At 57.6% G+C, this 115,343-nt stretch carries 106 protein-coding genes, 1 tRNA gene and 3 pseudogenes (2 of these 110 running past the window's edge); 64 read left to right on the top strand and 46 right to left on the bottom strand.

The window, feature by feature from the left end; all coding sequences use genetic code 11:
• The 4 genes from KP808_RS23290 to KP808_RS23275 all read left to right on the top strand — a co-directional run.
• Positions 1-664: the 3' portion of a phenylacyl-CoA dehydrogenase gene (locus KP808_RS23290; RefSeq protein ID WP_230017009.1), read on the top strand. 1,142 nt of this gene lie to the left of the window's left edge; the window shows 664 of its 1,806 coding nt (coding positions 1,143-1,806); its start codon lies off the left edge, out of view; its stop codon occupies positions 662-664.
• A gap of 376 nt (positions 665-1,040) precedes the next feature.
• Complete coding sequence (locus KP808_RS23285; RefSeq protein ID WP_058409541.1) at positions 1,041-2,339, top strand: GGDEF domain-containing protein; 1,299 nt, start codon at positions 1,041-1,043, stop codon at positions 2,337-2,339.
• A gap of 169 nt (positions 2,340-2,508) precedes the next feature.
• A complete protein-coding gene (locus KP808_RS23280) occupies positions 2,509-4,287 on the top strand; it encodes an acyl-CoA dehydrogenase C-terminal domain-containing protein (RefSeq protein ID WP_122280271.1) in 1,779 nt (592 codons plus the stop codon).
• Between the two features lie 403 nt (positions 4,288-4,690).
• Complete coding sequence (locus KP808_RS23275; RefSeq protein ID WP_002555565.1) at positions 4,691-4,852, top strand: YqaE/Pmp3 family membrane protein; 162 nt, start codon at positions 4,691-4,693, stop codon at positions 4,850-4,852.
• A 55-nt stretch (positions 4,853-4,907) separates the two neighbouring features.
• On the opposite strand, the gene KP808_RS23270 is transcribed toward KP808_RS23275, so the two are convergent.
• The 11 genes from KP808_RS23270 to KP808_RS23220 all read right to left on the bottom strand — a co-directional run bounded on the left by KP808_RS23270 (position 4,908) and on the right by KP808_RS23220 (position 16,786).
• On the bottom strand, positions 4,908-6,734 hold the full coding sequence (locus KP808_RS23270; RefSeq protein ID WP_230017007.1) for a S9 family peptidase: 1,827 nt from the start codon (positions 6,732-6,734) through the stop codon (positions 4,908-4,910).
• Positions 6,697-7,866 carry a pyrroloquinoline quinone biosynthesis protein PqqE gene (pqqE, locus tag KP808_RS23265; protein ID WP_230017006.1) on the bottom strand — a complete coding sequence of 390 codons (1,170 nt, stop codon included), beginning with the start codon at positions 7,864-7,866 and terminating at the stop codon, positions 6,697-6,699. Before pqqE ends, KP808_RS23270 begins: the two co-directional genes overlap by 38 nt.
• Entirely contained in the window at positions 7,859-8,143 is a 285-nt protein-coding gene (pqqD, locus tag KP808_RS23260) for a pyrroloquinoline quinone biosynthesis peptide chaperone PqqD (protein ID WP_002555562.1), read from the bottom strand. Before pqqD ends, pqqE begins: the two co-directional genes overlap by 8 nt.
• Complete coding sequence (gene pqqC / locus KP808_RS23255) at positions 8,140-8,895, bottom strand: pyrroloquinoline-quinone synthase PqqC (protein WP_230017004.1); 756 nt, start codon at positions 8,893-8,895, stop codon at positions 8,140-8,142. The genes pqqD and pqqC overlap by 4 nt, the downstream gene beginning before the upstream one ends.
• Positions 8,896-8,903: 8 nt before the next feature.
• Complete coding sequence (pqqB, locus tag KP808_RS23250) at positions 8,904-9,815, bottom strand: pyrroloquinoline quinone biosynthesis protein PqqB (protein ID WP_058401010.1); 912 nt, start codon at positions 9,813-9,815, stop codon at positions 8,904-8,906.
• 88 nt (positions 9,816-9,903) lie between these two features.
• Positions 9,904-9,978: a pyrroloquinoline quinone precursor peptide PqqA gene (gene pqqA / locus KP808_RS23245; protein WP_003422658.1), complete on the bottom strand. Its 75-nt coding sequence runs from the start codon at positions 9,976-9,978 to the stop codon at positions 9,904-9,906.
• Between the two features lie 135 nt (positions 9,979-10,113).
• Positions 10,114-12,423 carry a pyrroloquinoline quinone biosynthesis protein PqqF gene (gene pqqF, locus KP808_RS23240; RefSeq protein WP_230017003.1) on the bottom strand — a complete coding sequence of 770 codons (2,310 nt, stop codon included), beginning with the start codon at positions 12,421-12,423 and terminating at the stop codon, positions 10,114-10,116.
• Positions 12,424-12,605: 182 nt separating this feature from the next.
• Complete coding sequence (locus KP808_RS23235; RefSeq protein WP_230017002.1) at positions 12,606-13,400, bottom strand: carbon-nitrogen hydrolase family protein; 795 nt, start codon at positions 13,398-13,400, stop codon at positions 12,606-12,608.
• A gap of 15 nt (positions 13,401-13,415) precedes the next feature.
• Positions 13,416-15,095: a flavin monoamine oxidase family protein gene (locus tag KP808_RS23230; protein ID WP_230017001.1), complete on the bottom strand. Its 1,680-nt coding sequence runs from the start codon at positions 15,093-15,095 to the stop codon at positions 13,416-13,418.
• A 151-nt stretch (positions 15,096-15,246) separates the two neighbouring features.
• Positions 15,247-15,708, bottom strand: a complete 462-nt coding sequence (locus tag KP808_RS23225) for an Lrp/AsnC family transcriptional regulator (RefSeq protein WP_002555556.1) — start codon at positions 15,706-15,708, stop codon at positions 15,247-15,249.
• A gap of 10 nt (positions 15,709-15,718) precedes the next feature.
• Positions 15,719-16,786, bottom strand: a complete 1,068-nt coding sequence (locus KP808_RS23220) for an FUSC family protein (protein ID WP_230016998.1) — start codon at positions 16,784-16,786, stop codon at positions 15,719-15,721.
• Between the two features lie 311 nt (positions 16,787-17,097).
• On the opposite strand from KP808_RS23220, the gene KP808_RS23215 reads away from it, so the two are divergent.
• Positions 17,098-17,421, top strand: coding sequence for a helix-turn-helix domain-containing protein (locus KP808_RS23215; RefSeq protein WP_004654729.1), 324 nt, complete (start codon positions 17,098-17,100; stop codon positions 17,419-17,421).
• A 123-nt stretch (positions 17,422-17,544) separates the two neighbouring features.
• On the opposite strand, the gene KP808_RS23210 is transcribed toward KP808_RS23215, so the two are convergent.
• The gene (locus tag KP808_RS23210) at positions 17,545-18,675 is read right to left on the bottom strand and encodes a Fic family protein (RefSeq protein WP_057404992.1); all 1,131 of its coding nucleotides are present in this window, start codon (positions 18,673-18,675) and stop codon (positions 17,545-17,547) included.
• 279 nt (positions 18,676-18,954) lie between these two features.
• On the opposite strand from KP808_RS23210, the gene KP808_RS23205 reads away from it, so the two are divergent.
• The 7 genes and pseudogenes from KP808_RS23205 (at position 18,955) to KP808_RS23175 (ending at position 27,832) form a co-directional block, all read left to right on the top strand.
• The gene (locus KP808_RS23205) at positions 18,955-20,250 is read left to right on the top strand and encodes a M20 family metallopeptidase (protein WP_122258474.1); all 1,296 of its coding nucleotides are present in this window, start codon (positions 18,955-18,957) and stop codon (positions 20,248-20,250) included.
• A gap of 479 nt (positions 20,251-20,729) precedes the next feature.
• The gene (locus tag KP808_RS23200) at positions 20,730-24,770 is read left to right on the top strand and encodes a Pls/PosA family non-ribosomal peptide synthetase (RefSeq protein ID WP_230016996.1); all 4,041 of its coding nucleotides are present in this window, start codon (positions 20,730-20,732) and stop codon (positions 24,768-24,770) included.
• Entirely contained in the window at positions 24,767-25,411 is a 645-nt protein-coding gene (locus KP808_RS23195; protein WP_230016994.1) for a 4'-phosphopantetheinyl transferase family protein, read from the top strand. The genes KP808_RS23200 and KP808_RS23195 overlap by 4 nt, the downstream gene beginning before the upstream one ends.
• Before the next feature lie 107 nt (positions 25,412-25,518).
• Positions 25,519-25,770 (top strand): helix-turn-helix transcriptional regulator, encoded by a 252-nt coding sequence (locus KP808_RS23190; protein ID WP_057460022.1) that lies wholly within the window; start codon positions 25,519-25,521, stop codon positions 25,768-25,770.
• Between the two features lie 15 nt (positions 25,771-25,785).
• Positions 25,786-26,241 (top strand): annotated as a pseudogene (locus KP808_RS23185) (HipA domain-containing protein); the annotation flags it as partial.
• Between the two features lie 129 nt (positions 26,242-26,370).
• A complete protein-coding gene (locus KP808_RS23180) occupies positions 26,371-27,207 on the top strand; it encodes an AraC family transcriptional regulator (protein ID WP_122258477.1) in 837 nt (278 codons plus the stop codon).
• Between the two features lie 49 nt (positions 27,208-27,256).
• Positions 27,257-27,832 carry a LysE family translocator gene (locus KP808_RS23175; protein WP_122258478.1) on the top strand — a complete coding sequence of 192 codons (576 nt, stop codon included), beginning with the start codon at positions 27,257-27,259 and terminating at the stop codon, positions 27,830-27,832.
• Positions 27,833-28,008: 176 nt separating this feature from the next.
• Here KP808_RS23175 and KP808_RS23170 read toward each other — a convergent pair whose 3' ends face one another.
• On the bottom strand, positions 28,009-28,824 hold the full coding sequence (locus KP808_RS23170) for a formate/nitrite transporter family protein (RefSeq protein WP_046236951.1): 816 nt from the start codon (positions 28,822-28,824) through the stop codon (positions 28,009-28,011).
• Positions 28,825-29,244: 420 nt separating this feature from the next.
• Between KP808_RS23170 and msrA the strand changes: the two genes are divergently transcribed.
• The 7 genes and pseudogenes from msrA to KP808_RS23135 all read left to right on the top strand — a co-directional run.
• The gene (gene msrA / locus KP808_RS23165; RefSeq protein WP_024663355.1) at positions 29,245-29,751 is read left to right on the top strand and encodes a peptide-methionine (S)-S-oxide reductase MsrA; all 507 of its coding nucleotides are present in this window, start codon (positions 29,245-29,247) and stop codon (positions 29,749-29,751) included.
• Between the two features lie 903 nt (positions 29,752-30,654).
• On the top strand, positions 30,655-31,710 hold the full coding sequence (locus KP808_RS23160; RefSeq protein WP_230016984.1) for a DNA cytosine methyltransferase: 1,056 nt from the start codon (positions 30,655-30,657) through the stop codon (positions 31,708-31,710).
• Positions 31,711-31,719: 9 nt separating this feature from the next.
• The gene (locus KP808_RS23155) at positions 31,720-32,820 is read left to right on the top strand and encodes an HD domain-containing protein (RefSeq protein WP_230016983.1); all 1,101 of its coding nucleotides are present in this window, start codon (positions 31,720-31,722) and stop codon (positions 32,818-32,820) included.
• A complete protein-coding gene (locus KP808_RS23150; RefSeq protein ID WP_230016979.1) occupies positions 32,817-34,580 on the top strand; it encodes an ORC-CDC6 family AAA ATPase in 1,764 nt (587 codons plus the stop codon). Before KP808_RS23155 ends, KP808_RS23150 begins: the two co-directional genes overlap by 4 nt.
• Positions 34,581-34,584: 4 nt before the next feature.
• Positions 34,585-35,520, top strand: coding sequence for a hypothetical protein (locus KP808_RS23145; protein ID WP_230016977.1), 936 nt, complete (start codon positions 34,585-34,587; stop codon positions 35,518-35,520).
• A gap of 258 nt (positions 35,521-35,778) precedes the next feature.
• Positions 35,779-36,297, top strand: a complete 519-nt coding sequence (locus KP808_RS23140) for a hypothetical protein (RefSeq protein WP_230016976.1) — start codon at positions 35,779-35,781, stop codon at positions 36,295-36,297.
• A 105-nt stretch (positions 36,298-36,402) separates the two neighbouring features.
• Positions 36,403-36,755: pseudogene (locus tag KP808_RS23135) on the top strand (IS66 family transposase); the annotation flags it as partial.
• A 30-nt stretch (positions 36,756-36,785) separates the two neighbouring features.
• Here KP808_RS23135 and KP808_RS23130 read toward each other — a convergent pair.
• The 7 genes from KP808_RS23130 to rpsU all read right to left on the bottom strand — a co-directional run bounded on the left by KP808_RS23130 (position 36,786) and on the right by rpsU (position 46,342).
• The gene (locus KP808_RS23130; RefSeq protein WP_230016974.1) at positions 36,786-37,394 is read right to left on the bottom strand and encodes a GAD-like domain-containing protein; all 609 of its coding nucleotides are present in this window, start codon (positions 37,392-37,394) and stop codon (positions 36,786-36,788) included.
• A 17-nt stretch (positions 37,395-37,411) separates the two neighbouring features.
• Positions 37,412-38,779 carry a DUF6861 domain-containing protein gene (locus tag KP808_RS23125; protein WP_230016973.1) on the bottom strand — a complete coding sequence of 456 codons (1,368 nt, stop codon included), beginning with the start codon at positions 38,777-38,779 and terminating at the stop codon, positions 37,412-37,414.
• Positions 38,780-38,897: 118 nt separating this feature from the next.
• Positions 38,898-38,974 (bottom strand) — tRNA-Ile (locus KP808_RS23120).
• Between the two features lie 15 nt (positions 38,975-38,989).
• Entirely contained in the window at positions 38,990-41,467 is a 2,478-nt protein-coding gene (locus KP808_RS23115; RefSeq protein WP_407692687.1) for a sensor domain-containing protein, read from the bottom strand.
• A gap of 278 nt (positions 41,468-41,745) precedes the next feature.
• Positions 41,746-43,596, bottom strand: coding sequence for an RNA polymerase sigma factor RpoD (rpoD, locus tag KP808_RS23110; protein ID WP_230016967.1), 1,851 nt, complete (start codon positions 43,594-43,596; stop codon positions 41,746-41,748).
• Positions 43,597-43,663: 67 nt separating this feature from the next.
• Complete coding sequence (gene dnaG, locus KP808_RS23105) at positions 43,664-45,619, bottom strand: DNA primase (RefSeq protein WP_230016966.1); 1,956 nt, start codon at positions 45,617-45,619, stop codon at positions 43,664-43,666.
• Between the two features lie 507 nt (positions 45,620-46,126).
• Positions 46,127-46,342 (bottom strand): 30S ribosomal protein S21, encoded by a 216-nt coding sequence (gene rpsU, locus KP808_RS23100; protein ID WP_002551877.1) that lies wholly within the window; start codon positions 46,340-46,342, stop codon positions 46,127-46,129.
• A gap of 198 nt (positions 46,343-46,540) precedes the next feature.
• Here rpsU and tsaD point away from each other — a divergent pair, with 198 nt between their 5' ends.
• Complete coding sequence (gene tsaD, locus KP808_RS23095) at positions 46,541-47,566, top strand: tRNA (adenosine(37)-N6)-threonylcarbamoyltransferase complex transferase subunit TsaD (RefSeq protein WP_230016965.1); 1,026 nt, start codon at positions 46,541-46,543, stop codon at positions 47,564-47,566.
• A 35-nt stretch (positions 47,567-47,601) separates the two neighbouring features.
• Here the strand turns inward: tsaD and plsY are convergent, their stop codons facing one another.
• Positions 47,602-48,171, bottom strand: a complete 570-nt coding sequence (plsY, locus tag KP808_RS23090) for a glycerol-3-phosphate 1-O-acyltransferase PlsY (RefSeq protein ID WP_058408544.1) — start codon at positions 48,169-48,171, stop codon at positions 47,602-47,604.
• 74 nt (positions 48,172-48,245) lie between these two features.
• Between plsY and folB the strand changes: the two genes are divergently transcribed.
• Together folB and folK are read left to right on the top strand one after the other, a co-directional pair.
• On the top strand, positions 48,246-48,599 hold the full coding sequence (gene folB / locus KP808_RS23085; RefSeq protein WP_002551880.1) for a dihydroneopterin aldolase: 354 nt from the start codon (positions 48,246-48,248) through the stop codon (positions 48,597-48,599).
• Positions 48,590-49,114 (top strand): 2-amino-4-hydroxy-6-hydroxymethyldihydropteridine diphosphokinase, encoded by a 525-nt coding sequence (gene folK, locus KP808_RS23080; protein ID WP_058400997.1) that lies wholly within the window; start codon positions 48,590-48,592, stop codon positions 49,112-49,114. Before folB ends, folK begins: the two co-directional genes overlap by 10 nt.
• A 95-nt stretch (positions 49,115-49,209) precedes the next feature.
• Here the strand turns inward: folK and KP808_RS23075 are convergent, their stop codons facing one another.
• From KP808_RS23075 to KP808_RS23025, 11 genes and pseudogenes are all read right to left on the bottom strand, one after another.
• Positions 49,210-50,439, bottom strand: coding sequence for a multifunctional CCA addition/repair protein (locus tag KP808_RS23075; RefSeq protein WP_230016964.1), 1,230 nt, complete (start codon positions 50,437-50,439; stop codon positions 49,210-49,212).
• Between the two features lie 96 nt (positions 50,440-50,535).
• Complete coding sequence (locus KP808_RS23070) at positions 50,536-52,098, bottom strand: SpoVR family protein (protein WP_044321427.1); 1,563 nt, start codon at positions 52,096-52,098, stop codon at positions 50,536-50,538.
• Positions 52,095-53,366 carry a YeaH/YhbH family protein gene (locus KP808_RS23065; RefSeq protein ID WP_002551884.1) on the bottom strand — a complete coding sequence of 424 codons (1,272 nt, stop codon included), beginning with the start codon at positions 53,364-53,366 and terminating at the stop codon, positions 52,095-52,097. The genes KP808_RS23070 and KP808_RS23065 overlap by 4 nt, the downstream gene beginning before the upstream one ends.
• Positions 53,367-53,487: 121 nt before the next feature.
• Complete coding sequence (locus KP808_RS23060; RefSeq protein ID WP_002551885.1) at positions 53,488-55,410, bottom strand: PrkA family serine protein kinase; 1,923 nt, start codon at positions 55,408-55,410, stop codon at positions 53,488-53,490.
• Between the two features lie 284 nt (positions 55,411-55,694).
• Positions 55,695-56,015, bottom strand: a complete 321-nt coding sequence (glpE, locus tag KP808_RS23055) for a thiosulfate sulfurtransferase GlpE (RefSeq protein WP_004660117.1) — start codon at positions 56,013-56,015, stop codon at positions 55,695-55,697.
• Positions 56,012-56,907, bottom strand: a pseudogene (locus KP808_RS23050) (symmetrical bis(5'-nucleosyl)-tetraphosphatase). The gene glpE and the pseudogene KP808_RS23050 overlap by 4 nt, the downstream one beginning before the upstream one ends.
• Positions 56,907-57,287, bottom strand: coding sequence for a Co2+/Mg2+ efflux protein ApaG (apaG, locus tag KP808_RS23045; protein WP_058401035.1), 381 nt, complete (start codon positions 57,285-57,287; stop codon positions 56,907-56,909). Before apaG ends, KP808_RS23050 begins: the two are co-directional and overlap by 1 nt.
• Before the next feature lie 114 nt (positions 57,288-57,401).
• On the bottom strand, positions 57,402-58,208 hold the full coding sequence (gene rsmA / locus KP808_RS23040) for a 16S rRNA (adenine(1518)-N(6)/adenine(1519)-N(6))-dimethyltransferase RsmA (RefSeq protein WP_058400994.1): 807 nt from the start codon (positions 58,206-58,208) through the stop codon (positions 57,402-57,404).
• Positions 58,205-59,194: a 4-hydroxythreonine-4-phosphate dehydrogenase PdxA gene (gene pdxA / locus KP808_RS23035; protein WP_230016962.1), complete on the bottom strand. Its 990-nt coding sequence runs from the start codon at positions 59,192-59,194 to the stop codon at positions 58,205-58,207. The genes rsmA and pdxA overlap by 4 nt, the downstream gene beginning before the upstream one ends.
• A complete protein-coding gene (locus KP808_RS23030) occupies positions 59,191-60,513 on the bottom strand; it encodes a peptidylprolyl isomerase (RefSeq protein WP_058401034.1) in 1,323 nt (440 codons plus the stop codon). The genes pdxA and KP808_RS23030 overlap by 4 nt, the downstream gene beginning before the upstream one ends.
• Positions 60,494-63,274 (bottom strand): LPS-assembly protein LptD, encoded by a 2,781-nt coding sequence (locus KP808_RS23025; RefSeq protein WP_002551892.1) that lies wholly within the window; start codon positions 63,272-63,274, stop codon positions 60,494-60,496. Before KP808_RS23025 ends, KP808_RS23030 begins: the two co-directional genes overlap by 20 nt.
• Positions 63,275-63,403: 129 nt before the next feature.
• Between KP808_RS23025 and KP808_RS23020 the strand changes: the two genes are divergently transcribed.
• The 3 genes from KP808_RS23020 (at position 63,404) to KP808_RS23010 (ending at position 65,934) form a co-directional block, all read left to right on the top strand.
• Positions 63,404-64,429, top strand: coding sequence for an aminoglycoside phosphotransferase family protein (locus tag KP808_RS23020; protein WP_058400991.1), 1,026 nt, complete (start codon positions 63,404-63,406; stop codon positions 64,427-64,429).
• A gap of 65 nt (positions 64,430-64,494) precedes the next feature.
• Positions 64,495-65,166 (top strand): N-acetylmuramate alpha-1-phosphate uridylyltransferase MurU, encoded by a 672-nt coding sequence (gene murU / locus KP808_RS23015; protein ID WP_058400990.1) that lies wholly within the window; start codon positions 64,495-64,497, stop codon positions 65,164-65,166.
• The gene (locus KP808_RS23010) at positions 65,167-65,934 is read left to right on the top strand and encodes a TerB family tellurite resistance protein (protein WP_219170378.1); all 768 of its coding nucleotides are present in this window, start codon (positions 65,167-65,169) and stop codon (positions 65,932-65,934) included.
• A gap of 33 nt (positions 65,935-65,967) precedes the next feature.
• Here the strand turns inward: KP808_RS23010 and KP808_RS23005 are convergent, their stop codons facing one another.
• Complete coding sequence (locus KP808_RS23005; RefSeq protein WP_122280249.1) at positions 65,968-66,954, bottom strand: alpha/beta hydrolase family protein; 987 nt, start codon at positions 66,952-66,954, stop codon at positions 65,968-65,970.
• Positions 66,955-67,032: 78 nt separating this feature from the next.
• Between KP808_RS23005 and KP808_RS23000 the strand changes: the two genes are divergently transcribed.
• The 9 genes from KP808_RS23000 (at position 67,033) to trpE (ending at position 77,589) form a co-directional block, all read left to right on the top strand.
• The gene (locus KP808_RS23000; protein ID WP_230016961.1) at positions 67,033-69,081 is read left to right on the top strand and encodes a sensor histidine kinase; all 2,049 of its coding nucleotides are present in this window, start codon (positions 67,033-67,035) and stop codon (positions 69,079-69,081) included.
• Positions 69,078-69,707, top strand: a complete 630-nt coding sequence (locus tag KP808_RS22995) for a response regulator (protein ID WP_044343665.1) — start codon at positions 69,078-69,080, stop codon at positions 69,705-69,707. Before KP808_RS23000 ends, KP808_RS22995 begins: the two co-directional genes overlap by 4 nt.
• Positions 69,708-70,022: 315 nt before the next feature.
• Positions 70,023-71,147: an ABC transporter ATP-binding protein gene (locus KP808_RS22990; RefSeq protein ID WP_058400987.1), complete on the top strand. Its 1,125-nt coding sequence runs from the start codon at positions 70,023-70,025 to the stop codon at positions 71,145-71,147.
• An 82-nt stretch (positions 71,148-71,229) separates the two neighbouring features.
• Positions 71,230-72,264, top strand: a complete 1,035-nt coding sequence (locus KP808_RS22985) for a polyamine ABC transporter substrate-binding protein (protein ID WP_002551900.1) — start codon at positions 71,230-71,232, stop codon at positions 72,262-72,264.
• Between the two features lie 77 nt (positions 72,265-72,341).
• The gene (locus KP808_RS22980; protein WP_058400986.1) at positions 72,342-73,589 is read left to right on the top strand and encodes an ABC transporter permease; all 1,248 of its coding nucleotides are present in this window, start codon (positions 72,342-72,344) and stop codon (positions 73,587-73,589) included.
• An 11-nt stretch (positions 73,590-73,600) separates the two neighbouring features.
• Positions 73,601-74,422 carry an ABC transporter permease gene (locus KP808_RS22975; RefSeq protein WP_002551902.1) on the top strand — a complete coding sequence of 274 codons (822 nt, stop codon included), beginning with the start codon at positions 73,601-73,603 and terminating at the stop codon, positions 74,420-74,422.
• Positions 74,423-74,548: 126 nt separating this feature from the next.
• Positions 74,549-75,223, top strand: coding sequence for a ribulose-phosphate 3-epimerase (gene rpe, locus KP808_RS22970; RefSeq protein ID WP_230016960.1), 675 nt, complete (start codon positions 74,549-74,551; stop codon positions 75,221-75,223).
• Entirely contained in the window at positions 75,220-76,038 is an 819-nt protein-coding gene (locus KP808_RS22965) for a phosphoglycolate phosphatase (protein ID WP_122258498.1), read from the top strand. Before rpe ends, KP808_RS22965 begins: the two co-directional genes overlap by 4 nt.
• 69 nt (positions 76,039-76,107) lie before the next feature.
• A complete protein-coding gene (gene trpE, locus KP808_RS22960; protein ID WP_122280246.1) occupies positions 76,108-77,589 on the top strand; it encodes an anthranilate synthase component I in 1,482 nt (493 codons plus the stop codon).
• Between the two features lie 447 nt (positions 77,590-78,036).
• Here trpE and KP808_RS22955 read toward each other — a convergent pair.
• The 5 genes from KP808_RS22955 to KP808_RS22935 all read right to left on the bottom strand — a co-directional run bounded on the left by KP808_RS22955 (position 78,037) and on the right by KP808_RS22935 (position 83,547).
• Positions 78,037-79,388 (bottom strand): IS3 family transposase gene (locus tag KP808_RS22955; protein WP_122259038.1). Its coding sequence is split into 2 segments (ribosomal slippage): positions 78,037-78,929 and positions 78,929-79,388, totalling 1,353 coding nucleotides; the frame shifts between segments, so codons are not numbered across the junction.
• Positions 79,389-80,139: 751 nt separating this feature from the next.
• Positions 80,140-82,062 (bottom strand): esterase EstP, encoded by a 1,923-nt coding sequence (estP, locus tag KP808_RS22950; protein ID WP_122258520.1) that lies wholly within the window; start codon positions 82,060-82,062, stop codon positions 80,140-80,142.
• 105 nt (positions 82,063-82,167) lie between these two features.
• Positions 82,168-82,410, bottom strand: a complete 243-nt coding sequence (locus KP808_RS22945; RefSeq protein ID WP_003316268.1) for a pyocin activator PrtN family protein — start codon at positions 82,408-82,410, stop codon at positions 82,168-82,170.
• Positions 82,411-82,531: 121 nt separating this feature from the next.
• Positions 82,532-82,780, bottom strand: a complete 249-nt coding sequence (locus tag KP808_RS22940; RefSeq protein ID WP_002551908.1) for a DUF1654 domain-containing protein — start codon at positions 82,778-82,780, stop codon at positions 82,532-82,534.
• Between the two features lie 155 nt (positions 82,781-82,935).
• On the bottom strand, positions 82,936-83,547 hold the full coding sequence (locus KP808_RS22935; protein ID WP_003372744.1) for a LexA family protein: 612 nt from the start codon (positions 83,545-83,547) through the stop codon (positions 82,936-82,938).
• Between the two features lie 188 nt (positions 83,548-83,735).
• On the opposite strand from KP808_RS22935, the gene KP808_RS22930 reads away from it, so the two are divergent.
• The 25 genes from KP808_RS22930 to KP808_RS22810 all read left to right on the top strand — a co-directional run bounded on the left by KP808_RS22930 (position 83,736) and on the right by KP808_RS22810 (position 104,365).
• Positions 83,736-84,179 (top strand): hypothetical protein, encoded by a 444-nt coding sequence (locus KP808_RS22930; RefSeq protein WP_002551910.1) that lies wholly within the window; start codon positions 83,736-83,738, stop codon positions 84,177-84,179.
• 272 nt (positions 84,180-84,451) lie between these two features.
• On the top strand, positions 84,452-84,646 hold the full coding sequence (locus tag KP808_RS22925) for a Com family DNA-binding transcriptional regulator (protein ID WP_004644430.1): 195 nt from the start codon (positions 84,452-84,454) through the stop codon (positions 84,644-84,646).
• Between the two features lie 2 nt (positions 84,647-84,648).
• Entirely contained in the window at positions 84,649-85,821 is a 1,173-nt protein-coding gene (locus KP808_RS22920; protein WP_016982694.1) for a cellulase family glycosylhydrolase, read from the top strand.
• A gap of 122 nt (positions 85,822-85,943) precedes the next feature.
• Positions 85,944-86,333 (top strand): hypothetical protein, encoded by a 390-nt coding sequence (locus KP808_RS22915; protein WP_003411734.1) that lies wholly within the window; start codon positions 85,944-85,946, stop codon positions 86,331-86,333.
• Positions 86,314-86,652, top strand: a complete 339-nt coding sequence (locus KP808_RS22910; protein ID WP_003372736.1) for a hypothetical protein — start codon at positions 86,314-86,316, stop codon at positions 86,650-86,652. Before KP808_RS22915 ends, KP808_RS22910 begins: the two co-directional genes overlap by 20 nt.
• 46 nt (positions 86,653-86,698) lie before the next feature.
• Positions 86,699-87,289 (top strand): phage tail terminator protein, encoded by a 591-nt coding sequence (locus KP808_RS22905; protein WP_005743983.1) that lies wholly within the window; start codon positions 86,699-86,701, stop codon positions 87,287-87,289.
• Positions 87,286-87,474: a DUF2635 domain-containing protein gene (locus KP808_RS22900; protein ID WP_057455684.1), complete on the top strand. Its 189-nt coding sequence runs from the start codon at positions 87,286-87,288 to the stop codon at positions 87,472-87,474. The genes KP808_RS22905 and KP808_RS22900 overlap by 4 nt, the downstream gene beginning before the upstream one ends.
• An 18-nt stretch (positions 87,475-87,492) precedes the next feature.
• Positions 87,493-88,989: a phage tail sheath subtilisin-like domain-containing protein gene (locus tag KP808_RS22895; protein ID WP_230016958.1), complete on the top strand. Its 1,497-nt coding sequence runs from the start codon at positions 87,493-87,495 to the stop codon at positions 88,987-88,989.
• A 60-nt stretch (positions 88,990-89,049) separates the two neighbouring features.
• On the top strand, positions 89,050-89,397 hold the full coding sequence (locus tag KP808_RS22890; RefSeq protein WP_122258504.1) for a phage tail tube protein: 348 nt from the start codon (positions 89,050-89,052) through the stop codon (positions 89,395-89,397).
• Entirely contained in the window at positions 89,394-89,690 is a 297-nt protein-coding gene (locus tag KP808_RS22885; protein ID WP_003316280.1) for a phage tail assembly protein, read from the top strand. Before KP808_RS22890 ends, KP808_RS22885 begins: the two co-directional genes overlap by 4 nt.
• A 130-nt stretch (positions 89,691-89,820) precedes the next feature.
• A complete protein-coding gene (locus KP808_RS22880) occupies positions 89,821-92,088 on the top strand; it encodes a phage tail tape measure protein (RefSeq protein WP_230016954.1) in 2,268 nt (755 codons plus the stop codon).
• The gene (locus KP808_RS22875) at positions 92,085-93,470 is read left to right on the top strand and encodes a DNA circularization protein (protein ID WP_005758015.1); all 1,386 of its coding nucleotides are present in this window, start codon (positions 92,085-92,087) and stop codon (positions 93,468-93,470) included. The genes KP808_RS22880 and KP808_RS22875 overlap by 4 nt, the downstream gene beginning before the upstream one ends.
• Positions 93,471-93,473: 3 nt before the next feature.
• Positions 93,474-94,601: a phage baseplate assembly protein gene (locus KP808_RS22870; RefSeq protein ID WP_004660747.1), complete on the top strand. Its 1,128-nt coding sequence runs from the start codon at positions 93,474-93,476 to the stop codon at positions 94,599-94,601.
• Positions 94,598-95,110 carry a phage baseplate assembly protein V gene (locus tag KP808_RS22865; RefSeq protein ID WP_004660748.1) on the top strand — a complete coding sequence of 171 codons (513 nt, stop codon included), beginning with the start codon at positions 94,598-94,600 and terminating at the stop codon, positions 95,108-95,110. Before KP808_RS22870 ends, KP808_RS22865 begins: the two co-directional genes overlap by 4 nt.
• Positions 95,107-95,505, top strand: coding sequence for a phage GP46 family protein (locus KP808_RS22860; RefSeq protein WP_004663819.1), 399 nt, complete (start codon positions 95,107-95,109; stop codon positions 95,503-95,505). Before KP808_RS22865 ends, KP808_RS22860 begins: the two co-directional genes overlap by 4 nt.
• Positions 95,495-96,535, top strand: a complete 1,041-nt coding sequence (locus KP808_RS22855) for a baseplate J/gp47 family protein (RefSeq protein WP_057403244.1) — start codon at positions 95,495-95,497, stop codon at positions 96,533-96,535. Before KP808_RS22860 ends, KP808_RS22855 begins: the two co-directional genes overlap by 11 nt.
• A complete protein-coding gene (locus KP808_RS22850; protein WP_230016952.1) occupies positions 96,523-97,122 on the top strand; it encodes a YmfQ family protein in 600 nt (199 codons plus the stop codon). The genes KP808_RS22855 and KP808_RS22850 overlap by 13 nt, the downstream gene beginning before the upstream one ends.
• A gap of 10 nt (positions 97,123-97,132) precedes the next feature.
• On the top strand, positions 97,133-99,007 hold the full coding sequence (locus tag KP808_RS22845; protein ID WP_230016951.1) for a phage tail protein: 1,875 nt from the start codon (positions 97,133-97,135) through the stop codon (positions 99,005-99,007).
• A gap of 10 nt (positions 99,008-99,017) precedes the next feature.
• Positions 99,018-99,563 (top strand): tail fiber assembly protein, encoded by a 546-nt coding sequence (locus KP808_RS22840; RefSeq protein ID WP_057403247.1) that lies wholly within the window; start codon positions 99,018-99,020, stop codon positions 99,561-99,563.
• Between the two features lie 112 nt (positions 99,564-99,675).
• Positions 99,676-100,221 (top strand): glycoside hydrolase family 19 protein, encoded by a 546-nt coding sequence (locus KP808_RS22835; protein WP_058408572.1) that lies wholly within the window; start codon positions 99,676-99,678, stop codon positions 100,219-100,221.
• Entirely contained in the window at positions 100,218-100,727 is a 510-nt protein-coding gene (locus KP808_RS22830; protein ID WP_005733294.1) for a lysis system i-spanin subunit Rz, read from the top strand. The genes KP808_RS22835 and KP808_RS22830 overlap by 4 nt, the downstream gene beginning before the upstream one ends.
• A 409-nt stretch (positions 100,728-101,136) precedes the next feature.
• The gene (locus KP808_RS22825; protein ID WP_230016950.1) at positions 101,137-101,736 is read left to right on the top strand and encodes an aminodeoxychorismate/anthranilate synthase component II; all 600 of its coding nucleotides are present in this window, start codon (positions 101,137-101,139) and stop codon (positions 101,734-101,736) included.
• A gap of 21 nt (positions 101,737-101,757) precedes the next feature.
• Positions 101,758-102,807 carry an anthranilate phosphoribosyltransferase gene (gene trpD / locus KP808_RS22820; protein ID WP_058408574.1) on the top strand — a complete coding sequence of 350 codons (1,050 nt, stop codon included), beginning with the start codon at positions 101,758-101,760 and terminating at the stop codon, positions 102,805-102,807.
• Positions 102,804-103,640: an indole-3-glycerol phosphate synthase TrpC gene (gene trpC / locus KP808_RS22815; RefSeq protein WP_054097258.1), complete on the top strand. Its 837-nt coding sequence runs from the start codon at positions 102,804-102,806 to the stop codon at positions 103,638-103,640. The genes trpD and trpC overlap by 4 nt, the downstream gene beginning before the upstream one ends.
• A gap of 29 nt (positions 103,641-103,669) precedes the next feature.
• On the top strand, positions 103,670-104,365 hold the full coding sequence (locus KP808_RS22810) for a lipoate--protein ligase family protein (protein WP_230016948.1): 696 nt from the start codon (positions 103,670-103,672) through the stop codon (positions 104,363-104,365).
• Between the two features lie 11 nt (positions 104,366-104,376).
• On the opposite strand, the gene crp is transcribed toward KP808_RS22810, so the two are convergent.
• A complete protein-coding gene (gene crp, locus KP808_RS22805; RefSeq protein WP_005743964.1) occupies positions 104,377-105,021 on the bottom strand; it encodes a cAMP-activated global transcriptional regulator CRP in 645 nt (214 codons plus the stop codon).
• Positions 105,022-105,230: 209 nt separating this feature from the next.
• On the opposite strand from crp, the gene KP808_RS22800 reads away from it, so the two are divergent.
• The gene (locus KP808_RS22800) at positions 105,231-105,653 is read left to right on the top strand and encodes an OsmC family protein (protein ID WP_057404116.1); all 423 of its coding nucleotides are present in this window, start codon (positions 105,231-105,233) and stop codon (positions 105,651-105,653) included.
• Between the two features lie 242 nt (positions 105,654-105,895).
• On the top strand, positions 105,896-106,690 hold the full coding sequence (gene speD / locus KP808_RS22795; RefSeq protein ID WP_002551946.1) for an adenosylmethionine decarboxylase: 795 nt from the start codon (positions 105,896-105,898) through the stop codon (positions 106,688-106,690).
• A 76-nt stretch (positions 106,691-106,766) separates the two neighbouring features.
• On the opposite strand, the gene coq7 is transcribed toward speD, so the two are convergent.
• From coq7 to hemJ, 5 genes are all read right to left on the bottom strand, one after another.
• Positions 106,767-107,414, bottom strand: a complete 648-nt coding sequence (gene coq7 / locus KP808_RS22790; protein ID WP_230016946.1) for a 2-polyprenyl-3-methyl-6-methoxy-1,4-benzoquinone monooxygenase — start codon at positions 107,412-107,414, stop codon at positions 106,767-106,769.
• A 121-nt stretch (positions 107,415-107,535) separates the two neighbouring features.
• Positions 107,536-107,874 carry a histidine triad nucleotide-binding protein gene (locus KP808_RS22785; RefSeq protein ID WP_230016945.1) on the bottom strand — a complete coding sequence of 113 codons (339 nt, stop codon included), beginning with the start codon at positions 107,872-107,874 and terminating at the stop codon, positions 107,536-107,538.
• Positions 107,875-107,977: 103 nt separating this feature from the next.
• Positions 107,978-108,754: an SDR family NAD(P)-dependent oxidoreductase gene (locus tag KP808_RS22780; protein WP_002551949.1), complete on the bottom strand. Its 777-nt coding sequence runs from the start codon at positions 108,752-108,754 to the stop codon at positions 107,978-107,980.
• A gap of 63 nt (positions 108,755-108,817) precedes the next feature.
• Positions 108,818-109,726, bottom strand: a complete 909-nt coding sequence (locus KP808_RS22775; protein ID WP_058408577.1) for a DUF805 domain-containing protein — start codon at positions 109,724-109,726, stop codon at positions 108,818-108,820.
• 108 nt (positions 109,727-109,834) lie between these two features.
• Entirely contained in the window at positions 109,835-110,263 is a 429-nt protein-coding gene (gene hemJ / locus KP808_RS22770; RefSeq protein ID WP_058408578.1) for a protoporphyrinogen oxidase HemJ, read from the bottom strand.
• A 133-nt stretch (positions 110,264-110,396) separates the two neighbouring features.
• Here hemJ and argC point away from each other — a divergent pair, with 133 nt between their 5' ends.
• Together argC and erpA are read left to right on the top strand one after the other, a co-directional pair.
• The gene (gene argC / locus KP808_RS22765; RefSeq protein ID WP_230016943.1) at positions 110,397-111,431 is read left to right on the top strand and encodes an N-acetyl-gamma-glutamyl-phosphate reductase; all 1,035 of its coding nucleotides are present in this window, start codon (positions 110,397-110,399) and stop codon (positions 111,429-111,431) included.
• A gap of 99 nt (positions 111,432-111,530) precedes the next feature.
• Positions 111,531-111,881: an iron-sulfur cluster insertion protein ErpA gene (gene erpA, locus KP808_RS22760; RefSeq protein WP_002551953.1), complete on the top strand. Its 351-nt coding sequence runs from the start codon at positions 111,531-111,533 to the stop codon at positions 111,879-111,881.
• Between the two features lie 62 nt (positions 111,882-111,943).
• Here the strand turns inward: erpA and KP808_RS22755 are convergent, their stop codons facing one another.
• Positions 111,944-113,038, bottom strand: a complete 1,095-nt coding sequence (locus KP808_RS22755) for an anhydro-N-acetylmuramic acid kinase (protein WP_058408580.1) — start codon at positions 113,036-113,038, stop codon at positions 111,944-111,946.
• A gap of 3 nt (positions 113,039-113,041) precedes the next feature.
• The gene (locus KP808_RS22750) at positions 113,042-114,460 is read right to left on the bottom strand and encodes a peptidoglycan DD-metalloendopeptidase family protein (RefSeq protein WP_230016942.1); all 1,419 of its coding nucleotides are present in this window, start codon (positions 114,458-114,460) and stop codon (positions 113,042-113,044) included.
• Between the two features lie 201 nt (positions 114,461-114,661).
• Between KP808_RS22750 and tyrS the strand changes: the two genes are divergently transcribed.
• Positions 114,662-115,343: the 5' portion of a tyrosine--tRNA ligase gene (gene tyrS, locus KP808_RS22745; protein ID WP_058408581.1), read on the top strand. The gene runs 530 nt beyond the window's last position; 682 of the gene's 1,212 nt are visible here — the first part of the coding sequence; the start codon lies at positions 114,662-114,664; its stop codon lies beyond the right edge, outside the window.

Raw genomic sequence — 115,343 nt, 5'->3', positions numbered from 1 at the left:
GCAAAAGAAAGCCGCCGACGCCTTGCTGGCGTTCATGACGCCGATTGCCAAGGCCTTCATGACCGAAGTGGGCTTTGAAGCCGCCAACCACGGTGTGCAGATCTACGGCGGTCACGGTTTCATTGCCGAGTGGGGCATGGAGCAGAACGTTCGCGACAGCCGGATTTCGATGCTGTACGAAGGCACCACCGGTATCCAGGCGCTCGATCTGCTGGGCCGCAAGGTGCTGATGACCCAGGGCGAAGCGCTCAAGGGCTTCACCAAGATCGTTCACAAGTTCTGCCAGAGCAATGAAGGCAACGAAGTCGTTCAGGAGTTTGTGACGCCACTGGCTGCGCTGAACAAGGAGTGGGGCGACCTGACCCTCAAAGTCGGTATGGCGGCGATGAAGGATCGCGAAGAAGTGGGTGCTGCATCGGTGGACTACGTCATGTTCTCCGGCTATGCCTGCCTGGCGTACTTCTGGGCCGACATGGCGCGTCTTGCGGCCGAGAAGCTGGCTGCCGGTACATCGGACGAGGCGTTCTACCGCGCCAAGATCCAGACCGCGCGCTTCTACTTCCAGCGCATCCTGCCGCGCACTCGCACGCACGTTGCCGCCATCCTGTCGGGCGCTGCCAACCTGATGGACATGAAAGAGGAAGACTTCGGCCTGGCTTACTAAGCTTCGCTGCGGTAATGAAAACCGCCTGATCGCTGATCAGGCGGTTTTTTTATGGGTGCGTTTTGGCTCATTGTTAACGCCAATCTCAACGAGACTTTGGGGAGCACTGACCCCGGATAACTCTCGTTCCCACGCTCCGTGTGGTCATGCATTTCGTGACGCTCTGCGTCACATCACAGCCATAGCGCATCACTCAATCCAGCCCGGGATACAGGCAGCACCAACGCCCGCGACTTCCGCAATAAACATTTTCCAACTCCTGCCGTTACAGAAAGTAGCTCGTTTAGTGATCCTGCCGATGCATTGTTCGCTGGCGGAGGGCACAATGCCATCAGGCCAGCCATTCATTCAGATGCCGGGTAGGAGATAACCCCTTTTGTTGCGTCCATCAGCTGCGCGATTGAGTCATTTTTTGCCCTCACTGGGTCTGCTGGTGGCGGGGCTTGCGGCTGCGTACGTAAAGGACCTGAACGTCTTCTTCACATCGCTTTTCAATGTGCTGCCCACGCTGGTCCTGCTGTTGGGCGGTGCGTATTGCTGTGTTTACCGGCGTCAGCGCGAGCTGTTTCTGATGCTCACGGTGTATATCGCCTACTACCTGCTGGATACCCAGACCGACTTTTACCGTGATAACGGCAAGGTCCGTGAGGATGCGGCGGTGATTTTCCACCTGGTCTGCCTGCTGCTGCCGGTGCTGTTCGGGCTGTATGCCGCGTGGGAAGAGCGTACGCATCTGTTTCAGGACATGGTCGCGCGGCTTGCGGTATTGGTGGCGGTAGGCAGCGTGGCACTGGGTCTTGAACAGAGTTATCCGGTCGAATTGCAAGTCTGGCTGGCCGACATCCGCTGGCCTGCGCTGCATGGCGCATGGATGAGTCTGATTCAGCTGTCCTATGCCATGTTCCTGGTGTCATTCGGGGTGTTGATCTGGCAATACCTGGAAAAACCGCGACCGCTGCACGCCGCGCAGATTGTCGGCCTGCTGGGGTTGTTCTGGGCACTGCCGAAAACCTTCATCCTGCCGTTCACGCTGAATATTCTCTGCAGTCAGGTAATGCTGATGATTGCCGCCGCCGTGGCTCACGAGGCGTATCAGATGGCCTTCCGGGATGAACTGACCGGACTGCCTGGTCGCCGGGCGCTCAATGAGCGCATGCAGCGTCTGGGACGCAACTACGTGCTGGCGATGAGCGACGTCGATCACTTCAAGAAATTCAACGACACCCACGGCCACGATGTGGGCGATCAGGTGCTGCGTCTGGTGGCCAGCAAGCTGTCGAAAATCACCAACGGTGGTGGCAAGGCGTATCGCTATGGGGGCGAAGAGTTCGCCATAGTGTTTGCCGCCAAGAGCATTGATGAATGCATGCCGCATCTGGAAGCCATTCGCGAGACCATCGCCAATTACGAGATTCAGCTGCGCAACAAGGACAGTCGTCCTCAGGATGATCAGCAAGGCCGACAACGCCGTGGTGGAGCGCAGGCAGGCAGCGTGTCGGTAACGGTCAGTATCGGCGTTGCCGAACGCCAGCCGGAGCATCGCACGCCGGAAGAGGTGCTCAAGAGTGCTGACCAGGCGCTGTATGCGGCCAAGGGGGCCGGGCGCAACTGCGTGGTCGCTTATGGGCAGTTGAACCGGCGCGGTGCTGTTCGTACGACCGAAGCGGCCACCTGAGGCAATCCTGCTATTTCCCGTGACCTGCCGTGACTATTCAGTCATGACACGACCCTATGTCTCTGAAATGTTGTTCGGGTAGACTCGTGAAACTCGACTGCTGATCTGCGTCTGTGCATGCATCGATCAGCCTCCAACAGAATTTCGCTCCGTGTTCACGAGGTTTGCCATGGCTGACTACAAAGCGCCACTGCGCGATATGCGCTTCGTCCTCAATGAAGTCTTCGAGGTTTCAAAGCTCTGGGCTCAACTGCCCGAGCTGGCCGAAACAGTCGACGCTGAAACGGTCGAAGCCATTCTCGAAGAAGCCGGTAAAGTGACCAGCAAGACCATTGCGCCGCTGAGCCGTAACGGTGACGAGGAGGGCTGTCACTGGAAGGACACCGTCGTCACCACACCTGCAGGTTTCCCCGAGGCCTATAAGACCTACGCTGAGGGCGGCTGGGTCGGTGTAGGCGGCAATCCCGAGTTTGGCGGCATGGGCATGCCCAAGGTGGTGTCGGCCCAGGTCGAAGAGATGCTCAACTCTGCCAGCCTGGCGTTCGGTCTGTACGCGATGCTCACGTCCGGCGCCTGCGTATCGATAGACACCCACGCCAGCGAAGCGCTCAAGACCAAATTTCTGCCCAATATGTATTCAGGCGTCTGGGCCGGTTCGATGTGCCTGACCGAGGCCCACGCAGGTACTGACCTGGGCATCATTCGCACCCGGGCCGAACCGCAGGCTGACGGTGCCTACAAGATCACCGGCAGCAAGATTTTCATCACCGGCGGCGAACACGACCTGACCGAAAACATCATTCATCTGGTCTTGGCCAAGCTGCCGGATGCACCGCCTGGGCCTAAAGGCATTTCGCTGTTTCTGGTGCCCAAGTTCATGGTCGGCGACGACGGCAGCCTTGGCGAGCGCAACACCGTCAGCTGTGGCTCGATCGAGCACAAGATGGGCATCCAGGCTTCAGCGACCTGCGTGATGAACTTCGATGACGCCATTGGTTACCTGATCGGCGAACCGAACAAAGGGCTGGCGGCGATGTTCACGATGATGAACTACGAGCGCCTCGGCGTCGGTATCCAGGGCCTGGCCTCTGGCGTGCGCTCTTATCAGGCCGCCGTCGAGTATGCGCAGGACCGTCTGCAGAGCCGTGCCCCGACCGGTGCGCAGAACAAGGACAAGGCTGCTGACCCGATCATCGTCCATCCTGACGTGCGTCGCATGCTCCTGACCATGAAGGCGTTCAACGAAGGCGGTCGGGCGTTTTCCAGCTACGTAGCTCTGCAACTGGATATCGCCAAGTTCAGCGAAGACGATATCGCGCGCAAGCGTGCCGATGATCTGGTGGCGCTGTTGACCCCGGTCGCCAAGGCGTTCCTGAGTGATATCGGTCTGGAAACCACCGTGCATGGCCAGCAGGTTTTCGGCGGCCACGGTTACATCCGCGAGTGGGGCCAGGAGCAACTAGTGCGTGACGTGCGCATCACGCAGATCTACGAGGGCACCAACGGCATTCAGGCGCTGGACCTGGTGGGACGCAAGATCGTCGGTTCGAACGGCGCGTTCTATCAGTTGTTTTCGGATGAAGTGCGCCAGTTCATCAATGGCGCAAATAGCGCACTCAACGAGTTCACCCAGCCGCTGGCAAAAGCCTTGAACATGCTGGATGAGCTGACTGGCTGGGTGCTGGACCGCTCGCGCGGCAACCCCAATGAAATCGGCGCTGCATCCGTGGAGTATCTGCATCTGTTTGGTTACACCGCCTACGCCTACATGTGGGCGATGATGGCCAAGGCAGCGCTCGGTAAAGAGCAGCAGGAGGAGTTCTATGCGAGCAAGCTTGGCACCGCACGCTTCTACTTCGCGCGCCTGCTGCCACGTATCCACTCGCTGGATGCTTCGGTGCGTGCCGGCAGCGAATCGCTGTTCCTGCTGGAGGCGTCACAATTCTGACCTGAAAAATTCGTGTAAGCATTAACTTACACGACGTAGTGGACATTGCCCTCTTCCCAAAAAAGGGATCCAAAGTTAATCTTCACCCATGGACGTAGCGCAGGACGCGCAACAAGACATAACAGGGACACGTAGGGAAGCCTGCCAGGACGGTGGGGTGAAAGGGAAATCAGGGAAACAGTCTGGAAAGCCCCGCTTAGGCGGGGTTTTCTTTGTCTGCGTTTTAACGATTCGGTTTTTCCTGCCCGCAGAATTCTGTCTTGCGCATGCACTACCCATGCGTGTGGCAATCATCTCCCGAGAAAGAATAATGGCGTCGTGCCAGAGCCGGTTGAACCCTCACCGACGACAAGGGTCGATTAGCTGTATGGCCAATCAGAGCCAATTCAATCAGGAGCTTTCCATGGACATCATTCGTATCATTTTCGCCATTCTGCTGCCCCCGGTAGGCGTGTTCATGCAAGTAGGCTTTGCTGGCGCTTTTTGGCTGAATATCCTGCTGACCCTGCTGGGTTACATCCCGGGAATCATCCACGCGATCTACATCATCGTCTCGCGTAAGTAAGACCTTGTCGCACTCGTTGATCGTTCCCTGCTGCGGGAACGATCACACGGCTTGATCAGGCATCAAGCACATCCCGATAAAAACGCCATTCCTTCTCCAGAGCATCTGCCAGGTTACTCGCTTTGCGGAATCCATGATGCTCGTCTGCGTAGAAGTGCGCTTCAGTCTTGATACCGTTGTCTTGCAGGGCTTTGAGCATGGCCCGGGTCTGTTCGGGCACTACCACGGCATCCAGCTCGCCTTGAAAGAAAATCACCGGCACCTTGATTCTGTCTGCGTGCAGCAGCGGCGTTCGGTCCTGGTAGCGCTCGATGTCCTTGTCCGGGTCGCCGATCAGCCAGTCCAGGTAATCGCCCTCGAATTTATGCGTGGCCCTGGCCAGCGCCACCGGGTCGCTGACACCATACAGACTGGCCCCTGCACGAAACACATCCTTGAAGGCCAATGCACAAAGCGTGGTGTAACCGCCTGCGCTGCCGCCGCGAATGAAGGCCTGTCCTTGGTCAATCAGGCCACGCCCCGCCAGATGCGTGACAACCGCACAGGCGTCTTCCACGTCCGCCACGCCCCATGTCAGGTGCAGGCCTTGCCGGTAGACGCGACCGTAGCCGCTGCTGCCGCGATAATTGAGGTCTGCCACGGCGAAGCCGCGGTGTGTCCAGTATTGAATACGCGGGTCCAGCACCGGGTAGCAGGCGGAAGTCGGGCCGCCGTGGATGAACACCACCAGTGGCGGCTTTTGCGCGCCGGTCATGGCCGGGTAGAAATAGCCGTAGGCCTCGGCTCCACCGCTGGGATAACGCAGCGGCTGAGGGCGGCTGATCAGTTCGGGCGGCAGCGGCGAGCCTCCCCCGGCAAGCACCTGCACACCGGCGTCATGGCGAGAAATAGCCAGTACGGCAGATGTGCTCACCGCGGATGCCGCGATGCAATAGACGAACTCTTCGTCAATGGCGAGGCTGCGAAAGCGGCTGTAACCAACGCTGAAATCCTCGACGCTGCCGTCAGCCTGACAAAGCCCCAGAACACTGGAGCCGTCTTCGATCCAGCTCGCCAGATAGCCATCGTTGATCGGCAGCCAGGTGCAGCTGCCCAGTTGCCAAGGCGCGGAAGCGTGATCGGCCGGGCTGGCGGGCAGCGGCGCAACCCCGGAAGGCGATTCACCCCACGGCTGCCAGAAGCCCGCGCGGTCAGTCAGGCAATGCAGGCGACCCTGGGCGTCAAAACGTGGCTGTTGCAGTGACTCTTGTGTGCCTTCACCTGCAACACACCGCGCAGTGCCCCAGATGCCGTCGTCCTGCCTGGCTGCACACATCAAGCGGGTGCTGGTCCACGGTTGATGCGGGCGTTGCCATTCGATCCAGGCCAAGCGTTTGCCGTCGGCGCTGATGATCGGCGATGCGTAGAAGTCAGCACCTTCTGCCAGCAATCGGCGCTGCCCGTCAGCCAGATCGATAGCGACCAGCCGATGCGTATTGTGGTCTTCTTCAACGGCGAGAATCTGACCACCGCTGAAGAACAGGCCGCCGTAACGCTTGTCGCCCTCGGTCAGCGCTACTGGCTCGCTGGCGTCCAGCGCCTGGCGGTACAATTGCTGGTCGCGCTCATTGACGAACACTAGCGCGTCGTCGGCCAGACAGAACGAACCACCACCGTATTCATACACCCGGCTGCGAACGCTGAAGCCTTGTGGCGTCAGGCAGCGCTTGCTGTTCGCGTACCAGTGCCAGATACGACAGGCACCGTCTTCGGGTCGGTATTCGTTCCAGAACAGGCCTGCCGAACTGACATCCAGTTCGGCGAAGTCGACGCCTGCGGCAACCGCTTGTGCGGCGCTCAGGCGTTCAGGAGGATTTTGCGATGAGTCGTGAGTTTCGGTCATTACGAAAGGCCAGCTCTTCAATGGTTTGAGTAGCGGTTTCGGACTCGTCACGAGCCTGAGTGATGATCCCGTGATGGTAGGACTTGCTGCACACCGGGTCGGCGTTGGCGGCGTCGCCAGTCAGCATGAAAGCCTGACAGCGACATCCGCCGAAGTCCTTTTCCTTTTCGTCACACGAGCGACATGGCTCTGGCATCCAGTCGTAACCGCGAAAGCGATTGAAGCCAAACGAGTCGTACCAGATGTGCTGCATGCTGTGGTCGCGCACGTTGGGGAACTGGATCGGCATCTGCCGTGCGCCGTGGCAGGGCAGTGCGGTGCCATCTGGTGTCACGGTCAGGAAGATATTGCCCCAGCCGTTCATGCACGCCTTGGGACGCTCTTCGTAATAATCAGGCGTGACGAAAATCAGCTTGCACGGATGATTCTCTGCCTCCAGACGGGCGCGGTATTCGTTGGTAACGGCTTCGGCGCGGACCAGTTGATCTTTGGTCGGCAGCAGGCCGAGGCGATTCAGGTGCGCCCAGCCATAGAACTGACAGGTGGCCAGTTCGACGAAGTCCGCTTCAAGCGCCAGACACAGCTCGATGATCTTGTCGATCCGGTCGATGTTGTGCCGATGGGTGACGAAATTCAGCACCATCGGATAGCCGTGCTTTTTCACCGCGCGGGCCATTTCCAGCTTTTGCGCGAAGGCTTTTTTCGAGCCGGCGAGCATGTTGTTGACCTGCTCGTCGCTGGCCTGAAAGCTGATCTGGATGTGGTCCAGGCCTGCTTCCTTGAAGGCGATGATCTTTTCTTCGGTAAGGCCGATGCCCGAGGTGATCAGGTTGGTGTAGAAACCCAGACGCCGCGCCTCGGCGATCAACTCGGCAAGGTCCTGGCGCACCAGCGGTTCGCCGCCGGAAAAGCCGATCTGCGCCGCACCCATCTCCCGCGCTTCCTGCATGACCTTGAACCACTGCTCGGTGGTCAGTTCCTGGCCCTGTTTGGCGAAGTCCAGCGGGTTGGAACAATACGGGCATTGCAACGGGCAGCGATAGGTCAGCTCGGCGAGCAGCCACAGGGGCAGCCCGACCTCGGGAGTGGGCGGTATGTACGGGGTGTTGGTGACGGGGGCCAGGTCAGACAAGATCGATCCAGTTTTTCTTTTTGGCGCCTTCCATGAACTCGTCTACGTCCATGCCCAGTTCGGGAACATTGGGGAACTGCTGCTGAAGCTCATGAATGATGGCGGTGATGGTGCGCTTGCCATCGATCAGCCCGCCAATCAGGGCAGCGCTATCATTGAGTTTGATCATGCCCTCAGGGTAAAGCACCACATGCGCCTTTTGCGCAGGCTCGTACTGAAAGCGATAGCCTTGATGCCATTTGGGTGTCAACGCTCGGAACTGCGGATCGTGCTTCATAGCGTAATCCCCTTATGCCAGACCTTTTTGTCTGTAACGCTGTGATACGGCGGGCGGTTCAACTCGTAGGCCATGGACATCGCATCGAGCATGCTCCACAGGATATCGAGCTTGAACTGCAGGATTTCCAGCATGCGCTGCTGGCCTTCATACGTAGTGTAGTGCTGTAACGTGATGGCGAGGCCGTGTTCCACGTCGCGTCGGGCCTGGCCCAGGCGAGTGCGGAAATACTCGTAGCCGGCCGGGTCGATCCACGGGTAATGCTGCGGCCAGCTGTCCAGGCGTGACTGGTGGATCTGCGGTGCGAACAGTTCGGTCAGCGAGCTGCTGGCCGCTTCCTGCCAGTTGGCGCGGCGGGCGAAATTTACGTAAGCGTCAACGGCAAAACGTACACCCGGCAGCACCAGTTCCTGCGAGCGCAGTTGGTCCGGGTCCAGCCCCACGGCCTGGCCGAGGCGCAGCCAGGCCTCGATGCCGCCGTCTTCGCCGGGCGCACCGTCATGGTCAAGCAAGCGCTGAATCCACTCGCGACGGATCTCGCGATCCGGACAGTTGGCCAGAATCGCTGCGTCCTTGAGCGGAATGTTCACCTGATAGTAGAAGCGGTTGGCGACCCAGCCCTGAATCTGCTCGCGGGTCGCGCGGCCCTCGTACATCGCCACATGGAACGGGTGGTAGATGTGGTAATAGGCGCCCTTGGCGCGCAAGGCCTGTTCGAATTCGGCGGGGGACAGCGCAGTCGATTCGCTCATGTCAGCTCCTAAAGCTCGATGCTCATGCCGTCGAAGGCCACTTCGACGTTGCGACGAACCAGCTCCGCGCGTTCCGGGGAGTCTTCGTCGAGAATCGGGTTGGTGTTGTTGATATGGATAAGCACCTTGCGCTGCTCGGGGAAGCCTTCGAGCACTTCCAGCATGCCGCCGGGGCCGTTCTGCGCCAGATGGCCCATTTCCCTGCCGGTTCGCGTGCCGACGCCACGGCGCTGCATTTCGTCGTCATCCCACATTGTGCCGTCGACCAGCAGGCAGTCGGCATCACGCATTTTCTCGGCCAGCGCTTCATCGACCTTGCCCAGGCCCGGCGCGTAGAACAGCTTGCCGCCGGTGCGGGTATCTTCGACCAGCAGGCCGATGTTGTCGCCCGGGTGCGGGTCGAAACGGTGTGGCGAATATGGTGGTGCGGCGCTGCGCAGCGGGAATGGCGTGAAGCGCAGATTCGGGCAGGCGGGGATCACGAAGCTGCCTTGCAGCTCGATACGATTCCAGTTCAGGCCGCCGTTCCAGTGCTTGAGCATTTCGAACAGCGGGAAGCCGGTGCTCAGGTCTTCATGGACCATGTCGGTACACCAGACCTGGTGCGGGCAGCCTTCGCGCAGGCTGAGCAAACCGGTGGTGTGGTCGATCTGGCTGTCCATCAACACGATCGCGCTGATGCCGGTGTCGCGCAATGCGCGCCCCGGCTGCATCGGCGCAAAGCCCTGCAGTTGCGCACGGATATCCGGTGAGGCGTTGCACAGCACCCAGTTTATGCCGTCGTCGGACAGCGCAATGGACGACTGGGTCCGCGCATGGGCACGCAGGCTGCCGTCGCGAAAACCTGCGCAATTGACGCAGTTGCAGTTCCACTGGGGGAATCCACCGCCAGCAGCAGAACCTAGAATCTGGATGTACATGACAGCTCCTGGCACACGTTCTGAAATAAAAAACAGCCACAACCATAAAAAAAGCCCCGGCGAACCGAGGCTTCACAGCGCACTGAAATCAACGGCTTGCGAAGTACATGGTGACTTCAAAACCGATACGCAGATCAGTGTAAGCAGGTTTAGTCCACGACATAAAAATCTCCTCGGATAAGTGCTGCGGTTGGTGACTACATCTTAGTGCATCGCTGAAGGCATACGTTCAGATAGTTAGGGAGCTATGTTACTCAATTTAACAATTGTGCAGGACTGGAATCTGCAGGAAAGACCATTACCGTTCAGGTAAGGATAGCGGGATGGCCGCGCTGGCAGGGCGATTGGCCACGATCAGCCAGCCGCCAGTGGCATTGGTCAGTTGCTCCGCAGCAGCGAGTAACGAGTGTGTATCCAGATTTGACAGAGCGCGTTGCAACGCCTGCGAATGGCTACCCTGATGCCCGGCAAGATGCGCTTGCCACTGCATGTCTGCCTGCTGCTGGTCCGGCATGCTCGACGGCTCGAATTGGGCTGAAAGGGCTTTTATCTGCTCAGGCAGATCTGCGTCGCGAACCCGCTCGGGCAATCTGCCGATGAACGCTTCAATGTGCTGAAAAAGTTGCTCTGCGTCGCATGAGGGCGATTGAACGCCAAACAGTAGCCCGGTTCTTCCGTTGATCTGCCTGATGCCACTGAACACGGCGTAACCCAACTGCAGTTCGACCCGCAGCCGCTGGTAGAAGGGCGCTTGTGATACGTGTGCGAGCAGCCGCCAGGCAGCTTCATCTGCAATGGAGGCCGTAGGGGCCGGGCAAAACACCAGCACCGCGTCTTCCGACGAGGAAGATGCTTCAGTCGCCCAGCGCTTGCCAGGGCGAGTGGCGGGCAGCGTTGGTGAGTCTGGTTGCCGAACGCCCGGTGCTGCTTTCAATGTGGCGTCTATCAGGGGCTGGCTGGCCGCACACAAGCCACTGGCGAAGCTGGTCCAGCGCGAAGCCGCCCATACGTTCGGCAGATCGCCAACCGTCAGTTGCGGTTCGCTGCTCAGGTAATGATCGGCAAGCTGTTTGAGCAACTGACGAATCGGAATCAACTCAGACTCGTCGCCTGCCAGCGATGCGGGCTCAGGGTGCTGCAAGCGATGCAGAGCGTGTTCGATAACCGCAACCATCGGCTCGAGCAGGCCGTTCAGTTGAAGCTGCCAATAAGGCCCGTAAGCACTGAACGTCAGGGCCACACCAGCCTGACGTGCGTCTTCGATCAATGGCTTGAGCCCTGCATCGAGCATCCGCCAGAGAGCTGGCTGCGGGGAGGGCAGTTCCCAACGCAGATAAAACGCGGCTTCATCGCTGTTGTTGAGTACCGTACCGAGAAACGGATTCGGCGCTGGCAAACGCCAATTGACCTGCTCAATGCTGTGATGGTCGGAAATGGCGAAGCTGACCAGCGCGTCGGGCGTGAAGTGTTCAAGCAGCACGCGCAATGCCTCTTTGCCTTGCTCGCTTAACTGTGCAGGCGTCTTGCGACAGTAATGATGTGCCAGCGCCAACGCACCGAGCATGTGCAGGCGGCGCTGTTCGAGGCGTTGATATTGCTCGACCAGTACCGGCCAGTGAGCCTTGAAAAAATCGAGCCAGCTGAAAAACAGGCTGTTGAGAGTGAGAGTGTTCGTGAGGGCATCTTTCAATTCGATATCCAGCAAGAGCTGCCCGCCGAACTGGTACAGCGGTGCAGCTTTCAGGGAGCTGGCAAAGCCCCTGTCGGCCAGCTCGGCAATCAGTCCGCCCGGCTGAGCTGCATTAAGCCAGTGACAGAAGAACGCCACCGCTTCGTCAGACTTTTCCGGCAAGTCCTCAAAGGCAAACAGCAGGTGGTTTTGCTCGTCAGCCTTTGGTCGATTGGCAATCAGCGTTGGAGGCGGTTGCTGTATGACCTTCACACCACTGGCGAACATTGCGCCATGGTTGATTGCCAGCGTTTCCAGCTCGGCGATTGGTAGCGGCCCACTCAGGCACAGGGTCATCTGTCCGGCCTGATAGAAGCATCGATAAAAGTCCTGCAACGCCTGTTGAAACGCGGGGTTGGGCACTGACAGGCTGTAACGATTGCCCGCATGAAAGCCGCGCAGCGGATGCTGTGGATTGATCGATGCCAGCCGGCGCGCCTGATCGCGTGCTGCGCTATCGCCGACCCAGGCGATGAACTCGGCGTGCAGCACTTCGCGCTCGCGCAGTTGATCGGCCATGGTCATGCGCGGCCGGGCAAGCATGTCGCACAGTCGCTCCAGCCCTTGGGCAAAGACCGCCTGCGGCAGCTCAAAGAAGAAGTCAGTGGTGCGTTCGCGTGTGCTGGCATTGACCTGACCGCCATGGCGCTGCACGAACGTCATCAGGTTTTCGCTGGCAGGGAAGCGCTCGGTGCCGAGGAACAACAGATGCTCCAGAAAATGCGCCAGCCCCGGCCAGGCCTTCGGCGCATCATGGCTGCCCGCCGCTACGCGCAATGAAGCTGCGCAGCGCTTGAGGCGCGGTTCGTGACACAGCACCACATTCAGGCCGTTGGCCAGCGTTAGGCGTTTGATGTCAGAGGAAGGCGGGGCAGGCATGAGGGTGTCCACGGCGGCAGGGAATGCAAAGCATCATGCTAGCGGATAACCGGCGAAGTTCGCGAGCATGGCTGAACCAAGGCAGGACGCGGAGCGTCCAGAACTGCATGCCGACGCGGAGCGTCGCACGATAGTCGAGATCGTCACTCCAGTGTAGGAGCGCCGAGCGTGACGCCTCGGGATCAAGTCAGCGACGTATACAGCCCTGGCCGACGATCAACGAAATAGTCGTTCACCGTCCTGGCCTGGGCCAGCAGTGCCCTGTCCAGCGTCCCCACCAGCAAGCCTTCGTCCTGACCTGCCAGCAACGGGCGGCTGCCGTCCGGTGCGCAGATGCTGCTGAGCCCGCAGTAACGAATCTCGCCTTCGCTGCCGCAATAGTTGGCGTACACCACATAGCAGTGGTTCTCGAACGCTCGCGCCCGTACGGTCACTTCACAGACAAAGTCGTAAGGCAGCATGTTCGCGGTCGGCACCAGTATCAGCTCGGCCCCTGCCAGCGCGAGCCGACGGGTGTTTTCAGGAAACTCCACGTCGTAGCAAATCAACATGCCCAGACGCCAGCCGTTCAATTCGACCACCGGGTAATGATCCTCGCCTGCTGCGAACATCGACCTGTCCAGCTCACTGAACAGATGGGTCTTGCGGTAGTTGCACAGACGTGTGCCCTGGCTGTCGATCAACTGCACGGCGTTGTAGATCTGCTGATCAGGCCTGCGCTCCGGGTAGCCGTACAGAATCGCAATGCCGCTGGCTTGCGCGATGGCGGCAATGCGTGTCGCCGCCGGACCGTCCTGCGCTTGCGCCAGCTCACTGACTGCCTGGGCTCCGATGTTGTAGCCAGTCAGGAACATTTCCGGGCAGATGAGCAGCTGTGCCCCTTGCTCTGCGGCAGTCTGGGCCTGGTGTTCCAGACGCGTCAGGTTGCCGCTGACATCCAGCGGCAACGGCGAGCATTGATACAGCGCAATGCGCATGGGAGCTTCCTTCTGTCAGTCGCCCAGTGCAATCGGGCCGATTTCATGGAACACGTCACCGGGGCCTGGGTTCTCGGCGTGAGTCTTGCCACCGAAGTGGTTCATGATGCCCCACACGGCGTTGAGCGAAGTCTGCACTGCGCCTTCAACCCAGGCCGGTGTCCAGGATACATCATCACCGGCTATGAACATGCCGCGCTGTTCGCTGGGCATGTCCTGCTGCATGAAGTGCGCGTACATGCGCTGGTTATAGCGGTAATGCCCCGGCAGCGCACCCTTGAATGCACCCAGGAAGTGCGGGTCGGCCTCCCACGAAACTGTGATCGGGTCGCCGATGATGCGCGCCGCGATGTCCACTTTCGGATAGATCTTCTTCAGCGCATCAAGCGCCAGCTTCACACGCTTCTCGATAGGCTGCGGCAGCATCTTCAGCGCATCGCTCATCCACGAGTAAGACAGGCAGATCACGCCCGGCTTGTCGTCACCGTTATCGAACAGGTACGTGCCACGGGTCAGGCGATCGGTGAGGGTCATGCTCATCAGGTCGCGACCGGTTTCCGGGTCTTTGTCTTTCCAGAACGGACGGTCGACCATCACGAAAGTCTTCGAGGATTGCATGTAGCGGGTGCGGTCCAGGGCCATCCACATTTTTTGCGAGAACAACGATTCTTCGCATTCGATCTGCGTGGTCAGCAGCCAGCTCTGGCAGGTGGTCAGCACGGCTGCGTATTGCCGGGTGTCGCCCCAGTTGTCAGTCACGGAAAAGCTTCCGTCCTCGGCCCGAGCAATACGTTTTACGCCAGGACGCGGTGCGCCACGGTGCAGCGAAGACAGGCTGGTGCCCTTGGGCCAGTGTGCGCAACGCTCGGGCACATGGCTCCACAAACCGACCGGCACCTGCTGCACGCCGCCGACTATCAGGTGCTGGTGCTCATCGCAATTGGTCATCACCACGCGGAAGATTTCCAGCATCGAGTTGGGGAAATCCGAGTCCCAGCCGCCGGTGCCGAAGCCTACCTGACCGAACACCTCGCGATGATAGAAAGACAGTTTGGCGAAGGCCTTGGACGTCGCGACGAAATCGTAGAAGGTGCGGTCATCCCACAGCGGCACCAGCTTGTTCCACAGCTCTTTGAGGCGCGGCACATCACGGTCACGGATAGCCTGCTGGATGTCACCGAACTGCGAGCCGCTTTCCAGTGCGTCGGCCCAGGCGTCGGCCACTTCCTGAAACAGCGCGGGCAGATCCGATAGCATTTGTGCGTAATAGGTGGTGCCTTCCAGGTCGATGACGGTGCTGCCTGAAGCGGCGGTCAACGGGTTGGGAAAGGGCCTGGACTCAAGGCCCAGTTTGTCGACGTAGTGAAAGAAAGCGGTCGATGACACCGGAAAACGCATGCCGCCCAGTTCGGCAACGATGCCTTTGGCACCTTCAAACTCTTGCGACCGTAACCGCCCACCCATCTTGGAGGCTTCGTACACCACTGGCTTGAGGCCCATCTTCATCAGCTCGTAGGCCGCCACCAGCCCGGCGATACCGGCACCGATAATTGCCACTTCCGCGCCATGATTTTCAGTCGGGATACTGCCCAGACCTTTCGGGTGTTCGATCCAGTCATCGAAGGCGAAGGGGAAGTCGGGGCCGAACATGGTGATCGGCTTTTTGCCGTTGGCAGGGTGACGGTTGTTCTTCATGACGGACCTTGATGGGCAACGGCGAAAAACAACAGTCTAGAGAAGGGTGAGCACGTAAATAAGACGCAAAGTGTCGTCGTTATGCTGTTTGTTTGTGCTAAATGACGAGCCTGCCGGCCATTTCGTATGGTTGCGTCTGACTACTGCTTGCTCATACCGGTTGCCCGCGGTCGATCTTGCTGCTGAGGATGATCGATGTGGTGGTTTTCTCCACGCCATCCACGCTGCCGATCAGGTCCAGCAACTGGTCCAGCTGCTCCGGAGAATCCGTGCGCAGCCACGCGACATAATCGAACTCGCCACTGACCGCGCATAATTGCTGCACCTGCGCCATGGCGCTGAGTCGGCGCAGCACTTCCTTGCCCGAACGGGGTTGCACGGTTATGCCGACATACGCCTGCAATCCGCCACTGACCACTCGCTGGCCAAGGCGCACGCCATAGCCGGTAATCACCTTGCTGCTTTCCAGGCGTGCCAGCCGGGAGGTAACGGTGGTGCGGGCGATGCCCAGTTGACGGGCGAGCATGGCAACGCTTTCGCGTGCATTGATTTGCAGCGCTGCGATCAACTGGCGATCAATTTCGTCCAGCACGGGCGGGCGGGTATCGGGCACGGGTATTTCCTTAAAACTTCCAGCGTTTGGCGGTCTTGGCCAGGCGTGCCTGCAGGCCATCCAGGTTCTGTGCCAGTTGCTGAGTCATCAAGTGATAGCCCATCAACTCGGCTGGAATGACCGGCTGCGCGGGAGCGCTTTCCGATGTGCGCACCAGACGCTCGGTTGCGCCGGTTTGCAGCGCGCGAGCCATGCCGATCAACTGACGACGGATCTGCCGGTAATCGTTATCCAGCGAAGTCTTCAACGACTCGCCCGCCACTTTATCCAGATCGGCGGGGCGAATATTGGCAAGAATTTCCAGGGTGCTCAGGCACATGCGGAAATGGCCTTGAATGGCGTCCAGTTCGACCATGGACATCTTCACTTCCTTGGAAACCGACGGCAGCAGTGAGCGCAATTGCAGCATCGTGGCGTTGAGCCTGGCGGTCAGCTTGAGATGCTCGTCTGCGGTGACCGGCTGGCCTTGCACGATGCGTCCATAGACCTTGGCGCAGTCACGCAAGCCACTGGCCAGGTTGTAGCGCCAGGAAAACACGGCATACAGCGGCAGGGCGAAGGAGAAGGCCAGCGCCAGCGCGATACCGATCAAAATATCTACTGTGCGCCACAACCCGTCACTGATCGGGTTGTAGCCATGACCAGCCACGATAAACAGCGTTATCGCCGACAGCAGCGCGGTGTAACCGCCTTTGCCGATAGCGTGATAGGCAAAAAAACCGCACAGCACCGACATCACTGCGTAGGTCAGCAGCGGCATCTCCAGATAGCCCTGCTGAACCACCACGATCAGGCCAAGACCAGCCCCAATCAACGTTCCGTAGGCGCGCTCGACTGACTTTTTGCCGATATTGCCGTGGTGCTGCAAACCGCCGATGACGATCAGCATCGTCACCGACGCCCACTCGCCATGGGGCAGATTGAGGCCCGTGGTCAACAGAATCGTTACCAGCAAGCCCACCGCAATTCGCGCCGCGTGGATCAGCCGCGCATGCCGATAACGGCGATACGGGTCCAGCAGCGGACGCAGAACAGGGCGAAGCCAGGAGGGTATGAAAGCAGAGCGCGAATTCGTCATGCGTTAAGAGACCGCGAGGGTAGGGAAGAGATTCCCTGATTGGATGATGGCAGGTCTCAGTAAGCCACATTTTGAGAGGAGATGGGTGGTGTATGTTGGTGTTCAGTGAACATGACATCGTGGATTCAAGCGGTAGGAATGACGATCTGAATTCAGTAAGGATGAAATCCAGCACTTTTTAAGATGCCTTTATATGAGGCTTTATGGTCATTAATGTGTACTTTCATGATCTATTATCTACAGGTTCAAGCCTGCAAACGTGCTACTTTGTGATTCCTTGAACCCCCGCGCCTGCTCGCTGGTAACTGCTCATGAAAGCTTTTTTCCCCGTTCAATGCAGCGACACGCTGTTGCGGATTGCCCTGCTGGTAAAGCAGGCCCGCCTACAACAGGGCGTCCGCCAGGTAGATCTTGCCGAGCGGCTGGGCATTTCGCTGCGTACATTTCGACGCATCGAAGCGGGCAGTGCAGACGGCGTATCGCTGCGCGACTTCATGCTGGTGGTCTGGGGGCTGGGTGTGTCAGAGCGCTTGTTTCAGGGGCTGCGAGACGACGAGTCGTTTAGCGTCGAACAGCTTGAAGCCGCCGACCGCAAGCGCGTTCGCCTGCCCAGAAGCAAGCCGGAGGACTTCTGATGGCTCAGGCCTACATTTATATGGAGTATATGGAGTGTCCTGTGTGCAGAGTTGGACGCTACGGTCGATGCTACCAGTGCCGCGCGCTTGAAGGGCCAGTAGCCCCCTCAGATTCTGCAGCCCTTATGGCAAGGGCCGATTGATCTGGTAGCGAGTGCTGCGGCCGCCGCCGGGCAGACGAGTCAGGCAGTTTCTGCCAAGCAGATCACTTAAATGCCGGGTCGCCGTGGCCTTGGAGACTTTCGCTACCGCTTGATACTGCGCGGCGCTCAGACCTTCTTCAAAGCCCCGCTCGCCGCCATCAAGCAGTCGATTCAACACCTTGACCTGCTCGGCGGACAAGCCGTCACCATTGTGCAACTGCCAGAATCGCGTCTTGGCCAACACCCGTTCGATACGAACCAGGGCATGCTCAATGCTGTTCAGCAATGTGCGCAAAAACCATTCCAGCCACTCGGTGATATCGGTTGTACGTTTCTGGCTGGTTTCCAGAACATGGTAATACCCGGCGCGGTCATCGAGGATGCTGGCAGACATGGAAAACAGCCGAATGGCTTGTTGATCGCCCTGAGTCAGCGTCAGGTCAGTCAGCGCCCGCGTCAGGCGACCATTACCGTCGTCAAATGGATGCAGCGTCACAAACCAGAAATGTGCGATGCCGGCACGCACGAATGGATCTAGCCCCGGATCATTTTGACTGGCGGCAAACCAGTCGAGGAAGTCGTCCAGTTGTTGCGCAAGCACCGCGCGCGGTGGTGCTTCGAAATGCACGACCGGTCTATCAAGTCTCCCGGAGACCACCTGCATGGGCTCGTCGCTACGCAACTGGCCTGCCAGGATGCGAGCGGATACAAAGCTGTCTTCTGCCGGGAACAGCCAGCGATGCCAGGTGTACAGGCGTTGCAGGTCAAGCGGTTGATCGTGCCTGCGTGTGGCGTCCAGCATCAGCTCTGCCAACCCCTCGCTGCGGGGGTTTTGTTTACCGTTATTGGCAATACCCAGACGACGCGCCAACGAAGACCTGACAGAGCCCACATTCAGTCGCTCGCCTTCGATGGCAGACGAGGTAACAATATTCTGCAACAGGGTGTCCACGCCCTCGCGCATTTCGGCATCGCCACTCACTACGCCGCTCATTCCCAGCAGGCGACCTTGAGCTTTAGCGCACGCTCGTATCAAGGGCGCGATGCGTTCATCGCTCCAGTTGAAGTGGGGCCAGTCCGGCTGCTGCCAGATCCAGAGATGTTCGGACATTGGATATGCCTTTGAGGTGAGCCGAATACGGGTTTAATCGGCTCATAAGGTGAGCCGATTGTGCTGGCTATTCGGCTCACCGTCCAGACGTTGTTTCGGGCCAAAAAAATTCAACTACCGTTCGTCCGCCTTCATAGTGGTTCACTTGCTGGCGCAATGGAACCGTATCAGCCTTCCCGACACTTATGGCGGCACAGCATCGCTCCTTGTGGGCAATCTGATGAGATCCCGGGCGCAATGCCCCGGTCATCACTAATGGCCAAGTGGAGTTTATCTTCAATGAAAAAAAGTACTTCCCTGCTCACGACGTTGTTTTTCTGCCATGGCGCATTGGCAGGAACGATGCTCGATGAACAGAGCATTACTTCGTACGTCGACAGTCACAGTGCCGAGCAGGTCGCGTTGCTTGAAAAACTGGTGAACATCAACAGCGGCACGGACAACGTAGACGGTGTGGTCAAGGTCGGTGATCTGATGAAGGCAGAGCTGGAAGCACTGGGCTTCGATACCCGTTGGCACGAGCTGCCGGCAGGGATGAACCATGCGGGTAGCCTTGTCGCGGTGCATGACGGTAACAAGTCTGCGAAACGAATCCTGCTGATAGGCCATCTGGACACGGTGTTTCCGGCCACCAGCAAGTTTCAGGAGTATTCGTTGATAGATGGCGGCAAAAAAGCCAAAGGCCCCGGAGTGATCGACGACAAGGGCGGCCTGGTCACCATTCTTTACGCCTTGCAGGCGCTGAAGCATAGCGGCGCATTGCAGGACATGAATATCTCTGTGGTCCTGGTTGGTGACGAAGAGCTGGCGGCCAAGCCGACTGAAATTTCCAGAGAATGGCTGATTGCCGAAGCCAAAAGAAGCGACATAGCACTGGGCTTTGAATTCGCCTTGTCGCCCAATCAGTTGATCACCGAGCGCAGAGGGTTGAGCGAATGGTTTCTGACCAGTACCGGCATAGACAAACACTCAGCGACTATTTTTCAGCCTGAAACCGGTTTCGGTGCGGTGTACGAGTCGGCCCGGGTACTTGACGAAATTCGCTCCAAACTCTCCGGAGAGCAAGGCTTGACCATTAACCCAGGGCTCATTCTGGGCGGCGCCACAGCCCAGGAAGATGTGCCCAGCGGACAAGGCACTGCCTCGGGGAGAAAAACCACAATTGCCAGAATAGCGTCCGTGCACGGCGACTTGCGGTTCAGCAGTGAAGAACAGCGAAGCTCTGCCGAAGCCCGTTTGCAGGAAATAGCCAGTCACTCGCTGGCACAGACCCATAGCGATTTGAAGATCAAGGCAATCATGCCGGTCATGGTTGATCGCGAAAGTAATCGCAAACTTCTGCAAGCCTACAGCAAGGTCAGCCAGGACCTTGATGGACCTGCACTGGAATCGGCTCCGTCAGCGGAAAGAGGCGGTGCCGATATTTCCTATGTGAACAAATATGTAACGGCGAGCCTGGACGGGCTTGGCGCGTGGGGGCAGGGTGCCCACAGCGAGAATGAAACCATCGATCTGAGTTCGCTGCCCGTGGTGACCAAACGCGCCGCGCTGTTCATCAGCCGCTATGGCAAATAGCTGCTCTTCAGTCGGGCGCTGAGCCCTGCCTGGCTTGAAGGGCACAAGGACGGCGGCAGCACTTTATGCGTGTTGCCGTCCTCAAGGTTTTTACCACTGAAAGATCCACTCCTTCCCTAGCTCACGTCACCGAAGTTCTCTTTCGAATGGAGCACTTGAAACGGTGCGCGCCATCCGTTTAAACGATTCTTGCGTGCAGTCATAGAACTGAAAAAGCGCGCAGATCATTGTCTCGACAGGCACCTCCTGCCTTCGCTGCATCGTTCAAGATTCGTACAGCCAGTCTTTGCCATATTCGCTTTGCCAGCCTGTTCTTTCACTGCGGTGAGAGCTGCAGCGCTCCAGCCAAAATGTATCAAAACAGAAATATCGTGGACACCTTGTCACCACAAAATGCACGCCACTCGCTGATGGACCGGCTCTGACCCCATAACCAGAAATCTCAGGCATCTCCTTCAGACGAGCGAATATTTGCTGCCATGAATAACCTGAACCTGCTGCAGACCTGCCAGAACGAACAATCGGCGGACGTGATTTACGGTCCGATTCAACCTGAACTGCTACGCGAGGAAGTGCTGGCCGATTTGCTGGAAGCCAGCGCCCGGCGCAATCCGCAGCAAGTGGCGCTGATCTTCGGCGAGCACCGGATCAGTTATGGGGAGCTGGACCGGCAGGCTGATCAGGTGGCTTCTGCGCTGATCAAGGCTGGCGTAAGGCCTGGGCACATCGTTGGTCTGTGGCTGCCGCGAGGCATTGAGCTTCTGGTGATGCAGGCCGGTATCGCCAAGGCGGGTGCCGCCTGGTTGCCTCTGGATCAGGACACGCCGGTTGAGCGTCTGCAGATATGCCTGGACGATGCCAGCGCAGTGGGGCTGGTGTCCTGCAACGCGCTGAGCCCGTTGCTGGCTGGTAGCGGTCTGAACGTATGGACGGCCGAAGCGCTGCTGACACTGACCGACGCAGCGTTGGTGCGCCGCAGTGGTGTGCTTCCCGATCATCCTGCGTACGTGATCTACACCTCCGGTTCCACCGGCAAGCCCAAGGGCATCCTGATTTCCCAGCGCAGCATCTGCCATTTCCTGCGCAGCGAAAACGCGGTACTCGGTATCCGCTCCAGCGACCGGGTTTATCAGGGCTTTTCCGTGGCATTCGACATGTCATTCGAGGAAATCTGGATTGCCTATCTGGTGGGCGCAACGTTGTGGATAGGCCCGAAGGAAACCAGCGGAGACCCTGAAACCCTGCCACGTCTGCTGAACGAGCAGCGCATCAGCGTTTTGCACGCGGTGCCTACTTTGCTGGCGCTGTTCAGCGAAGACGTTCCCGGCCTGCGCGTGATCAATCTGGGCGGCGAGATGTGCCCTGAGTCGCTGGTCGACCGCTGGGCAACGCCGAACCGGCAAATGTTCAACACCTATGGGCCCACCGAAGCCACTGTATCGGCGAGTCTGGCGCGGTTGTCGCGTGGTCGCCCGGTCTCGATTGGTACGCCGCTCCCCAATTATGGTCTGTTGGTAATCGCCAATGACCCAGCGGTCGGCAGCAGCCTGGCACCCAGCCTGCTGCCCCGTGGCGAAGTCGGCGAACTGTGCATCATCGGCCCAGGTCTGGCTGAAGGTTATCTGGGCAGGCCGGATCTGACCCAGGAGAAATTCCTGCCTAACCCGTGGTCCACCGGCTATCACGATGCGCGCCTGTACCGGACCGGCGACCTCGCACGGATCGACGATGAAGGGCAAGTACAATGCCTGGGACGTGCCGATGATCAGGTGAAAATTCGTGGCTTTCGCGTCGAACTGGGCGAGATTGAAGCGCTGTTGGCGCAACAACCCGGTGTAGGTACTGTCGCAGTCCTGTTGCGCAACGAGGGTGGCGTTGATCAGTTGATTGCTTATCTGGTTTGCGACACATCGACGGATTCCACATTCACCAGCCAGATGCGCAAGGCCTTGCAGGCCCGGTTACCGTCGTACATGGTGCCGGGGCATTTCGAGCTGCTCGATAGCATGCCGCGCCTCACGTCCGGAAAAATCGACCGCAAAACACTCAAGGCCCGCCCGTTGACGGTTGATGCCGCTGGTGCTGACGCAGAGTCCGACGTGGCTGAAACTGAAGGCGAAATTGCACTGTTTGCTGCGTTGGCCACACTCTTTCCAGGCATGCCGATCCGCCGCAATGCGGACTTTTTCACCGATCTGGGCGGGCATTCCTTCTTTGCCGCTCGTTTGGCCTCGGCCTTGCGGGCGAACCCTCGCTTTGCACAAATCACCGTGCGCGACATTTACCAGCAACGCCGTATCGGCGCGATTGCCGAAGTGCTGGATCAAGCACCGCAAGAGATGGCTGCCCCGGTCGACTGGACGCTTCCGTCCGCGTGGCGTCGCTGGCGCTGCGGCGTGGCTCAGGCCCTGGCATTGCCGGTAATGGTCAGCCTGCGAATGACCCAGTGGCTCGCGCCGTTCTTTACCTACCACTTGCTTACCGGTTCGCCTGACGACTCTGTGGCTTTGGCGACTCTGGCTTCTATCTCGGTGTTTCTGATTGCCACCGTTCTGCAGTTTTTCATCGCGTGGGCGGCCAAATGGCTGATCGTTGGTCGCCTGAAGCCTGGAATATACCCATTGTGGGGCGTCACTTACTTTCGCTGGTGGGCCGCCGACCGTATGGTCGAGTCGGCACCGACTTACCTGTTGAGTGGTTCTTCGCTTTATCCCCTGTGGCTGCGCGCCCTGGGAGCAAAGATCGGTGAGGAAGTGATTATCGGCGGGGCCACAATGCGGGCCCACGACCTGCTGGAAATCGGTGACGGGGTCAGCGTCGGCAACGGCGTGAGCTTCGAGAACGCACGCGTCGAGCGGGGTCAGCTGCATCTGGGACGTATCGCCTTGCAGGACAATGCCTGTGTGGGTTCTTACGTGATCATGGAAGGCAATACCGCTATCGGTCCGTGGGGGCATCTTGAGGCGCAATCGGCCATGGCCGACGGCCGGCAGGTTCCGGCTGGGCGTATCTGGCAGGGCTCACCTGCGCGTGATGTCGGCGCGTTCGATACGCTCAGTCAGCCTGCGCGGCCCATGGCAAGTCGTGCGCGCTTGCGTGCAGAAAAACTGTTCTTTGCCCTCGGTATTCTGTCGGTTGCCACGCTGTTCTTCATTCCGGTCTTCCCTACTTTTTTCCTGATCGACTGGTTCGATACCCGGCACGTGTTGCCGTGGTTTGAGGGCAGCGGGGCAGCGGGGCAATTGGCTCGCTATTTCATACTCGCGTTTCCGGCCAGTGCGGTGCTGATCGTCGCGACTGTTCTGGCGTCTGCGGCATTGCGCTGGATCGTCTTTCCACGTCTCAAGCCGGGTCGCTATGCGGTACACAGCAATACCTACTGCGCCAAGTGGCTGATCAGCCAGATTCAGGAAGCGAGCCTCAACGTGCTGTCCGGCATCTACGCCACGGTGTATTCGCCCTTCTGGTATCGACTGTTGGGTGCGAAAGTAGGGCGCGACGCCGAGATTTCCAGCGCCCAGGGCGTCATTCCGGACATGCTGACCCTGGGTGATGAAACCTTTATCGCCGATGCGGTGATGCTGGGCGATGAGCGTATCGATGGCGGCTGGATGACCATGCAACCCACAGTCGTATCCAATCGCAGCTTTGTCGGCAACGGCGGTTACATTTCAGATGGCACGGTGCTGCCAGAAAACGTCCTGATCGGCGTCCACTCCTGTGCACCGGATAACAGCAAGATGGCCGATGGCGACACCTGGCTGGGCTTGCCACCAATTCACCTGCCAGCCCGCGAGCAGGTAAGCGGTGCTCCGGAATCTCTGACCTTCAAGCCCTCGCCATTGCGTCGTCTGGCCCGAGGTCTGGTCGAAGGCGTGCGCATTGTCACCCCGCACGCGGTGGTGATTGCCGTCGGCTACACGGTGATGCTTGACCTGATGCCACTCGCCGACGACGAGCGCTGGGGCGCGGTGCTGGCCTACCTCGCCGTCATCGGCATGGCATACAGCGTGGGTAATTTTCTGCTGATCGCGGCCCTGAAATGGCTGGTGATGGGCCGCTATCGCAAACGCGCAGACCCTATGTGGACGCCATTCGTATGGCTCTCGGAAGGCATCACCAGCCTTTATGAAGGCATGGCCGCACCAAACTTCATGCGCTACCTGCGCGGTACTCCGTGGTTGCCGCTGGCCTTCAACCTGCTCGGCTGCAAGATTGGCCGAGGGGTTTACATGGACACAACCGACATCACCGAATTCGACTGCGTCAGCATCGGTGCAGATAGTGAGCTGAATGCCGGTGCCTGCCCGCAAACACACCTGTTTGAAGACCGGGTCATGAAGATTGATCACGTCATCATCGGCGAACGCGTGTACATGGGCCCACGCAGCGCCGTGCTGTACAGCGCCGTAGTCGGCAACGATGCGCACCTTGGCCCACTGACCCTGGTGATGAAAGGCGAACACATCCCCGCGTGCAGTCGCTGGGCCGGCTGCCCGGCGGCACCTGACAAAGCATGAGGCCCGGAGCGAGCTGGACATTTGATGAAAATGGCCAGCTTGCCCCTCCCAAGTCTTTCCCGCATCACGGTGTATTGCTGGTCAGTTGCGTCACCAGGCCTGGCTCTGCAAGAGATGACGCGAGAAACCGCATTCGGGCCTGCACGCGTAAAGCCGTGGGGCAGTGGCTCGAATTGCCATCGGACGCGATCACGTTCATCAGCACTCCAGGTGTTGCGCCGCGATTGATGATCGACGGCCTGCCGGAGCCCGGTTTTTCCATCAGCCACGAAGCTGGATTCTCTCTGGCTGCGGTCAATCTCAACGGAGCGGTGGGTGTGGACTTGATGCAGGTCCAGCCTGTACCGGACTGGCAGGTTGTTGCGCGGGATTATCTCGGGCCAGATGTAGGTGCGCGACTGCGGGATGTTTCCGAGGCGATGCGCCCGGTCGCGTTTGCCAGGGCCTGGTGTGAGCGAGAAGCGGTTTTGAAACTGCATGGGCGTGAGTTGGGGGAATGGATAGAGGTGGGGCAGTTGGAGGGCGTGGGCATCGAGGTTGAATTGGGGACGAATGTGGTTGGGATGGTGGCTTTGAAATGGCCTCGATGTGTAGCTCAGAGCCGCCAGGCCTCATCTGACTTTGTAATAGCATTTCAATAAATCCGCTAGCCGGTGCCGCGATTCAAAGCCCCGTTCACACAACAGTTTGATTTATTCAAAGGTTAGGTATACGTTACATTTCATCTAATTTGTTATGTATACGGAACATGGACTATTCCCTCATCACAACGCGTCTTGGCGAGCAGATTCGGCAGCGCCGCCTCAATCGAGGGCTTACGCAAGCCAGGCTTGCCACGATGGCAGCCGTCACCCGGCAAAAGATAATTGCCGTAGAAAAAGGTGACCTCTCAGTAGGTATGACGGCCTATGCGCGCGTGCTCGGGGCGCTGGATTGTGAGCTCTCGGTCATACCCGCTGTCATGCCTACACTGGATGAAATTGAGGGAGTATTCGACTGATGATGACCACGCTGCAAGAGCTACTCCGCTATCGCCGAAGCAATCCGTCTGTTCTGTGCCCCCGACCAGGTACAGGACTCATTGGCCCAGCTATTCGCCATCGTGACCCTGAGCTGTATTGTCGGCAACGGCGACGCCCACCTGAAAAACTTCGGTTTGCTGTATTCCAACCCCACCCAACGAGATGCACGGCTCGCTCCAGCTTACGACATCGTCAACACCACGGCTTACATCCCCGAGGACGTGTTGGCACTGGATCTGCTCGGCAACAAGTCGCTATTCGCCTCGCGGCAGGGCCTACTGGATTTCGCCCAGATCTGTGATGTGACACGTCCAGAGGAGGTGATTTCCGGGCAACTTCAGGCACTGGAGCAAGTACTGGCCCGTTCGGTTGAGCTGAACGAGCGGGCGCCGGAGGTCATCGCTGCGGTCAGGCGATGTGCTGAGCCGTTTATGAAAACTTTTGGATAGCGAGCCGTTGGGCTTCGTGTCGCGACCTTTGGCAACTGCAATTCCAACAGACAGATGAATGCACGAATGTTCTAGACTCACCTCCTGACGTCAGCGATAACCAATCGCTTTCATCGATTCAGGTGTTTTATGCCTTCCACACACTGGATAGATCTCGCTCGCGACCTTGATACAGGCATCGAGACGCTGCACGCGCACTTTCAGGGGCATGCCTATGATCCCCATTGGCATGACAGCTATCTGGTGGGTGTTACCCGGCAAGGTGTGCAGCAATTCAATTGCCGCCGTCAGCGCCATGCCAGCACGCCCGGGCAGGTGTTCACACTGGAACCGGGAGAAATCCATGATGGCAATGCCCCGTGCGCCGAAGGGTTCACCTATCAGATGCTGTACCTGGACCCGCATTGGCTGAGCCGGGAGCTAAGCGGGTTGTTCGAACAGGCTCCCGACCAGCATTTGCCTTCTTTCGCCAACACCCTGCAAACCGAATCACGGCTGGCTCACGCGGTCACGTTCGCTTTCACGGCGCTGCATCAAAAAGAACTACGCATCGTTCGTCAAAGCGCGTTGGATGAATTACTGGCGCAGCTCATTGATCGGGTGCATTGGCGACGCATGATCGATCCCGATCCGCGCTTGCCGCAGGTGGCCTTGCGGGCGAGGGATTATCTGCACGCGCATCTGCATCAAGACGTGGGCATGAACGAGTTGGCAGCTGTTTGTGGCGTTGACCGCTTTCGCCTGACGCGAGCGTTCAAGGCCGCCTTCGGCCTGCCGCCTCATGCATATCTGGTACAGCTGCGCTTGGCCAAGGCTCGTCGAATGCTGGCAGCCGGAATCTGGCCCGCTCAGGTGGCCAGCGATCTGGGCTTTGCTGACCAAAGCCATCTGGGCCGCTGGTTCATGCGCGCCTACGGACTGAGCCCGGCGGCCTATCGCTTGCGCTGCTCAAACCTTCCAGACTGATCCTGTGGTATGTCGCAGCATGGGCTTTTTCAGCCCTGGATTGCCGATTATGCTGCCTTTCATTCTGTTCGCCTTGGTCGCCTCGATTACCCCCGGGCCCACCAACATCCTGGTATTAAGCAACAGTGCCCGCTTCGGCTGGCGCGCCGTCGTACCGTTGATTCTGGGAGCCTGCACCGGCGCTGCACTGTTGGTGTTGCTCGTCGGCATGGGTGTCGGCCACTCACTGCTCGCGATCCCCAATGCTCAGCGCGTCATGGCATGGGTCGGCGTGCTGTGGCTGACCTGGCTGGCCTGGAAGATAGGTGCCAGCCCGACCGACTCAATCGAGCGGCAAAACAGCCTGCCGATGGGCTTTATCGGTGGCGCAGCACTGCAAGTAGTAAATCCCAAGACCTGGGTCATGGCGCTGGCGGTGGTCAGTGTATTCAGCCAGAGCAACCCGGTGTCTTACCTGGCGCTGGTGTTCTTTCTGATTTCCTTGCCCTGCCTCGGCAGCTGGGCGTTGATGGGCGCAGGCTCGACCCGCTGGCTCACATCGCCTTGGCGAGTGAAGTGCATGAATAGAGTGCTGGCGGTTTTGTTGCTGCTGGCGGCGTGGATCGGTTTTATGGACAGTGTCTGAACGTGTGCGGCATGGGTTGGCAGCAGGCACGCGAGGAGTCGGCTTCATTTCAAATCAAAGGCTGCTCTTGTCGAGCAACTCGACTATTTGCTTGTGACGTGAGTTTTGCTCTTCAACTTGCTGGTTTGCTCTGCGGTCGTCATCTCTTTTCACCGCAGAGCTTATATGGCGTCAGACTATTCCGGTGCTTGCGCGCCGCTGGTCCTGGACAGCTCAGCAGGTCGTGTTGCCGCATTGAAGAAAGCCAAGTGATAGGCCAGGCCGACGAACACCGCGCCGCCCACCGCGTTACCCAAAAATACCGGGACGAAATTGTCGCCGAACTGCGCCCAGCTCAAGGCGCCGGCAAAGATCGCTGCAGGAATGACGAACATGTTGGCGACGATGTGCTGAAAGCCGATCGCGACGAATGCCATCACCGGAAACCACATGCCGACCACTTTACCGATCACGTCCTTGCTCGCGTAGCTGAGCCACACCGCCAGGCACACCAGCCAATTGCAGCCAATACCCGAGATGAATGCCTGTTCGAAGCTGGCCCCCACCTTGGCATTGGCGATGGCCACAGTCTTGGCCATGAATGCGCCTTCAGTCAGCCCCACCACATGGCCGAAACAATAGGCTACGAACAGCGCGCCGATCAGGTTGGCCAGCGTCACCAGTACCCAGTTGCGCACCAACTGACCCAGACCGATACGCCCGGCGAACAGCGCCATGGGCAGGCTCATCATGTTGCCGGTCAGCAACTCGCCACCGGCCAGCACCACCAGAATCAGCCCGACCGGAAACACCACAGCGCCAAGCAGATTGCCCAGCGACGCCCACTCGTGAGGGATCATGGTGCTGACATGAATATCGAGAAGAAACCCGAGGGCAATGAAAGCCCCTGCCAGAAAGCCCAGGATCATCAACGACGACAGGCCCAAGTGGGCTTTCTTGACGCCACTTTCGACGGCAATTTCAGCGATTTGCTGCGGGGTGTTCAGAGACATGGTGGGCTCGTGCGTGGTCGTGGGCTGAGCGTGGGGAGCAGAAGCTCAAGCGGTGCGCGCATCTGTCGCACGGGGAAACAACGTTACGGAATGTTTCGAAGGATGGCTAATCGGATGTTTTGATCGGGTGATTGAGAGGGTCGATGACTGGACTTACAGTTGTTTGGTTGGCAGGTCTGTAGTGGGTCAACTAAACCCGATCACTGAGTTGTCAGCGAACGAGCCATCTTGGAAACGCTGACTCAAGCGCTCAAGCCAGCGGATTCTGATGCAACTGTAGGCAACGGAGCAAGGCGCCAAGGCTTCTGTAGGACGTGTACTCGTTCCGCAACACGATCCGGTTTTTTACTTCATCCGGCTTGGTATTGCCTGACATCACCCCATAACTATTCCTGTATCCATGAACAGCAAGGACAGACCATGACCAACTCAACCGAAACCGCCATCCTTGCCGGCGGCTGCTTCTGGGGCATGCAAGATTTATTGCGACGCTACCCCGGCGTGCTGCATACGCGAGTCGGCTACACCGGTGGTGACGTACCGAACGCCACCTACCGCAACCACGGCAATCATGCCGAAGCGATTGAGATCGTGTTTGACCCGGCGGTGATCAGCTACCGGCAGATTCTTGAGTTCTTTTTCCAGATCCATGACCCGAGCACGCCTAACCGGCAGGGCAATGATCTTGGACCAAGCTATCGTTCGGCGATTTACTACCTGAGCGAACAGCAAAGGGATATTGCCGAAGATACCGCGGCTGACGTGGACGCCTCCAAGCTGTGGCCGGGGCGTGTGGTCACACAAATCGAGCCCGCCAGCGAGTTCTGGGAGGCGGAGCCGGAGCATCAGGATTATCTGGAGCGGATACCGAACGGGTATACCTGTCACTTCATCCGGCCGAACTGGAAGTTGCCCAAGCGGGCTTGAACCTGAATTGCACCGGGAAAGGCTGGGATAGGGGAGAGCGCAAAGCTGACCTGTATCTGAGAGATACCACCCAGAAACACAAAAGCCGCGCAATGCGCGGCTTTCAAAGGTGGTGGGCCCACACGGACTCGAACCGTGGACCAAAGGATTATGAGTTGCTGGGCGAAGTGCTATGCCTAGAGAAATCGTGCGTAGGTGAACGTAGGTTGGCATAGCTGGAGGCCCCGTCTTAACTGGTGTTGAGCGTAATTTTGAGAAGCCGAAACAAGCTGAGCACTGTACCCTAGCTGTTACTGCTCCGGCGGCGAATCCTCAATGAGTATTTGTCTACAAATGATTTGAATAGACGGCCAAGACAGCAGGCGTAACGGGAGCGATGTTTGTTGCTAAGACATCCAGAAACTCAAGGCACCAGCAGCAATAATTGACTCATCTGTGGAATCATTCAGCTTCCATCAGACTCTGCGTCCCCGGACGTACCCGACGCAAGCGCTAGGGGACGCAACAAGTTTTGAGCGATCCGCCTTCCCCTGAAACCATTCACATGACCTAAGTAATGATCATGGAGCCTATAGGCGAGTTTCCTCGGGGCAGCCGAATGAAGGCAAGCGAAGCTTCGCTGTGATACCAGCAGTTGCGATGCCACTCGAGGGCTATGGGCCGGATGAGTCCGCCCAAATCGTGCGTCGCCTCCTATGACGCCGTGGCGTAGAGGGCGTTGTGCTCCCTGGCTCCAACCATTATTTAGGGTAATATATGCTGGCTGGTCAGTGAGTCATATGCGTGGCGTTTTTTACTGAGGATCGTCAGGGTTAGTCGCCTATAGATCCCTGCTCACGAAGGATACGGCTGGCAGGGGACCTTAGGTTGCGTTGCCTCTAAATAAACGTTGTGGATAGTAAAATGATAGGTGTAGATCTTTTTTCGGGGGCGGGTGGGATGTCTCTCGGCGCAAGGATGGCGGGTGTAGATGTGCAGGTGGTTGTAGAAGCTGACCGGTATGCGGCAAGCACCTACCTGCATAATCACAAGCCGAAGCATGGAATATTCGTCAACGATATACGAAATTTTACGCCATTTGATTTGGGTAAAACCCAAAAAAATGGATTGATTGTCTTTGGGGGGCCGCCTTGTCAAGGGTTTTCAACCTCTAATCAGCGAACTCGTTCCGCAGAGAATGACAAAAACTGGTTGTTTGAGCAATTCGTAAGAGTTGTTAAAGAGTACAATCCGGACTGGGTTGTATTTGAAAATGTCCGTGGGATTTTGGAAACAGAAGGCGGTATTTTTGTAGATCAAATTACCAAACAATTTGAAAAATTAGGATACACAGTCAGTGCAGATCTACTGCATGCTGCTGACTATGGCGTTCCTCAAAAAAGAGCGCGTTTCTTCATCGTGGGATCTCGTCATGGAATATCATACAAATTCCCTAAGCCAACGCACCTCAAACCATTAACAGTTGCAATGGCTCTTGAAGATCTACCTGCTTTGGAAAATGGTGCTGCAATTTGTAATCTGCCATACGCAAAAAAAGCGACGAACCCTTATACGATACAGCTTCGTGGTCAATTGGAAAGTTGTAGCAATCATCTGGTCACAAAGAATAATAATATGATTATTGAGCGTTATGCCCATATCCCCCAGGGAGGAAACTGGGAAGATATACCCAATCATCTGATGTCTAACTATGCAGATAAGTCAAGATGCCATACAGGGATTTATCGTAGGCTGAGTGCTGATGAGCCATCTGTTGTAATTGGCAATTATAGGAAGAATATGCTGATACACCCTACGCAACATAGAGGGCTCTCTGTTCGTGAAGCAGCGAGATTACAGTCTTTTCCAGACGATTTCGTGTTTGATGGATCAATTGGTTTTCAGCAACAGCAAGTAGGTAATGCGGTCCCCCCGTTGCTTGCAAAAGCTATTTTTAATTCCTTAGTCTCGCAGATGTAGGGGCATATAGTGAATCTCGATAAAAATTCGCTTGAGCCTATAGAAGTTTGGTTTACAGAGCGCCAAGGCGATACTAAAGCGTTCCCAAATGGTGCTAATAATTATTTTGACAAGTATTGGCAAATAAAACAGTATCTTGCGGATAATATATATCCGTATATAGGTGCTGGAACTTCTGCTGAGGATGGGGGCATATATACCGATCACAGTATTGACCATTTTAACTGCGTTATTCGATATGCGGGTAAGCTCCTAGGTCTTCCAGATGATTACAGCGCTGGCAACACAGCAACGATCGATTTAGGTCCGTATGAAGTCTTTATCATGCTGGTTTCCATCTTGGTGCATGATGCGGGTAATATTGAGGGGCGTAGAGGCCACGAGAAGCATCCGCAAAAAATCTTGGAGAAATATTGCAAAACTCAGATACCTGACAAGTTTGAAGCAAAACCCATTGCAGATATAGCTCAGGCTCACGGTGGGAAGGCCAAAGATGCACGTGGCAATATATCTAAAGATACATTTTCCTTGCTAAGACACGATGACGACTATGGTGGCAAGCACTACAGGCCGAAGCTAATAGCTGCAATTGTTCGATTTGCAGACGAGATATGTGAGGACAGAAGTCGCGCATCCGCATATCTTATAAGCGAAAATAAACTTCCAGAAAAAAGTGAAGTATATCATCAGTATGCTGCATCTATAACTAGTGTTGATGTTGATGCTCGGAGTAAGCGAATAAATATCAAGTTTGAAATACCCAGGGATGTTATAACTAGAAGGTTCGGTAAAGATGTAGGTAAGGAAATGCCTAAACGTTGCTTTCTAATCGATGAGATTAACGAGCGATTAGAGAAAATGTATTATGAGCTTTTATACTGTAAGCCACATTTGATCGAAGTTATGCATATCAATCAGATCAGAGCTACTATTGCTATCTATGACCTTACCAGCGATGGCGTTTTGGGCGGTATACTTGAGTCAAAAGTTTTTGAGTTGAAAGAAGAGGGGTATCCTACCAGCGGATTTTCATTTAAAAGGTCTCATCCGGAATGGTGTGGGCAGGCTCTAAAGAAGAAAATCACTGCCGTAGTAAAGGAGCTTAAATGAACCCTTTCTCAATAAAAACGCCAGAGACTCTAACTCCAGATAATATCGCAAGCTTATTTGTTGATGTGTTTTCTGATTTTCCGAGAATACTCGCACAGGAGCATACTTTTATTCAGGGGGCTAGAGGCACTGGGAAAAGTATGATGCTGCGTTATTTAGAGCCTCTAGTGCAGCTTGCCGCTCATCAGGTAAGTGAAGTATCTGAACTTAAACATTTCTCCGTGCATGTTCCAATCAAGACAGCTAATTACTGCCTGGCTGAGCTTGAACGTTTGGACGGTGCTCCATATTGGCTGCTTGCGGAGCATTTGCTGATACTAAATGCCTCTTACCATATCGCATCCTCAGTGGAAAATTTGTTTGACTCTGAGGAGTACTCAAAAGACCCTGAAATCAGAAAGTATGTAAGTGATGTTATTGATTTAACGATTGCATCTGGCAGTATAATTGATAGTTCAAATAACGGTAGTGATTTGAAATATCTTCCTCGTCTTTTTTCGCGTGAGCGTGCTGCTGCTAAACATTATGTTGGGAAACTGTCTTTCATTAAAGAAATGGTTCCTTATGAAGGAGCTATCTTTAGCTATGAAGACTTCTTTCTGCCCTATATAAGGCTTACTAAGAAGTTAAGTTGCTCGCCAAGTGGGCCGATATTTTTAATGCTGGATGACGCAGACAATCTCCCACTGCGTATGCAACAGATATTGAATGACTGGGTGTCATATAGAACAACTAACGATATCTGTTTGAAAGTTTCCGTTCAAAAGAAATATAAAACATGGAGGACAAGCCAAGGTATATTGATCGAAAGCCCGCACGACTACGCAGATATAGATATCAATACTTTCTACACATCTAAGCAATATAGCAATTATTATGACAGGGTTGAGAAAATAGTTCAAAGAAGGCTTGAAATGGCCGGGTTTAAAAATACAAATCCAATTGACTTTTTTCCAGCTAATGAACTACAAAATAAAGAGCTTTCTGATATTGCTGAAAAAATAAAACTGGATTGGGATGGTGGAGAAAAAGTCTCCAGTAGAAAGTCTGATGATGTTCGCCGATATGCTGTTTCTGAGTACCTAAAAGCCTTAGCGAAAGACAAAAAAACCAACATGTACAGCTACGCGGGCTTTAGATCGTTAGTCGATTTGTCCTCTGGAATGGTGCGCTTTTTTTTGGAGTCCGCATCTAGGATGTACTCAGAGCTTGTCGCCAACCATAATGCAATTAATTATGAATGCATCCCAATTGAAGTACAGGATAGAGTTCTTTATAAGTGGTCTGAAGAATATGCCCTTGCTGAATTAGACAAAATAAAATCAGATGAAACTTCCCAAAGTATAGTCAATTTAAGAAAAGTCGAAAGATTAAAGCGACTTATAAATTCATTTGGTGAATGTTTTCAGAAAAAACTTGTATCCTCTGATAGTGAGCGCCACTTCATTTCCTTTATGGTGACGAGGGAGACCTCATATGAAGTACAGGAAGTTCTAGATCTTGCAATTGAGTGGGGATATTTGACCGTTAAAACCATTGCAAGAAAAGAGGGTGCCGGCAGAAATTTAGTGTATACAATGAATCGTAGGTTGGCGCCTCATTTTAAGTTAGATCCATCCGGGTATGCTGCTCATATGTCTGTAACGCCGGAGCATTTGTTATTAGCTATAGAAAATCCAAGAGCTTTCATTAGTGCTCGCTTAAAGGTAAGCGATCCTTCAATTCCAGAAATCCAGAAATCACTAAATTTTGAGGATTGACTAAATGAAAAATCCTATTATTTCGAAAAAGATTCAATCTGATCTCCCAGCTCAAATTGACTGCATGCTTGTTTGTGCGAGCTATGAAAACCGATGCCTGACAGTTAGTGAAAGTTTTGAAAGTTCTCGTATATCAAGCCTATGCCTGCTTTATTTCGGGAAATACGAAAATTCAAGCCGCGTTCACATGGAGAAATACAAAGAAAAGTTCAATGTCCGTTCTTACGAGATGGATATTTCTAGACCAACGACTACCGCTGATGCATTAATTGACTACTTTACGACAATCTTGGAAGAAGTGGAGCATCCAAATGTGGTGGTGGATATATCTACCTTTACTAGAGAAAGCCTACTGATTACCATGAGGTACCTCCAAGTAAATAAGGGAAGGCTTGGAGATGTATATATATTCTACAGAGTTGCAGAGGCATCGAGCCAGCTGAGTGAGGAAGTAGTACAGATTAGATCTGTTTTAGGATATATGGGCGATTTCATTTCTGAGCGTCCGTTGCATTTGATCTTGCTGTCTGGCTTTGAGTATGAACGTGCAAAAGAAATTATAGATAATTTGGAGCCGGATTTTATATCAATTGGTTACGGAGATAAAGGAAGGTCAATATCATCATCTTCATATGAGCGGAATAAAGAGCTTACTGAGAAATTGCTTGGCTATTATCCGCCAGAGTTAGTAAAAGTTTTCTGTCACTCGTTAAAAGATCCCAATGAAGTCAGAAACGATTTAAAAGAAATCATTGGTTCTAGAAGCGGTTGTAATGTTGTCCTCGCTCCATTGAATAACAAGTTATCCACCGTTGGGGCGGGGTTGGCGGCTATAGATAATCCTAGTGTACAGGTATGCTATGCGGAAGTTGGAAGCTATAACGAAACTGCTTATTCCAACTGCAAGGATGACTGCTTTATTTATAAGCTGGAAATATAGTGGTGTATAAATTACAGCTTCTGTACCTGTCAGACTTTAAAAATGCAGCGTGATGCATCATGGTATTGCTACGTTAGTAGATAGGGTTAGGTCGTCACGATCTGATAGTGCGTGCTGTGGCTACCTATAGCCTTCTCGAAAAGAAAGTTCAGGTCGCCGCCTAGCTGAGGAACGGGCTAACTAGTTTGCAATTGCTTTTGTGATGTCCCGATTAGTATAAATTCATCTTCACACAATCCCTAAAGAAAAGGCAGAGCATTGAAGAAGTCGCACATTGATAAATTGAGCTTGGCCATTTCAGTTTGTGCATTGGGCCTTTCGCTATGGCAGGGGTATCAGCAGAGAGTACAAAACCATGTTGCTGTTGAGCCAAGGATCAATGCCTATTTCAAGCTCGACGGCAAAACGGACCAGAATGGCCTTTACGTTTTCAACAATGGTTTAGGTCCTGCCTATGTTGAAAGCCTTGAAGTAGCGGTCGATGGCAAACCTGTTACGGACAATAGTTACGGCCGATTCGGTGGTGCCGTTCAATTAATGCGCCTTGGTACTGATTGTCTCACTATAGGCGAGCCTCGCCCCAATGACTCTCTGAAACTAAGTGAAGAAATTGGCCTAATTGAGATAAGCAAAAGTGCTCCCATTGCGTGTGCGCTTACAAAGTTGTTGCTTGGGTCCGAAATCCAGCAACACCTGGATTTTACCCTCATAGTGAAATCCATTTACGGTGACCGGTTTCGGTACAATTTCAAGAATAATATCCAGACTACGCTTTGATTCGCATCGATAGCGCTCTTGCTTGTGCCGCTACGCGGATCCGTGGATTTCATTATATTAGTCTGGCGAAAAGCAGTACCCGCGATGAATATGTTGCACGCCTAGATGATCGCACAGCGTGACCTCGTGCCCGAAGGCTCAGCCATCAGCAAAGCACTCGATTACTGCCTGAGACGCTGAGCAGCGCTGTCCCGCTACCTCAATGACGGGGCCGTACCCATTGACAAAATTGGGCCGAGAACCAGATCCGGCCATGGGCATTTGGACGCAAGAACTGGCTCTTTGCAGTATCGTTGCGCAGCGGCAAACGAGCGGCGGCGATTATGAGTTTGATCCAATCTGCGCGGCTGTATGGCTATGATTCGTACGCTTATATAAAAGATGTCCTCGCGCAACTGCCGACTCAGCGAGCGAGTGAAATCGGTCAGTTGCTGCCGCACAAGTGGCAGCTGGATTAAGTACTCTGACGGGATGCCCGCATGAATAGCTCAAAAGCTATAAGGCTGAAGCTCTGTAATCTGAGAAAGCAGTATCAGATGCTCGACAGCTTTTAATTTTTCAAGATGCTCAAGTGTATCCGGCCCGCCAAGCGTTAATGCCGGGACAAAGCCATACATTTCATCGTGACGTAAGACGCCGATTTTTTTCCTTGCGGGTTTAAAAAGCCCACCATAATCGTCATTATCTATATTTCTGGTTAGTAAGAAATTCTGTAGCTGTTTATCCATATGCTCTGATCCGAGCGTTGAGTTGAATTCTATATATCTAGATAAAATGCTGGTTATATTAAGGGCGGCTCCAGTTTTTTCACCCCAAAAATATAAGTCGCCAAAAGCGCTGCGGGCGATTATATGGTAAGTATCGAGTTTTTCAAATTTAGTCCCTTCAATCCAGGAGGCCACTACACCTTCATATTCTTGCGGATTGACTAGCCAAAAAATTCCGTCACCGTAACCGCACCAGCCGTGTTCGGCCCAATACTCTAAAAGTAAATTTGGTAGCTTACCTTGGTAACGATCAATACTTGATACTGGTACTTCTTGGCGATCAACAGGGTCGCCAAACTTTTCTATAAATCTAGCGAATACTCTGTCCATTGACGCGGCCTCACTGATTAGCATTTATGTAATTTCACATTAAGAAAGGTTGACTCTCGCATTGACTGAGGTATGTTTTCAGCCTCTTTTTTTAAATTCTGTATTTTATTTCTCCACTGCGGACCAATGCTTGAATTTACCTGTTTGTCACCAAAGTCCGCAATAACGTCCTTGCCGCCAGCACTCAAGTCAGGGTTATGTAGCCCTGCAAGGCTTGACATCACTTCCTTCGTTTTTTTGATAGCTGCGTCCTCTGCATCAAGCACGTCCATGGTGTGCGAAAATTCATCTTGAAATCTTTGTTGAAGGTCGGTTTGTAGTTTTTTTCGAGCCATCGTAGCAGCTGCTTTGCTACGTTTTATAGGATTAGCAATATTCTCCAAATACTCATCAACTGTCAGCCGATTCAGCCCGTCCTCTTGCCCCTTCAATTGCCTTTCGAATTCCCCAATCTTGGACGCTGGCATCTTGTCTGCCTTGAAGCATTCGACGTTATGGAGCGGCATGGTATTTGGCTTGCCCTTGGGCGGCTCTTTGTCTTTTCCAGATGGGCGGTTCGGTGTTGGTTCCTGCGGCCCAAGTGCGCCTCTGCGAGGTTCTGCCGTTTGTAGGTCAGGGTGTTTTTTCAATGCTTCTTCGTGCTTGAGCATCCACTGGCCAAGCTTTGCACCTCGCTCGCTAGTTCTCATTTCGGTTGCAAGCACACTTGCGTTTCCGCGGCCTCGCGTCAGATAAGCAACGATAGCGCTTAGCAGGAGAATCACTACGGCCTCATGGGAGCGTGCAATATCCCACGCACCTTGTTGTGCCGCCATGCTGTCATTGGAAAAGGAACTCAACGGATTACCGGTTCGCTCTCGAGGGCCGTTCCAAGCGGTGGAAACCCCACGAATGTAGCCCGTAGCTATTGGCTTAAGGCCTTCTGTGAAGAATTCAGCAATCGAGGCCAGCCCCAGTACGCCAAGAATCCACGTTCCCGCTTGCACACCGACCAGTGCTCCTGCCGTTGCGCCTGGGAACGCGCCGATGCCGCCTGCAAGTAATCCGATCCCTCCACCTATCGTAGCGCCAGTTAACGCACTGCCGATAATGATCATGGCCATGTCGACCACTGAGCTAATCATCTCATCAAGGATGCTTCGAATATCAAGGTCAGAAAAGCGCTTCAGGATGCTGTTAGCGGCCTCTTTTTCGCCCAAACCACACGCTCGGCGAACACATCTGACTCGGCGATATATCAGATCGATACTAGGTACATTTATGGAGTTGGGTGGGCTGAGAGGATTCATGCCCCTTTCGCGTTCCCCTAGGCCGCGCTTACTAAATAGGCGTTCGGCATAAGCCTCGATATCGAGCCAGCTGGGGATCCTTGTCCATAAAGGCATTCACCGCTCCTGCGTTCTGGGTTAATTGGAGAAGGTAAGCTTTGTGCCAGGCTCTGTCAAAAGCGATCTCAAGGGCCCCCAGAAACACAAAAGCCGCGCAATGCGCGGCTTTCAAAGGTGGTGGGCCCACACGGACTCGAACCGTGGACCAAAGGATTATGAGTCCTCTGCTCTAACCAACTGAGCTATGGGCCCTCAGTAGGCCGCGGATTATAACGGCGGTTTCGCGGCTGTGCTATCCGAAACGTCCGAAAGATTCATAAGAAGAAATCTCGCGCTGAATTCTTCGGGTTGAAGGGGCAGGCTGATGATGTAGCCCTGGATCTGTTCACAGCCCTCGCGGGTCAGGAATTGCTGCTGTTCGCTGTTCTCTACGCCTTCGGCAATCACGGTCAGTTGCATGCTGCGCCCAAGGGCGATGATGGCGCGGACGATGGCGGCGTCGTGGGTGTCTTCGGGCAGGCCGCGAACGAAGGACTGGTCGATCTTGAGGATGTCCAGCGGCAGGCGTTTGAGGTAGCTCAGTGAGGAATAGCCGGTGCCGAAGTCGTCGATGGCCAGCTGCACGCCTAGTTTCTTCAGTTTGTGCAGCACTGCCAGCGCCTCCTGGGTCTGGCTCATGATGAAGTGTTCGGTGATTTCCAGCTGCAGGCAGCCTGGCTCCAGGCCGTTGTCGGCCAGCAGTTGTTCGATGTGTTCGACAAGGTTTGTCTGGCGCAATTGAGCGCCTGCCAGGTTGACTGACACGGGGCCGAACGGCTGACAGGTTTTGTGCCATTTGCCCATCTGTTGGCAGGCCTGCTCCAGCACCCATTCGCCGATTTGCAGAATCATGCCGTTTTCTTCGGCCAGCGGTATGAAGTGTTCGGGCGGCACGTCGCCGAAGGTCGGGTGGTTCCAGCGGATCAGCGCTTCTGCGCCTATCAGCGTGTGGGTCAGAAGGCTGATTTTGGGCTGGTAGGCCAGGGACAGCTGATTGCGGTCCAGCGCTCTTCTCAATTCCTGTTCAAGGGCAATACGTTCGCTGGCCTGTGTGGTCAGGTCGCAGGTGTAGCTTTCGACCCGGTTGCGGCCCTTGGCCTTGGAGCGGTACATCGCAGCGTCGGCGTTTTTGACCAGCGTTGCTACGTCGGTGCCGTCAGTCGGGAAAACGCAGCTGCCAATGCTCGGGCTGATGTAGAGCTCATGTTCGCCAGCTTCAAAAGGTGTGTTGAAGCTGGACAGCAGTTTGTTGGCAATGGCTTGTGCGTCGCTGGGCTGCAGCAGGCCAGGTAACAGAACGATGAACTCGTCACCGCCAAGGCGCGCGACCGTATCGACATCGCGCAGGGTCTCCTTGAGCCGGTGTGCGATGCCCTTGAGCAGTAGATCGCCGACCGGGTGGCCCAGGCTGTCGTTGATGTGCTTGAAACGGTCCAGATCGAGGAACAGCACTGCACCAAGGCTGCCGGACTCTTCGCTGTGCAGTAATGCCGATTGAAGGCGGCTCTCGAACAGGGTTCGGTTGGGCAGGCCTGTGAGCGGGTCGTGGTGGGCCTGGTAGTCGAGGCGCGCCTGGGCGTGTTTGAGGCTTGAGATGTCAGCGAAGACGGCGACGAAGTGGGTGGTGAGGTTGGCTTTGTTGCGCACTGCATTGATCGTCAGCCAGCTTGGGTAGAGCTCGCCGCTCTTGCGCCGGTTGCTGATCTCGCCCTGCCAGTGGCCCTCGGCTGCAAGTTGATGCCACATTGAGGCATAGAACGCGCTGTCATGCTGGCCTGAGGCGAGCATGCGAGGCGTCTGGCCGATGGCTTCGCTCTCGCTGTAGCCGGTAATCTCAGTGAAGGCACGGTTGACGGCATTGATGCGCTGGTTGGTGTCGGTAATGAGCACGCCCTCGGCGGTGCTCTCGAACACCGTTGCAGCGAGGTGCAGTTTTTCCTGCATTTGCCTGCTTTCGGTTACATCTCGTGCAATCGTCAGCAGGCAGTCGTCGCCTGCGATGACGAGCGGGTGCGAGGACAGTTCGCACAGTTTGATACTGCCATCAACATTACGAAGCCGGGCCCTGAAGTCCCGTACGGAGCCGTACCGTTTCAACTGCTCAATGAGCCTGGAGCGCTCGCCCAGATCCACCCAGATGCCCAGGTCGAATGTCGAGTGTTCAAGGCAGTACGCTTCGCTATACCCCGTGATGCGGCAGAAACCTTCATTCACCTCCAAAAGCATCCCGTCCTGCTGGCGGGTGATAGCCAGCCCGTCAGGCGAGGCATGAAAAGCCTTGGCGAATTTTTCTTCGGAAAGTTGAAGTTGCTGCTGGGCCTGCTTGCGCTGGGTGATGTCACGCACTATCACCAGTACGGCTGGCGTGGAGCTCTGGTCGAAAGGCTGGGCGGACATGAGCCCGGAAAAGGTTTCGCCGTTCTTGCGCCGAAAGGGTATCTCCAGATTATGGATGTTGCCTGTCTGCAGTTGCTGCAAAACTTTTGGGCCTATACCTGGCACTGCCCACAGGTCCAGTTCGGTGGGTGTTTTTCCGATCACTTCGTCAAGGGCGATGCCGGTCCGTTCAACGAATGCCGCGTTGGCATCCATGATATGCCCGTCGACAAGGCTTGCGATAATCATGGCATCCGGGCACTGAGCGAAGACCGAGGCGAATTTTCCCTCGGACAGGCACGACGCTTCCCGGTCATTGGTGTCGATTATTACTTCACGCATATGCGGCTTACGTCCGTGTTTGACTATCGCTGATATTGTTGTGGCGTGAATTTGTAACAATCACTGGTCAAGGCTGGACTGAAAAGCGCTTGTGTCCTGTGTGATACATAGTTGTAGGTCAATTCGTCAGGGCCTGCAATTAGACCGACGTCTGACATCTGTTTGATTTGATCAATTGACGACTGGACCTGCAAATCTGGATTTCTTTTTCTCTGAAACGCAAAACCCCCGGCAGGCCGGGGGTTTTGTTTGACTCGCAGATGCGATTACTCGTCGAGGAACGAGCGCAGGTGCTCGCTTCTTGTCGGGTGACGCAGCTTGCGCAGTGCCTTGGCTTCTATCTGACGAATCCGCTCACGGGTAACGTCAAACTGCTTACCGACCTCTTCAAGCGTGTGATCGGTATTCATGTCGATGCCGAAACGCATACGCAGAACCTTGGCTTCACGGGCGGTAAGGCCCGACAGCACTTCGCGTGTCGCTTCCTTCAGGCTCTCAACAGTGGCGACATCGATTGGCGACTGCATGGTCGAGTCTTCGATGAAGTCACCCAGATGCGAATCTTCGTCGTCGCCGATCGGGGTTTCCATGGAGATCGGCTCTTTCGCGATCTTCAATACCTTGCGGATTTTGTCCTCAGGCATTTCCATGCGTTCGCCCAGCTCTTCCGGGGTCGGTTCGCGACCCATTTCCTGCAGCATCTGCCGGGAAATACGGTTGAGCTTGTTGATCGTCTCGATCATGTGCACCGGAATACGGATGGTGCGGGCCTGGTCGGCAATCGAGCGAGTGATCGCCTGACGGATCCACCAGGTGGCATAGGTCGAGAACTTGTAGCCACGACGGTATTCGAACTTGTCCACAGCCTTCATCAAGCCGATGTTGCCTTCCTGAATCAGATCGAGGAATTGCAGACCACGGTTGGTGTACTTCTTGGCGATGGAGATAACCAGACGCAAGTTCGCTTCAACCATCTCTTTCTTCGCGCGGCGGGCCTTGGCCTCACCGATCGACATGCGACGGTTGATGTCCTTGATCTCGGCTATTTTCAGGCCGGTCTCTTCTTCCAGTGCCGACAGCTTCTGCTGGCAACGCTGGATGTCAGGCTGCAGACGACCGATGGCTTCGGCGTATTTGCTCTTGCCCTTGGCCAGTGTGTCAGTCCAGCTTTCGTCAACTTCGTTGCCCGGGAACTGGCGAAGGAAGTCGGCGCGCGGCATACGTGCATCACGTACACACAGCTGCATGATGGCGCGTTCCTGAGCACGAAGACGCTCAAGAGCACCCCGCACACGCTCTACCAGACCTTCAAACTGCTTTGGAACCAGTTTGATCGGCATGAACAGTTCGGCAAGTGCAACCATTTCGGCAATGGCGTGCTTGTCGTCGCGACCGAATTTCTTCAGCGCCTTGCGGGTGATTTCCATTTGGTCGGAAACCGCACCGAAGCGCTGCTGGGCGATGACCGGATCGGGACCGCTTTCGACTTCGTCTTCGTCGTCGCTGGCGTCTGCCGATTCTTCCTCGTCGTCATCGGTGCCTTCGGCCTTGACGGCTTTGGGATCGACAGGCGGAGGTACTTCGGCAGGCGGCGCAATGCCGTCGTCCGGGTCGATATAGCCGCTCAGAACATCGGAGAGGCGACCGCCTTCACTGGTGACACGTGTGTATTCGGAAAGAATATGGTCAACCGTGCCAGGGAAGTGCGCAATTGCGCCCATCACTTCACGGATGCCTTCTTCGATACGTTTGGCGATTTCGATTTCGCCTTCACGGGTCAGAAGTTCAACGGTACCCATTTCACGCATGTACATACGAACGGGATCGGTGGTACGCCCGATGTCGGTCTCGACCGCTGCCAACGCTGCAGCCGCTTCTTCTGCGGCTGCCTCGTCGGTATCGGCGTCGGCCAGCATCAAGGCGTCCGCATCCGGAGCACTCTCGTGTACCGGGATCCCCATGTCGTTGATCATGCGGATGATGTCTTCCACCTGCTCGGGATCTGAAATATCCTCGGGCAAGTGGTCGTTGACCTCTGCGTAAGTCAGATACTTCTGCTCACGACCCAGGGTGATCAACTCTTTGATACGAGATTGCTGTTGCGCTTTTCCGGACATAACACCCTATCCACTGAAGGTCTTGGCGGGCAAAAAACAAGCCGAGGATTATACCCGAGCTATGACCTCACGCGCCAGTTGAGGTCGGGGTTTGTGCGGGAACATTGCGATTTAGCAGTTCCCTAAGCTGAATTTTCTCTTCTGCGCTCAACTCGGTTTGACGAGCCTTGCTGATCAGATGTTCCAGACTGCGCTCGCGTTGGCGAGCGGATAAGCTAGTTATAGTGTCGAAAAACTGTTGTTCAAGGTTGTCGGCCTCAATCAGCCATTCCTTTTCTGCCAGAGCGCGCAGCAAGCGGCCCTGTTCAGTCCCGTGCCACCTCGCTATCAACTGTAACGACCGCAGGTTGGGATTCTTTTGCCTGGCTTCGATAAGGGCGACCAGCAGTTGCGCGTTAGATTGGTCTTCTGCAGCGAAATGGCTGGCATTTTCGACCTTTTCGGCCAGTTCAGGGTGATGCAGCAATGTTCTCAGTGCGGCCTGCATGGGTGGCTCGACAGCGGTCGGTACACGCGGCGTTCGAGGTTCGAAGTCCTGGCGCTTGCCTTTTTTGCCCCAGGATTTGTTGTCCCATTTTTTTTGATTCTGACCGCCGGTTTTCTTTGGCGTCCATTCCTGCTGTGGCTCATAACCGCCTTGGGGCTGGTAATCGGCAAAGTCAGGCATGGCGTCGTAATCGACGTACGGGTCGTAGCTCGGCGGTGCATCCGCCGGCGCGCTCTGTACCAGTTGACTGACGGCCTCGCCGGTAAGCCCGGTAATTTCGGTCAGGCGTTTGCGCATCAGAATGCGCAGGTTCGCCCCAGGCACTTTATCGATGAGTGGCGCCGCGAGGGTGGCCATGTGCGCCTTGCCTTCCAGCGAGCGCGGGTCAGACTCTTTGGTCAGTTGCTCGAAAAAATAATCGGCCAGCGGCTGGGCATGCTGATTGATGCGCGCCTTGAACGCGTCGGTGCCTTCGGAGCGCACCAGCGTGTCCGGGTCTTCGCCCTCGGGAAGAAACAAAAAACGCGCCCGACGCCCGTCCTGCAGGTTCGACAGGGTGGCTTCCAGTGCCCGCCACGCGGCGTTGCGCCCGGCCTGATCGCCGTCGAAGCAGAACAGCACGTTGGGCACGACCCGGAACAGGCGTTTCAAATGCTCTTCGCTGGTCGCCGTACCCAGCGTGGCCACGGCATTGCGCAAACCTTGCTGGGCCAGAGCGATGACGTCCATGTAGCCTTCAACGACGATGATTTCATCGAGGTTGCGATTGAATTTTCGGGCTTCGAACAGCCCGTACAGCTCCTGGCCCTTGTGGAAAACCGGTGTTTCCGGCGAGTTCAGGTATTTGGGCTTGTCATCGCCCAGTACGCGACCGCCAAAGGCAATGACGCGTCCGCGTGAATCACGGATTGGAAACATCACCCGGTCACGGAAGCGATCGTAGCGTTTGCCGGTTTCAGCATTTTCGATCAGCAGGCCGGCATCGATCATGACCTTTTGCTGCAGTGAGTCGCTGCTCAGGTGCTTGTACAGGTTGTCCCAGCCTGGCGGAGCAAAGCCCAGGCCAAAGTCCCTCGCGATTTCACCGGACAGCCCGCGGCCTTTGAGGTAATCCACTGCTGCCTTGCGCGATGGATGGCTTTTCAGGGCTTGGCGATAGAACTCGGCGGCGGCAGTCAGCAGCGGGTAGAGCGGGGAATCGGTTGGCTGGCGGGGCTTCTGGCCTTTTACGCCCTGTTCGCGAGGCACTTCCATGCCTGCTGCTTTGGCGAGGTCTTCGACAGCCTGGGGGAAATCCAGATTGTCGTGATCCATGATGAAGCCGAGCGCGTTGCCGCCAGCGCCGCAACCGAAGCAGTAATAGAACTGTTTGTCCGGGCTGACGCTGAAAGAGGGTGTTTTCTCTTTGTGGAACGGGCAGCAGGCGGTGTAGTTCTTCCCGGCTTTCTTGAGCTGCACACGCGAGCTGACTATATCGACAATGTCGGTGCGGTTCAGAAGGTCGTCGATAAAGCTCTGGGGAATCAGCCCGGCCATGGCGTTCTCATCATTCAAGCGTGGTGCAAAAGTATCGGGAGACTCTACGAGCGTTCCGTCAGCCTGTCAGCCGTCTTTTTGAAGACGTGGGCAATCAACGGGCACGTCTTTGCATCCGATGGTCGGTGTGGGCCTGAAAGGGAAATAAACTTGAGCCTGCGGGCAGGTCATAAGGCTTCACGCTGGGTGTCCACCTGAGGGGGACAAAACCCGGATACATAAGCCTGGGTGCACGGAAGACGCTGCCTTGGCTGAGCTTCTTGCGAAGTCATCAAGGCATACTCGTCTTGTCATCGACCGTCTGCTGCCCGAGTGGGCATGGCCAACGTAGCCTGTGAACAGGCTGGACGTGCTTGATTGAATGTCTGAGTCGCATCGGCGGCCTGGACTAGGTCAATCAATCTAGCTAACGCGCAATCCAGTTAACGCAAAAAAGCGAAGCTGGAACTGCCGACAGCCCGGCTGGTTGGCCGGGCAAGGCAGAAGCTTGCGACGAAGGTCTGTAAATTAATACAGACGAACGGCGCGGCGCTGTTCGCGCTGGACTTTCTTGGCGTGGCGTTTGACAGCAGCTGCTGCCTTGCGCTTACGCTCCGAAGTCGGCTTCTCGTAAAATTCGCGGCTACGAACTTCAGCCAGAACACCGGCTTTTTCGCAGGAGCGCTTGAAACGACGCAGAGCTACGTCGAAGGGTTCGTTCTCTTTAACTTTGACGGCTGGCATCCAGAGCTACCTTCATTCATTACCGGGGTCAACGCTTAGTGCAAACACTGCACAAAAGTACGTCGGTTTTTAAGGGTTGCGGATGTTAACCCCTCATTGAGAGGAATGCAAAGCCTCTGATCGAAAACCGCTGGTCGGCACCTCGGTCGACGACTATTATGCGCGCCTTCAAATCTGCCCCCTACAAGGCGCAACCCCATGCTAGTACTGGGATTAGAAACCTCCTGCGACGAAACCGGTGTCGCGTTGTACGACAGCGAACGCGGTTTGCTCGCGGACGCATTATTCAGCCAGATCGACCTGCATCGGGCCTACGGCGGTGTGGTGCCGGAGCTGGCTTCGCGCGATCACGTCAAGCGCATGCTGCCGCTGATTCGCCAGACACTGGCGCAGGCTGACTGTGTGGCCACTGACATCGACGCCATTGCCTACACGGCCGGGCCGGGTCTGGTGGGTGCATTGCTGGTCGGCGCCTCGTGCGCTCAGGCGCTGGCATTCGCCTGGGATATCCCGGCGTTGGGCGTTCACCACATGGAAGGCCATCTGCTGGCCCCGATGCTGGAAGAAAACCCGCCACAGTTCCCGTTCGTCGCGTTGCTGGTGTCCGGTGGTCATACGCAACTGGTACGCGTCGATGGTATCGGTCAGTACGAACTGCTGGGCGAGACGCTGGATGATGCAGCAGGCGAGGCGTTCGACAAGACCGCCAAAATGATGGGCATGCAGTACCCAGGCGGCCCGGAGATTTCCAAGGCGGCGATGCAGGGCGTGGCGGGGCGTTTTGTCTTTCCCCGACCAATGACCGATCGCCCCGGGCTGGAATTCAGTTTCAGCGGCTTGAAAACTTCTGCGCTCAATACCTGGCAGCAATGTCAGGGCGCTGGAGACGACAGCGAGCAAACCCGCTGCGACATCGCTCTGGCGTTCCAGCAAGCGGTAGTGGAGACTTTGACCATCAAGTGCAAGCGCGCGCTCAAACAGACCGGCCTCAAGAGCCTGGTCATTGCGGGCGGCGTCAGCGCCAACAAGGCGCTGCGGGCTTCGCTGGAAAGCATGCTTGGCGACCTGCGCGGCAATGTTTACTACGCACGGCCCGAGTTCTGTACCGATAACGGCGCAATGATTGCCTTTGCTGGCTGTCAGCGCTTGCAGGCAGGGCAGAAGGAAGATTTGAGCATCAGCGTGCAGGCGCGTTGGCCCATGGAGCAGTTGCCAGGGCTGTGATGGCAGGCGAGGGTGAAATGATTTCAGGTTGCCCCTCAGAAATGTCGTTCGCGCCCGGCGAGCAGGTCGCGTAGATTGCCGCGATGGCGCCAGACGATGAGCAGCGTCAGCACGCTCATCGGTAACAGCGCATGAGGTTCTTGCCATGCCAGTAATGGCAGGGTCAGCGGTGTGGCAATCAGGGCGGCAAGCGAGCTGGTGCGGGTCAGGTAGAGCGTCAGCAGCCAGGCGACTATCGCCAGGGCAGCGGCGGGCGGGTACAGGCCCAGCAGCACACCGGCGGCGGTCGCTACGCCTTTGCCGCCGCGAAAGCGGAAGTACAACGGGAACAGATGGCCCAGCACTGCACAGACGCCGATCCAGCCTTGTTGCGCGATGTTCAGGTTCCAGGCGCTGGCGATCAGAATCGGCAGCAGGCCTTTGCAAAGGTCGCCAAGCAGGGTCAGGATGGCCAGTTTTTTTCCGGCCAGACGCAGCATGTTGGTAGCACCGGCATTGCCCGAGCCACTGGCGCGCGGGTCTGGCCTGCCGCTCAGGCGGCTGAGCAGAATGGCGAAGGACAGCGAGCCAAGCAGGTAGGCGAAGGTGGCCAGTAACCAAAACATGCTAACCATTCCGGGCGAGGATGCCCTGATTCTAACGGCGCATCGCGCCCTTGTCGTGCAGTGGAGAGTAGTGCTTGGACAGAGTTTTCATCGAGGGCCTTGAGGTTGATACGGTCATCGGCGCCTATGACTGGGAGCGCGGCATTCGTCAGTGCCTGCGTCTGGACCTCAGCTTCGCCTGGGACAATCGCCCTGCAGCGGCAGGCGACGACCTGAGCAAGGCCCTTGACTACGCCAGTGTTTCGACACGTATTCAGGCTTTCGCCGAGCAGGCTCAGTTTCAGTTGGTAGAGACCTTCGCTGAGCGGCTGGCTGAAGTGCTGATGAGCGAATTCAATATTCCCTGGCTGCGTCTGAAACTGACCAAGCCGGGTGCCGTAGCCGCCGCTGCCGGTGTGGGCGTGGAGATCGAGCGCGGATGTCGCTGACGCGGATTTTCCTCGGCCTGGGGAGCAATATCGAGCGCGAACGTCATCTGCATGCCGGGCTGGATGCACTGGATGGCTTTCTGACTGACCTCCATTGCTCGCCGGTTTTTGAAAGCCATGCGGTGGGCATCAAGAGCGGTCCATTCTTCAATCTGGTGGTGTCGGCGCTGACCGACCTGCCGTTGATGGAGCTGGATCGCCGCCTGAAATTCATCGAAGCGGACAATGGCCGCTATGCCCCGGATCGCAAAGGGCTGCCGCTGGATATCGATGTGCTGTTGTATGGCGAGCAGGTCGGCAATTTCGACGGGCTGATTTTGCCCAGAGCGGAGATTCTGAAGAATGCCTTCGTGCTGTGCCCATTGGCATTGATTGCCCCTGAACGCCTGCATCCGGGTGTCGGTATTGCCTTCAGCAAGCTTTGGGCTGACGCGCAGATCGATCAGCAGCTCTGGCCGGTAGCGTTTGAGTGGCGCGGAGTGGGTCTTACGCCTGAGAGTCTGCTGCGTAGCTGAGTCGGTGTGTGGCTCTCGGGTGCTGAAGACCGGACGCAGAGCGTCCAGGGCTGCGCTACCACGCGGAGCGTGGAAGCGATAATAGTCATTTAGAGTCAGGCGACGTGCTCTGCCTTGTAGATTTTCAGCGCCTTGAGCCGTTCGTTCTTTAGCGCGTCGCCCAGTTCCTTGCCCTTGAGGCCTTTTTCCAGCAGCGGCTGTACTGACACCGTTCGAGCTGCCTGTGCTGCACCGCGCAGGTAATCAGCCTGTGGATAACTGCGTTGTTCGAAGCCGTGACGTCCTCGCGCGTCCATCTCGCACGCCGCAATGAACTCTTCAAAACGCTGCGGGCGGCGGTAGACGTCGAAACTTTGCAGCAGATCCAGCAAGGTCGAGGGTTTCAGTTCCAGCGCCCGATGGCCGTGGGTGTGGTACTGGCCGACCAGCAGTGCCAGTTCCTGGCATTCCCTGGGCACCCGAAAGCGCTCGTTGACCGCTTTAATCAGGCGCAGGCCGGTATGTTCATGGGCAATGTGCCTGGGCCATTCGGCTTCCGGCGTCAGCCCCTTGCCCAGATCGTGCAGCAGACAGGCCCAGCGTACGGTCAGCGGGTGTTTGTGAATCGCAGATTGCTCAAGCACGCTGAGGACATGTACGCCGGTGTCTATTTCCGGGTGATGTGCAGCGGGTTGCGGCACGCCAAACAGCGCTTCGACCTCGGGCATCAGTTCCTTGAGTGCGCCGCAGTCGTGCAGTACCTGGATGAACACCTGAGGCTGATCTTCCATGAGCGCGCGAGAGATTTCTTTCCAGCTTCGTTCGGCAGTCAGCGCCTTGAGTTCGCCGGATTCACTGAGCTGGCGCATCAGCCCCAAAGTCTCGGGAGCGATGGTGAAACCGTAACGTGCGTAGCGCGCTGCGAACCGGGCCACGCGCAAGACCCTAAGCGGATCTTCGGCGAACGCGGGGGAAACGTGGCGCAATATTCGCGCTTCAAGGTCTTTCTGACCGTTGTACGGGTCGGTCAGGTTTCCGTCCTTGTCTTCGGCCATGGCATTGATCGTCAGGTCGCGCCGAATCAGGTCCTGCTCAAGCGTTACCTCGGGGCTTGCATGAAAAACAAAGCCTCCATAGCCCACGCCGCTTTTGCGCTCGGTGCGCGCCAGCGCGTATTCCTCATTGGTCAGCGGGTGCAGAAACACCGGGAAGTCTGTGCCGACCGGGCGATAGCCCTTGACCAGCATGTCCTCAGTGCTCGCGCCGACCACGACCCAATCGATATCAGTGACAGGTTGACCCAGGAGGCGGTCGCGTACAGCACCGCCCACTTTATAAATCTGCATAAAAAGCCTCCGTAAGCGCGACAGGATAAACCTTGTGCCGTGCTTGCGGAGGCTAAAGCTGCATGAGCAGCCGTTTAAACAGCTTTTCCCTAACGCCTAAAGATGGACGACCGCCATATCAAGCCGGGGATACTCACTGTCGGCATGCTCGCCTTTTGGAGGTACGTGATGAGTCTTGACCACTTGATCGCCCTGCAGGGTTTCCAGATGGATATCAAAGCCCCATAGCCGGTGCAGGTGCTTGAGCACCTCGTCAGTCGAATCGCCCAGCGGTTTTCGATTGTGCTGTTGGTGGCGCAGGGTCAGCGAGCGATCGCCTCGGCGGTCGATGCTGTAGATCTGCACGTTGGGCTCCCGATTGCCCAGGTTGTATTGCGCAGCGAGAATCTCGCGAATGGTCCGGTAACCGTTTTCATCATGAATGGCAGGCACCAGCAGGTCTTCCTGCTGGTCGTCGTCCATGATGCTGAACAGCTTGAGGTCGCGAATCACCTTGGGCGACAGGTATTGGAGAATGAAGCTCTCGTCCTTGAAGCTGGTCATCGCAAACTTGATCGCCGTCAGCCAGTCGGTGCCGGCAATTTCCGGAAACCACTGCCGGTCCTCATCGGTAGGGTTTTCGCACATCCGGCGTATGTCCTGATACATGGCAAAGCCCAGCGCGTAGGGATTGATGCCGCTGTAGTAGGGGCTGTCAAAACCGGGCTGGAAAATCACGCTGGTGTGCGACTGCAGAAACTCCATCATGAAGCCGTCGGTGACCAAACCTTCGTCGTACAGGTCGTTCATCAACGTGTAATGCCAGAACGTTGCCCAGCCTTCGTTCATCACCTGGGTCTGGCGCTGTGGATAAAAATACTGCGCGATCTTGCGCACGATACGCACCACTTCGCGCTGCCAGGGCTCCAGCAGCGGCGCGTGTTTCTCGATGAAATAGAGAATGTTTTCCTGCGGCTCGGCAGGAAAGCGTGCGTTGTCCTCTTTGCTGCCTTTTTCGGCGTTCTTCGGAATAGTGCGCCAAAGATCGTTGATCTGGCGCTGAAGATGTTCTTCCCGATCCTTCTGACGCCGCCGTTCCTCTTCGGCAGAAATCGGATACGGACGCTTGTAGCGGTCCACGCCGTAGTTCATCAACGCGTGGCACGAGTCGAGTAAATCTTCCACGGCGTCGATGCCATGCCGCTCCTCGCATTGCATGATGTACTGCTTGGCGAACACCAGGTAATCAATGATTGAGCTGGCGTCGGTCCAGGTGCGGAACAGGTAATTGCCCTTGAAGAAGCTGTTGTGGCCATAGCAGGCGTGCGCAACGACCAGTGCCTGCATGCAGATGGTGTTTTCTTCCATCAGGTAGGCAATGCACGGGTCCGAGTTGATCACAATCTCGTACGCCAGCCCCATCTGGCCACGCGAATAGGATTTTTCAGTGCTGAGGAAGTGCTTGCCGTAGGACCAGTGATGGTAGCCCAAGGGCATGCCCACCGAGGCGTAGGCATCCATCATCTGTTCGGCAGTAATCACCTCAATCTGGTTGGGATAGGTGTCCAGAGCATACCGCTCGGCAATTCTGCCGATCTCACGGTCGTAGGCCCGGATCAGTTCAAATGTCCACTCTGACCCCGTGGAAAGGGGTTGGCGCTTCTGCTCTCTGGCGGTCATGACACTAACCTTCGCTGGAAGAGTTCGCGGAATACCGGATAGATATCACCGGCAGAGACCAGCTGCTGCTGGGCGAACGTGTCGGCGTAGTCTTCACCGATACGCTCGTATTCGTACCACAAGGCCTGGTGCTCACGCGGCGTGATTTCCACGTACGTGTAGTACTGCACGAAGGGCATGATCTGTTTGGTCAGGATTTCCCGGCAAATGGGCGAATCGTCGTTCCAGTTGTCTCCATCCGAGGCCTGTGCCGCGTAAATATTCCAGTCGCTGCTTGGGTAGCGTTCGGCCATGATCTCCTGCATCAGTTTCAATGCGCTGGAAACGATGGTGCCGCCGGTTTCCCGAGAATAGAAAAACTCTTCTTCGTCCACTTCACGGGCGCTGGTGTGGTGACGAATGAACACAACGTCGATCTTGTCGTAATTACGCTTGAGAAACAGGTACAGCAGGATGAAGAAGCGCTTGGCGATGTCTTTGGTCGCCTGGGTCATGGAGCCGGAGACGTCCATCAGGCAAAACATGACCGCTTTGGAGCTGGGGTTGGGTTGTTTGACCAGCAGGTTGTACTTGAGGTCGAACGTGTCGAGGTACGGTACGCGACGAATACGTGCTTTCAGTCGATCAATTTCTACTTCCAGTTCCTGAATATCGCCGAAGTTGTCGGGCTCTTCGCGCTTCATACGCTCAAGCTCGACAGTTGCCTCTTTGAGTTTTGCCCGGCTGCTGCCGGACAGCGCAATGCGTCGCGCATGCGCCGAGCGCAGGGTGCGGATGATGTTGATGCGTGAAGGGTTGCCCTCGTTGCTGATCCCCGCGCGCACGGTCTTGAAGGTGTCGGTACCGGTCAGGTTACGCTTGACCAGGTTCGGCAGCTCCAGGTCTTCGAACATGAACTCGAGAAACTCTTCCTGAGTAATCTGAAACGAGAACTCATCCATGCCTTCGCCGGAGTTGCCTGCCTTGCCAGGCCCTTTGCCGCCACCACCGCCTTGAGGGCGGGCGATGTGCTCACCTGTGGTGAACTCCTTGTTGCCAGGATGAACAACGGTCTGCTTGCCGCCACGACCGTGGTGCAGGACCGGCTCGTCAATATCGCGTCCGGGAATACTGATCTGCTCGCCGTGTTCCATGTCAGTAATGGAGCGCCGGCTGACCGCTTCCTCCACTGCCTTTTTAATGTGGTCACGGTAACGCCGCAGAAACCGCTGCCGGTTTACCGTGCTCTTGTTCTTGCCGTTGAGACGTCGGTCGATCACATAGCTCATAGGCTCCTCCGGGGAGCTTCAAGTTGTAAGCTTCAAGCTGCAAGCGAGCGCGCCATCGATCCCGGAGCCGGGCCTCGATCGCTTTTCGCCTGCAGCTGATAGCTTGAAGCTTGCAGCTGCTTTATTGCGATTTCCGCACGCGCAGATACCATTCGGAAAGCAGACGTACCTGCTTGTCCGTGTAGCCCCTCTCGACCATTCGTGTGACGAAGTCGTTGTGCTTCTGCTGATCCTCCTTGCTGGCCTTGGCATTGAAGCTGATGACGGGCAGTAGGTCCTCGGTGTTGGAGAACATTTTCTTCTCGATCACCACGCGCAGCTTCTCGTAGCTGAGCCAGGTCGGGTTCTTGCCGTTGTTGTTGGCGCGGGCACGCAGCACGAAGTTGACGATTTCGTTGCGGAAGTCTTTCGGGTTGCTGATGCCGGCCGGTTTCTCGATCTTTTCCAGCTCCTCGTTCAAGGCCACGCGATTGAGAATCTCGCCGGTTTCCGGATCGCGGTATTCCTGATCCTGAATCCAGAAGTCTGCATACAGCACGTAGCGGTCGAAAATGTTCTGACCGTACTCGCTGTAGGATTCCAGGTACGCCGTCTGGATTTCCTTGCCGATGAACTCGATGTAGCGGGGTGCCAGGTATTCCTTGATGAAACGCAGGTAGCGTTCACGCGTTTCGGCCGGAAATTGCTCCTGTTCGATCTGCTGTTCCAGCACGTACAGCAGGTGCACCGGGTTGGCAGCAATTTCGTGTGGATCGAAGTTGAAGACCTTGGACAGAATCTTGAACGCGAAGCGGGTAGAGAGACCGTTCATGCCTTCGTCGACGCCCGCACTGTCGCGGTATTCCTGGATCGACTTGGCTTTGGGGTCGGTATCTTTCAGGTTCTCGCCGTCATACACGCGCATCTTGGAGTAGATGTTGGAGTTGTCCGGCTCTTTGAGGCGCGACAGCGTGGTGAATTGTGCGAGCATCTTCAAGGTGTCAGGTGCGCAATGCGCTTTGGACAGCGAGCTGTTGAAAAGCAGTTTGTCGTAAATCTTGATCTCGTCGCTGACACGCAGGCAGTACGGCACCTTCACGATGTAGATACGGTCGATGAAGGCTTCGTTGTTCTTGTTGTTGCGGAAGCTGTGCCATTCCGATTCGTTGGAGTGCGCCAGCAGAATACCGGTGAACGGGATGGCACCCAGTCCCTCGGTACTGTTGTAGTTACCTTCCTGGGTCGCGGTCAGCAACGGGTGAAGGACCTTGATCGGTGCCTTGAACATCTCGACGAATTCCATCAGGCCCTGATTGGCCCGGCACAGTGCGCCCGAGTAGCTGTACGCGTCGGCGTCGTTCTGTGGGAATTCTTCCAGTTTGCGAATATCGACCTTGCCGACCAGCGCGGAAATATCCTGGTTGTTTTCGTCGCCGGGCTCGGTTTTCGCTACGGCGATCTGGTTGAGAATCGAAGGGTAGAGCTTCACAACCTTGAACTGGCTGATGTCGCCACCGAACTCGGCCAGGCGCTTGGTCGCCCAAGGCGACATGATAGTGCTCAGGTAGCGTCGCGGAATTCCGAAGTCTTCTTCCAGAATCGCGCCGTCCTCAGTGGCGTTGAACAGGCCCAGAGGCGACTCGAAGACTGGCGAGCCCTTGATGGCGTAGAACGGGACTCTTTCGATCAGTTGCTTGAGCTTTTCAGCCAGGGACGACTTACCGCCGCCAACCGGGCCGAGCAGGTAAAGGATTTGCTTCTTCTCTTCCAGGCCTTGGGCGGCATGGCGGAAATACGAAACAATCTGGTCGATGCATTCTTCCATCCCGTGGAAGTCGGCAAAGGCTGGATAGCGGCGTATCACCTTGTTGGAGAATATTCGCGAGAGCCTGGAGTTGGTAGAGGTATCCACCAGTTCGGGCTCGCCAATGGCCAGCAGAAGACGTTCTGCGGCAGAGGCATAGGCGCTGCGGTCCTGTTTGCAGAGCTCCAGATACTCCTGTAGCGAGAGCTCTTCTTGCCGTGTGCTTTCGAAGCGTTGTTGGAAGTGGCTGAATATACTCATGACGTCACCTCGCTCGATACGTGGAGCCGGCGGCGGATCGTCAGTCGATGCTGGCAGCGACCGCAATGCGGCCGCTGTTTCCCCCCAGAACACCTTAAAAGTAACTACCGATGACCCACGCGCCGGTGTACCGGCTCTCCCCTGAATACGGATGGCCTAGGCTAAGGATAGTTCGGATTCGGAAAGATAAAGAAGGGATGCGCGAGAAGACTGGCTGACCGTTCGTCAGATGGCTCGCGAGCCCGCGTAGAACGCGGGATCAGCTGTCATAAAAATATTTTTTATCAGCCTTGCACGGTTTCGTCAGGGTAAGTGGCGCGCCACAGCTCAAAGCCGCCGTCCACGCTGTATACGTCGGAGAAACCCTGGCCCACCAGGTAAGCGGCAGCGCTCTGGCTGGAGTTGCCGTGGTAGCAGACAACGACCAGCGGCTTGTCCAGATCGGCCTTGGCAATGAAGTCGGCAATCGAGTGATTGTCCAGATGCACGGAGTCAGGAATGTGATTGCTTTGAAAAGTCTGCGCATCACGAACATCGACCAGCACTGCACCTTGCTCGCGCAGTGCCTGTGCCTGTTCAGGTGGAATACGTTTGAATTCGGTCATTGCCTGGGCTCCTGAGCCTGGGGGTTAGTGGCGGTGCCGGCCTGTGCGCTTGTAACAAGCCCGTTGGCGGCCTGGCCGACAGCATCGCAATTGCATTGGTGACGTTCAAGGGTATCAACGTTGAGCAGCGTCATCGAGCCGCCCCCAGACACATCCGCTGTCGAGGGCAAAGACCGGGCTCGTTGCAGCGACCCTCAAGCGCCGCCCAGTGGCCAAAAATGATTTTCAGCTCACGGGTCTTGCGTTTCGGGTGGCTGAACCAGGGCGCATAGCCAGGTATGGCGGTTTCAACGCCTTCCTTGCTCTTCAGGTCGAGCTTGCCGTCGCTGGTGCAGAAGCGCATACGGGTGAAGTAGTTGGTAATGACCCGCAAACGCGTGACGCCTTGCAGGTCGTTGTCCCACTTGGCCGGCTCATTGCCGTACATGCCGTCGAGAAAAGCGCCATACAGCTGGTCGTCCTGAAGTGCATGCTCGACTTCGGCTGCGTGCTTCAAGGCCTTTTTCAGCGACCACTGCGGCGCGATACCGGCATGCACCATGGCGACGTTGCGTTCTGCATCGTAGTGCATCAGCTTTTGCCGACGCACCCAGCCGAGCAATTCGTCACGATCCGGCGCTTCAAGGATTTCGCGCAGCGTATCGCCTTTTTTGAGCAGTTCGTGTTTACGGGCGACGGCAAGCAGGTGCAGGTCATGATTACCCAGCACACACACCAGCGATTCACGGAGGCCGTACAGGTAGCGAAGTGTTTCCAGCGATTGCGGACCACGGTTGACCAGGTCGCCCACCAGCCAGAGTCGATCATGCTCGGGGTTGAAGTGGACGTGCTCAAGCAGGCATTGCAGAGGTTCAAGGCAACCTTGCAGGTCACCAACGGCGTACACCGCCATCAGTGCAGCGAACCCGGGACGGCCAGACGAAAGGGCTCTATGACCGCCTCAAAGCGTTTACCGTCTTCAGCCAGCATCTGATAAGAGCCCTGCATATTGCCTACCCGGGTGGTCATTACCGTACCGCTGCTGTAGGTATGGCTTTTACCGACCTCGATCAACGGTTGCTGACCGACCACGCCCTCGCCGCGCACCTCTTCGACATGGCCGTCGCCGTCGGTGATAACCCAGTGACGCGACAGCAGCCTGGCAGGTAATTTACCGTTGTTGTGCACGGTGATGGTGTAGGCGAAAGCGAAGCGGTTCTGCTCGGGTTGCGACTGTTCCGAGAGAAAGCGTGTGACGACGCTGACGTCGACCTTGTAACGAGAATCGGGCATGCAATAGGCCTTGAAATCCATAACGAAAAAAAGGGCGTGTGCGGCAGGTAGACAAGTCTAGGACAAGTAAGCGGGAAATGACGACTGGCAGTGCCGTTTACTTGTCCTCAGGGTTCACTCTGTTACAGCTTTTTCGCTGAGAGTGTCTGCCAGGCGGACGAATGCAGCCAGATCGAGCTGCTCGGGACGCAAGCTGCCGTCTACTCCGGAAGCGGTAATCTCGTCGCTGGTCAACAGCAGCTTGAGCGTGTTGCGCAGGGTCTTGCGACGCTGGTTGAACGCTTCACGCACGATGCGCTCCAGCACACGGTGATCCTTGGCAGGGTGCGGCAGTGTTTCATAAGGGACGAGGCGCACAATGGCCGAGTCCACTTTCGGTGGCGGATTGAACGCCCCCGGTCCTACGTTGAACAGATGCTCCACGCGGCAATGGTACTGGACCATGATCGACAGGCGACCCCAGTCACCGCCGCCCGGACCTGCAGCCATGCGCTCGACCACTTCCTTCTGCAACATGAAGTGCATGTCGCGGATCAGGCTGGCGTTCTGCAACAGATGAAAAATCAACGGCGTCGAGATGTTGTACGGCAGGTTGCCCACGACACGCAGGCTGCGCGGTTCGGCGCCCAGACTGTTGAAGTCGAACTTCAGTGCATCACCCTGATGCAGGTTGAAATTCGGCTTGTTGCCAAACTGGCCGGTGAGGATCGGGATCAGGTCCTTGTCCAGCTCGACCACGTCCAGCTGCGCGCCGCTGTTGAGCAGCCCTTCGGTGAGTGCGCCCTGGCCCGGTCCGATTTCCAGCAGCCGGTCTTCAGGTTTGGCACGAATGGCGCGCAGGATTTTGTCGATAACGCCTGCGTCGTGCAGGAAGTTCTGCCCGAAACGCTTGCGCGCCCGGTGTTGGTATTGCTCGGTCATGAATGGGTCTCGGCCATCTGGTAGGCGGTTTGCAGTGCAACGTGCAGGCTGCCGGTATCAATGTTCGCGCTGCCAGCCAGATCCAGCGCCGTGCCGTGATCGACAGAAGTGCGGATGATCGGCAGGCCGAGCGTCACATTGACTGCTGCGCCGAAACCTTTGTATTTCAGCACGGGCAAGCCTTGGTCGTGGTACATCGCCAGCACTGCGTCGCAGTGCTCCAGATATTTGGGGGTAAACAGAGTGTCGGCAGGCAGTGGGCCGCGTAAGTCCAGGCCCTCGCTGCGCAGGCGCTCCAGAGTCGGTTCGATGATGTCGATTTCCTCTCGGCCCAGATGCCCGCTTTCGCCAGCATGAGGGTTGAGGCCGCAGACCAGAATACGCGGGTGGGCAATGCCGAACTTGTTCACCAGATCGGCATGCAGGATGCGTGTCACGCGCTCCAGTCGGTCCGGTGTTATGGCATCAGCCACTTCGCGCAACGGCAGGTGCGTGGTCACCAGTGCCACGCGCAGGTCGCCGGTCGCCAGCATCATCACCACCTGTTCGGTGTGGGTCAGTTCGGCAAGAAATTCGGTGTGTCCGGAAAAAGCGATACCGCCGTCGTTGATGACGCCTTTGTGCACCGGGGCAGTAATCATCCCGCTGAACAGCCCGTCGAGACAGCCTTGGCCAGCGCGAGTCAGGGTTTGCAGCACGAACGCTGCGTTGGCCTTGTTCAGCACACCGGTTTCTACCGCAACTGCCAGGGGCGTATCCCAGACATACAGGCTGCCGACAGGCGCAGGCAGGTCGGGAAGCGAATCAGGGGTGACGTCAAGCAGACTGACCGCCACACCCAGTTGCGCGGCCCGCTCAAGGAGCAGGTCACGGCTGGTGATGGCAATCAGAGGGTATGGCTGAGGCTGCGTGGCGAGCAGCAGGCAAAGGTCAGGACCAATGCCGGCCGGCTCGCCGGGTGTCAGGGCGAAACGCTTGGGTTTCACTGCGCAGCCTGGGTCGCGCCAGGGAGTTTGATCTCAACGTAGGCTTCGTCACGGATCTGACGCAGCCAGGTTTGCAGCTCTTCGTCGTACTTGCGGTTACGCAGTACGTTCAACGCCTGCTGTTCACGAGCTTGGTCGGTAGCGTCCGTGGAGCGACGACCGAGTACTTCGAGAACATGCCAGCCATACTGGGTCTGGAACGGTTTGGACAATTCGCCTTGTGGCGTTTCGTTCATGACCTGACGGAATTCCGGAACCAGAGAGTTCGGATCAACCCAGTTCAGATCGCCGCCATTGAGTGCCGAGCCCGGATCCTCCGAAAAGCTTTTCGCCAGTTCGGCGAAGTCTTCGCCATTCTGGATGCGGTCGTAGATTTTCTCGGCAAGACGCTTGGTTTCTTCTTCGTTACGGATTTCGCTTGGTTTGATCAGGATATGACGCACATGCACTTCATCACGCATTTGTGCCTGCCCCTGGCCGCCACGTTTTTCCAGTAACTTGAGGATGATGAAACCGCCTGGCGTGCGCGCTGGAGGCGTCACGTCGCCGACAGGCATCGCGCTGAGCATGTCACCGAACGGCGGTGGCAGTTGCGCAGCCTTGCGCCAGCCCATGTCGCCGCCTTCCAGTGCGTTTTCGCTGGAGGAGGTGGTGGCTGCGAGTCGGGTGAAGTCAGCACCTTTCTTCAGCTGGTCATAAATGCCCTTGGCTTTGACCGCAGCAGCCTGGATGGCATCCGAAGAGGCGCTGTCAGGCGTGGCGATCAGGATGTTGGCCAGGTGGAACTCTTCAGACAACTGAGCCTTGCCCTGATCGGAGGCGAGGAAGTTTTTCACTTCCTGCTGGGATACCTGGATACGTTCGGCCACCCGGCGCTGACGCACACGGCTGATGATCATTTCACGGCGCACCTGCTCGCGTGCATCGTTATAGGACAAACCGTCATGAGCCAGCGCGGCGCGGAACTGCTCCACGCTCATGTTGTTGCGCTGGGCAATGGTGCCAATGGCCTGATTGAGTTCGTCGTCGGAGACACGAATGCCGGACCGTTCGCCCATCTGCAGCTGCAGGTTTTCCAGAATCAGACGATCCAGAACCTGTGGTTGCAGGGCTTCTGCAGGCGGTACACCAGAGCCGCGCTTGGCAATGGTTTGCTGAACCTCACGTACACGCTGGTCCATCTGGCTTTTCATGATCACATCGTTGTCGACGATAGCCACGACACTGTCCAGAGGTTGAACCGCAGCATGCACTGCACCGCTCAGGAGTAACGCGCCCAGCATCAGCGGGCGCAGACAATCAGAAAGCTTGGTCTTCACGTTCACGATAACCTTGAATGCCTTTGTCGAGGAAGCTGTCTACCTTGGCGCCAGTTACACCGCCGAGCCCCTTCAACACGATTTGTAGGAATATGCCGCGGTCGCCTTTCTCGTTCTGAGGCGCTGCCTGACTGAACTCGTCGTAGTCGACCCAATAGCGGTTGACCAGACGCATTTTCCAGCAGCAGTTGTCGTACTCGAACCCGCCGAAAGCTTCGATGGTGCGCTCACGGTTGTAGTCATACTGCCAGCGGCTGATCAGGCTCCACTGCGGCACGATTGGCCAGATGACCGAGAAATCGTGCTGCTGGATCTTGTAGTAGTCCTTCACGTAGTTGGCATCACCCGGACGTCCGTAGTCGCCACCCCCCACGATCCAGCGGCCAGTGCTTTCGTCGTAACGAATCTGGTCGTTGCGATAGCGATAGCCGAGGTTGACGATCTTGTTCGGGTTGTCTTCAGGCTGGTAATGGAACATTGCGCTGCCCGAACGGGTGCTCTTGCTGTCCGGATCCCAGTTGAAATCGGAGTTGAAGCGCCAGTCGCGGTTGAAGCGGTATTCATATTCCAGTGCGTAAGGCGAAACGTTGGCGCGCGCATCATCACGATCAGCGAACACTACGCCAGGCAATTGCACCTTGCGGTCTTCGAAATACAGCGCCTGGCCGATGCTGAAGCGTTGACGTTCAAAGCCGTTGCTTTCAATCCAGCGGTTGGTGATACCCAGCGACAGCTTGTTCTCGTCGCCGATGCGGTCGGAACCGGTGAAGCGGTTGTCACGGAATAGCGAGGCATAGTTGAACGTGCTTTCGCTGGTGTCGAATACCGGGATGTCGGTCTGGTCTTTCTCGGGTACATAGAGATAGAACAGGCGCGGTTCCAGGGTTTGACGGTAATCCTTGCCGAACCAGTTGGTGTTGCGGTCGAAGTACAGGCCGCTGTCGACGCTGAAGATCGGCACGCTGCGGCTTTGACTACTGCTGTATTCCTCGCCAGCCAGAAGCGAGCTTTTGCCCTGACTGTCCAGGTCCAACGCGTACTGGGTGTAGACGTACTTAAGCTTCGGTGTCAGGAAACCATAGGTCCAGTTCATTGGCAGGCTGACGGACGGCGCCAGATTCAGGCGGTCCCCGTTTGCCCGGGCAAGGCCGGTGATGTTGTTGTCCAGGCGTGTCTCGGAGTTGCCATCTTCATCGATGAACGCGCCGCTGCGCAGATCACGTTCGAAGCGAACGGCTTCAGTCTGATAATCAAACTTCAGACCACCCGGGTTGTAAGGCAACGTACCGTTGAGCGTCAACTGTGGCAGGCGGTTGTAAGGCGTAACGTTCGCAACCGTAGCCAGCTTGTAAGCCTGAGCGTTGAGCACTGCCGAGTAGCTGTCGCCACGGTAGGTCAAAGAGCCCTGTTGGTTGAGGAAGTCAGTCCGTTTAACGCCGATCTGATCGGTTTCCAGATCCTGGAAGTAATACGGGTCGCTGATGTCGGTGTAATCAACCTGGGTCAGCCAGCGCGTATCAAGCCCGCCCTTGTGCTGCCAGTTGATCATCCAGCGAGTCTTGTCATAGTCCGACTGCAGCTTGCGGTCGTCGTTCTCGTCGTTCAGGTACGCGCCGCCAAACTGGCCTTCGCTGCCTTTGGTCAGGTAGCGGAACTCACCTTCCATCAGCAGGCCGCGGTCGGCCATGTAACGCGGGTACAACGTGGCGTCGTAGTTCGGTGCCAGGTTGAAGTAGTACGGAGTAACGAGCGTGAAACCGTTATCGCCGCCTGCCGCAATGGTCGGCGGCAGGAAGCCGGACTGGCGACGGTCGTCGATCGGGAAGTAGATATACGGCGTGTACAGAACCGGTATGTCCTTGACCCGCAGGGTAACGTTGGTCGCTGTACCAAAGCCGGTGGCCGGGTTCAGCGTGATGTTGTTGCCCTTGAGCGTCCAGGCGTTGCTGTTCGGCTCACACGAGGTGTAGGTACCGTCCTTGAGCCGGATGATCGCGTTCTCTGCACGCTTGGCGTACAGGGCGTTACCGCGAATGTTCGACTTGTGCAGGACGTACTCGGCATTGTCGACACGGGCTTCGCCGGTATCGAGTTGCAGCTCGGCCTTGTCACCGACGATCAGCGCGCCGTTGTCGCGCAGACGGACATCGCCGTTCAGCTCGCCACGGTTCTCGGCCTGATGCAGTGCGGCCTCCTGGGCCTGTACCTGCATGCTGCCCTGGCGCAACACGACATCACCTGCCAGCGTCGCGACCTGCGCTTCCTGTTCGTAACGCGAAGCCTTGGCTCCGACGAACATAGGCGCGTCTTTCATCGGCGTCTTGTCGTCCATGCCTGGGCGTATCGGCTCGACGTAGGCACCCGAGCAATACGGACCGGTCTCGGCCAGTTGTGCTGCGGTCAGCTTTTCGCGAGGAACCCAATCAAGGTGGCTGTAGTCAGCACTACGCGACCGCAGACCTTTGCCCTTGGCTTCGGTAACCAGTTGCGTACCTGCAACCTGCTCACCCGAAGAGGTGCCTTGCGAGGTGACTGTGCCGTTGGAACTGACCGACGTCGTGTCATGCACGGGGCGCGGAGGCAGGTCCACTGCAGCAGCATTGGATTTCGGCGCACAGTTCCAGGCACCCGAAGCAGAGACTGAGCAGTCATACTGTTCCGCGGCGACCACGAACTGAGTGGCCAGAGGTTGCATCGCCAGCAGACTGCCGGTTACGAGCAACGGAAATTTTTTACGAAACGCGGGGGATTTCAATGCCATCTTATTAGTCCGGGCTTCCTGCGCGCCATCTGCCCGCGGGGGGGCCGCACGCCTCTCGATGGGCTGAAAAAGATTCCGGATAATAAAGCATGACCCGCTTGACGGCTAGCGCCGTCGGAGACCCTTGTAATGTCAGATCAAGATATACGCCTGCAATCCCTGAAAGTTTGGCTCGATGAGCAGTTGCCAGCGCTGTTTGCGGCGCAAAATTGGGGCGCTGTACCCCCGGCCACATTGACTGCGGCCAGTAGTGACGCAAGTTTTCGTCGTTATTTTCGCTGGGAGGGCGCTGGCCGAACTTTTATTGTGATGGATGCGCCACCACCGCAGGAAAACTGCAAACCGTTTGTGGATATCGCTCATTTACTGAAAAAGTCGGGCATTAATGTTCCGGAAATTTATGCCGAAGACCTGACGCAAGGCTTTTTGCTGCTCAATGATCTTGGTCGTCAGACCTATCTGGATGTGATTGACGCTGACAATGCCGATGCCTTGTTCGCCGATGCAATCCAGGCGTTGCTGGCCTATCAGCAATTGCCGATGGACGCGCCGCTGCCTAGCTATGACGTCGCGTTGCTGCGTCGTGAGCTGGAGCTTTTCCCCGAGTGGTACGTGAAGCGCCACCTGGGTATCGAGATGGACGAGGCGCAACTGAGCGATTGGCAGCAGGCTAGCGAGTTGTTGATCAACAGCGCTCTGGCGCAGCCCAAAGTGCTGGTGCATCGCGACTACATGCCGCGAAACCTGATGATCAGCGAGCCCAACCCAGGCGTGCTGGATTTTCAGGACGCTGTCTACGGCCCGGTCACCTATGACGTGACCTGCCTGTTCAAGGACGCGTTCCTGAGCTGGCCACAAGAACGCGTCAGCGACTGGCTCAGGACCTACTGGGATCAGGCGCGCGCCGTTGGTATCCCGGTGCAGGAGGATTTTGCCGCCTTCGAGCGCGCCAGTGATCTGATGGGTGTTCAGCGCCATCTGAAGGTGATCGGTATTTTTGCCCGCATCTGCCACCGCGATGGAAAACCGCGCTATCTGCAAGACGTTCCGCGCTTTTTCGCTTATATAGAGGCAGTTCTGTCGCGCCGCCCCGAGCTGGCTCAGCTCGGGCAGTTGCTCACCAGTCTGCAGCAACCGGTAGAGACGGCTGTTTGATACGGCAGAGACGGCCTGAAAAACGGCCATTTTGAAAGAAACCTGATTGTGTTGAAGAGGACTGCATGAAAGCGATGATTCTCGCCGCCGGTAAAGGCGAGCGAATGCGCCCGTTGACCCTGCACACGCCCAAGCCATTGGTGCGTGCCGGGGGGATGCCGTTGATCGAGTACCACCTGAACGCCTTGCGCGCAGCCGGGTTTCACCAGTTGGTCATCAACCATGCCTGGCTGGGGCAGCAGATCGAGGATTATCTGGGCGACGGTCAGCGTTTCGACCTGAGTATCCGTTATTCCCCCGAGGGCCAGCCGCTGGAAACAGGCGGCGGGATTCATCGGGCATTGCCATTGCTGGGCGTTGAGCCCTTTGTGGTGATCAATGGGGATATCTGGACGGACTATGACTTCAGCGCGTTGCGCGTGCCGCTTACCGGTCTCGCGCATCTGGTGCTGGTCGATAACCCGGCACATCACCCCACTGGCGATTTCTCGCTGGTCGACGGGCAGGTGCGCGATGACGATTCGGCAGGTCAGCGGCTCACCTACAGCGGTATCGCCATCCTGCATCCACAGTTGTTTGCCGACTGTGAGCCCGGTGCGTTCAAACTCGCGCCGTTGTTGCGTGAGGCCATGCATCAAGGCCTGGTAACGGGTGAGCACCACAGAGGGCGTTGGGTCGATGTGGGCACTCACGAGCGTCTGGCAGAAGTCGAGCAGTTGCTTGCGGAGACCCGCTGAATGCTTTGGCCTGGCACATTGATCGGCGCGGGTGTCGGCTATGCAATTGCCAGCATCCCGGGCGCGATGCTGGGTGCTCTATTGGGGCAGGCGCTGGATCGTCGCCTGAAGCTGCAGAGCTGGGCGCACCTGCGTGAGCGTCTGGGCGGGCGGGCGGCGATACCTGCGGATGGCCTGCTGTTTGTATTGCTGGGCCGTCTGGCCAAGAGTGACGGACGTGTCCTGGCCAGCCATATTCATCAGGCCCGTACCGAAATGCGCCGTCTGAACCTGAACGAGGCGGATCAGTTGCGCGCCATCAACGCCTTCAAGCGTGGTCGTGATGGTGCCGACGGCCTGCGCAGTTATTTGCGCGGCCTGCACGGGCAGCCGGACACCGCCGAGGAGTTGTTGCGTGCCTGCTGGCGCATGGCCTGGGCGGATGGCAAGGCTTCCCGGGTCGAGCGTGAGCTGATCGGAGTATGGGGCATGTGGCTGGGCTGGACAGGGCCACAAGTCGAAGCGCTGGCTGCCGATCACGACCCGATGAAGCGTTCGCCGGTCAGCAGCGGGGATGACTACAAAAGCGCGATGACGCTTCTGGGAATAAAACCGGACACCGACCCGTCGAGCATCAAGCGCGCCTACCGCCGGCTGCTCAGTCGGCATCACCCTGACAAGGTTGCCGGTTCGGGTGCCAACCCTCAGCAAGTGCGGTTGGCGACCGACAAGACCAGCCAGTTGCATAACGCCTATCGGGTGGTGAAGGCCCGACGCGGGTTCAACTGAGCCTGCTCGTGCGTCGGGTGCTTGGCGTGAAGCTTATTTTTCTTCCTTGGCGTCTATCCAGCCACGAACCCTGCGGAACAGTTGTTCTTGCTCGGTATCTTCATTGCCTACGATATTGATCAGGCCAATCTGCGTAAAACCGGGGCCTTTGGCGCGTTTGCTGGCCTGCAGGCGTGCTTTGGCGGCCTGGTCCGGCGAGTTTTTGTAGATGAAGTCGGCGGTCTTTATTTTCAGCTGAGGCACCATGTCCAGCAGCGAAGGCGCAGCATTTACCGGCTCGCGCGCAGCAAGCATCACCAGCTTCTGCACGGCAGGCGATGTGCGTTCATTGAGGAATCTGGCTGCCCAGTAGGCGCCGCTGCTATGGCCGATCAATACGATGCTGCGGGCCTTGTTCTGCTGCGCAAAGCTGATCGCGCTTTCGATCCGCGCGAAGATGCGCTCGGCCTGAGCCTTGTTGAGTTCCTCGTCGGCAGCTGCCTTTGCGGTTGCTGCGGCAGCCAGGGCCTCGGCTTCAGCTGCCGGGTCTTGCGCTTTCGGACTGGCGTCCTTGGGGGATTCCTTGGGTTTGGCAGCGTTCGCGTCGGTCGGGGCGGCGTCGGGCTCGCGTGGCACCAGGCTGTTGTCCATCGCATCCGGCAGGGTGATGCTCAGGCTTGACCAGCCGACATCCGGAAACTTCCTTCGCAACGGGCCGACGGCATCCGGCCAGTCTGGTGACTCGGCGTCGCCAGGCACAATAATCACCGCGCCTTGGGGGGTGTCACTGTTTGCGGGCTTCCAGAGCGCGAGAAAGCTTTCGTCACCCGCCTGAAGCTGCTGCTGATCCTCGCGAGGCAATTGACGCTCCAGCGCTATCGCGTCTTCCTGCGAGCGGCTGAGCAGCGGTGCCCGTTCTACCGGTGCTTCGGCAGCAGCGTCTTTCGCCGGGGCCGGGTCGGCTGCGAGTACAGGCAGTGCGCAAGGCAGGACCAATGACAGAAACAATGCAGGAAACGTTGCGCGAAAGGTGTAGGACATCGGATATTCCAAGCCAGAAACTATCCCGGCAGCCTAATGGGTTGATCGGCTTTTGTCAGGCCTGAGCCTGCGCGGCATATGGCCGTCATACGAACACACGAGAGCGACACATTGATGATTGGTCTTCTGCGCACCGATTTTATCGGCTGCCTGGCTTTGCTCTTGATGGTTCAGATGGCCATTACGCAGGCTGACGAGCCACAAATGCCTGCGTCTGCGCAGTTGAGTTCAGCACAGCGTAGCTGGCTCGACCAGCACGGTCCGCTGCGGGTGGGTCTGGTGTTGCGTGCGCCTTATGCTCAGTTTGATCAGCGTTTGCAGCAGTTGTCCGGAGCCAATGTCGACCTGATGAATGCGCTGGCCTCGACGCTACCGGTCGAGTTGCTGTGGCGAAACTTTCCTGATCAGGCGGCGCTTGAGAAGGCCCTGGCCAATGGTGAAATCGATGTTGCGCCTGGCTTGATGCAGAGCCCGGCGGGCCTGCGTCTGTGGTTGTTTTCCGATCCGTATCTGCGTGTTTCGCAACTGTTGATCGGCGAACGCGATGGCAGCACTACCGTGGACCTCGAGAAACTCGACAGCCTTTCGCGGGTTGCTGTACGCATGCCAGGCCCTGCCGCCGATTACCTGCGCAGCAACTTTCCGCACCTGAACCTGCAAGGCGTGCCGCTGGAGCGTCAGGCGCTGCAATTGCTGCTCAGTCAGCAGGCACGCTATGCCGTGGTGGACGAAGCGCAGCTCAGCCGCCTGCTCCGCGAGCCGGAATTTGCCGGGCTGGCGGTAGTGGGGGATATCGGGCTGCCGCAATTGTTGCGCGTGGCTTCGCGCCGTGACATGCCGGAGCTGGCCGCCATCGTCAGCGAAGCGTTGCGCGCGATTCCTGCCAAAGAGCTTGAGCAACTGCACGCGCGCTGGATGCCGCTCACCCCATCGCATTTCATCGAGTCGACCAAGCTCTGGAAAAACCTGTGCATTCTGCTGCTGGTGATGCTGCTGGCCTGTTTTGCGATCGTGGTCTGGCAGCGTCGCCAGCAGCAGGCGCAGGAGCAGGAGTTGCTGCGCGCGCGTGAAGAGCTTGCCCGTCGCGTTGAAGGTGAGGAGGCGCTGCGTCTGGCGCAATTCTCCATCGACCAGAGCACCGTCGGCATCCTTTGGGTCAATTGGGACAGTCGTGTGCGTTACGCCAACCGGGCGGCGGAATCCATGCTCGGCTACGCGCCGGGACAGGTGGTCGAGCGCCCGCTGATTGATTTCGAGCCCGGTCTGCATATGGACCGCTGGCTCAACCTGTGGAAGAACGCACGTTCCCGCGAAGACAGCCCGCAGGTGTTCGAGGCTCATTGTCTGCGCGCTGATGGCAGTCTTCTGCCTGCCGATGTCTCGTTGAGCTTCCTGCGCTTTCACGAGGCGGAATACCTGGTGGTGTTTCTCAGCGACGCCAGCGAACGACGCCGTGCGCATGATCAGTTACGTGAATTATCAGCGCACCTGGAAAGCGTGCGTGAAGAAGAGAAGGCGCGTATTGCTCGCGAGGTGCATGACGAGCTGGGGCAGATGCTGACGGTGCTGAAGCTGGAAACGTCGATGTGCGAGCTGGCCTATGCAGACCTGGATCCCGGCCTTGGTGAGCGACTGGACAGCATGAAGCGTCTTATCGCTCAGCTGTTTCAACTGGTGCGTGATGTTGCCACGGCATTGCGGCCACCGATTCTCGACGCCGGCATTGCGTCGGCCATCGAGTGGCAGGCACGCCGTTTCGAGGCGCGCACGCAAATCCCTTGTCTGGTGCAGGTGCCGGACAACCTGCCAGTGCTTAGCGATGCCAGAGCCACAGGCATGTTCCGGATTCTTCAGGAAGCGCTGACCAACGTCATGCGCCACGCCCAGGCGCACACGGTGGAAATCAGCCTGACGTTGCAGGATGGCGTGATGTGCATGACCATCGCCGATGACGGGCAGGGGTTTGTCGTCGAGTCGGGCAGGGTGGTTTCATTCGGTCTGGTCGGGATGCGCGAGCGGGTGCTGATGCTCGGCGGCAGACTGGAGCTGGACAGCGAGGCCGGTGAGGGCACAACCTTGCGCGCCTACATCCCGTTGGACCCCGTCGCACAGGAGCGAAGCCAGTGATTCGTGTTTTGGTAGCCGAAGACCACACCATCGTGCGTGAAGGGATCAAGCAACTGATTGGTCTGGCCAGAGACCTGCAAGTGGTCGGTGAGGCCAGCAACGGCGAGCAGTTGCTCGAAACCTTGCGTCATGTGACTTGCGAAGTGGTTTTGCTGGATATCTCCATGCCCGGCGTCAATGGTCTTGAGGCGATTCCGAGGATTCGCGCACTGGCCAGTCCGCCCGCCATTCTGGTGCTGTCGATGCACAATGAAGCGCAGATGGCGGCACGTGCGCTGAAAGTCGGGGCCGCAGGTTATGCCACCAAGGACAGCGACCCGGCGCTGCTGCTGACGGCAATTCGTCGGGTCGCGGCAGGCGGGCGCTATATCGACCCGGACCTCGCCGACCGCATGGTTTTTGAAGTGGGCCTGACCGATAGCCGGCCTTTACACTCATTGTTGTCGGAGCGCGAGTTCTCGGTGTTCGAGCGCCTGGCGCAGGGTGCCAACGTCAACGACATCGCTCAGCAACTGGCCCTGAGCAGCAAGACCATCAGCACCCACAAGGCGCGGCTGATGCAGAAAATGAAACTCAACTCACTGGCCGATCTCGTCAAATACGCGATGGAGCACAAACTGCTCTGAGTCTGAAAACGACACTCCAGTTGAGTGTCGGGTCGGTGCTCTACTCACAACTATCGTGCGACGCTCCGCGTCGGCATGCCGTTCTGGACGCTCCGCGTCCTCTTTTGTGACGCAGAGCGTCACGCACTGCATTCCCACGCTGGAGCGTGCGGAACGATCAGGCTGGCCGACATATCCAATCGCGCCATCGCTGTAGGGCAATCCCTACCCCTGGCCTTCCAGCCAGCCTAGGCGATTCTCTCCCGGCCCCCGATTTGCCGGGGCTTCGGGCTGCTCTAGGCTTGAGCCCACGCAGACAAAACAAAGGTGTGGGTAATGAGCGACGTCGATACAAGCGCTGGAGCAAATGATGTTCTGGTCAGCTTTCGTGGTGTGCAGAAGAGCTACGACGGCGAAGCACTGATCGTCAAAGACCTTAACCTGGATATTCGCAAAGGTGAGTTCCTGACCCTGCTCGGGCCTTCCGGCTCCGGCAAGACCACCAGCCTGATGATGCTGGCCGGTTTCGAAACCCCGACTGCCGGCGAAATTCTTCTCGGTGGGCGCGCCATCAACAATGTGCCGCCGCACAAGCGCGACATCGGCATGGTGTTTCAGAACTACGCGTTGTTTCCACACATGACCGTGGCCGAGAACCTGGCGTTCCCGCTGTCGGTGCGTGGCATGAGCAAGACCGATGTTGGCGAGAAAGTTAAAAAGGCGCTGGGCATGGTCCAGCTGGACACCTTTGCACATCGTTACCCGGCGCAGTTGTCCGGTGGTCAGCAGCAGCGTGTGGCGCTGGCGCGTGCGCTGGTGTTCGAACCGCAACTGGTGCTGATGGACGAACCGCTCGGCGCGCTCGACAAGCAACTGCGCGAGCACATGCAGATGGAGATCAAACATCTGCATCAGCGTCTGGGTGTGACCGTGGTCTACGTGACCCACGATCAGGGTGAAGCCCTGACCATGTCCGACCGGGTCGCCGTCTTCCATCAGGGCGAGATCCAGCAGATCGCACCGCCCCGCAGCCTGTACGAAGAGCCGAAGAACACCTTTGTGGCCAACTTCATCGGCGAGAACAACCGCCTCAATGGACGTCTGGTCAGCCAGGACGGCGACCGCTGTGTGGTCGAGCTGGAGCGTGGCGAGAAAGTGCATGCGCTGGCGATCAACGTCGGCCAGCCTGGCGGCCCGGTGACCCTGTCGATCCGTCCTGAGCGCATCAACCTCAATGGTCGCAGCGAGAATTGTGCAAACCGTTTTTCCGGCCGTGTGGCTGAGTTCATCTACCTGGGTGACCACGTTCGCGTGCGTCTGGAGGTAGCAGGCAAGAGCGACTTCTTCGTCAAACAGCCGATTGCCGAACTGGACCCTGGCCTGAGTGTGGGCGACGTGGTGCCCATCGGCTGGCAAGTCGAGCACGTTCGCGCGCTCGACCCCTTGCAGCAAGTGCATTGATCTACCGATAAAAGCAATAACAGAGGCGACCTGATCGCCCATCCCAATCGCTTACCAACACTGCTCGTGGAGAAAAGAACCTATGTTGAAGTCTTTGAAGTTCACCGCCATCACGTTGGGCCTCATGTGCGCCGCGCAGGCCATGGCAGCCACCGACCTGACCGTCATCTCCTTTGGCGGTGCCAACAAGGCCGCTCAGGAAAAGGCGTTCTACGCGCCGTGGGAAAAGGCCGGTAACGGCAAGATCATCGCCGGTGAATACAACGGTGAGATGGCCAAGGTCAAAACCATGGTCGACACCAAGAGCGTTTCCTGGGACCTGGTAGAAGTCGAATCGCCGGAACTGGCCCGTGGTTGCGATGAGGACATGTTCGAAGAGCTGGACCCGAAACAGCTGGGCAATGCCGCTGACTTCGTGCCTGGCGCCATCACCACCTGCGGTGCCGGTTTCTTCGTCTGGTCCACCGTGCTGGCATACAACGCCGACAAGGTCGCCACAGCTCCAAACGGCTGGGCCGATTTCTGGGACACCAAGAAATTCCCGGGCAAGCGCGGTCTGCGTAAAGGTGCCAAGTACACGCTGGAATTCGCCCTGATGGCTGACGGCGTTGCGCCGAAAGACGTTTATAAAGTGCTGGCCAGCAAAGACGGCCAGGACCGCGCGTTCAAGAAGCTCGATGAACTCAAGCCAAACATTCAGTGGTGGGAAGCAGGCGCACAGCCGCCGCAGTACCTCGCTTCCGGTGACGTGGTGATGAGCTCGGCCTACAACGGCCGGATCGCTGCTGTGCAGAAGGAAAGCAACCTCAAGGTCGTGTGGACCGGTGGCGTATATGACTTCGATGCCTGGGCCATCCCGAAGGGCTCGAAAAACGCCGATGCCGCGAAGAAGTTCATCGCCTACATGCTGAGCCCCGAGCAGCAGAAGACCTATTCGCAGAATATCGCCTACGGCCCGGCCAATACCCAGGCGGTCAAGCTGCTGGACAAGGAAACCCTGCAGAACATGCCGACCACGCCTGAGAACATCAAGGATCAGGTGCAGATGGACGTAGCGTTCTGGACCGACAACGGCGAATCCCTTGAGCAGCGTTTCACTGCCTGGGCTGCCAAGTAAACAGGCTGCATCACGTCAGATCCGGGCGCTCTCTGCTGTAGGGAGCGCCCTCTCGTTGAAAGATTCCGGAGTTCGCTATGGCCATCGCCGTGCCCCTGACTGAAGGCGCCAGCCCTAACTTGAAGCAACGTCTCGCTCGCGCCGAGCGGGTCAACCGCTGGAAGGCTCAGGCATTGATCGCTCCGCTGGTGATTTTCCTGCTGTTAGTGTTTCTGGTGCCGATTGCTGCGCTGCTCTATAAGAGTGTCGGCAACCCGGAAGTCGTGACTGCACTGCCGACCACAGTGGTCGAAGTGCAAAAGTGGGATGGAAAAGGGCTGCCGCCCGAGTCGGTCTACAAGGCAATGAGCCTGGACCTGGCCGAAACACGCAAGAATTCCACGCTGGGCGATCTGTCCAAGCGTCTGAACATGGAACTGGCCGGTTATCGCAGCCTGCTGAGCAAGACCGCTCGCGCCTTGCCGTTCAAGACTGAACCGGCCTCTTATAAAGAAGCGCTCGAAGCGCTGGACGAGCGCTGGGGTGACCCGGCCTATTGGCAGGCGGTGCGCCGCAATACCAGCAGCATCACCCCGTATTACCTGCTTGCGGCGGTAGACCATCGTATCGACGACCTTGGGGAAGTGGCGCCTGCAACCCCGGATCAGTCAATCTATCTGGATATCTTCGCCCGCACCTTCTGGATGGGCCTGGTGATTACCGCGATCTGCCTGGTGCTGGCTTATCCGCTGGCTTACCTGCTGGCCAGCCTGCCTGCGCGGCAGAGCAACCTGCTGATGATTCTGGTGCTGTTGCCGTTCTGGACCTCGATTCTGGTGCGGGTGGCTGCCTGGATTGTGTTACTGCAGTCGAGCGGTCTGATCAACAGCGCGTTGCTGGCGATGGGCATCATCGATAAGCCGCTGGAACTGGTCTTCAATCGGGTGGGCGTATACATCTCGATGGTGCATATCATGCTGCCGTTCATGATCCTGCCGATCTACAGCGTGATGAAAAACATCTCCCCGACTTACATGCGTGCCGCCATTTCGCTCGGCTGCCATCCGTTCACCAGTTTTTGGCGCGTGTACTTTCCGCAGACCTACGCCGGGATCGGTGCAGGCTGTCTGCTGGTGTTCATTCTGTCGATCGGCTACTACATCACCCCGGCCTTGCTGGGCAGCCCGAACGACCAGATGGTCAGCTACTTCGTCGCCTTCTATACCAACACCAGCATCAACTGGGGCATGGCCACCGCGCTCGGCGGGTTACTGCTCTTGGCGACCATCGTGCTGTACCTGATTTATAGCTGGCTGGTCGGCGCCAGCCGCCTGCGTCTGAGCTGAGGAGTGTCACCATGTTGAACCCCTACACATCGCCGATCGAACGCATCTGGTATTACGCCCTGCGCATCATCTGTGCGCTGGTGCTGCTCTTTCTCGTGTTACCGGTGCTGGTCATCGTGCCGTTGTCGTTCAATTCAGGCAGCTTTCTGGTCTATCCGCTGCAAGGGTTCTCGTTGCAGTGGTATCAGGACTTCTTCAACTCTGCCGAGTGGATGCGCGCGCTGAAGAACAGCATGATCGTTGCCCCGGCCGCTACGTTGTTGGCGATGGGCTTCGGCACGCTGGCGGCGATCGGCCTGACCCGTGGCAACTTTCCCGGCAAGGCGCTGGTCATGGCGCTGGTGATTTCGCCGATGGTGGTGCCAGTGGTTATCGTCGGTGTCGCCAGTTACCTGTTCTTCGCGCCACTGGGCCTGGGCAACAGCTACACCTCGCTGATTCTGGTCCACGCGGTACTGGGCGTGCCGTTCGTGATCATTACCGTGTCGGCCACTTTGCAGGGTTTCAACCACAATCTGGTACGCGCTGCCGCCAGCCTCGGTGCATCGCCGCTGACTGCATTCCGTCGCGTGACCCTGCCATTGATTGCGCCAGGGGTGATTTCCGGTGCGCTGTTCGCCTTCGCGACCTCGTTCGACGAAGTGGTGGTGACGCTGTTCCTCGCCGGGCCGGAGCAGGCGACCTTGCCTCGGCAGATGTTCAGCGGCATTCGCGAAAACCTCAGCCCGACCATCGCTGCCGCCGCGACCTTGCTGATCGGCTTCTCCGTGCTGTTGCTGCTGGTACTGGAGTGGTTACGCGGGCGTAGTGAAAAACTCCGAACGGCTCAATAACCGGGCGCCGCAAGTTTCAAGCTGCCAGCCAAGGCGAATCCATTGGCGTGCAGCTTGAGGCTTACCGCTCCGGGCGAAGCTTGGCGTACAATCCGCGCACCGTGATTCTGCTCAAACAGGTGCGTCATGCAGCCCTTCGTTATTGCCCCATCGATTCTTTCCGCTGACTTCGCCCGTCTGGGCGAGGAAGTCGACAGCGTGCTGTCCAGCGGCGCCGACTTTGTCCACTTCGATGTGATGGACAATCACTACGTCCCGAACCTGACCATTGGTCCGATGGTGTGCAGCGCGTTGCGCAAATATGGCGTTACTGCACCGATCGATGTGCATTTGATGGTCAGCCCGGTGGATCGCATCATCGGGGATTTCATCGAGGCAGGTGCCACCTATATTACCTTTCACCCGGAAGCGACCCAGCACATTGATCGTTCGTTGCAACTGATCCGTGAAGGCGGCTGCAAGGCGGGGCTGGTGTTCAACCCGGCAACTCCGCTGAACCTGCTGGAGTACGTGATGGATAAGGTCGACATGATTCTGCTCATGAGCGTCAACCCGGGTTTCGGCGGGCAGAAGTTCATTCCCGGCACGCTCAACAAGCTGCGTGAAGCGCGGGCGTTGATCGATGCGTCGGGCCGTGACATCCGTCTGGAAATCGACGGTGGCGTAAACGTCAACAACATCCGTGAGATCGCAGCGGCAGGTGCTGATACCTTCGTTGCCGGTTCAGCCATTTTCAACGCACCGGACTACCGGGAAGTGATCGAGAAAATGCGCGCAGAACTGGCAGCATCCCGCGCATGAGCGGCTTTGAGCAGCTGTTTGCAGGCAAGTTGCCCAGGCTGATCATGTTCGATCTGGACGGGACCCTGGTGGACTCGGTCCCTGATCTGGCAGTAGCGGTGGATACCATGCTGGCTGAACTTGGCCGGCCAATAGCCGGGCTTGAATCGGTCCGTGCCTGGGTAGGCAATGGTGCTCCGGTGCTGGTACGCCGCGCACTGGCCAACCAACTCGACCACAGTGGTGTCGATGATGCTCTGGCTGAGCAGGGCCTGGAAATCTTCATGCGTGCCTACGCCCAGAAGCACGAGTTCACCGTGGTCTACCCCGGCGTGCGTGAAACCCTGAAATGGCTGCAGAAGATGGGCGTCGAAATGGCTCTCATCACCAACAAACCGGAGCGCTTTGTCGCGCCGCTGCTGGATGAGATGAAGCTGGGGCGTTTCTTTCGCTGGATCATCGGTGGCGACACCATGCCGCAGAAAAAGCCTGACCCTGCCGCACTGTTTTTCGTAATGAAAATGGCGGGTGTTCCGGCCTCGCAAGCACTGTTCGTTGGCGACTCGCGCAGTGATGTACAGGCTGCCAAGGCGGCCGGTGTTGCCTGTGTCGCGTTGAGTTATGGCTACAACCATGGCCGGCCGATTGCCGAGGAAAACCCGGCAATGGTCATCGATGATCTGCGCAAGCTGATTCCCGGTTGCCTGGACATGGACGCTGAGATACTGTTGCCCGACATCAAACGTCCCTCCTCAAGAGAATCCATCGTGGTGGTCACTCGCAAGCTCTGGATGAAAGTCATCAAGGCCCTGGCCCGCTGGCGTTGGCGCGCCTGACCTGATCCTGGCCGGCCTGCCGGCACGTTTGCCTGACTGACCGTTTTTCCTCAAACCACGAGGTTGCTCATGAACCGTGAAGAATTCCTGCGTTTGGCCGCTGAAGGCTACAACCGTATCCCGCTTGCCCGCGAAACCCTGGCCGACTTCGACACGCCGCTGTCGATCTACCTCAAGCTTGCCGATCAGCCCAACTCCTATTTGCTGGAGTCGGTTCAGGGCGGCGAGAAGTGGGGGCGTTATTCGATCATCGGCCTGCCATGCCGCACCGTGATGCGCGTTCATGGCCATCACGTCAGCGTGACCCACGATGGCGTCGAGATCGAAAGCCTGGATGTCGAAGACCCGCTGGACTTCGTCGAGACCTTTAAAGCGCGATACAACGTACCGACGATTGCCGGGCTGCCACGCTTCAACGGCGGGCTGGTGGGCTACTTTGGCTACGACTGTGTGCGCTATGTCGAGAAGCGTCTGGCCAACTGCCCGAATCCCGACCCGCTCGGCGTGCCGGATATCCTGTTGATGGTGTCTGACGCGGTCGTAGTGTTCGACAACCTGGCGGGCAAGATGCACGCCATCGTGCTGATCGATCCGGCGCAACAGGATGCCTACGCACGTGGCGTTGCGCAGCTTGATGAACTGATGCACAAACTGCGTCAGCCGATCACGCCGCGCCGCGGTCTTGATCTGGACCGACCTCCGGCCGCCGATCCGGTGTTTCGCTCCAGCTTTACTCAGGATGATTACGAGGCTGCGGTCGACACAATCAAGCAGTACATCCTTGCTGGCGACGTGATGCAGGTTGTCCCGTCACAGCGCATGTCCATCGATTTCAGCGCCGCGCCCATCGATCTGTATCGGGCGCTGCGCTGCTTCAACCCGACGCCTTACATGTACTTCTTCAACTTCGGCGATTTCCATGTCGTCGGCAGTTCGCCGGAAGTGCTGGTGCGGGTCGAGGACAACCTGATCACGGTGCGTCCAATCGCCGGTACTCGCCCTCGCGGTGCCACCGAAGAGGCTGATCTTGCGCTGGAAGAAGACCTGCTGTCCGATCATAAGGAAATCGCCGAGCACCTGATGCTCATCGATCTGGGCCGTAATGACGTTGGGCGGGTGTCCGAGATCGGTACGGTCAAACTGACCGAGAAGATGGTTATCGAGCGTTATTCCAACGTGATGCACATTGTTTCCAACGTCACCGGTCAACTGAAAAGCGGGCTGACGGCAATGGATGCACTGCGGGCGATTCTGCCGGCTGGCACGTTGTCTGGCGCACCGAAAATTCGCGCCATGGAAATCATCGACGAGCTGGAGCCGGTCAAGCGCGGCGTCTATGGCGGCGCGGTGGGGTATATGGCCTGGAATGGCAACATGGACACGGCCATCGCGATTCGTACTGCGGTGATCAAGAACGGTGAACTGCATGTACAGGCCGGTGGCGGTATCGTTGCCGACTCGGTGCCGGCACTGGAATGGGAAGAAACCCTGAACAAGCGCCGCGCCATGTTCCGTGCTGTAGCCCTGGCGTCGCAGCCTGCCGAGGGTTGAGCAGGCTTGCTGCTCTGCGTCTCAAAGCAGACGCAGAGCATCGCACGATAGTCGAGATCATCGTTCCTCACGCTCCAGCGTGGGGATGCCGTGGGTGACGCTCCGCGTCACAGATTTGCGCCGCGCTGCAGTTCTCAGGAGAGGACGCGGAGCGTCCAGAACGGCATGCGACGCGGAGCGTCGCACGATAGTCAGACCCCGAAAAAGCGCCACGTACGATAGTCGAGATCATCGTTCCTCACGCTCCAGCGTGGGAATGCCGTGGGTGACGCTCCGCGTCACAGATTTGCGCCGCGCTGCAGTTCTCAGGATAGGACGCAGAGCGTCCAGAAAGGCATGCGACGCGGAGCGTCGCACGATAGTCAGACCCCGAAAAAGCGCCACGTACGATAGTTGAGATCATCGTTCCTCACGCTCCAGTGAACTGCCCCCCAAAAGTTGGACGGTTTAGCTTGCCGCCTGAGCCCTATACTTTACGGGGCTTTGACCGTTGAGCTTCAGCTTGATGCGGTCATGGTTGTAGTAGTGGATGTACTCATCCAGACCTGCTTTCAACTCATCGATGCTTTCAAACTGTTTCAGGTAGAAAAACTCGGATTTCAGTGTACCGAAAAAGCTTTCCATTGCCGCATTGTCCAGGCAGTTGCCCTTACGGGACATGCTTTGTTTGACGCCTCGTACCGATAGCTTATGGCGATACTGCGCATGTTGATACTGCCAGCCCTGGTCCGAGTGCATCACAAGCTTCGGCTCGTCCTGCAACTGCTGAAGCGCCTTGTCCAGCATGCTGGTGACCAGCTCAAAGCTCGGCCTTGTCGACACTTCATACGCCACGATTTCACCGTTGTACAAGTCCATCACGGGTGAGAGATACAGCTTTCGATTGCCTACCTTGAACTCAGTCACATCGGTCACCCACTTCTGGTTCGGGCGTTGCGCGCTGAAATTGCGCTCCAGCAAATTCGGCGCAATGGTTCCGATTACGCCCTTATAGGAGCGGTATTTTTTGGGGCGCACCACTGATCGCAGGCCCAGTTCTGCCATCAGTCGTTCTACAACCTTCTTGTTGACCAAAATACCTGCATTGCGAATGACCGCCGTGATACGCCGAGCGCCATAAAGGCCTTTCTCCTCGTGGTAAATGCTTTCGATTAACTGTTTCAAAGCAGCATCGGGATCGGGTCTGGATTGCACCTGAACCTGGTAGTAAAACGTGCTGCGTGCCAAGCCCGCCAGCCTCAGCAGAGCGCAAAGCGGGAACCGGCCTCTCAGTTGCTTGATGATCAGGGCTTTTTCGGTTGCCGTCGTTTCTGCTCCTTCAGCTCTTCCAACTTTTTTAGGTAAGCGTTCTCCATGCGCAGATATTCAAGCTCGCTCATCAACTGGTCGCGCGTCTTCTGCGTATCGTCGGCGGTTACTGGTTTGGCGGGATAAGGCTTCTTTGGCATGGCGACAGGCTTTCTTCTGGCAGGAACATACGGGGCTGTACCGCTACTGTAATGCCGCTTTTCCCAAATGACTATTTGGCCGGGATCCCCGATACCAAAATGCGCAGCGGCCTGACGGAGCGACAGCTTGTGTTCACGCCTGTGTTCAAGCACTGAGCGCTTGAAAGCTTCGCTGTATCGAAGACCAGGCTTGCGATGGCCGGTGTGACCATGACTCTTGTAGTTAGCGACCCAGCGTCGAAGCAGACTGAAATCGATTGAGAACTGGCGGGCTACCATACGAAAGCCCATGTTGCCTTCAAGATACGCTTTGACGACAGTGAGCTTGAACTGCTCTGAATACTTACCCATTTGAACACCCCCATGAGGTCGGATTGGTGTCCAACTTCTTGGGGGCAGTTCACCAGCGTGGGAATGCCTTGGGTGACGCTCCGCGTCAGAGATTTGCACCGCGCTGCAGTTCTCAGGATAGGACGCAGAGCGTCCAGAAAGGCATGCGACGCGGAGCGTCGCACGATAGTCAGACCCCGAAAAAGCGCCACGTACGATAGTTGAGATCATCGTTCCTCACGCTCCAGCGTGGGAATGCCGTGGGTGACGCTCCGCGTCACAGATTTGCGCCGCGCCGCAGTTCTCAGGATAGGACGCGGAGCGTCCAGAACGGCATGCGACGCGGAGCGTCGCACGATAGTCAGGCCCCGAAAAAGCGCCACGTACGATAGTTGAGATCATCGTTCCTCACGCTCCAGCGTGGGAGTGCCGTGGGTGACGCTCCGCGTCATAGATTTGCGCCGCGCCGCAGTTCTCAGGAGAGGACGCGGAGCGTCCAGAACGCCATGCGACGCGGAGCGTCGCACGGTAGTGAAACCCTGAAAAAGCGCCACGCACGATAGTTGAGATCATCGTTCCTCACGCTCCAGCGTGGGAATGCCGTGGGTGACGCTCCGCGTCACAGATTTGCGCCGCGCCGCAGTTCTCAGGAGAGGACGCGGAGCGTCCAGAACGGCATGCGACGCGGAGCGTCGCACGATAGTGAAACCCTGAAAAAGCGCCACGCACGATAGTCAGATTATCGTGCCTCACGCTCGCTCCTGCGGCCTGTCTAGAAACTCATACTCAACGCAACATTTACCCCTTGCTGGGTCACGTCGTCGTTCTTGCGCCAGTTGTAGTTGCCGCGCAGTGTCAGGTCTTGGGTCAGCTTCTGGCTGACGCCCAGCGTTGCCCGATTCAGGTCGCGTTGCGGTGTGTAACCTTCCAGCGTGAAACCCACTGACTGTACGCTGTTGAGCGCCATGGTCACGTCCTGCTGATCGGTCTCGAACTCCCTTTCATGGGCAACTTCTCCCCATACCTGCGTGCTCGGTGTCACCTGGAACTTGCCCTGCAGACCAACGCCTGCACGCCGCGACTTGCGGGTCTGATCACTGAAGGTCAGTGCCGTCGAGCGATCACCTTTTTCCGAGTAGCCATCGACATCGATATGCGCGTAGTCGGCGCTGACAAAAGGCGACAGATGCCAGCGGCTGGCAGCCCCCGCGATGTCGAAGCCGATTCGCCCGCTGGCCGCCCACATCTCGCCGTCGGTATCGCCTTTTTCCTGACCCTCGCTGACCCCCAGCGCGAACTTGCGCTCGGCATTTTCGTAATCAAGCTTGCCGCCCGACACCGCCAGATCACCCCACCAATGGTTGGCCTGATACTGCAGAAACGCGGTGGCGATGTAGCTGTTGAGCTTGTAGTCCGAGTCCCTGGGGCCCGCCTCAAGATTCTGGCGATAAGCCCCGGCAACAACACCGGTGCGCCAGTTTTCGGCAAACCGGTAGCTGCCGCCTATGGTCAGGTTATAGCCTCTTCCGTCAGCATCAGCCGAGCTGTTCTGCGCGTCGAAGTCCATTTTCTGACCGCCTGCCGAAAGCATGCTCTGCCACTGCCCGACACCTTGCCAGTTGCCCCAGTCGCTGAGCCACTGGGCGCGAATTTCGTCCTGATGCATACGCAGCGTGCCATTGGCCATTTCCGGCAGCAGGGAGACTTCCCAAGGGGCCGAAAGCAGCGAGTAGGCGTAGTCGGCCAGCAACCTCTGTCCGGCCTCGGTCGGGTGCACGCGATCGTTGAAGAACAGCCGGTTCGGATTCGGCGTCGTACTGGACCTGCCGTTGGTGGTGCTTTCCCGGCAGCTATTGCCGCTGAAACAGGTGCTGACCAGATTCTCGTTGGGATCGAACCCGAAGCGTGCCGGTTCAGCGAGGATCTCATTGATCAGCAACGGAACGTTCAGCGGAATGATCTGGGCATTGATCTGCGCCAGTCGGCTGACCAGTTGCTGATTGAAGCCCGCGCTGAGTGCCGAGGTGGCCGAAGCCAGTGGCGAACCGCTCAAGGCTGGCGTTTTACCGATGTCCGGCAGCAACCAGACCATGATGTAGCGCGCACCGGCCTGTTGCAGGGCTTGCGCGCTGTCAGCCAGCTGATTGGCGGCTTGCGCTGCGCTGCTGGCACTCACCACGCGACCCTGCAGGAAGTCGTTGCCGCCTCCGGTCAGGTAATAAAGCGCATTGGGGTCGGCGCGAAAACCGTTTGCGGGCAGGTAGCCGGTCCGGCTGCGCAGCAGTGTGCCTGTGTTCGGGTCGACAACGGTGGATTGCGAGTTGATCGACTCAAGAATCTGGTCGGTCCGATAGCCGCCGACTGCCCAGTTATTGCCATCCGGGGCGCCCAGCGCAGCATTGACTGGCGACGTGGAGGCCGCCAGATCTCCTGCCGGAACACCGAGCATTCTGCCAATCAGCGTCGATGAGTTCAGATTGAACACTTCACCGCTGCCGTCCTGATACGTGGGGCCGACACGATTGGTGAACCTTAGCGTAGAGCCCCTTGGCCCTGCGGTATCCGGAAACTGCCCGGCATCGGCCAGACTGTCACCGAACACCACCATGGTCGAATAGGGCGCGGCAGCAGCGGTGCCGCAGGCAAGCGATAACAGGCAGGCCGCGAAGGGCCAGCGCCTCGATGTCTTGGTCATGAACGGATCCCGATTGTTTTTGTTTTGTACCGGAAACGTAGCAAGATTTTTCATGGCTGCAAAGTTTGATGAACATTATCGCGCTGCGGCGGTGCTTTTTTGACCTCAGGCAGCCCTGTTGGTCACGATGGCGCTCAGGTAGTTGGCCAGGTCATGCAGGTACACGAAGGGGTGACCCTGACGACTGCCGCCTGTGCGGCTGACCTTCAAGTCGATGCGTCCTGCGTTGATCTTGCGCAGCAGATTTCTGTCGTTCGACAGGTGCGAAAAATAACGCTCTCTAACGGCGCTCAGCGAAGGGCACGGCGTGGCGAATTCTTTGCGAAGTTGATCCAGTATTTCGTTCATTCCATGACTCCCTGTGGTTTGCATGTGAGTACTCCCGAGATGGGGTGCAGACAAACAATACGATATGTAGTGCGTCGTGACAATACAGTTTGTATTTTAAATACGATTTGTATTGTTCGTCTCACAGGGAATCGATGTACCAGGACACGCGAGCAGTGCCGTTTTCAGGGTTGCGGGTGACGCTGATACCTTCGGCCTCGCTGATCTGATCCATGATGCGCTCCCAGTGAGCCACCGATTCGCCAGGCTCCCTGATCAGCAGGACCTGATGCTCGATCTGCGCCTTGTCACTGGTGATAGCGTCCTGAATGCGCTGTGCCAAGGCCAGGTAAGCGTCATGTTGCGAGGTGTCGGGGAACTGCTTGAGCATGAGTGAACTCCTTTTTACTGTATGTGCATACAGTAATTGAGGGGTGTTTCTCACGCAAGCTACAAATGTTTCCTACACGGACAGCTGCCCGGGACGAAACAGTGGCGCATGAAAAAAGCCCCGGTTATCGGGGCTTGGACGTGGCATGCCGGGGGTCAGAGACGCATCGTCATCTGCCTGATGACACCGATCAGTTTGCACTCCTCGGTCACCGCAAGGGTCGGGTAGGCGGGGTTCAGCGGCTTGAGAAAGTAGCGTCCGGCGTCTTCGACCAGTTTTTTGAACGTGGCCTCGTTACTTTCCGGCAGCTTGGCGATGACCAGCTTCCCGGCAGTGGGCTCGATTCCGGTATCGACCAGAATCAGCATGCCCTCTGGAATGCTCTGGCCTGCGGGCGCAGTCATCGAGTCGCCTCGCACGACCAGCCAGAAGGCTCTGCCCTTGGCTTTATAGTCGCTGATCTCGAAGGTGTCCGAATAGCCGGCAGGGTAGGGCTCGACGGCTTCACTCCAGCCACCGGCCTCTACCCAGCTGATGACCGGATAGCGATAGAAACGCGAGGGCTGCACCGTGGGCTCCACGTTGTGCATGCCGGGCTCGCTGGCCGGAATGGAGGTGGTGAGAATCGGCAGGCCGAGTTCGGTCAGGAATCGATTGATGACCTCGATCTTCGGCTCACGCTTGCCATTCAGCCAATGCCCTACCGCGCCGGGCGTCACGCCCATCCGCTCAGCCATCTCTTCCTGGCTGATCTGCTGGGTTTCCATGACCTGTCTTGCGACTTCATACCATTTTCTGTTCATGCGTCGAATCATACAGGCTGTAGGGTGTTGAGCAATATACATAATGTAATGCTTCGTTGTGTCATAAAAATACAAAATGTATTGTAAGGCCTTGGTTCTGCGCAGCGAAGACGTTGCGCAGCGTTTCAGAAAGGTCCTACAGGAGAGACACGATGATCGAGAAAATAGAAGCCGTGATGCAGCATTGGGGTGAACAGCGCATGCGCATTGGCCTGGGCGGCGGACTGAGCAGCCCGATGGCCGGGATCATGGAATGGGGCGCGTACATTCCGCGTCGCACACCCGGCTCGCGCGCACTGGTGGGTAATGGCAGCGGCCTGGACTATATAAGCAGCGAAGTCGAGGCGGCTGTGGCGCAGCTTTCGCGCAGCCCTGCAAAGAGCCGCGGGCCTGAACTGGCGCAACTGGCGACATTGCGTTATGTCGAGTCGTTGCCGGTGCGCGAGCAGATGCGTCTGGTGGGCATCAATGAAGGCGCAGACCGCACCTACCGCAACTGGATCAACAAGCTTCACCAGCAAGTGCTGGCGATTCTCGCTGAGCGCAGCGCTTCCAGAAGCAATAACGCCGTCGCCGACAAGGCTGCGCAAGGGTAAATGAAGACACGGTTTCACGCCGTTTATCCGGGTCGATTGCACAGCTGTGGCCGAACTCGTGTTGAACTCCGGTCAAACTCGACCCACCCCGAAACTGCCCCTTCCCAGGCTTTCCGGAGGGGGGTAAAAAGGTCCCACGATATGCGATTTGCGCCTCAGGGCAGCAGCCGGAAACAGGCTGAACAACAGCCACAACCGGTCACTCGCGACCCACCTCAAACCCCGCCTCGGCGGGGTTTTTCATTGGGTCAGGCACACGGAGGCCAGTGCACATGTTGAAGGACTTTCGATGCGGGCAGTGCAAGAAACTGCTGGCCCGCATGGGTGAGTACACAGAGCTCCAGATCAAATGTTCCCGCTGCGGAACGTTGAATCATGTGAAGGCCGCGCGCCTCGAGTTATCGCCGTTGAGCGACAGAGGTACAGCAGCGTCGTTGCTGCCTCGCGGTGCTAATCAGAGGTATTAATCATGTCCAATAGCAGTTCTGCTGTCAGCCAGCTCAAGAATATTCCGCTGGTAGGTATCAACCTGGGTTCAGTGGCTAACGCCGGGCAGATCGTGCCTGGCGAGGCAGGGACTCATTATCAGTGGCCCAATCGTGGAACCATCACTACCTGGGTCAAGAATCGGGGCGTGCGTCTGATCCGTTTCCCGTTCGAACTTCAGCGCGCTATTCAGCTGTCGACTCTGGACGGCCTGCCAGGTCAAGGGGCGAACCTGAATACCGACTTCGTGAAGCGCTGGAAAGAAATGCTTGGCTGGATTCGTGAAGACTCCAATGGCGAGGCCAGAATCATTCCTGATCCGCACCACTACATGCGTTTGCATCGCTACGAAACCGATGCAAACGGGAACCTGACCGGGCGCATTCTTCCTGCCGCGGAGGCCGGTAATCAGAACGGCTGGAAGGCAACCGAGTCGGTATTGATCAAGGATGGGAACGGTGTCAGTGGCACTTTCTGGAGCGCCGTTCACTTGGCCAACTTTCACCAGAAGCTGGTCACCGAATGCGACGATCCAATGGTGTTGGGCTGGGGGTTGGGTAACGAGCCGTATTCGAATACTACGGTGGGTGCCAAGGACTACATTACGTTCCCTGCTCTTGAGGCGCTGTACATCAGCACGATGAATACCGTGCTGCAGGCGTTGCGCAACAGCTCGAAAAAGCCGGTGTTCATTTGTGGGCTTGAGTTTGCAAGCGCCAGAAACTGGGCCACCGTCTCTGCCAACCTTCAGTCGAAGATCGTCGACCCGGCCAATGCAATTGTCTGGGAAGCCCATGCTTACGGCGATTACGATAAAAGCTCCAGCGGTGCCTACGCCAATAACAACGACCTGATCTCGCCGACCGTTCTGCGCGATGAAATCGTGGGGCCGTTTCTGACCTATGCCAAGACCAACAAGATGGCCGCATTTATCGGCGAAACAGGGATTCCGCCAACGGCTGCCGGTCGCACCGCGCTGAAAAACCTGCTCGATAAAGCGAAGGCGGAAAAAGTGCCAGTGACACTGTGGGTCACAGGGCCAGGCACCGATGGCGAAAAGATGAGCCTGGAGGCCAGCAATCAGGCGGAGACCGTCGCACTGGTCACACCGTACTTTGCCGAGCGCATTGCCCTGTGGGGTTATGCACAGGCATGACGGTGCAAGTCATTCCGTTCTGACCCAACAACGGAGCCCCGCATCAAGGGGCTCTTTCCAGTTTATTCAGGCTTTCGATTTTCGAGGGCCTTGAGAGTCCACCACCCTATTACGGAGCACCAATGGACCCAACCGACCTAGGCCCAGGCACAGCTACCTGGCTGGGCGGCACGGGCACAATTCTGCTTGGCGGCTTTCTTTGGCTGCGTAAGTTTCTTTCCAGAGATGCAACAGACCGGGCGATGGACAACGCGGACATCGGTACGGTGCGCCGCCTCAATGAACTGCTCGACTCCGAGCGCCAGGCGCGCAAGGAAGCTGAAGCGCGGGCTGATCAGTTCGCCAAGGAGCGCAACGAGCTCGCCGCAGCGGTTGGGCGGATGGAGGGCAAGATCGAAGCCCTCACCAGCCACATCGTTCAACTCACCGACAAGGTCACCACGCAAAGCGCCGAAATAGCCCGGCTGCGATCCCAACTCGGAGGTGCAAACGATGCACAGATGCGCAATTGATTTCATCGCTCGCCATTGGTGGCGGCGCCTGGAGGTCTGGCTGATTTCCGTGCTGCTGATCGCTGGCTGCCTGATGCTCGGTTTTCAGGCCGGGCAGTGGTCGGCGAATGCCGAGCATACGCAGCAGCTGGCCGAGGTTCGCAATGCCTACGACGCAGCACTGGGCAAGCGCGACCGGCGCCTGGACAGGCTGGCCGAAACCACCACCCAGGCGGCAGACAAGGTCGAGAGTGCTGCATCAATTGCCAATCAGGCCGCTCACACGGCCAGCCGTGCTGCAGACAAGGCTGATGAGGCGTTGGGCAAGGCGAACCAGTAGGCGTTTCCCACGCCGCAATCAACCTTCAACACACGCGGAACCCCTCATGAAGATAACCCCGATAGTTGCCCACTTGCAGGCGACCTGCCCCAGCTTTGCCGGGCGAATCAGTGCCGGTATCGACTGGGCGGCGGTCGCCCTCGGTGATCAGCTCGCCCACCCGTCGGCGTACGTGATTGCCACTGGCGATCAGTCCACCGCCAACGATTTGCAGAACGTCATTCGCCAGAACATCACCGACCGGATTGACGTGGTGGTGGTGCTCGACGGCGGTGACAAGCGCGGGCAGGAAGCCAGTGAGCAACTGCACACCCTGCGCGCTGAGTTGTGGCGAGCGTTGGTGGGCTGGAACCCGGATCGCGATTACGACGCGATGCAGTACACCGGTGGCGCGCTGGTGCAGATCAGCGGCGACCGGGTGACGTATCGCTTCGGGTTTGCAGCGCAGTTTCAACTGGGCCGCAACACCTCCGATCAGCCTGCCGAGACCTGGCATGAAGCGTATCTGGACGGTTTGCCCGGATTTACCGGCGCCACCCTCGAGATGGACTGCGTTGACCCCGCAGATCCGAACCTGAAATCCCCCGGCCCTGATGGCCGTATCGAAGCGAAATTCACAATAGAGGTAACACCATGACTCAACGCATCACTGTAGTACCGGCCGAGGGCCGCACTGTGCCGGATCCGGAGGCGGGCGATTTGCTGCCCGTCGAAGGCCGGCAGGTGACCTTCAACGCCTGGTGGCAGCGTCGTCAGAACGACGGCGACATCACCCTTCAAACCGAGCAATCCACCACCACCCAACAAGCCTTCACGGCTTAACCAAGAGGAAGCCAAACAATGGCTATCAGCTTTAACAACATTCCATCCGATGTTCGCGTGCCGCTGTTTTATGCGGAGATGGACAACTCGGCCGCCAACAGTGCGTCGGCCAGCATGCGCCGACTGATCGTTGCGCAGGTCAACGACGATGTGTCCGGCCCCGAACTGGGTTCTCTGGTGCTGGTGCCGAGTGTGGCGCTGGCGAAAAACATTGGCGGTCAGGGCTCCATGCTGGCCGCCATGTATGAAACCTGGCGCAAGGCGGACCCCACCGGCGAAGTCTGGTGCCTGCCGCTGATCAATACCGAAGGCGCCAAGGCCAGCGCGAAAGTCACCCTCAGCGGGGCGGCGACCGAAGCCGGTTTGCTGAACCTGTATGTCGGCGGCATGCGAGTACAGGCCACCGTCGTTAACGGCGCAACCGCTGCCCAGGCGGCCACGGCACTGTCGGTGAAAATCAACGCCACGCCTGATCTGCCGATCACCGCGGCTGTCGAAGCGGGTGTGCTGACCCTTTCCTGCAAATGGAGCGGGGCGAGCGGCAATGACATCCAGCTGGAATTCAACCGCCAGGGCAAGACCAATGGTGAAGTCATTCCGGCTGGCCTGACGGCAGCAGTCACTGCCATGACCGGTGGCGTGGGTACGCCTGATCAGCTCAAGGCACTGGCTGCGCTGGGCGACGAACCGTTCGAGTTCCTGTGCATGCCGTGGACCGACACCGCCACGCTGGATGCCTGGAAAGCGGCGATGGATGACAGCACCGGTCGCTGGAGCTGGGCGCGTCAGTTGTACGGCCACGTTTACACCGCCAAGCGCGGCACGGTCGGTACGCTGGTGGCTGCAGGTCAACTGCGCAACGATCAGCACATCACCCTGCAGGGTGTCGAAAACGGTGTGCCGCAACCTGTCTGGCTGCAAGCCGCTGCCCTGGCTGCACGCACGGCGGTGTTCATCTCTGCCGACGCCAGCCGTCCGACCCAGAGCGGCACCATGCCTGGCATCGATCCGGCGCCGGCCAGTCAGCGTTTCACCCTGACCGAGCGTGAGTCGCTGCTGCGTTACGGCATCGCCACGGCGTACTACGAAGGCGGTTACGTACGCATTCAGCGTTCGATCACCACCTACCAGAAGAACGCTTACGGCCAGGCTGACAACTCGTACCTGGACAGCGAAACCATGCACCAGTCGGCGTTCATCATCCGTCGTCTGCAAGGCATCATCACCAGCAAGTATGGCCGCCACAAGCTGGCCAACGATGGCACGCGCTTCGGTGCCGGCCAGCCGATCATCACGCCGAGCACCATCCGTGGCGAGTTGATTGCGCAATACGCACGTCTTGAAGAAGAGGGTCATGTGGAGAACGCCGAAACGTTCGCCCAGCACCTGATTGTCGAGCGTGACGGCAATGACCCAAGCCGCGTGAACGTGATGTTCCCGCCTGACTACATCAACGGCCTGCGCGTGTTCGCGCTGCTCAACCAGTTCCGCTTGCAGTACGACGAAGCGGCATAAGCCTAACCAACCCTTTCAAGCCCGCCTCGTGCGGGTTTTTTCATTCTGGAGATAAACAACATGGGTCAGAAAGTTGCGGGTACCTGCTACATCAAAGTGGATGGCACCCAATTGACCATCAGCGGCGGCGGCGAAGCGCCTCTGATGAACATCAAGCGCGAGACCGTCGTGCCTGGTTACTACAAGGAAACCGAAAAGGCCGCCTGGTTGAAATTCACCGCCGTGCATACCGCGGATCTGCCGCTCAAGCTGCTCACTACCGGTGTGGACATGACCATCACCTGTGAATTCAAGAACGGCAAGACCTACGTCCTGTCCGGCGCCTACTTGGTCGATGAGCCGATCAGCAAGGCTGACGACGGCACCATCGAGCTGAGATTCGACGGCAATCAGGGGAGCTGGCAATGAGTGAAGTCATCGACCTGGCCAGCCCGATCGAAGCGCACGGCGAAACCCTTTCGCAACTGACCTTCCGGCGCCCTACGGCGCAGGAAGCGCGGGCCATCAAGGCTCTGCCGTACAGGATCGACAAGAACGAGGAAGTTTCCCTGGATCTGGACGTGGCGGCGAAGTACATCGCCGTCTGCGCCGGCATCCCGCCCTCGTCGGTCAATCAGATGGACCTGTGCGACATCAACACGCTGAGCTGGAAGGTTGCGAGTTTTTTCATGGCAGCGGCATCAGCGACCTCGAAGGACTGATCGCCGTCGTTTACGACCTCGCGTATTTCTGGAAGACCGATCCCGAACTGATGATGTCCAGGCAGCTGGACGTCATCACCGAGTCGATCTTGCAGACGCAACGCATCAACCAGATCCTGCAGGGGGAGTGATGGCAGACACTATCAAGACGCTGATTACCGGCGTCGACCAGCTGTCTCCAACGCTGGCAACTATCCGCAACAATGTCAAAGGCCTCGAGACCAGTCTGGGGGCCATAGACCTTGGCAAGGCAGTCACGGACAACGCTTTGGCGGGGCCTTTGATTGCCGGGGTAAAGGCAGCGATCGGTTTCGAGACCAGCATGGCCGGCGTGAAACGCTCGGTAAGCTTTGAAACACCGCAGCAGTTCCAGCAGATGGGGTCCGATATTCTGGATCTCAGTGAACGGCTGCCGGAAAGCGCCAATGGCATCGCGGCGATTGTTGCTGCCGGTGCCAAGGCCAATGTACCGCGTGAAGAACTGACCGGGTTTGCCAGCGATGCCGTGAAAATGGGTGTCGCATTCGATCAGACGGCGGCCGAGTCGGGCGACATGATGGCCTCGTGGCGCTCATCGTTCCAGATGACCCAACCGCAAGTCGCGGCGCTGTCCGAGAAGATCAATGTGCTCGGCGGCAACAACCTGGAAAAGAAAATCGCCACCATGGTGACTGCAATGGGCCCGCTCGGGCCGGTTGCGGGGATGGCCTCCGGGCAGCTGGCGGCAATGTGCGCAACCCTGGCAAGCGTCGATGTGCCGGCCGATGTGGCCGCCAGCGGCATGAAGCGATTCATGCAGTCGTTGACCGAAGGTGGCGCGGCGAAAGCCGGGGCGTTCGAGGCGTTGCAGCTCGACGTCAATCAGCTGACCCAAGGCATGCAGAGTGACCCGTCCGGGACCATTGAAAAGGTTCTGACGGCGGTCTCCAGTGTTGACCCCGGCAAGCAGTCGGATGTCATCACGCAACTGTTCGGTGCCGAATCGCTGGGTGCTATCACGCCACTGCTGGCCAATCTGGATGTGCTCAGGTCCAACCTGGCCAAGGTCGGCGAGGGAGTGCAAAACAGCGGCTCCATCGAGAAGGAGTTCGCAGACAACTCCCAGACCACGGCCACGGCCATCAAAGAGATGACCAACCGTGTCGATCGTCTGGGCATCAACATCGGCAGTATGTTTCTGCCGGCGATGAACGAAGCAATGGCCGTGATCGGGCCGATGATTTCTCAGGTCGCCGCGCTGGCGGCCGAACACCCTGGCGTGATCAAGGGTGTGGTGGCCGCTGCGATTGCGTTCGGTGTATTGCAAGTTGCGGTCATGACCGCGACGACCGCCATGAGTGTACTTAGCGCGGTGATGGGCCTGTCACCGCTGGCCCTGATCGTGCGCGGCCTGGCGCTGGCGGCAGGTCTTCTGATTGCCAACTGGTCGACCGTCGCGCCTTATTTTCAAGCTGTCTGGGAAGCGATTCGTGGGCCGGCCATGGCGCTTTGGGACGTACTAAAGGCGGTATTCGCCTGGACGCCGCTCGGTATGATCGTCGCCAACTGGCAACCGCTGTCCGAGTTCTTTGCTGCGCTTTGGGACGTTATCAAGGCGCTGGCCACGCCGTTTTTCGACTTCCTGCAGACGCTGTTCTCTTGGACGCCGCTGGGCATGATCGCAGCCAACTGGCAGCCGCTGTCCGAGTTCTTTGCTGCGCTTTGGGACGTTATCAAGGCGCTGGCAACCCCGTTTTTCGACTTCCTGCAGACGCTGTTCGCCTGGACGCCGTTGGGCATGGTCGTGGCCAACTGGCAGCCAATCTCCGAGTACTTCGCCGGGCTATGGGAAACCATCAAGGCCGAGTCGCAGCCGTTTACCGATGTGCTGGCAACACTGTTCAGTTTTTCGCCGCTGGGCATGGTCATCGAGAATTGGCAGCCGATCAAAACCTGGTTCGCAGGTCTGTGGGCGGACATCAAGCCATTCATCGAACCGATCATGAGCTGGTTTGGTGGCGACACTGATAAGACCGTGCTGCAGAGGGCGACCGAGAAGGCCAATCAGTTCGCGGAAGAACAGCGGATACGCAATGCAGGCCCGGGCGGCGGGACCGGTGCGTTTCTGGCGGCCGGTGCCGTCGAGAACGTTCGCATGAATCAGCAGTTGCTCAATCAGGCCACTGGCGTGCCGCCGACCAGCCAATTGCTCGGCGTACCCACCCCGCTGGCGCCCGGCAGCCTGTTGTTGCAACAGGGCGCAGCTGGGGCCGGCCCGCGACTTGAAGGCGAGCTCAACATTCGCTTTGAAAACGCGCCGCCGGGCATGCGCGCCGGGCAAGTGCAAACCAACCAGCCGGGTTTGACGATATCGCCAAACGTCGGTTATCGAACCCTCGGTGCAGGAGCCGGATCATGAGTACATGGCGTGACAGCCTGCTGCCAGCGTCTTTTCGGGGCGTCGGTTTTTTCATTGAAAAAGCCGTCGTCCCGGCAGGCCGCAAGGGGCAGTTGCATGAGTTTCCACAGCGCGACGAGCCTTATTTCGAGTCGCTGGGCAAACAGTCGAAAGTTCATACGCTGACGGGGTTCATTGTCGGTCCCGACTGTTTCGAACAGCGAGACAGACTGCTGCAGGCACTGGAGCAGGAAGGTGCCGGCGAGCTGGTACATCCCTGGCTGGGTCGCGTGCAGGTTCAGGTTGGCGAGTGCGGCGTGACACACAACCTGAGCGAAGGCGGACTCGTCCGGCTGGACCTGAAATTCTATCCGGCCAACCCGCTCAAGTTTCCCGTGTCGACGCTCAATACGCGACGGCAGTTGCTGGGCGCGTCCGAGAGCCTGCTGGATTCGGCGCTCAGGCGCTATCGCTCGGTGATGGCCACAGTGGACGCGGTACGTATCAACATTCAGGCGCTGCGCAGCGCCCTGTCGGGTGTGTTCGCGACCATTCAGCGGCAGTTCGTACCGTTTATGGCGATCTATTCGGATGTCACCGCGCTGGTGCATTCGCTGGTCAATGCGCCGTTGACGGTCAGCACGCTGTTTACCACGTTCTTCGCCAGTTTCGACGGTGACAGCCAAAGAGCCAGAAGAGCGAGCGGCACCAGCAGTTCCGGCAGCTCGGTCACCGGCAGTTCAGCAAGCGCTTCCGCGAGCGGCAATAGCGGCGGCACGTCCAACAGCATTGCATCAAGGTCCAGCGGCAACGGTGGAGCGTCCTCTGTTGAAACGGTCGATTACCGGTCTGTGATTTCCGAGGCCACACAACAGGCAGAGGCGGTGTCCGGTATCAATCTGGTCAGCCAGGGCAGCGGTCGTGATACCAGTGTGACGGCTCAGGCCACTGCCAACCTGGTTCAGGATGCGCTGTTGGTCAAGGTGGCGAGAATCGTCGCGAGCATGCCGATTGCGACGACGGTCACGCCGCTCAACGTGGTGCCCTCGCTTGATCAGCAGGTGACGCAAGCCCTGCAACGCGTGGATGTGCCGGTTGCCGATGACGTCATCGAACTGCGCGACACGCTGAGTTCGGCCATCTGGGAAGCGTCGTTGAAAGCCGATCCCGAACATTACCTGGCGCTCAACACGTTGCGTCAGGCGTTGATCAGGCACCTCAACGCGGTGGCGGCCTCCGGTGTACGTCTGGTGGACATGAAGGTCTCTGAGCCTTTGCCCGCGCTGGTGCTGGCCTATCGCCGATTCGGTGACGCCAGCCGGGCGCAGGAAATGGTGCAGCGCAATCGGCTGGCCCACCCGGGTTTCGTACCGCCAGGCACGCTGAAGATCGCACAGGAGTGACCCATGATCGACCCTAACGTTGTCACCCTGACGGTTGACGAGCACGACTATGCCGGCTGGAAGTCGGTGGAAATCTCTGCCGGGATCGAACGTCAGGCGCGCAGCTTTGACGTGAGCATTACCTGGCAGTGGCCGGGCACTGAAATCTCGCATCCGATCACGCCCGGCGCAGCGTGCGAAGTACGTATCGGCGGCGAGTTGATTCTGACCGGCTGGGTGTTTGCCGCGCCGATCAGCTATGACGGCAAGCAAATCACGCTAAAGATTTCCGGACGCTCGAAAACCGCCGACCTCATCGACTGCTCGGCCATCAACAGGCCGAGCCAGTGGAAGGAGGTGGGGGTGTTGAAGATCGTTGAAGCGCTGGCTGCTCCTTATGGTTTGTCGGTGATCAGCGAAATACCGGAGACCTCGAAGATGGCCGATCACACCATCGAGCCTGCCGAAACCGTGTTCAAGTCCATTGACCGGCTGCTGACCCTGTTCCGGATTTTTTCCACCGATGACGAATACGGCAATGTGGTGCTGGCCAGGCCGGGTAGTCGCGGGCAGAGCGCAGACGCGCTCGAACTCGGCAAGAATGTGTTGAGCGCCGTCATCGCGCGGGACTTTTCCGGGCTTTTTTCCGAATACCGGGTCATTGGTCAACAGACCGGTAATGACCAGACGTTCGGCAAGGAGTCGTCGGAGGTCTCGGCAGAAGTCACGGATGACCGGCATGACGACCCCGCGCATAAAAAGCGTCTTCGCGTACTGGTCGTTCATGAGGATGCGCCGATCACACCGAAGCTCGCCCTGAGTCGCGCCAATTGGGAGCGTGGTCAGCGGGCCGGCAAGGCACTGCTCACCACCTACAAGGTCCAGGGCTGGCGGCAGTCCAACGGGGCGCTCTGGCGGCACAACACCATGGTCCGGGTGATTGATCCGGTCATCGGTTTCACAAGCCGCAACATGCTGATTTCAGCCGTGACCTACTCGCTGAGCGACCAAGGCACGATCACCACACTGGTGGTCGGTCCGCCTGAAGGTTTCCAGGCCGAGCCAGGTGACCCCAACAAGCGCAGCAAGGTGCAGGTCAATCAGGACGCTTACTCCTGGCTGCTGCCCATCGACGAGGAAACAACCTCATGAGCTTACTCAATCGCATGCTGGTGCGCGGCACGGTGGTGCTCGCCAGGGCCAGCAGCAAAATGCAGGCGCTGCAAATGCGCCTCACCGCCGGAGAGGTCAAGGACGACATGGAGCACTTCGAACCCTATGGCTTCACCAGCAACCCGCTGGCCGGCGCCGAGGGCATCGCCGCCTTCATTGGTGGCGACCGGTCGCACGGTCTGCTGCTGGTAGTGGCCGACCGGCGCTATCGCCTCAAGGGCCTGGAGTCGGGCGAAGTAGCGATCTACACCGACGAGGGCGACAAGATTCACCTCAAGCGCGGCAAGGTCATCGACATTGAAACCGACACCTTGAACATCAAGGCCGCGGTAGCGGTGAACTTCGACACACCGCAGATCACCCAGACCGGAAAGATTGTTTCCAAAGGCGACCAGCTTGCCGCTGGCATCAGTCAGATCAGCCATCTGCATGGCGGTGTTCAGGCAGGTAACGGCCAGAGCGGACCGCCCGCTGGAGGTGCCGGATGATTATTGAAGGCTCTCTGCAGGCGTCCTTGCTGCGCTCGGTGGTCATCAGCCTGTTCACCTGGCGGCGTGCCGAAGCGGACGACCCGTTCGACGATGCCGAGCGCTATGGCTGGTGGGGCGACACCTACCCGGCACAGGCCAATGACCGTATCGGCTCCAGGCTGTGGCTGCTGCGCAGGGTCCGGCTCACTGCGCAGACCCAGCGCGACGCCGAGTTCTATGCGCGCGAAGCGCTTGCCTGGCTGATCGACGACGGTCAGGTCAGCAACATCAACATCCTTACCGAACAGGTTCAGAGCAATCGCCTGAACCTGGGCGTCGAGCTGGTCGTTTCGGACGGTCAGATCGTGCGCTTCAACCCTTCTGAACAGTGGCAGGTGATTTATGCCGTTTGAAACACCTACGTTACCGGCGCTGATCAACCGAACCCAGGTCGACCTCGCCGACGAAGCGCTGCGTCAGTCCGATGCTCGGGTATTGTCCCGTGCGCACAGCGGCGCGGCCTACGGACTGTACGGCTATCAGGACTGGATCGCCGACCAGATTCTGCCGGACACCGCCGACGAGGAGACCCTCGAGCGGCAGGCCATCCTGCGCCTGAGGCAGCCGCGCAAGGTGGCACAGGCGGCTACCGGCACGGTGCGCTTTACCGCTGCAGCCGGCGCGGTGCTGGATGCGGACACTGTGCTGCAGTTCAGTGATGGACGCTTCTACCGCGTGACCAAAGGCGTCACCACGGTTGCGGGCAATAACACCACCACGGTCGAAGCAGTCGATGCCGGTGTTCTGGGTAATGCGGATGCCGGTCTGGTCATGACTGCGGTGCAACCGGTCGAAGGCATCGACAGCACCTTCACCGTCATTGCCGACGGACTTTCCGGCGGCATCTCGCAGGAAAGTATCGAGTCGTTACGTGCGCGTGTCGTGCGCTCCTACCGGGTCATCCCGCATGGCGGCAATCAGGATGATTACGTGACCTGGGCGCTGGAAGTGCCGGGCGTGACGCGCGCCTGGTGTGTGCGCCGGTTCATGGGGCCGGGGACGGTGGCGGTGTTCTTCATGCGTGACGACCAGGCCGATCCCATTCCTGACGCCGAGCAGCTGGCTGCGGTCGCTGCGTATATCGAGCCGCTGCGTCCGGTCACGGCAGACGTGTATGTGCTGGCGCCGGTGCAGAAGCCGGTGGTTTACACCATCCGGCTCACGCCTGATACCTCTGCCGTGCGATCAGCGGTCGAGGCTCAGCTACTGGACCTGCACAACCGTGAGGGCGGACTGGGCGAAACTCTGTTGCTGACGCACATCGCCGAGGCCATCAGCCGCGCGACCGGCGAAACCGATCATGTGCTGGTTTCACCCGTGGCCAACGTTACTGCTGCGGCCAACCAGTTGCTCACGTTCGGGGGTATTCAATGGTCGTCATAAGAACTGCCGAACATTACGCCGGACAACTGCAGGCGCTGTTGCCACCCGGTCCCGCGTGGGATCCGGAGCGGGTGCCGGAATTGCAGCAGGTCATTACCGGCCTGTCCCGCGAGTTCGCACGCATCGATGGCCGTGCGTTCGACCTGCTCAACGAGATGGACCCTGCAACCGTCAGTGAACTGGTACCGGACTGGGAGCGGGTCATGAACCTGCCGGATCCGTGCCTGGGGCTCAAACCCTTGTTCGCAGATCGACGCTTGTCAGTGCGCCAGCGGCTGGTGGCAACAGGAGGGCAGAACGTAGCGTTCTACATCGACATTGCCGTCAGCCAGGGCTACCCCGACGCCACCGTCACCGAATTTCGAGCGCCCCGTATGGGGCGTTCGCGTTTTGGCCAGGCGCACTTCGGCACCTGGAACGCGCAGTTCATGTGGACCCTGAACACCGGCGGTCGCCAGCGGCTGGGGCGGCGCTTCGGGGCCAGCTACTGGGGAGAGCGATTCGGGGTCAACCCCGGGCTCGCTATCGAATGTTTGATCCGTCGAGCTGCACCGGCGCATAGCGTCGAATTCGTTAACTTCAACTGAGGAACACAACGTGGATTATCCCAAGAGTGTGCCAGGCGTAGGCTTGGCAAGCGGCAAGTTTGTAGATGAAAACCCGGCAACCGGCACACCCGGCTCGCTGATCCCTGCGGCATGGGGGAATTCGGTGACGCAGGAGATTTTGAACGTCATCCTCGGCGCTGGCCTGGTGCCGAATGAGGAAGATGTCACTCAATTGCACAGGGCCATTCTCGGGCTCGCCGCATCTGACTATAAGAAAGCAGTGCGTTGCGCCACGACAGTCTCCATTGGGCTGAGCGGTTTGCAGACCATTGATGACGTCACGCTGGTGGCCGGTGATCGGGTGCTGGTCAAGAATCAGGACACTGCGTCGCAGAACTGGATTTACGTGGCCGCGGCAGGCGCCTGGGCTCGTGCGCAGGATGCGAACGAAAGCACCGAATGCACGCCGGGTCATCTGGTGCCGGTGCAGGCCGGCACGAAGAACGCGGGCACCGTATGGCAACTGGTCAATACGACAGTGCCGGTGCTGGGTACAACTGACCTTGCGTTCGAGCGTCTATTGGGACGCAGTGGTGTTGCTGCGGGTGATTACACCCGGGTCAAGGTCAATAAGTTCGGGCAGGTGGAAGAGGGGAGCAACCCTACAACACTTAGCGGTAATGGTATTTCGGATGCGTATACCAAGGCCGAGGCCGATCTGCGCGATCTTCAGCGGCCGCTGCGTGATTCCATCACGCATGTAGGTCTTTCCAATAACAAGCCTGATGCGCCTTATATGCGCCGTGAGTCCGATGGCGCCTTGGTTTCCCTGCAACCGAACCTGGGTTTTACTCCGGTACAACAAGGCGGTGGTACAGGCCAGCTCGACAACAAGGTGAAGATCGGCTGGTCGAATAACGGCCTCAAGGCGATGGTCGATGCTACTGATCTTGGCAATATCTGGTATGCGAACAACTTTAATCCAGCCACCAAAGCTGACTGGGGCACTACGCTGGCGTCTTATAAAATTACTGACGCTTACACCAAGGCTGAGGTGTATGCCAAAAGTGAAGTGGATACGCGACTGGCCAGTAGGGCGTTGGCGGACGCTATCTCTTATGTAGGGCTGGGCAGTGGAGATCTAGGGCAGCCCTACATGCGGCGTGTTGCAGACTCTGCTATTAGCTGGCTTCAGACAAAGTTGGGGTACACGCCCGTCCAGCAAGGTACAGGCACAGGTCAATCCAATAACGTTGTGAAGATAGGCTGGTCTGATAACGGCCTCAAATTGACCGTGGACGCTACCGATTTGGGACGCGTTTGGTATGCGGCTAACTTTGATCCCAACGGCAAGGCCAACTGGGGCACCACGCTTGCTGCATATGGCATCACCGATGCTTATACCAAGGCCGAGACGGATGCTCGTGATGCGCAGCGACCCACAGCGGACTCCATAACTGTTCTCGGCTTTGCCGGTAATGACGTAAACCTGCCTTATATGCGCAGAGCCTCTGACGGTCAGGTCTATTACCTGCAACCGCGTCTTGGCTACACGCCAGTCGAGCAGGGCGGCGGTGCCAACATGTCCGCTAACAAGGTTCGCCTTGGCTACAACGGTGCCGGTAGTTTGCGCCTTCAGGTCGACAGCTCTGACTTTGGCGACATGATCAACGATCAGAATTTGCCCGCAAAAGTTGCCGCACTGGGGCTCGGTGGCATCGGCTCTTATGCATTTGCACGTGTCATCAATTCCCAAGGGCTGGTTAATCAGGGAGGCATGGTATCCGGCACCAACCTGATCTATAGCTCTACAAACGGTAGCGATGGTGCCGGTAACAATTCTGGCCTTATTGGCGGAGGCACCTGGCGTGCACACGGCGCTTTTTCGGGCAGCGAACGTACACTCTTTCAACGAGTTGGATAAAGGTAGTTATATGAACACAGTAATAAGTGCACGAAATCCTCGCTGGTCCGATCTGGCCCATACCTCCATCGTCCTGTCGGTGATTTTCGAGGAAACAAAGGATGTTTTCGGTGAGGTGCCTTTTGGTGCCTCTGCCCATGACCCTGAGCCACACGGTGTAGATCTTTTCAACCGTGCAGTTGCAGGCGAGTTTGGCGAGATTCTCGAACCCACCGAGCAGATGGTTCAGGCGCAGGTGATGTGCCAGCGTGGTATTTACTCGGCCGAGGTCACTGCGAAAATCAACGGATTGGTTGCCGATCTGGATATGTTGCAAGATGCCATAACGTTGGATATGGCCACTGACGATCAGCGTAAATCACTGCCTGCTGTAAACGCCGAGCTCGACGCGCTACGCCTGTATCGAGTGCAACTTGCCCAACTCGAGACATTGCCAGGCTATCCAATGTCGTTCGATTGGCCGGTGCCGCCTGCGACGCCATTTGTATATGTTAAACCGTCTGCAGCACCGCTGTTATCAATAGGCGTAAGTGAAGACGAACTGCCCAAGCCATAACGCCCCGCACTGACGGGGCGTTGTTTTATCTGCCGTTCAACTTGCTTTTAAACAGGGGAACTTTATCGACTCAGGGGGCGGGTTAGTCCTGTAACCCCTAATAGGAGGACCGATGCCTATCAACCAGCAACAACTACTGCAAATCCTCCCCAACGCCGGCCCTAAAGCCGGCGTTTTTGTTCCTGCTCTCAACACCGCCATGACCCGCTACACCATCAACACCCGCCTGCGTATCGCTGGGTTCATCGCTCAGATCGGGCATGAATCCGGGCAGCTTCGTTATGTGCGCGAGCTGGGTAGCGACAGCTATCTGGCCAAGTACGACACCGGGCAGTTGGCGCTGCGTCTGGGCAACACGCCAGAGGCAGATGGCGACGGTCAACTGTACCGAGGGCGCGGGCTGATTCAGGTGACGGGGCGGGCTAACTACGAAGCGTGCGGGGAGGCGCTGGGGCTGGACTTGTTGCGCCAGCCGCAACTGCTTGAACAGCCGGAGCATGCCGCCATGTCGGCAGCGTGGTTCTGGGACCGTGCCAACCTCAACGCGCTGGCAGACAAGGGGGATTTTCTGATGATCACCCGGCGTATCAACGGAGGCACCAATGGCCTGGCAGATCGGCAGGCGCTTTACCAGCGGGCATTGGAGGTGCTGCCGTGAAAGTGCTGGATATGCGATTCCTGATCCTCGCATTCGTGCTTGGGTCAGGGCTGGGTACATGGGCCGCCTGGCAGTGGCAGGCGGCTCACTATGGTCTGCAACTGTCTACGCAAACGCTGGCTTGGCAGCAAGAGCGCGAGCAGGCGGCGCTGGCGGTCGTCGACTGGCAGAACGCTGAACAAGCGCGAAGGCGGGCGCTTGAACTCCGTCTGCAAGATAACGATACAACCATTCATAAGGAATTGAGCGATGCACAGACTTCTCAGGCTCGCTTGCGTGATCGTCTGGCTACCGCTGATTTGCGGCTGTCAGTCCTCCTTGCCAGCCCCACCGGTGGCGATGGAATGCCAACCGCCTCCGGTTCCGGCGGCGTGGTTCATGGAAGCTCGCGAGGCGAACTTGACCCAGCGGCTGCTGGACGAATTGTCGCCATCACCGACTACGGCGATCAGGGATTGATCGCTTTGAAGGCCTGCCAGGCCTACGTGCGCGAGATTGCGCACTGATGTTCCCTCCGGCACCCCACCTTTGGCCATCGTGCCCCTGCCTGAAACCCGCCTCCACAAGGAGGCGCGGCCCTCTTTTCAGCCTTTAACCGCTTTTCAATCGGCGCAGCCCGGTACATTCATATTGCACCGGTCGGTTCGGTACGCTAATGTCCCGAAACGTACCGATGAGACCCCTTCCGTGACGACTGTCAGCAAACTCTTGATGCGCGTTATCAAGGCTCACGCCCGTTGGCGTTGGCGCGCCTGACTATTTCCTTGCCGGCCCTGCCGGACCCGTACCTGTATGCCTTCGATTTTGTGATGTTTTTCTCCGTCCCCCGGCCTTATGGCTGACGAGGGGATGCATGAGTGAAGCAGAATCCGGAAGGCCTGAATCAAGTCAGTAAATCAAAAGGTTGATAGCAAAATGCTGCTGATGATCGATAACTACGATTCGTTCACCTACAACGTCGTGCAGTACCTCGGTGAGCTGGGGGCCGATGTCAAAGTCATTCGTAACGACGAACTGACCATTGAACAGATCGAAGCCCTGAACCCCGAACGCATCGTGGTCTCGCCCGGCCCGTGCACACCCAATGAAGCCGGTGTCTCGCTTGAAGTGATCAAACATTTCGCGGGCAAACTGCCGATTCTGGGTGTGTGCCTGGGGCATCAGTCCATCGGGCAGGCCTTTGGTGGCGATGTGGTGCGTGCGCGTCAGGTGATGCACGGCAAAACCAGCCCGGTGGTGCATCAGGACGGCGGCGTGTTCGACGGCCTTAATCATCCACTGGTGGTAACCCGCTACCACTCGCTGGTGGTAAAAAGCGATACCTTGCCCGAGTGCCTGGAAGTGACCGCCTGGACTGCGCTGGAAGACGGCTCGGTTGACGAGATAATGGGCCTGCGTCACAAAACGTTGAACGTGGAAGGGGTACAGTTTCACCCTGAGTCGATTCTGACCGAGCAGGGCCACGAGCTGTTCGCCAACTTTCTCAAGCAGAGCGGCGGCCATCGTCAGGGCTAAGGATTTTTTATGACTACCCCCATGAACATCAAAAGCGCGCTGAACCGCGTGGTCAACCAGCTGGACCTGACCACTGACGAGATGCGCGACGTCATGCGCGAGATCATGACCGGCCAATGCACCGAAGCGCAGATCGGTGCGTTTCTGATGGGCATGCGCATGAAGAGTGAAACCATCGATGAGATCGTCGGTGCTGTTTCGGTCATGCGTGAGCTGGCCAGCAGTGTTGAGCTGAAAACACTGGATGGCGTTGTAGACATCGTTGGCACTGGCGGTGACGGCGCAAACATTTTCAACGTGTCCACGGCGTCGGCTTTTGTCATTGCCGCTGCTGGCTGCACGGTGGCCAAACATGGCAACCGCGCAGTGTCGGGCAAGAGCGGCAGCGCCGACCTGCTGGAAGCCGCCGGGGTTTATCTGAACCTTACGCCTGTTCAGGTGGCTCGCTGCATTGACAGCGTGGGCATCGGCTTCATGTTTGCCCAGTCCCATCACAGCGCAATGAAGCACACTGCCGGGCCGCGCCGAGAGCTGGGGCTGCGCACACTGTTCAACATGCTTGGCCCGCTGACCAATCCGGCTGGGGTTCGCCACCAGATCGTCGGCGTGTTCAATCAGGCGTTGTGCCGGCCGCTGGCCGAAGTGCTACTGCGGCTGGGCAGCAAGCATGTGCTGGTGGTGCACTCGCAGGACGGCCTGGACGAGTTCAGTCTGGCCGCGCCGACCTTCGTTGCCGAGCTGAAAAATGGCGAAGTGACTGAATACTGGGTACAGCCCGAAGACCTCGGCATCAAAAGCCAGAGTCTGTATGGCCTCGCTGTGGAAAGTCCGGCAGTTTCGCTGGAACTGATTCGTGATGCGCTTGGGCGACGCAAGACCGAGAACGGGCAGAAAGCCGCGGAAATGATCGTGCTTAATGCCGGCGCCGCGCTCTATGCTGCCGATCATGCGACCAGCCTGAAAGAGGGTGTGGCCTTGGCACACGATGCCCTGCACACCGGCCTTGCGCGGGAAAAGCTGGAAGAGTTGGGTGCCTTCACGGCAGTATTCAAACAGGAGAACGAAGCATGAGCGTGCCAACCGTACTGGAAAAGATTCTTGTCCGAAAGGCCGAGGAAATTGCGGCCCGTCGAGCAATTGTCAGCCTCGCCGAACTTGAACAACAGGTTGCCAGCGCCGGTGCGCCACGTGGCTTTGCCAACGCGCTGATCACTCAGGCCAGGTTGAAGCAGCCTGCCGTCATCGCAGAAGTCAAAAAGGCGTCTCCAAGCAAAGGCGTTATCCGGGAGAATTTTCTGCCGGGCGAGATCGCCAGAAGTTATCAGGCGGGAGGCGCGACCTGTCTTTCAGTGCTCACTGATGTCGATTTCTTTCAGGGTTCCGATGCCTATCTTCAGGAAGCTCGGGCGGCGTGCAATTTGCCGGTGATCCGCAAGGATTTCATGATCGATCCTTATCAGGTGGTCGAGGCTCGCGCGCTGGGCGCTGACTGCATTCTGCTGATCGTGTCGGCACTGGAAGACGCGCAAATGGCTGAGCTGGCCGACGTTGCCAAGCGTGTCGGGCTGGACGTACTGGTCGAGGTGCACGACGGCGACGAGCTGGAGCGCGCACTCAAGACGCTTGATACACCGCTGGTGGGTGTCAACAATCGCAACCTCCACACCTTTGAAGTGAGCCTGGAAACCACGCTGGAGTTGCTACCGCGCATCCCGCGTGATCGCTTGGTCATCACCGAAAGCGGCATTCTCAATCGTGCGGATGTCGAGTTGATGGAAATCAACGATGTCTATTCGTTCCTGGTGGGCGAGGCTTTCATGCGCGCCGAACACCCGGGCGCCGAGTTGCAGCGGCTGTTCTTTCCGGAGCGCAAGCTTGCGGCGAGCGGCCCGTCCATCGACTGACTGAACTGAACACCACACTGAGGTCCGGCATGCAAGACTCGATCATCGACATCTGCGTCGAACAAGGCTTGCAGGCCGAGCAGGACCTTCTGGCGGCTGTGTGTTCCGGCGCTGCCGATCATGGGTTGCTGTTCTGGCGACCCAATGACCGGGCGCTGGTCATGCCGCGGCGCATGAGCCGCTTGCCGGGTTTTGTCGAGGCAAGCGAGACCCTGGCTGACAATGGATGGCCCGTGTTGTTGCGTGAAACCGGTGGTGAGCCGGTGCCACAATCCTCTGCCACGGTGAATATCGCGCTGGTCTATGCACAGCCCGCTGCTGATGTTGATCGTGACCGCATAGAAACCGCCTACCTGCGCTTGTGTCAGCCGCTGCTCGACCTGCTGGTCGAATTGGGCGGCCAGGCTTCATTGGGCGAAGTGGCAGGTGCATTCTGTGACGGCCGCTTCAACGTCAACCTCGATGGTCGCAAGATGGTCGGAACTGCCCAGCGCTGGCGGCAGAGTCAGGGCGGAACGCGTCCTGTAGTGTTGGCCCACGGCGCATTGCTGCTGGATGATGAGCGTGTACAGATGGCGGGAGCGGTCAACCGCTTCAATGAGCTTTGTGAACTTGAGCCACGTGTTCGGGCCGAAAGCCACATTGCCTTGCACGAAGTGTTTCCGGATGTCGACGTTCTGCCGCGCTTGGCGCAGGCCTATCGGCAGCTGCTCGCTGAACTCTGACTGGCAGAGGTTCAGCGCGTACCGTACACCACCATCGTTTTTCCCTTGACGTTGACCAGGCTCTGTTCTTCCAGGGCCTTGAGCACGCGCCCGACCATTTCTCTTGAACAGCCTACGATGCGTCCGATCTCCTGGCGGGTAATCTTGATCTGCATCCCGTCCGGGTGGGTCATTGCATCTGGCTGCTTGCACAGCTCAAGCAACGTGCGAGCTACTCGCCCGGTGACATCCAGAAACGCCAGATCACCTACCTTGCGTGTGGTGTTGCGCAGGCGTTCGGCCATCTGGCTGCCCAGCGCGTAAAGAATTTCCGGCTCCTGGCGGGTCAGCTCGCGGAAGGCGCCGTATGAAATCTCGGCCACTTCGCATTCGGTCTTGGCTCGCACCCATGCGCTGCGCACGGATTCGCGTCCCGGCTGCTCAAACAGACCCAGTTCACCAAAAAAATCCCCGCTGTTGAGATAGGCGACGATCATCTCGCGTCTTTCGTCATCTTCGATCAGAACCGTGACTGAGCCTTTCAAGATCAGAAACAGAGACTCAGAGCGATCACCCGCATTGATGATGTTGCTTTTGGCGGGGCAGCGGCGGCGTTCCGCATGGGGCAGCAGCTTGTCGAGACTGTTTGCTTTGGGCGTAAAAGTTATTGCGACCATGCGTGACTTCCGAAATAAGGTGTATGGCCAAATGGCATACCTGTAGGTATCGGCTGCGCCTGCATTCTCACCAGCTTTTCCAGACGTGTAGGAAGCTATTTGCGAATATTCCTACGCGTTTCCTACGAAAAGCATTTTTCCAATGCGTCCAGGCAGCGTTTGGCGCTGTGCTAAGCTGGCGACCCCTTTTTTACAGTGGAGTCCTGGCGATGAAGGCACGCATTCAATGGGCTGGCGAAGCCATGTTCCTCGGCGAATCCGGCAGCGGTCATGTGGTAGTGATGGACGGCCCGCCTGAAAGCGGTGGCCGCAACCTGGGTGTACGCCCGATGGAAATGGTGTTGATCGGCCTGGGCGGCTGCAGCAACTTTGACGTGGTGAGCATCCTGAAGAAGTCGCGCCAGCCAGTGGAAAGCTGCGAGGCATTTCTTGACGCCGAGCGCGCGGATGAAGATCCGAAAGTGTTTACCAAAATTCACCTGCACTTCGTCGTCAAGGGCCGCGGCCTGAAAGAAGCTCAGGTCAAACGGGCTATCGAGTTGTCAGCGGAGAAGTATTGCTCTGCTTCTATAATGCTCGGAAACGCGGGTGTGAAGATCACTCACGATTATGAAATTGTCGAGTTGACCTGAACGCCAGACATCCAACGATCATAAAAACGGCGCACACTCTGGCAGACGGCTTCGGACGTCTGCATAATGCGCCACTTTTTCAGGGCGCAGCATGTACTGGTTTTCTGCTGCAGGCCCGAACAGACAACCAAAATCGCCAACGCGAAGAGGTGTTAACCGTCCTACGCAGATGAGCCGGACTCAACTGACGGGCATGCTTGATCACGCGGCTGGCGCCGCACCCATATAGAGAGTTTTTAACGGTGAAAAGCAAACTCAAGCTCCACGGGTTCAATAACCTGACAAAGACCTTGAGCTTCAACATTTATGACATCTGCTATGCGGAAACCCCGCAGGACCAGCAGGCGTATGTCGAATACATCAACAGTGTGTACGACGCAGAACGCCTGACGCGGATTCTGACTGATGTTGTCGATATCATTGGTGCCAACATCCTGAACATTGCGCGTCAGGATTACGATCCACAAGGTGCCAGTGTGACCATTCTGATCTCCGAGCAGCCGGTGACGCCTACCGAAAGCCAGATCGAAGAGTCGCCAGGTCCACTGCCGGAAACCATCCTGGCGCACCTGGACAAGAGCCACATCACGGTTCATACCTACCCGGAAATTCACCCGGTAGATGGCATCGCCACGTTCCGCGTGGATATCGATGTGTCGACCTGTGGCGTTATTTCACCGCTCAAGGCGTTGAATTACCTGATTCACAAGTTCGAGTCGGATATCGTGACCGTCGATTATCGCGTGCGCGGCTTTACCCGTGACGTGGAAGGCAAGAAGCACTTCATCGATCATGAAATCAATTCGATCCAGAATTACCTGTCCGAAGACACGCGCAACGGTTACCAGATGACCGACGTGAACGTGTATCAGGAAAACCTGTTCCACACCAAGATGCTGCTCAAGCAGTTCGAACTGGATAACTACCTGTTCGGCGACGCGACCAGCAACTTGTCTGCCGAGCAGCGCGAACAAGTGACCGCCAAGGTCAAACACGAAATGCTGGAAATCTTCTACGGCCGTAACGTAGCGGTATAAGCCTGTATTTCGGGTAATGAAAAGGCGCCTGTTGCAGGCGCCTTTTTTATTCGTCCTTATCGGTCCGGTTGCGTCGTCAGATGCGATAAGTCGACTTGGTCATGACCTTGGCCAGTACGCTCATGCCGAACTTGACCGGTGCCGGGAAGCGAAAGCCGCCTGCTTCCAGCGCTGACTCGGCATGGTGTTCTTCATCACTGAGCATCTGTTCCAGAATGGCCCGCGACTTTCCGTCCTCGCTCGGCAATTGCTCAAGGTGTTCACTCAGGTGCTTGCAGACCTGATCCTCTGTCGCCGCGACGAAACCCAGGCTGACCCGGTCGCTGATAACGCCGGCTACCGCGCCGATCCCGAAGGACAGGCCGTAGAACAGCGGGTTCAGTACGCTGGTATGGCTGCCAAGCTGATGAATGCGCTGTTCGCACCACACCAAGTGATCGATTTCCTCTTCAGCCGCATGCTCCATCGCCTTGCGCACCTTGGGCAGCTTCGCTGTCAGCGCCTGTCCCTGGTACAGCGCCTGAGCGCAGACTTCACCGGTATGGTTGATGCGCATCAGGCCTGCAACGTGGCGAGTGTCGACGTCGCTCATCTTGTGATCGGGCTGGACGACCGCAGGGGAGGGGCGCTGCGGATGTGCACTCAATGGCAGCAATGTACGCATTGCGCTATCGGCTTGCAGTAAAAGACGGTCGAGGGGGGAATAGTGACGTTCGGTAGCCATGGGCACCTCCGGAAGATCATGCGGGCAGTTTACCCGAATCGGCCGCAGGCAGCAGGGCTTGTGTCGGCCGGCCAGCGAACATAACGGCCGCTGACCGGCTGCAAAGCCCGGAAACGCTGGATCAGCCCGGCGGCCAGTTCATCTGACGCTTACCGAGTACATGCATGTGAATGTGATAAACGGTCTGTCCGCCCAGATCATTGCAGTTCATGACCACGCGGAAGCCTTCTTCACAACCCAGTTCAATAGCCAGACGCTGCGCTGTGAACAGGATATGCCCCGCCAGGCCTTTGTCTTCTTCGGTCAGATCGTTCAGGGTCCGAATGGGCTTTTTCGGGATAACCAGAAAATGCACGGGTGCCTGTGGGGCGATGTCGTGAAAAGCCAGTACCTGGTCATCTTCGTAGATGATCTTCGCCGGAATTTCCCGATTGATGATCTTGGTAAACAAAGTTTCCACAGCCGTTTGCTCCTTGTCGGTTGATGGTGGTCGCAGGGTATCGCTGAGCAGCAGTGCGCCTGAGTGTACTGAGCGAGACGCCGCTCGCCCAGTCGTTTGTCTGTCAGCGTGGGCAGTACTTCCTGTTGATGTAGCCGCTGATCTGGCGGGCCAGCCAGCGCGAGACCAGGCGCGGACTGAACGTCCATAGCCGGGTGCTGAAGCCGGGGATGATCACCGCACGGTCCTTTGCCAGTGCGCGAACGGTATACAGGGCCACTTCTTCGGGGCTCATCAGGTTGTCGACATTGACCTGCAACTGCGCGGTACGGAAAAAAGCCGTTCGGGTCGGGCCGGGGCACAACACCGAGACCTTCACCCCGGCCTTCTTCACTTCCTCGCGCAGCCCCTCGGAAAAATGCAGTACATACGCTTTGCTCGCGTAGTAGGTACTCATCCACGGCCCTGGCTGGAAAGCCGCCACCGAGGCGACATTGAGTATCTGGCCACCACCTTGAATGGCCATGAGGTTGCCGACGGTATGGCACAGGCGAGTCAGTGCGAGGATGTTCAGGTCGATCAGGTCCTGCTCGGCGCTCCAGTCCTGCGCCAGAAAAGGTCCGCACGTGCCGATGCCCGCTGCATTGACCAGCAGATCAATCTGATGCGCGCCGTCTTCCAGTTCCAGCAGGAAGCCCGATAGTCGCAGCGGTTCGCCCAGGTCGCATGCACGAAACAGCACTTCCACGCCAAAACGCTGAGTCAATTCCAGTGCAATTGTTTCCAGCAGGTCGCGTTGGCGGGCGACCAGAATCAGGCTGCGACCACGGCGCGCCAGCGCTTCGGCCATCGCCAGGCCTATGCCGCTGGACGCGCCGGTGATCAGGGCGTAACGGGTCATGCATTTCTCCATTGAGCATATTGCGCCCGGCAGTCTGCCGAACCGTGAGCAGTCTATTACGTGTCACTGTGTTTCTTTGAGCTCTTTGTTGACATCCACCGGCACGACCAAGGCACTGTCCTGGTCTTGTTCATCGTCGTACGGGAGGGATTGCTCGTACTCGTCGGTCTGCAGTTCCAGCTCGTCGCGCAGCATGCCTGCGCCTCCGGCAGTGAGGCCAATCAGAATAATCGGTAGCAGCAACAGCCACAGAATGGCCAGCGTCTTTACGCCTTTCGAGTTCGGCGGTGGCGGCGGGCCGAACTGATTGGGGCCTTTTGTCCCCGGCAGCAGGACCATGAGGAACGGGAAGACGCTGCCTATGAAGGGCACCATCGTCAGCAGTAAAAGCCAGCCCGACCAGCCCAGGTCGTGCAGCCGTTGTATACCGATCTGTGCACCGATGACTGCAAACACCACGAGCACCACCGCGCTCAGTAGCCCGCCAGCGACCAGTGACTCGTTCATCGTCAGCAGGCACACGGCAACCAGCGCCAGTGCCGCTGCGCTCAATACCAGGCTCCAGGCCAGATAGCGCAAACGCCCGATGCGCCCGTTTATGCTCAGGACTTTTAGAGTCGAATGCTCCGGCTGATCACCGCCAACCTGTGCTTTGGGCGGCGCATAGGGCGATATTTCCAGATGCGCGGGTTTTTGTGGTGGCGGGCTCGCTATTTCATTGAGGCTCAGGCTGATGTCGCTGTCCGGTTCGATGCGTGCTTCGACACCTGCATCGTTAAGTGCCTTCAGGTAGCGCTCTGCATCTGTGTGGGTCAGCCCGCGCTTGAGCGCAACGGGCTGGCCGTTGAACAACTTTTGCACTGCGCGAGCTTCGCTTTTGAACAACCCCGCAAGGTTGGCCTTCGCGGTATCAAGCTCGACGCCTTCACGCACCTGTCCTTCAAATACAATCTTGAAGAGGGAATCGGCCATACAGGGCTTCCTTGTCTTGTGGGTGGGAACAGTACCGGGCGCTTGCGTTACACATTGCGTAAAGCCGAGCGCCCTGTTGTGTTGCTGGAGAGGCCGAATGCTTTCCGGTCAGAAGGGTTTGACGATGACCAGAATGACGATAGCGATCAGGATCAGCACAGGAATCTCGTTGAACCAGCGATAGAACACATGGCTGCGGCCATTTTCTCCGCGGGCAAAGCGTTTGACCTGTGCGCCACAGACATGGTGATAGCCGATCAGCAGGAACACCAGTGTCAGCTTCGCGTGCATCCAGCCCTGACTGAAATAACCGCTGGCATCAAAGCTGATCAGCCAGCCGCCGAAGACCAGCGTTGCGATCATCGCCGGGGTCATGATGCCACGGTAGAGCTTGCGCTCCATCACCATGAAGCGCTCACGGCTGACCGTGTCCTCACTCATCGAGTGGTAGACGAACAGTCTTGGCAGATAGAACAGGGCTGCAAACCAGCAGACCATTGAAATGACATGCAGCGCTTTGACCCATAGATAGAGCATTTTTGATTATTCCCAGGTTCACGGTGGCCGAATAGTAGTGTCTTGTGCGTCCGTACGTCACGTTGTCGGTTGTCGCAGAGGCGATAGGCTCCTATTATCGACCGCTTTCCAGTTGTTTCGTTGAGGGCAGGTTATGGTCAAGGTCGGTATCGTCGGCGGCACGGGTTACACCGGGGTCGAGCTGCTGCGTCTGTTGGCACAGCATCCGCAGGCAGAAGTAGTGGTCATTACCTCGCGCTCGGAGGCCGGCATGCCAGTCGCCGAGATGTACCCGAACCTGCGAGGTCACTACGACGGCCTGGCTTTCAGCGTACCTGACGTGAAAACCCTGGGTGCCTGTGATGTGGTGTTCTTCGCCACGCCTCACGGTGTTGCTCATGCGCTGGCCGGTGAACTGCTTGCGGCAGGCACCAAGGTGATCGACCTGTCTGCCGACTTCCGCCTGCAGGACCCGGTCGAGTGGGCCAAGTGGTACGGCCAGCCTCATGGCGCTCCGCAACTGTTGGAAGACGCGGTGTACGGGCTGCCGGAAGTCAATCGCGAGCAGATCAAGAATGCGCGGCTCATCGCCGTGCCGGGTTGCTATCCGACGGCTACCCAATTGGGTTTCCTGCCGCTGCTTGAAGCCGGTATTGCCGATAACACTCGTCTGATTGCCGACTGCAAATCTGGCGTGAGCGGCGCTGGACGTGGTCTGAACATCGGTTCGCTGTACTCGGAAGCCAATGAAAGCTTCAAGGCCTACGCTGTGAAGGGCCACCGTCACCTGCCTGAAATCACCCAAGGCCTGCGTCGCGCTGCGGGCGGTGATATCGGCCTGACGTTCGTCCCGCATCTGGTGCCGATGATTCGTGGCATTCACTCCACGCTCTATGCGACGGTCACTGATCGTTCGGTAGACCTGCAGGCGCTGTTCGAGAAGCGCTACGCCGACGAGCCTTTTGTGGACGTAATGCCCGCAGGCAGCCACCCCGAGACCCGCAGTGTGCGCGGAGCCAACGTTTGCCGCATCGCGGTGCACCGTCCACAGGGCGGCGATCTGGTTGTCGTGCTGTCGGTTATCGACAATCTGGTCAAAGGTGCGTCAGGTCAGGCGGTTCAGAACATGAACATCCTGTTTGGTCTTGATGAGCGTGCCGGTTTGTCTCACGCGGGCATGATGCCGTAAGGAATGCCGCCGTCCAGCAAATAGTTGACCGATTTTCTAGGAGAAGCGGATAATGCCGTCATTACGCATTACGACGGCTAACGCCGGGAGATATCTGACATGAGTGTCGAATCCTTCACGCCTACCGCTTTGGAGTTCACTCCGAATGCAGCGCACAAGGTGAAAACCCTGGTCGACGAAGAGGGCAATGATCGTCTGAAACTGCGTGTATTCGTTACAGGTGGCGGCTGCTCAGGTTTTCAGTATGGCTTTACGTTTGATGAAGACGTGGCCGACGATGACACTATCGTCGAGCGCGAGGGCGTAAGTCTGGTTGTCGATCCGATGAGCTTCCAGTACCTGGCTGGCGCAGAAGTCGATTATCAGGAAGGGCTTGAGGGTTCGCGATTCGTGATCAAAAACCCGAATGCTTCCACGACCTGTGGCTGTGGCTCCTCGTTCTCGATCTGATCGAAGCGTGCTGTAAACAAAAACGCCGCTCATTGAGCGGCGTTTTGCATTGTGGCATGACGTCAGGCGGGGTAGATCGCGCCCAGAACACGTCTGCCTTTGGCGCCGGTTACCGTTGGGCGGTTGGCCGGTACGCCTTCGAGGCAGCAATGAGCCAGCCAGGCAAACGCCATGGCCTCAACCCAGTCAGGGTCTACGCCGAACTTCTCGGTACTGTTGACCTCGGTAGTGGGCAATAGCTCTGCAAGGCGTTTCATCAGCGCCTTGTTATGTGCGCCGCCGCCACAGACCAGAAGCTCCTTGGTGACCGCTTGTGCCGATTGCAGCGACTCTGTGATGGTCAGTGCAGTCAGTTCCAGCAGCGTGGCTTGCACGTCTTCAGCAGTCAACGTTGGCAGCTGGAACAGATGATGGTGCACCCAACCCAGGTTGAATACTTCCCGACCGGTGCTTTTTGGGCCTTTGGTCAGGAAGAACTGATCGCTGAGCAGTTTCTTGAGAAGGGCTTGATCAACCTTGCCGCTCGCCGCCCACGCCCCATCCTTGTCGTAGCTTTCATGGCGCTGGGATTGTATCCACGCATCAAGCAGTACGTTGCCGGGTCCACAATCGAAGCCTTCGACCGGGCGATCGGACTCGATCAGGCTCAAATTGCTGAAGCCGCCGATGTTCAATACGGCGCGGTGATCTTTGTTATCGTCGAACAGTGCTTCGTGGAAGGCGGGCACCAGCGGCGCACCCTGTCCACCTGCGGCGATGTCGCGACGACGAAAATCGCTTACCACGGTGATTTCTGTCAGCTCTGCCAGCAGCGCCGGGTTGCCGATCTGAATGCTGTAGCCGCGCGCAGGTTCATGACGAATAGTCTGGCCGTGGCTGCCAATGGCGCGAATCTGAGCGGGCACCATGTTTTGATCTTCCAGCAAGGTCTGCACGCCCTGTGCGACCAGCCTGCACCACTTCTGCTCGGCGATTGCTGCGCGTGCAAGCTCATCGGCACCACTGGAGCAAAGCCCCAGCAGTTCGGCATGCAGATCTTCCGGCATCGGGATGTAGTGAGTAGCCAGAAGCCTTGATCGGTCATCCTGCTTCAAAAGGGCGATATCAATCCCATCGAGACTGCTGCCGGACATCACACCTATATAGAAGAAGTCCATGGATTACCTTTTATTCGAGGCCAGCGTGGTGGCCTTTTCCTGATCCATGCGCGCCATCAACGGCTGGCTTTGCTGCATGAACCGCTGTTTTTCGGATTTGGCGATCGGATCCGCCATCGGAAGCTTCTGGCCCAGCGGGTCTACGTGAACGCCATTGACCTGAAATTCATAGTGCAAGTGCGGGCCAGTAGACAAGCCGGTAGTTCCAATATAGCCGATTACCTGACCTTGCTTAACGGTTCCGCCGGTTTGTATGCCTTTGGCAAAGCCTTGCATGTGACCGTACAGCGTGCGGTAGGTATCGCCGTGCTGGATGATGACGGTATTACCGTAACCGCCGCGACGGCCAGCGAGCAGAACCTTGCCATCGCCGGTCGCCTTGATCGGCGTACCGCGTGGCGCTGCATAGTCGACGCCCTTGTGCGCGCGGATCTTGTTGAGGATCGGGTGTTTGCGACCCATCGAGAACATGGAGCTGATGCGGGCAAAGTCTACCGGGGTGCGGATGAATGCCTTGCGCATGCTGTTGCCGTCGGCCGTGTAGTAATTGGTATTGCCTTGCTTGTTGGTGTAACGAACGGCGGTGTAGGTCTTGCCACGGTTGGTGAAGCGAGCGGACAGGATATTGCCTGTGCCGACGCTTTTGCCGTTGACCAGTTTCTGTTCGTACACCACGTCAAATTCGTCACCCTTGCGGATGTCCTGCGCGAAGTCGATGTCGTAGCCGAAGATGTTGGCCATGTCCATCGTCATGCTATGAGTCAGGCCGGCGCGCTGTGCTGACTGTGAAAGTGAGCTGTTGATCACCCCGTGGACGTAGACTTTACGCACGTTGGGCTTGCTGATTTCGCGATTGAAAACGAAGCCGGAAGCCGATTTCGACAGGCTGATGGTTTCAAGTTCGCTGAGTTTGGTATGCAGTTGCTTGAGCTGGCCGTCCGGCGATAGCTCGAACTGCAAGGCTTGCCCGTTCTGCAGCTTGGTGAACTGTTTGGCCTGCTTGTCGCTGGCCAGCACTTCATGAACGGTAGCGGCTGGCAGCCCGACTTTTTCAAACAGAGTCGAAAGCGTATCGCCCTTGCTGACGATCACTTCCCGATGGTTAGGGTCTTTGGCCGGCGCCGGCTTTTCTGCTTCAGACTGTGCTGTGGCGGTGTCTTGGGCCTGGTCATCGGCATTGTCGATCTGGGCAAATGGCGATTCAGTGGTTTCAGGTGTGGCTTGAGCAGCGTCTGGAGCGTCTTGGTCTTGTGCGTCCTGATCCGGCATCTCCAGATCAAGGGAAAGATTCGTTCGTTTGGCTTCAACTTCGCTGGAAGGAAAAACCAGGAGAGCCAGGCTCAACAATGCGGCAATGCCGCTTGCAGCGAGCAGGTGACTCTTCGGATAAAGCGGGGGCGCTTTAGGCGGTGTGTCTTTCATAGGTAATTTGACTTTGAAAAAGGTGAAATGGAAAAGATGAATGACATGATGAAGATGAAATAACTGTATAAAATATAACCAAAACCTGCTCGAAGCAACCCTTCCCGCGTATCAGTCACTGATTCGCAGGCGAACGCTGGGCAAAACTTGTAATTGGGCTCTGATCTTGTAAGGTTGGTTCCCTTTGAGTTGGGGGCTGAAATGAAGTCGGTTGAAGAACAGCTGGCGCTGATCAAGCGCGGTGCAGATGAACTCCTGGTCGAGGCCGAACTGGTCGAGAAGCTGAAGCGTGGCCAGCCACTGCGTATCAAGGCTGGTTTCGACCCGACAGCGCCCGATCTGCACCTTGGACACACCGTGCTTATTAATAAGCTGCGGCAGTTTCAGGACCTGGGGCATCAGATCATCTTCCTGATCGGTGACTTCACCGGCATGATCGGCGACCCGAGCGGCAAAAGCGCGACGCGCCCGCCGCTCACCCGTGAGCAGGTTCTCGACTACGCCGAAACCTACAAGTCTCAGGTCTTCAAGATTCTCGATCCGGCCAAGACCGAAGTCGCGTTCAACTCCACCTGGATGGACAAGCTGAGTCCGGCTGACTTCATTCGCTTGTCTTCGCAGTACACAGTCGCCCGTATGCTTGAGCGTGACGATTTCGACAAGCGCTATAAAAGCAATCAGTCCATCGCCATTCATGAATTCCTTTACCCGCTGGTGCAGGGTTATGACTCCGTGGCCTTGAAGGCTGACGTCGAGCTGGGTGGTACTGATCAGAAATTCAACCTGCTGATGGGGCGCGAGCTTCAGCGTGCGTATGGGCAGGAGCCGCAATGCATTCTGACCATGCCGCTGCTGGAAGGCCTGGATGGCGTGAAGAAGATGT

This window comes from Pseudomonas savastanoi (genome assembly GCF_020917325.1).
GTDB classification, from domain to species: Bacteria; Pseudomonadota; Gammaproteobacteria; order Pseudomonadales; family Pseudomonadaceae; genus Aquipseudomonas; species Aquipseudomonas amygdali.
The sequence above is the reverse complement of the archived record's forward strand: the minus strand, read 5'-3'. Positions and strand labels throughout refer to the sequence as shown.

Bases quoted from the DNA above. Each gene is read 5' to 3' on its own strand.
- KP808_RS23280 (WP_122280271.1), top strand. From the start codon at position 2,509: ATGGCTGACTACAAAGCGCCACTGCGCGATATGCGCTTCGTCCTCAAT.
- KP808_RS23275 (WP_002555565.1), top strand. From the start codon at position 4,691: ATGGACATCATTCGTATCATTTTCGCCATTCTGCTGCCCCCGGTAGGC.
- KP808_RS23270 (WP_230017007.1), bottom strand. From the start codon at position 6,734: ATGACCGAAACTCACGACTCATCGCAAAATCCTCCTGAACGCCTGAGC.
- pqqD (WP_002555562.1), bottom strand. From the start codon at position 8,143: ATGAAGCACGATCCGCAGTTCCGAGCGTTGACACCCAAATGGCATCAA.
- pqqC (WP_230017004.1), bottom strand. From the start codon at position 8,895: ATGAGCGAATCGACTGCGCTGTCCCCCGCCGAATTCGAACAGGCCTTG.
- pqqB (WP_058401010.1), bottom strand. From the start codon at position 9,815: ATGTACATCCAGATTCTAGGTTCTGCTGCTGGCGGTGGATTCCCCCAG.
- pqqF (WP_230017003.1), bottom strand. From the start codon at position 12,423: ATGCCTGCCCCGCCTTCCTCTGACATCAAACGCCTAACGCTGGCCAAC.
- KP808_RS23235 (WP_230017002.1), bottom strand. From the start codon at position 13,400: ATGCGCATTGCGCTGTATCAATGCTCGCCGTTGCCGCTGGATGTCAGC.
- KP808_RS23230 (WP_230017001.1), bottom strand. From the start codon at position 15,095: ATGAAGAACAACCGTCACCCTGCCAACGGCAAAAAGCCGATCACCATG.
- KP808_RS23220 (WP_230016998.1), bottom strand. From the start codon at position 16,786: ATGACGAATTCGCGCTCTGCTTTCATACCCTCCTGGCTTCGCCCTGTT.
- KP808_RS23215 (WP_004654729.1), top strand. From the start codon at position 17,098: ATGAAAGCTTTTTTCCCCGTTCAATGCAGCGACACGCTGTTGCGGATT.
- KP808_RS23210 (WP_057404992.1), bottom strand. From the start codon at position 18,675: ATGTCCGAACATCTCTGGATCTGGCAGCAGCCGGACTGGCCCCACTTC.
- KP808_RS23205 (WP_122258474.1), top strand. From the start codon at position 18,955: ATGAAAAAAAGTACTTCCCTGCTCACGACGTTGTTTTTCTGCCATGGC.
- KP808_RS23200 (WP_230016996.1), top strand. From the start codon at position 20,730: ATGAATAACCTGAACCTGCTGCAGACCTGCCAGAACGAACAATCGGCG.
- KP808_RS23195 (WP_230016994.1), top strand. From the start codon at position 24,767: ATGAGGCCCGGAGCGAGCTGGACATTTGATGAAAATGGCCAGCTTGCC.
- KP808_RS23190 (WP_057460022.1), top strand. From the start codon at position 25,519: ATGGACTATTCCCTCATCACAACGCGTCTTGGCGAGCAGATTCGGCAG.
- KP808_RS23180 (WP_122258477.1), top strand. From the start codon at position 26,371: ATGCCTTCCACACACTGGATAGATCTCGCTCGCGACCTTGATACAGGC.
- KP808_RS23175 (WP_122258478.1), top strand. From the start codon at position 27,257: ATGCTGCCTTTCATTCTGTTCGCCTTGGTCGCCTCGATTACCCCCGGG.
- KP808_RS23170 (WP_046236951.1), bottom strand. From the start codon at position 28,824: ATGTCTCTGAACACCCCGCAGCAAATCGCTGAAATTGCCGTCGAAAGT.
- msrA (WP_024663355.1), top strand. From the start codon at position 29,245: ATGACCAACTCAACCGAAACCGCCATCCTTGCCGGCGGCTGCTTCTGG.
- KP808_RS23160 (WP_230016984.1), top strand. From the start codon at position 30,655: ATGATAGGTGTAGATCTTTTTTCGGGGGCGGGTGGGATGTCTCTCGGC.
- KP808_RS23150 (WP_230016979.1), top strand. From the start codon at position 32,817: ATGAACCCTTTCTCAATAAAAACGCCAGAGACTCTAACTCCAGATAAT.
- KP808_RS23145 (WP_230016977.1), top strand. From the start codon at position 34,585: ATGAAAAATCCTATTATTTCGAAAAAGATTCAATCTGATCTCCCAGCT.
- KP808_RS23130 (WP_230016974.1), bottom strand. From the start codon at position 37,394: ATGGACAGAGTATTCGCTAGATTTATAGAAAAGTTTGGCGACCCTGTT.
- KP808_RS23125 (WP_230016973.1), bottom strand. From the start codon at position 38,779: ATGCCTTTATGGACAAGGATCCCCAGCTGGCTCGATATCGAGGCTTAT.
- rpoD (WP_230016967.1), bottom strand. From the start codon at position 43,596: ATGTCCGGAAAAGCGCAACAGCAATCTCGTATCAAAGAGTTGATCACC.
- dnaG (WP_230016966.1), bottom strand. From the start codon at position 45,619: ATGGCCGGGCTGATTCCCCAGAGCTTTATCGACGACCTTCTGAACCGC.
- rpsU (WP_002551877.1), bottom strand. From the start codon at position 46,342: ATGCCAGCCGTCAAAGTTAAAGAGAACGAACCCTTCGACGTAGCTCTG.
- tsaD (WP_230016965.1), top strand. From the start codon at position 46,541: ATGCTAGTACTGGGATTAGAAACCTCCTGCGACGAAACCGGTGTCGCG.
- plsY (WP_058408544.1), bottom strand. From the start codon at position 48,171: ATGTTTTGGTTACTGGCCACCTTCGCCTACCTGCTTGGCTCGCTGTCC.
- folK (WP_058400997.1), top strand. From the start codon at position 48,590: ATGTCGCTGACGCGGATTTTCCTCGGCCTGGGGAGCAATATCGAGCGC.
- KP808_RS23075 (WP_230016964.1), bottom strand. From the start codon at position 50,439: ATGCAGATTTATAAAGTGGGCGGTGCTGTACGCGACCGCCTCCTGGGT.
- KP808_RS23070 (WP_044321427.1), bottom strand. From the start codon at position 52,098: ATGACCGCCAGAGAGCAGAAGCGCCAACCCCTTTCCACGGGGTCAGAG.
- KP808_RS23065 (WP_002551884.1), bottom strand. From the start codon at position 53,366: ATGAGCTATGTGATCGACCGACGTCTCAACGGCAAGAACAAGAGCACG.
- KP808_RS23060 (WP_002551885.1), bottom strand. From the start codon at position 55,410: ATGAGTATATTCAGCCACTTCCAACAACGCTTCGAAAGCACACGGCAA.
- glpE (WP_004660117.1), bottom strand. From the start codon at position 56,015: ATGACCGAATTCAAACGTATTCCACCTGAACAGGCACAGGCACTGCGC.
- apaG (WP_058401035.1), bottom strand. From the start codon at position 57,287: ATGCCCGATTCTCGTTACAAGGTCGACGTCAGCGTCGTCACACGCTTT.
- rsmA (WP_058400994.1), bottom strand. From the start codon at position 58,208: ATGACCGAGCAATACCAACACCGGGCGCGCAAGCGTTTCGGGCAGAAC.
- KP808_RS23025 (WP_002551892.1), bottom strand. From the start codon at position 63,274: ATGGCATTGAAATCCCCCGCGTTTCGTAAAAAATTTCCGTTGCTCGTA.
- KP808_RS23020 (WP_058400991.1), top strand. From the start codon at position 63,404: ATGTCAGATCAAGATATACGCCTGCAATCCCTGAAAGTTTGGCTCGAT.
- murU (WP_058400990.1), top strand. From the start codon at position 64,495: ATGAAAGCGATGATTCTCGCCGCCGGTAAAGGCGAGCGAATGCGCCCG.
- KP808_RS23010 (WP_219170378.1), top strand. From the start codon at position 65,167: ATGCTTTGGCCTGGCACATTGATCGGCGCGGGTGTCGGCTATGCAATT.
- KP808_RS23005 (WP_122280249.1), bottom strand. From the start codon at position 66,954: ATGTCCTACACCTTTCGCGCAACGTTTCCTGCATTGTTTCTGTCATTG.
- KP808_RS23000 (WP_230016961.1), top strand. From the start codon at position 67,033: ATGGCCGTCATACGAACACACGAGAGCGACACATTGATGATTGGTCTT.
- KP808_RS22990 (WP_058400987.1), top strand. From the start codon at position 70,023: ATGAGCGACGTCGATACAAGCGCTGGAGCAAATGATGTTCTGGTCAGC.
- KP808_RS22985 (WP_002551900.1), top strand. From the start codon at position 71,230: ATGTTGAAGTCTTTGAAGTTCACCGCCATCACGTTGGGCCTCATGTGC.
- KP808_RS22980 (WP_058400986.1), top strand. From the start codon at position 72,342: ATGGCCATCGCCGTGCCCCTGACTGAAGGCGCCAGCCCTAACTTGAAG.
- KP808_RS22975 (WP_002551902.1), top strand. From the start codon at position 73,601: ATGTTGAACCCCTACACATCGCCGATCGAACGCATCTGGTATTACGCC.
- rpe (WP_230016960.1), top strand. From the start codon at position 74,549: ATGCAGCCCTTCGTTATTGCCCCATCGATTCTTTCCGCTGACTTCGCC.
- KP808_RS22965 (WP_122258498.1), top strand. From the start codon at position 75,220: ATGAGCGGCTTTGAGCAGCTGTTTGCAGGCAAGTTGCCCAGGCTGATC.
- trpE (WP_122280246.1), top strand. From the start codon at position 76,108: ATGAACCGTGAAGAATTCCTGCGTTTGGCCGCTGAAGGCTACAACCGT.
- estP (WP_122258520.1), bottom strand. From the start codon at position 82,062: ATGACCAAGACATCGAGGCGCTGGCCCTTCGCGGCCTGCCTGTTATCG.
- KP808_RS22945 (WP_003316268.1), bottom strand. From the start codon at position 82,410: ATGAACGAAATACTGGATCAACTTCGCAAAGAATTCGCCACGCCGTGC.
- KP808_RS22940 (WP_002551908.1), bottom strand. From the start codon at position 82,780: ATGCTCAAGCAGTTCCCCGACACCTCGCAACATGACGCTTACCTGGCC.
- KP808_RS22935 (WP_003372744.1), bottom strand. From the start codon at position 83,547: ATGGAAACCCAGCAGATCAGCCAGGAAGAGATGGCTGAGCGGATGGGC.
- KP808_RS22930 (WP_002551910.1), top strand. From the start codon at position 83,736: ATGATCGAGAAAATAGAAGCCGTGATGCAGCATTGGGGTGAACAGCGC.
- KP808_RS22925 (WP_004644430.1), top strand. From the start codon at position 84,452: ATGTTGAAGGACTTTCGATGCGGGCAGTGCAAGAAACTGCTGGCCCGC.
- KP808_RS22920 (WP_016982694.1), top strand. From the start codon at position 84,649: ATGTCCAATAGCAGTTCTGCTGTCAGCCAGCTCAAGAATATTCCGCTG.
- KP808_RS22915 (WP_003411734.1), top strand. From the start codon at position 85,944: ATGGACCCAACCGACCTAGGCCCAGGCACAGCTACCTGGCTGGGCGGC.
- KP808_RS22910 (WP_003372736.1), top strand. From the start codon at position 86,314: ATGCACAGATGCGCAATTGATTTCATCGCTCGCCATTGGTGGCGGCGC.
- KP808_RS22905 (WP_005743983.1), top strand. From the start codon at position 86,699: ATGAAGATAACCCCGATAGTTGCCCACTTGCAGGCGACCTGCCCCAGC.
- KP808_RS22900 (WP_057455684.1), top strand. From the start codon at position 87,286: ATGACTCAACGCATCACTGTAGTACCGGCCGAGGGCCGCACTGTGCCG.
- KP808_RS22895 (WP_230016958.1), top strand. From the start codon at position 87,493: ATGGCTATCAGCTTTAACAACATTCCATCCGATGTTCGCGTGCCGCTG.
- KP808_RS22890 (WP_122258504.1), top strand. From the start codon at position 89,050: ATGGGTCAGAAAGTTGCGGGTACCTGCTACATCAAAGTGGATGGCACC.
- KP808_RS22885 (WP_003316280.1), top strand. From the start codon at position 89,394: ATGAGTGAAGTCATCGACCTGGCCAGCCCGATCGAAGCGCACGGCGAA.
- KP808_RS22880 (WP_230016954.1), top strand. From the start codon at position 89,821: ATGGCAGACACTATCAAGACGCTGATTACCGGCGTCGACCAGCTGTCT.
- KP808_RS22875 (WP_005758015.1), top strand. From the start codon at position 92,085: ATGAGTACATGGCGTGACAGCCTGCTGCCAGCGTCTTTTCGGGGCGTC.
- KP808_RS22870 (WP_004660747.1), top strand. From the start codon at position 93,474: ATGATCGACCCTAACGTTGTCACCCTGACGGTTGACGAGCACGACTAT.
- KP808_RS22865 (WP_004660748.1), top strand. From the start codon at position 94,598: ATGAGCTTACTCAATCGCATGCTGGTGCGCGGCACGGTGGTGCTCGCC.
- KP808_RS22860 (WP_004663819.1), top strand. From the start codon at position 95,107: ATGATTATTGAAGGCTCTCTGCAGGCGTCCTTGCTGCGCTCGGTGGTC.
- KP808_RS22855 (WP_057403244.1), top strand. From the start codon at position 95,495: ATGCCGTTTGAAACACCTACGTTACCGGCGCTGATCAACCGAACCCAG.
- KP808_RS22850 (WP_230016952.1), top strand. From the start codon at position 96,523: ATGGTCGTCATAAGAACTGCCGAACATTACGCCGGACAACTGCAGGCG.
- KP808_RS22840 (WP_057403247.1), top strand. From the start codon at position 99,018: ATGAACACAGTAATAAGTGCACGAAATCCTCGCTGGTCCGATCTGGCC.
- KP808_RS22835 (WP_058408572.1), top strand. From the start codon at position 99,676: ATGCCTATCAACCAGCAACAACTACTGCAAATCCTCCCCAACGCCGGC.
- KP808_RS22825 (WP_230016950.1), top strand. From the start codon at position 101,137: ATGCTGCTGATGATCGATAACTACGATTCGTTCACCTACAACGTCGTG.
- trpD (WP_058408574.1), top strand. From the start codon at position 101,758: ATGAACATCAAAAGCGCGCTGAACCGCGTGGTCAACCAGCTGGACCTG.
- trpC (WP_054097258.1), top strand. From the start codon at position 102,804: ATGAGCGTGCCAACCGTACTGGAAAAGATTCTTGTCCGAAAGGCCGAG.
- KP808_RS22810 (WP_230016948.1), top strand. From the start codon at position 103,670: ATGCAAGACTCGATCATCGACATCTGCGTCGAACAAGGCTTGCAGGCC.
- crp (WP_005743964.1), bottom strand. From the start codon at position 105,021: ATGGTCGCAATAACTTTTACGCCCAAAGCAAACAGTCTCGACAAGCTG.
- KP808_RS22800 (WP_057404116.1), top strand. From the start codon at position 105,231: ATGAAGGCACGCATTCAATGGGCTGGCGAAGCCATGTTCCTCGGCGAA.
- coq7 (WP_230016946.1), bottom strand. From the start codon at position 107,414: ATGGCTACCGAACGTCACTATTCCCCCCTCGACCGTCTTTTACTGCAA.
- KP808_RS22780 (WP_002551949.1), bottom strand. From the start codon at position 108,754: ATGACCCGTTACGCCCTGATCACCGGCGCGTCCAGCGGCATAGGCCTG.
- KP808_RS22775 (WP_058408577.1), bottom strand. From the start codon at position 109,726: ATGGCCGATTCCCTCTTCAAGATTGTATTTGAAGGACAGGTGCGTGAA.
- hemJ (WP_058408578.1), bottom strand. From the start codon at position 110,263: ATGCTCTATCTATGGGTCAAAGCGCTGCATGTCATTTCAATGGTCTGC.
- argC (WP_230016943.1), top strand. From the start codon at position 110,397: ATGGTCAAGGTCGGTATCGTCGGCGGCACGGGTTACACCGGGGTCGAG.
- erpA (WP_002551953.1), top strand. From the start codon at position 111,531: ATGAGTGTCGAATCCTTCACGCCTACCGCTTTGGAGTTCACTCCGAAT.
- KP808_RS22755 (WP_058408580.1), bottom strand. From the start codon at position 113,038: ATGGACTTCTTCTATATAGGTGTGATGTCCGGCAGCAGTCTCGATGGG.
- KP808_RS22750 (WP_230016942.1), bottom strand. From the start codon at position 114,460: ATGAAAGACACACCGCCTAAAGCGCCCCCGCTTTATCCGAAGAGTCAC.